This is a genomic window from Rufibacter immobilis (assembly GCF_003721565.1).
Taxonomy (GTDB): domain Bacteria; phylum Bacteroidota; class Bacteroidia; order Cytophagales; family Hymenobacteraceae; genus Nibribacter; species Nibribacter immobilis.
Map to the genome: position 1 here is coordinate 1529558 of NZ_RJJE01000017.1, position 115343 is coordinate 1644900.

92 protein-coding genes, 1 tRNA gene and 1 pseudogene (2 of these 94 running past the window's edge) are annotated in these 115343 nt (G+C 53.2%); 49 read left to right on the forward strand and 45 right to left on the reverse strand.

Annotated elements, in window-relative coordinates:
• Together EFA69_RS19370 and EFA69_RS19375 are read left to right on the forward strand one after the other, a co-directional pair.
• Positions 1-763 carry the 3' portion of a threonine ammonia-lyase gene (locus EFA69_RS19370; protein ID WP_123134697.1) on the forward strand. The gene continues 173 nt to the left of window position 1, outside the view, so the window shows 763 of its 936 coding nt (coding positions 174-936); its start codon lies beyond the left edge, outside the window; the stop codon is at positions 761-763.
• Positions 764-971: 208 nt separating this feature from the next.
• Positions 972-2030, forward strand: coding sequence for an NAD(P)-dependent alcohol dehydrogenase (locus tag EFA69_RS19375; RefSeq protein WP_123134698.1), 1059 nt, complete (start codon positions 972-974; stop codon positions 2028-2030).
• A gap of 101 nt (positions 2031-2131) precedes the next feature.
• Here EFA69_RS19375 and EFA69_RS19380 read toward each other — a convergent pair whose 3' ends face one another.
• The 6 genes from EFA69_RS19380 to EFA69_RS19405 form a co-directional block, all read right to left on the reverse strand.
• Positions 2132-3004 (reverse strand): WD40 repeat domain-containing protein, encoded by an 873-nt coding sequence (locus tag EFA69_RS19380; RefSeq protein WP_183906875.1) that lies wholly within the window; start codon positions 3002-3004, stop codon positions 2132-2134.
• A 192-nt stretch (positions 3005-3196) separates the two neighbouring features.
• Complete coding sequence (locus EFA69_RS19385; RefSeq protein ID WP_123134700.1) at positions 3197-4048, reverse strand: M28 family peptidase; 852 nt, start codon at positions 4046-4048, stop codon at positions 3197-3199.
• A gap of 295 nt (positions 4049-4343) precedes the next feature.
• Positions 4344-5195 (reverse strand): universal stress protein, encoded by an 852-nt coding sequence (locus EFA69_RS19390; protein WP_123134701.1) that lies wholly within the window; start codon positions 5193-5195, stop codon positions 4344-4346.
• 107 nt (positions 5196-5302) lie between these two features.
• A complete protein-coding gene (locus tag EFA69_RS19395; RefSeq protein WP_148041426.1) occupies positions 5303-5695 on the reverse strand; it encodes a hypothetical protein in 393 nt (130 codons plus the stop codon).
• Positions 5696-5817: 122 nt separating this feature from the next.
• Complete coding sequence (locus EFA69_RS19400) at positions 5818-6888, reverse strand: DUF6687 family protein (protein ID WP_123134703.1); 1071 nt, start codon at positions 6886-6888, stop codon at positions 5818-5820.
• Between the two features lie 71 nt (positions 6889-6959).
• The gene (locus EFA69_RS19405; RefSeq protein ID WP_123134704.1) at positions 6960-7265 is read right to left on the reverse strand and encodes an HNH endonuclease; all 306 of its coding nucleotides are present in this window, start codon (positions 7263-7265) and stop codon (positions 6960-6962) included.
• 100 nt (positions 7266-7365) lie between these two features.
• Here EFA69_RS19405 and EFA69_RS19410 point away from each other — a divergent pair, with 100 nt between their 5' ends.
• Positions 7366-8598, forward strand: coding sequence for an MFS transporter (locus tag EFA69_RS19410; protein WP_123134705.1), 1233 nt, complete (start codon positions 7366-7368; stop codon positions 8596-8598).
• Between the two features lie 159 nt (positions 8599-8757).
• On the opposite strand, the gene EFA69_RS19415 is transcribed toward EFA69_RS19410, so the two are convergent.
• Positions 8758-9447, reverse strand: a complete 690-nt coding sequence (locus EFA69_RS19415; protein WP_123134706.1) for an ABC transporter ATP-binding protein — start codon at positions 9445-9447, stop codon at positions 8758-8760.
• A gap of 399 nt (positions 9448-9846) precedes the next feature.
• Here EFA69_RS19415 and sucC point away from each other — a divergent pair, with 399 nt between their 5' ends.
• The 6 genes from sucC to EFA69_RS19445 all read left to right on the forward strand — a co-directional run bounded on the left by sucC (position 9847) and on the right by EFA69_RS19445 (position 18503).
• Positions 9847-11043 carry an ADP-forming succinate--CoA ligase subunit beta gene (gene sucC, locus EFA69_RS19420; RefSeq protein WP_123134707.1) on the forward strand — a complete coding sequence of 399 codons (1197 nt, stop codon included), beginning with the start codon at positions 9847-9849 and terminating at the stop codon, positions 11041-11043.
• Between the two features lie 223 nt (positions 11044-11266).
• A complete protein-coding gene (locus tag EFA69_RS19425; RefSeq protein WP_221175772.1) occupies positions 11267-12586 on the forward strand; it encodes an SWIM zinc finger family protein in 1320 nt (439 codons plus the stop codon).
• 2 nt (positions 12587-12588) lie between these two features.
• Positions 12589-14058 carry a DUF5691 domain-containing protein gene (locus tag EFA69_RS19430; RefSeq protein ID WP_123134709.1) on the forward strand — a complete coding sequence of 490 codons (1470 nt, stop codon included), beginning with the start codon at positions 12589-12591 and terminating at the stop codon, positions 14056-14058.
• A gap of 3 nt (positions 14059-14061) precedes the next feature.
• Positions 14062-15141, forward strand: coding sequence for an ATP-binding protein (locus EFA69_RS19435; RefSeq protein ID WP_123134710.1), 1080 nt, complete (start codon positions 14062-14064; stop codon positions 15139-15141).
• Between the two features lie 6 nt (positions 15142-15147).
• A complete protein-coding gene (locus EFA69_RS19440; protein WP_123134711.1) occupies positions 15148-17358 on the forward strand; it encodes a DUF5682 family protein in 2211 nt (736 codons plus the stop codon).
• Positions 17355-18503 carry a VWA domain-containing protein gene (locus EFA69_RS19445; RefSeq protein WP_221175773.1) on the forward strand — a complete coding sequence of 383 codons (1149 nt, stop codon included), beginning with the start codon at positions 17355-17357 and terminating at the stop codon, positions 18501-18503. Before EFA69_RS19440 ends, EFA69_RS19445 begins: the two co-directional genes overlap by 4 nt.
• A gap of 98 nt (positions 18504-18601) precedes the next feature.
• Here the strand turns inward: EFA69_RS19445 and EFA69_RS19450 are convergent, their stop codons facing one another.
• Positions 18602-19021: an organic hydroperoxide resistance protein gene (locus tag EFA69_RS19450; RefSeq protein WP_123134712.1), complete on the reverse strand. Its 420-nt coding sequence runs from the start codon at positions 19019-19021 to the stop codon at positions 18602-18604.
• A 176-nt stretch (positions 19022-19197) separates the two neighbouring features.
• Here EFA69_RS19450 and EFA69_RS19455 point away from each other — a divergent pair.
• The 7 genes from EFA69_RS19455 (at position 19198) to EFA69_RS19485 (ending at position 24930) form a co-directional block, all read left to right on the forward strand.
• Positions 19198-19272: transfer RNA gene (locus EFA69_RS19455), tRNA-Arg, on the forward strand.
• Positions 19273-19737: 465 nt separating this feature from the next.
• A complete protein-coding gene (locus tag EFA69_RS19460; protein WP_123134713.1) occupies positions 19738-20835 on the forward strand; it encodes a type I restriction endonuclease in 1098 nt (365 codons plus the stop codon).
• Between the two features lie 65 nt (positions 20836-20900).
• Positions 20901-21134, forward strand: a complete 234-nt coding sequence (locus EFA69_RS19465) for a hypothetical protein (protein WP_123134714.1) — start codon at positions 20901-20903, stop codon at positions 21132-21134.
• Between the two features lie 518 nt (positions 21135-21652).
• Positions 21653-21880: a hypothetical protein gene (locus tag EFA69_RS19470; RefSeq protein WP_123134715.1), complete on the forward strand. Its 228-nt coding sequence runs from the start codon at positions 21653-21655 to the stop codon at positions 21878-21880.
• A 123-nt stretch (positions 21881-22003) separates the two neighbouring features.
• The gene (locus tag EFA69_RS19475; RefSeq protein WP_123134716.1) at positions 22004-22255 is read left to right on the forward strand and encodes a hypothetical protein; all 252 of its coding nucleotides are present in this window, start codon (positions 22004-22006) and stop codon (positions 22253-22255) included.
• Between the two features lie 506 nt (positions 22256-22761).
• Complete coding sequence (locus EFA69_RS19480) at positions 22762-23253, forward strand: ankyrin repeat domain-containing protein (RefSeq protein ID WP_123134717.1); 492 nt, start codon at positions 22762-22764, stop codon at positions 23251-23253.
• 219 nt (positions 23254-23472) lie between these two features.
• A complete protein-coding gene (locus EFA69_RS19485; RefSeq protein ID WP_123134718.1) occupies positions 23473-24930 on the forward strand; it encodes an aldehyde dehydrogenase family protein in 1458 nt (485 codons plus the stop codon).
• Between the two features lie 304 nt (positions 24931-25234).
• Here EFA69_RS19485 and EFA69_RS19490 read toward each other — a convergent pair whose 3' ends face one another.
• The 4 genes from EFA69_RS19490 to EFA69_RS19505 form a co-directional block, all read right to left on the reverse strand.
• A complete protein-coding gene (locus tag EFA69_RS19490) occupies positions 25235-26569 on the reverse strand; it encodes an NAD(P)/FAD-dependent oxidoreductase (protein ID WP_123134719.1) in 1335 nt (444 codons plus the stop codon).
• Between the two features lie 198 nt (positions 26570-26767).
• Positions 26768-27046, reverse strand: a complete 279-nt coding sequence (locus EFA69_RS19495) for a hypothetical protein (RefSeq protein ID WP_123134720.1) — start codon at positions 27044-27046, stop codon at positions 26768-26770.
• Positions 27047-27217: 171 nt separating this feature from the next.
• On the reverse strand, positions 27218-27628 hold the full coding sequence (locus EFA69_RS19500; RefSeq protein WP_123134721.1) for a hypothetical protein: 411 nt from the start codon (positions 27626-27628) through the stop codon (positions 27218-27220).
• Between the two features lie 216 nt (positions 27629-27844).
• The gene (locus EFA69_RS19505; RefSeq protein WP_123134722.1) at positions 27845-28039 is read right to left on the reverse strand and encodes a hypothetical protein; all 195 of its coding nucleotides are present in this window, start codon (positions 28037-28039) and stop codon (positions 27845-27847) included.
• A 499-nt stretch (positions 28040-28538) separates the two neighbouring features.
• Between EFA69_RS19505 and EFA69_RS19510 the strand changes: the two genes are divergently transcribed.
• Positions 28539-28988: a hypothetical protein gene (locus EFA69_RS19510; RefSeq protein ID WP_123134723.1), complete on the forward strand. Its 450-nt coding sequence runs from the start codon at positions 28539-28541 to the stop codon at positions 28986-28988.
• A gap of 113 nt (positions 28989-29101) precedes the next feature.
• Positions 29102-29575 (forward strand): hypothetical protein, encoded by a 474-nt coding sequence (locus EFA69_RS19515; RefSeq protein ID WP_123134724.1) that lies wholly within the window; start codon positions 29102-29104, stop codon positions 29573-29575.
• A 10-nt stretch (positions 29576-29585) separates the two neighbouring features.
• Here EFA69_RS19515 and EFA69_RS19520 read toward each other — a convergent pair whose 3' ends face one another.
• Entirely contained in the window at positions 29586-30479 is an 894-nt protein-coding gene (locus EFA69_RS19520) for a sulfotransferase domain-containing protein (RefSeq protein ID WP_123134725.1), read from the reverse strand.
• Between the two features lie 181 nt (positions 30480-30660).
• On the opposite strand from EFA69_RS19520, the gene cysC reads away from it, so the two are divergent.
• The 9 genes from cysC to pbpC all read left to right on the forward strand — a co-directional run bounded on the left by cysC (position 30661) and on the right by pbpC (position 46435).
• Complete coding sequence (cysC, locus tag EFA69_RS19525; protein ID WP_123134926.1) at positions 30661-31281, forward strand: adenylyl-sulfate kinase; 621 nt, start codon at positions 30661-30663, stop codon at positions 31279-31281.
• A 119-nt stretch (positions 31282-31400) separates the two neighbouring features.
• Positions 31401-32186 (forward strand): 3'(2'),5'-bisphosphate nucleotidase CysQ, encoded by a 786-nt coding sequence (gene cysQ / locus EFA69_RS19530; protein ID WP_123134927.1) that lies wholly within the window; start codon positions 31401-31403, stop codon positions 32184-32186.
• Between the two features lie 145 nt (positions 32187-32331).
• Positions 32332-35994 (forward strand): response regulator, encoded by a 3663-nt coding sequence (locus tag EFA69_RS19535; RefSeq protein WP_123134726.1) that lies wholly within the window; start codon positions 32332-32334, stop codon positions 35992-35994.
• 14 nt (positions 35995-36008) lie between these two features.
• Positions 36009-36371, forward strand: coding sequence for a response regulator (locus EFA69_RS19540; RefSeq protein ID WP_123134727.1), 363 nt, complete (start codon positions 36009-36011; stop codon positions 36369-36371).
• Positions 36372-36387: 16 nt separating this feature from the next.
• Positions 36388-36765 (forward strand): response regulator, encoded by a 378-nt coding sequence (locus EFA69_RS19545; RefSeq protein WP_123134728.1) that lies wholly within the window; start codon positions 36388-36390, stop codon positions 36763-36765.
• Between the two features lie 7 nt (positions 36766-36772).
• Positions 36773-37630 carry a CheR family methyltransferase gene (locus EFA69_RS19550; RefSeq protein ID WP_123134729.1) on the forward strand — a complete coding sequence of 286 codons (858 nt, stop codon included), beginning with the start codon at positions 36773-36775 and terminating at the stop codon, positions 37628-37630.
• Positions 37611-38186, forward strand: coding sequence for a chemotaxis protein CheB (locus tag EFA69_RS19555; RefSeq protein ID WP_123134730.1), 576 nt, complete (start codon positions 37611-37613; stop codon positions 38184-38186). The genes EFA69_RS19550 and EFA69_RS19555 overlap by 20 nt, the downstream gene beginning before the upstream one ends.
• A gap of 248 nt (positions 38187-38434) precedes the next feature.
• Positions 38435-43867, forward strand: coding sequence for an alpha-2-macroglobulin family protein (locus EFA69_RS19560; RefSeq protein WP_123134731.1), 5433 nt, complete (start codon positions 38435-38437; stop codon positions 43865-43867).
• A gap of 210 nt (positions 43868-44077) precedes the next feature.
• Positions 44078-46435 carry a penicillin-binding protein 1C gene (gene pbpC, locus EFA69_RS19565; RefSeq protein WP_123134732.1) on the forward strand — a complete coding sequence of 786 codons (2358 nt, stop codon included), beginning with the start codon at positions 44078-44080 and terminating at the stop codon, positions 46433-46435.
• Here pbpC and EFA69_RS19570 read toward each other — a convergent pair.
• Positions 46432-48441, reverse strand: coding sequence for a tetratricopeptide repeat-containing sensor histidine kinase (locus tag EFA69_RS19570; RefSeq protein ID WP_123134733.1), 2010 nt, complete (start codon positions 48439-48441; stop codon positions 46432-46434). The two genes, pbpC and EFA69_RS19570, sit on opposite strands and share 4 nt — an antisense overlap.
• 288 nt (positions 48442-48729) lie before the next feature.
• Here EFA69_RS19570 and EFA69_RS19575 point away from each other — a divergent pair, with 288 nt between their 5' ends.
• Complete coding sequence (locus EFA69_RS19575; protein ID WP_123134734.1) at positions 48730-50196, forward strand: M28 family peptidase; 1467 nt, start codon at positions 48730-48732, stop codon at positions 50194-50196.
• Between the two features lie 125 nt (positions 50197-50321).
• Here the strand turns inward: EFA69_RS19575 and EFA69_RS19580 are convergent, their stop codons facing one another.
• Positions 50322-51014 carry a DUF421 domain-containing protein gene (locus EFA69_RS19580; protein ID WP_123134735.1) on the reverse strand — a complete coding sequence of 231 codons (693 nt, stop codon included), beginning with the start codon at positions 51012-51014 and terminating at the stop codon, positions 50322-50324.
• 9 nt (positions 51015-51023) lie between these two features.
• The gene (locus tag EFA69_RS19585) at positions 51024-51713 is read right to left on the reverse strand and encodes a DUF421 domain-containing protein (protein ID WP_123134736.1); all 690 of its coding nucleotides are present in this window, start codon (positions 51711-51713) and stop codon (positions 51024-51026) included.
• 461 nt (positions 51714-52174) lie between these two features.
• Here EFA69_RS19585 and EFA69_RS19590 point away from each other — a divergent pair, with 461 nt between their 5' ends.
• The 6 genes from EFA69_RS19590 (at position 52175) to fbp (ending at position 58314) form a co-directional block, all read left to right on the forward strand.
• A complete protein-coding gene (locus tag EFA69_RS19590) occupies positions 52175-52762 on the forward strand; it encodes an RNA polymerase sigma factor (protein ID WP_123134737.1) in 588 nt (195 codons plus the stop codon).
• A complete protein-coding gene (locus EFA69_RS19595) occupies positions 52749-53393 on the forward strand; it encodes a carboxypeptidase-like regulatory domain-containing protein (RefSeq protein ID WP_123134738.1) in 645 nt (214 codons plus the stop codon). Before EFA69_RS19590 ends, EFA69_RS19595 begins: the two co-directional genes overlap by 14 nt.
• A gap of 7 nt (positions 53394-53400) precedes the next feature.
• On the forward strand, positions 53401-54048 hold the full coding sequence (locus EFA69_RS19600) for an HD domain-containing protein (RefSeq protein ID WP_123134739.1): 648 nt from the start codon (positions 53401-53403) through the stop codon (positions 54046-54048).
• A gap of 149 nt (positions 54049-54197) precedes the next feature.
• On the forward strand, positions 54198-55190 hold the full coding sequence (locus tag EFA69_RS19605) for a Gfo/Idh/MocA family protein (RefSeq protein ID WP_123134740.1): 993 nt from the start codon (positions 54198-54200) through the stop codon (positions 55188-55190).
• Between the two features lie 315 nt (positions 55191-55505).
• Entirely contained in the window at positions 55506-57152 is a 1647-nt protein-coding gene (locus EFA69_RS19610; RefSeq protein WP_123134741.1) for a UxaA family hydrolase, read from the forward strand.
• Positions 57153-57324: 172 nt separating this feature from the next.
• Positions 57325-58314: a class 1 fructose-bisphosphatase gene (gene fbp / locus EFA69_RS19615; protein WP_123134742.1), complete on the forward strand. Its 990-nt coding sequence runs from the start codon at positions 57325-57327 to the stop codon at positions 58312-58314.
• A gap of 65 nt (positions 58315-58379) precedes the next feature.
• Here the strand turns inward: fbp and EFA69_RS19620 are convergent, their stop codons facing one another.
• From EFA69_RS19620 to EFA69_RS19695, 16 genes are all read right to left on the reverse strand, one after another.
• The gene (locus tag EFA69_RS19620; protein ID WP_245964640.1) at positions 58380-59075 is read right to left on the reverse strand and encodes a LamG domain-containing protein; all 696 of its coding nucleotides are present in this window, start codon (positions 59073-59075) and stop codon (positions 58380-58382) included.
• A gap of 73 nt (positions 59076-59148) precedes the next feature.
• Entirely contained in the window at positions 59149-59916 is a 768-nt protein-coding gene (locus tag EFA69_RS19625; protein ID WP_123134743.1) for a rhamnogalacturonan acetylesterase, read from the reverse strand.
• Between the two features lie 152 nt (positions 59917-60068).
• Positions 60069-60467 carry a VOC family protein gene (locus tag EFA69_RS19630; RefSeq protein WP_123134744.1) on the reverse strand — a complete coding sequence of 133 codons (399 nt, stop codon included), beginning with the start codon at positions 60465-60467 and terminating at the stop codon, positions 60069-60071.
• Positions 60464-62446, reverse strand: a complete 1983-nt coding sequence (locus EFA69_RS19635) for an alpha/beta hydrolase family protein (RefSeq protein WP_221175774.1) — start codon at positions 62444-62446, stop codon at positions 60464-60466. The genes EFA69_RS19630 and EFA69_RS19635 overlap by 4 nt, the downstream gene beginning before the upstream one ends.
• A 131-nt stretch (positions 62447-62577) precedes the next feature.
• Positions 62578-63378, reverse strand: coding sequence for a rhamnogalacturonan acetylesterase (locus EFA69_RS19640; protein ID WP_123134746.1), 801 nt, complete (start codon positions 63376-63378; stop codon positions 62578-62580).
• A 58-nt stretch (positions 63379-63436) separates the two neighbouring features.
• A complete protein-coding gene (locus EFA69_RS19645) occupies positions 63437-65197 on the reverse strand; it encodes a glycoside hydrolase family 28 protein (protein ID WP_394342833.1) in 1761 nt (586 codons plus the stop codon).
• A gap of 251 nt (positions 65198-65448) precedes the next feature.
• Complete coding sequence (locus tag EFA69_RS19650; protein ID WP_123134929.1) at positions 65449-67107, reverse strand: glycoside hydrolase family 43 protein; 1659 nt, start codon at positions 67105-67107, stop codon at positions 65449-65451.
• A gap of 118 nt (positions 67108-67225) precedes the next feature.
• A complete protein-coding gene (locus tag EFA69_RS19655; RefSeq protein ID WP_123134748.1) occupies positions 67226-68926 on the reverse strand; it encodes a FlgD immunoglobulin-like domain containing protein in 1701 nt (566 codons plus the stop codon).
• 236 nt (positions 68927-69162) lie between these two features.
• On the reverse strand, positions 69163-70152 hold the full coding sequence (locus EFA69_RS19660) for a pectinesterase family protein (RefSeq protein ID WP_123134749.1): 990 nt from the start codon (positions 70150-70152) through the stop codon (positions 69163-69165).
• Positions 70153-70160: 8 nt separating this feature from the next.
• A complete protein-coding gene (locus tag EFA69_RS19665) occupies positions 70161-71393 on the reverse strand; it encodes a glycoside hydrolase family 88/105 protein (protein ID WP_123134750.1) in 1233 nt (410 codons plus the stop codon).
• Between the two features lie 105 nt (positions 71394-71498).
• Complete coding sequence (locus tag EFA69_RS19670) at positions 71499-72443, reverse strand: pectinesterase family protein (protein ID WP_123134751.1); 945 nt, start codon at positions 72441-72443, stop codon at positions 71499-71501.
• A gap of 11 nt (positions 72444-72454) precedes the next feature.
• Entirely contained in the window at positions 72455-73858 is a 1404-nt protein-coding gene (locus EFA69_RS19675; RefSeq protein WP_123134930.1) for a pectate lyase family protein, read from the reverse strand.
• Between the two features lie 186 nt (positions 73859-74044).
• Positions 74045-75343, reverse strand: a complete 1299-nt coding sequence (locus EFA69_RS19680; RefSeq protein WP_123134752.1) for a DUF4861 domain-containing protein — start codon at positions 75341-75343, stop codon at positions 74045-74047.
• A gap of 205 nt (positions 75344-75548) precedes the next feature.
• Positions 75549-77198: a DUF4957 domain-containing protein gene (locus EFA69_RS19685; protein ID WP_123134753.1), complete on the reverse strand. Its 1650-nt coding sequence runs from the start codon at positions 77196-77198 to the stop codon at positions 75549-75551.
• 27 nt (positions 77199-77225) lie between these two features.
• Positions 77226-79088 (reverse strand): RagB/SusD family nutrient uptake outer membrane protein, encoded by a 1863-nt coding sequence (locus EFA69_RS19690; RefSeq protein WP_123134754.1) that lies wholly within the window; start codon positions 79086-79088, stop codon positions 77226-77228.
• A gap of 16 nt (positions 79089-79104) precedes the next feature.
• Positions 79105-82380, reverse strand: a complete 3276-nt coding sequence (locus EFA69_RS19695; RefSeq protein WP_245964641.1) for a SusC/RagA family TonB-linked outer membrane protein — start codon at positions 82378-82380, stop codon at positions 79105-79107.
• Positions 82381-82695: 315 nt separating this feature from the next.
• On the opposite strand from EFA69_RS19695, the gene kduI reads away from it, so the two are divergent.
• The 10 genes from kduI to EFA69_RS19745 all read left to right on the forward strand — a co-directional run bounded on the left by kduI (position 82696) and on the right by EFA69_RS19745 (position 95955).
• The gene (gene kduI / locus EFA69_RS19700; RefSeq protein ID WP_123134755.1) at positions 82696-83532 is read left to right on the forward strand and encodes a 5-dehydro-4-deoxy-D-glucuronate isomerase; all 837 of its coding nucleotides are present in this window, start codon (positions 82696-82698) and stop codon (positions 83530-83532) included.
• 5 nt (positions 83533-83537) lie between these two features.
• On the forward strand, positions 83538-84326 hold the full coding sequence (locus EFA69_RS19705; protein WP_123134756.1) for a gluconate 5-dehydrogenase: 789 nt from the start codon (positions 83538-83540) through the stop codon (positions 84324-84326).
• A gap of 67 nt (positions 84327-84393) precedes the next feature.
• Positions 84394-85458, forward strand: coding sequence for a LacI family DNA-binding transcriptional regulator (locus EFA69_RS19710; RefSeq protein ID WP_123134757.1), 1065 nt, complete (start codon positions 84394-84396; stop codon positions 85456-85458).
• Between the two features lie 173 nt (positions 85459-85631).
• Positions 85632-87056 (forward strand): tagaturonate reductase, encoded by a 1425-nt coding sequence (locus EFA69_RS19715; RefSeq protein ID WP_123134758.1) that lies wholly within the window; start codon positions 85632-85634, stop codon positions 87054-87056.
• 164 nt (positions 87057-87220) lie between these two features.
• Positions 87221-88618 carry a glucuronate isomerase gene (gene uxaC / locus EFA69_RS19720; protein ID WP_123134759.1) on the forward strand — a complete coding sequence of 466 codons (1398 nt, stop codon included), beginning with the start codon at positions 87221-87223 and terminating at the stop codon, positions 88616-88618.
• 3 nt (positions 88619-88621) lie between these two features.
• Positions 88622-89644 (forward strand): sugar kinase, encoded by a 1023-nt coding sequence (locus EFA69_RS19725; protein ID WP_123134760.1) that lies wholly within the window; start codon positions 88622-88624, stop codon positions 89642-89644.
• Entirely contained in the window at positions 89634-90293 is a 660-nt protein-coding gene (locus tag EFA69_RS19730) for a bifunctional 4-hydroxy-2-oxoglutarate aldolase/2-dehydro-3-deoxy-phosphogluconate aldolase (RefSeq protein WP_123134761.1), read from the forward strand. Before EFA69_RS19725 ends, EFA69_RS19730 begins: the two co-directional genes overlap by 11 nt.
• Before the next feature lie 29 nt (positions 90294-90322).
• Positions 90323-91720 (forward strand): MFS transporter, encoded by a 1398-nt coding sequence (locus EFA69_RS19735; protein ID WP_221175775.1) that lies wholly within the window; start codon positions 90323-90325, stop codon positions 91718-91720.
• Between the two features lie 244 nt (positions 91721-91964).
• Positions 91965-93131 carry an MFS transporter gene (locus tag EFA69_RS19740; RefSeq protein WP_317125639.1) on the forward strand — a complete coding sequence of 389 codons (1167 nt, stop codon included), beginning with the start codon at positions 91965-91967 and terminating at the stop codon, positions 93129-93131.
• A gap of 247 nt (positions 93132-93378) precedes the next feature.
• Positions 93379-95955 (forward strand): phosphoenolpyruvate carboxylase, encoded by a 2577-nt coding sequence (locus tag EFA69_RS19745; protein WP_123134762.1) that lies wholly within the window; start codon positions 93379-93381, stop codon positions 95953-95955.
• A gap of 321 nt (positions 95956-96276) precedes the next feature.
• Here the strand turns inward: EFA69_RS19745 and EFA69_RS20390 are convergent, their stop codons facing one another.
• Positions 96277-96423, reverse strand: coding sequence for a hypothetical protein (locus tag EFA69_RS20390; protein WP_183906878.1), 147 nt, complete (start codon positions 96421-96423; stop codon positions 96277-96279).
• Positions 96424-96624: 201 nt separating this feature from the next.
• On the opposite strand from EFA69_RS20390, the gene EFA69_RS19750 reads away from it, so the two are divergent.
• Positions 96625-97407: a hypothetical protein gene (locus tag EFA69_RS19750; protein WP_123134763.1), complete on the forward strand. Its 783-nt coding sequence runs from the start codon at positions 96625-96627 to the stop codon at positions 97405-97407.
• Between the two features lie 440 nt (positions 97408-97847).
• Here the strand turns inward: EFA69_RS19750 and EFA69_RS19760 are convergent.
• The 6 genes and pseudogenes from EFA69_RS19760 to EFA69_RS19785 form a co-directional block, all read right to left on the reverse strand.
• Positions 97848-98770: pseudogene (locus EFA69_RS19760) on the reverse strand (IS1595 family transposase).
• Positions 98771-98884: 114 nt separating this feature from the next.
• Entirely contained in the window at positions 98885-99382 is a 498-nt protein-coding gene (locus EFA69_RS19765) for a DUF6169 family protein (RefSeq protein ID WP_123134765.1), read from the reverse strand.
• The gene (locus EFA69_RS19770) at positions 99366-99578 is read right to left on the reverse strand and encodes a hypothetical protein (RefSeq protein ID WP_123134766.1); all 213 of its coding nucleotides are present in this window, start codon (positions 99576-99578) and stop codon (positions 99366-99368) included. The genes EFA69_RS19765 and EFA69_RS19770 overlap by 17 nt, the downstream gene beginning before the upstream one ends.
• A gap of 390 nt (positions 99579-99968) precedes the next feature.
• Entirely contained in the window at positions 99969-100928 is a 960-nt protein-coding gene (hutG, locus tag EFA69_RS19775; protein ID WP_123134767.1) for a formimidoylglutamase, read from the reverse strand.
• Between the two features lie 27 nt (positions 100929-100955).
• Positions 100956-102239, reverse strand: a complete 1284-nt coding sequence (hutI, locus tag EFA69_RS19780) for an imidazolonepropionase (protein WP_123134768.1) — start codon at positions 102237-102239, stop codon at positions 100956-100958.
• Positions 102240-102453: 214 nt separating this feature from the next.
• Positions 102454-104169 carry a urocanate hydratase gene (locus EFA69_RS19785; protein ID WP_123134935.1) on the reverse strand — a complete coding sequence of 572 codons (1716 nt, stop codon included), beginning with the start codon at positions 104167-104169 and terminating at the stop codon, positions 102454-102456.
• 342 nt (positions 104170-104511) lie between these two features.
• On the opposite strand from EFA69_RS19785, the gene EFA69_RS19790 reads away from it, so the two are divergent.
• The 4 genes from EFA69_RS19790 to EFA69_RS19805 all read left to right on the forward strand — a co-directional run bounded on the left by EFA69_RS19790 (position 104512) and on the right by EFA69_RS19805 (position 108505).
• Positions 104512-104727, forward strand: coding sequence for a VF530 family protein (locus tag EFA69_RS19790; protein WP_123134769.1), 216 nt, complete (start codon positions 104512-104514; stop codon positions 104725-104727).
• Positions 104728-104824: 97 nt separating this feature from the next.
• Positions 104825-105934: a 23S rRNA pseudouridine(2604) synthase RluF gene (gene rluF / locus EFA69_RS19795; RefSeq protein WP_123134770.1), complete on the forward strand. Its 1110-nt coding sequence runs from the start codon at positions 104825-104827 to the stop codon at positions 105932-105934.
• Between the two features lie 132 nt (positions 105935-106066).
• A complete protein-coding gene (locus EFA69_RS19800; protein WP_123134771.1) occupies positions 106067-106834 on the forward strand; it encodes an EcsC family protein in 768 nt (255 codons plus the stop codon).
• A 204-nt stretch (positions 106835-107038) separates the two neighbouring features.
• Positions 107039-108505: a M48 family metalloprotease gene (locus EFA69_RS19805; protein WP_123134772.1), complete on the forward strand. Its 1467-nt coding sequence runs from the start codon at positions 107039-107041 to the stop codon at positions 108503-108505.
• Positions 108506-108636: 131 nt separating this feature from the next.
• Here the strand turns inward: EFA69_RS19805 and EFA69_RS19810 are convergent, their stop codons facing one another.
• The 6 genes from EFA69_RS19810 to EFA69_RS19835 all read right to left on the reverse strand — a co-directional run.
• Positions 108637-110019, reverse strand: coding sequence for an ABC transporter permease (locus tag EFA69_RS19810; RefSeq protein ID WP_123134773.1), 1383 nt, complete (start codon positions 110017-110019; stop codon positions 108637-108639).
• Between the two features lie 3 nt (positions 110020-110022).
• Positions 110023-111444 carry an ABC transporter permease gene (locus tag EFA69_RS19815; RefSeq protein WP_183906880.1) on the reverse strand — a complete coding sequence of 474 codons (1422 nt, stop codon included), beginning with the start codon at positions 111442-111444 and terminating at the stop codon, positions 110023-110025.
• Between the two features lies 1 nt (position 111445).
• Entirely contained in the window at positions 111446-112156 is a 711-nt protein-coding gene (locus EFA69_RS19820) for an ABC transporter ATP-binding protein (RefSeq protein WP_123134775.1), read from the reverse strand.
• A 142-nt stretch (positions 112157-112298) separates the two neighbouring features.
• The gene (locus EFA69_RS19825) at positions 112299-112772 is read right to left on the reverse strand and encodes a DUF4625 domain-containing protein (protein ID WP_123134936.1); all 474 of its coding nucleotides are present in this window, start codon (positions 112770-112772) and stop codon (positions 112299-112301) included.
• A 292-nt stretch (positions 112773-113064) separates the two neighbouring features.
• The gene (locus EFA69_RS19830; RefSeq protein ID WP_183906881.1) at positions 113065-114000 is read right to left on the reverse strand and encodes a DUF4625 domain-containing protein; all 936 of its coding nucleotides are present in this window, start codon (positions 113998-114000) and stop codon (positions 113065-113067) included.
• Between the two features lie 210 nt (positions 114001-114210).
• Positions 114211-115343, reverse strand: the 3' portion of a protein-coding gene (locus EFA69_RS19835) for a hypothetical protein (RefSeq protein WP_245964642.1). 142 nt of this gene lie beyond the right edge of the window; the window shows 1133 of its 1275 coding nt (coding positions 143-1275); the start codon falls outside the window, past its right edge — the gene reads right to left on this strand; it ends in the stop codon at positions 114211-114213.

Below are 115343 nucleotides of genomic sequence, written 5' to 3' on the forward strand. Positions count from 1 at the left end.
GCTACAATTGTCTGAGGAGCAGAAAACCCGCGGGGTGGTCACGCACTCTTCGGGAAATTTTGCCCAGGCCCTGGCACTGGCGGCGCAGAGTATTGGCGTACAAGCTTACATTGTGATGCCCGAGAATGCGCCGCAGGTAAAGAAAGACGCCGTACGGGGCTACGGCGGACAGATCATTGAGTGCAGCTCAGAACCAATGGCCCGTGAGGAAGTAGCAGCGCAAGTGGAAAAGGAAAAAGGCGCGTACTTCATCCATCCGTCTAATGACCTGGAAGTGATTCTGGGCCAGGGAACAGCCGCGCTGGAACTGCTGCAAGATCACCCAAACCTGGAACACATCTTCACCCCGGTAGGTGGCGGCGGACTCATTGCCGGCACCGCGCTGGCGGCTCATTCCTTCGGGCAGAACTGCACGGTCATTGGGGGCGAACCGTTTGCCGCCGATGATGCGTACCGGTCGTTGCAGTCGGGGCAGATTGAAGCCAACACCTCCACCAATACTATGGCAGACGGCCTCCGAACCCAATTAGGCGATATCAATTTCCCCATCATCCAGAAACACGTGGCCCAGATCATACGGGTGGAGGAAGCGGAGATTATGGCGGCGCTGCGGCTTATCTGGGAAAGGATGAAACAGGTGGTGGAACCGTCCAGTGCCGTGGCGCTGGCCGCCCTTCTCAGAAACAAAGAAGAATTTGCAGGGCGCAGGATAGGGATCATCCTCTCGGGTGGTAACGTAGATCTTTCCAAACTTCCATTTTAGGCATTTTTTAGGAAAAACGGCCGCTAAACGTAAATCTGCTGCTATTTCCTCTAAAGATCTTGCCCCTCGGTTTCCTGTAGAACACCAGATGTGACTCAGGAATTTACCTTTTGCCTGTTTCCTTCGCCCCAGGGCACTATATCTTCGGCGCGTTCTTCCCGTATCTTTGAGTTGATACTCTTTCAACTGTATACTTAAAGATAAGACTATGTTAGAAACCAAAGGATACGCCGCGTTTGATCCTAATTCTCCGCTGGCGCCTTTCAACTTCCAGCGCCGGGAGGTGGGCCCGCACGATGTGCTCATTGAAATCATGTTCTGCGGGGTGTGCCACTCAGACCTGCACACGGCCAAAGGCGAATGGGGCGGCGCGCTGTACCCAGTGGTGCCGGGCCACGAAATTGTGGGCCGCATTGTACGGGTAGGCGACCACGTGAAGAAATTCCAGGTGGGTGAAATGGCCGGTGTGGGCTGTATGGTAGACTCCTGCCAGACCTGCCCCAGCTGTAACGAAGGCCTGGAGCAATACTGCGAAAAAGGCTTCGTGGGGACCTACAACAGCCCGGAACCCGGTTTAGACACGCCTACGTACGGCGGTTACTCCAACCAGATTGTGGTATCTGAGAACTTCGTGCTGCGCATACGCGAAGACCAGGACCTGGCCCGCGTGGCACCATTGCTGTGCGCCGGTATCACCACTTTCTCGCCGCTCCGCCACTGGAAAGTGGGCCAGGGGCACCGGGTTGCCGTGGTAGGTTTGGGCGGCCTTGGTCACATGGCGGTAAAACTGGCGGCTTCCATGGGGGCCGAGGTAACCGTATTGAGTACCTCTCCTAACAAAGAAGCAGATGCCCAGGCCTTGGGCGCCCATAAATTTGTGGTGACCAAAGATGAGCAGGCCCTGAAGCAGGTGCGCGGTTATTTTGACTTCATCATCAACACGGTTTCTGCCAAAGTAAGCCTGGACATGTACGCCAGCCTGCTGCGCCGCGACGGCACCATGATCCTGCTGGGCGTTCCGCCCGAGGCTCCTGAACTGCACGCCGGTACGCTTATCTTCGGGCGGCGGAGCATTGCCGGTTCCCTCATTGGCGGCATTGCCGAAACCCAGGAGATGCTGGACTACTGCGCCGAGCACAACATTCTCTCAGACGTGGAAGTCATCAACATCAACCAGATTAACACGGCCTATGACCGTATGCTGGCCGGCGATGTGAAGTACCGCTTTGTGATTGACATGGCCAGCCTGGAGAACACCAGTGCCTAAGTATAGTTAATAGTTTTTCTAAACGACAAAGCCGGTCTTTCTAAAAGGCCGGCTTTGTCGTTTTAGGGCAAATTCTGGAAAAACAGCCCCTAAACGCAATTCTACAGCACAGACATGAGCTGCACGGACTTCGCGAATTTTGGGGAGAGGATCACCTTGGAGTCGTCGCGGGAAATGGCAGTTCTGGGAGAGCCGCTGGCCTTGGACACCGACACGCTGGTACCTTTCTCCATGTCAAAGATTCTCAGATTAGAGCTGGCGGCGTTGGAGTGATACAGCAGCTTGTTGCTTTTGTGGAAGAAAGACAGACCCTTGGCGTAGTCGCGGGGGCCGTTTTTCTTCAGGGATTTCACCAGTGCCATGTTGTGGGTGTTATAGATCCGGATGATTTCCTCGGCCTGCCCAAACCCGATGGCCAGAAATTTATCATCGGCGCTAATGGCAAGGTCAGTGGGCGTGGCGTAGTTGGTGTTGAACACGTGGAGGAGTTCGCCATCTTTGGCAGAAATGGCATAGACCCGGTTGGCAAACCAGGCGTAGAAACGGTCCCCGCTGTTGCTGAATATCACTCTGGAATCTTGGGCGGCGTAGCGGGGCTTGGCTACGGGCTCCCAGGTATCAGTACTGAACAGCAGCAGCTCGCTGTTCTGCAACAGCGCCACCAGCCGGTTACCAGACATGGCCAATTCCCGCACCTGCGCCGACAGGCCGTCAATGCTCTTAACCAGGCTCAGGTCTTTGGTTTTCAGTATTTTGATGGACTTATCCTCACCACCGGTAATAATGTAGTTCCCGTCTGCCGAATAGGCGCAGGCTAGCGCCAAGCCTTCATGCACTTTCTTAAAATCTAACGGAAACGTCTTTGATACATCCCAGAGATAAAGCATGCCCTTGCTCCCCACTGATACCAGCCGGTTTCCGTCTGGCGAGAACACGGAGTTTTGGAAAGACAGATCTGCCTCATGCTTAAGCATTGCTATCGTTTTCAGCTTTGTCTGCCCCCAGGTGCAGGTGGCAAACAGACAAAAAGCAAGCATTAAAAAACTCCTTACCCCCTGTACCATCCCTTAAAAATCAATTTATTATTAGTAAAATTAAAATTCATAAATCTTTAAACGCATTTCAATACCTAAATCTAATTAAATCTAGGAACCATATCAGTTTCTTTAGAAATTAAGCAGGGCATGATACACGCCTTTCACTACTTCTTCCATTCTGGCAAAATCAAGCGTGTCTATGGTGTCTGTGCTCTGGTGGTAATGCGGGTTGCGCAGAAAAGACGTGTCATTGATCATCACGGCCTGGTACCCTTGAGCCCAGTAGTTACGGTGGTCTGACAACGATACGCCGGGCAACTCTGCCGGCGCCGCGATAGACTGCACATCTACGTTGGCTTTCTCTTTCATGAGTTGCTGCACCCGCTGCACGGTCTGCTCCTGCCCGGCCCGGCCCACCACCACAATAAAGTTACCGGTGGTAGGGTACAAGTGCTTCATGGCCTCGTACTGGAAACGCTGGGAATTAGGTTCATCTGTGAAATAACCAATCATCTCCAGGCAGATCATGAGTTTCACCTCCACCCCTTCCTTTTTGATAGCTTTGGCATGGATGGCACTGCCCATTTTGTCGGTGGCAAAATAGGGCGGCTCTTCAAAATTAAAGGCGACAAAGTCGATCCGGTGCCGTACCTGGGGTTTCTCTTCGTGGACAGCCCGCGCCAGCTCCAATAGTCCGGCCACGGCGCTGGCATTGTCATCTGCCCCGGGGGTATTATCACAGACGTCATAATGAGCGCCCACAATCACCCGAGGCCCGTCTTCCGGTCCGTAAGAGAGAATAAGGTTGTCGAAACCCTGGTGCAGAGGCTGTTTGCTCACCCGCTCACTCAGTGCCCGAAACTCCGCCTCTATATAATCGGCGGCCTTGTGCAAAGAGGCGGGGTGACCAATGCTTCTGGCAGGTTGGAGAGAAGTAAGATACGCTACGTGGTGGTATAAACGGTTCCGTTGTACAGGCATCAGAGTTGAGGGTTTGACTTAGTGTACTGATTCTGGACAAAGAGGTTAAACCATTTTACGCTAAAGCTCCCCGGCCAGCCGAAGTTTGCGTTTAGGGGCTCTTTTTAGAAAAACAGCCCCTAAACGCAAACCGCGCCACCCTAATTCACCCATTACTCCCTCAGGAAGTTTCCCCGTAGAATGTCCCTTCGCCAGGGGCAGCGCCCAGGAAAGAAGACATGCCGCAGAGGCCGCACCCCTGCGCTGTTTCTTACTTCTTTAAATTTATTTCTTCCTTACCGGCAGTTGGCCAAGACTACTCGGTGTCTGCGTGCAGCACCAGCAGGGGCAGTTTGGTTTGGTAGGTCATTTTTTCGGCTAAACTCATCCCAAACAGGTCTTTGATGAAATTGCGGCGCTTCTTGAGAATGGCCAGCATGTTGCTGTTGGTTTTGCCCAGGTAATCCTTGAGCCCTACTTCTTCGTCTGGGTGCACTACCTCCTGGAACGTCACCGGGAACCCGCTCAGATCAGTGCGCAGGCGGTCCAGGAACTCCTGGGCCTGCCGGGCCTCGTCTGAACCCGCTTTTTTGGTAACGTGCACCACTTCCACTTCGGCCCTGAATACGGTGGCCAGGCTAATGACCTGCCCAAGCGCTTTGGCGTCTTCGGGCTGATAGTCTGAGGCATAGACAATCCGGTGGATGTCTGGGAAGGTAGCCTTGGCCGGTATGGCCAGCACGGGGCACTTCACCTGCGCAATCACGCTCTCGGTGTTGCTGCCAATCAGGATTTCCTCTAGCGTATTACCGCCGCCGGTGGTGCCCAGCACGATAAAATCATAGCCGTCTTCTTTGACCATCCGCTCAATGGCGTCTGCCAGGAAAGCTTCCCGCACCCTTTGGTCAATGGTGAGGCTGCCTCCAGCTTCTCCGGCCACGCTTTGCAGGTGCATAGACAGGGAATGGAGTTTATCGGCGGAAACGCGTCGTTGCTCGTCCAGCACCTGCGAGGCCATAAGCGCAGACTCAGAGGTGTCCATGAGGGGCAGGTGCAGCACGTGCAGCAAAGTAACTGAGGCTCCCGTGCGAAGTGCAATCTGAGCGGCGTATTCGGCTGCTTTGTTAGAGGTCTTGGAGAAGTCAACGGGGCAGAGAATCTTTTTCATAGTTTTGTAGGATTGGTAGGATGTGGCTTTGCACCAGTTATAACGTACAAAACGAGAATTGGCAAAGCGGGGTTATCTATGGGCGAACGAGCACAGGGGCACTGTTCCTAATGGGTTTCAGCTAACCAAGCCTCCGCGTCTTCCAGGGAATCAAAAATATTGAGCGGAATCTTAGAGATTTGAGCCAGCGCAATGGCTTGCTCGCTGCCGGGCTGGTTGAGCTCATGCACCTCCGCCACTTGCGAAACCCCTGCCTCCACGGTCAGCTCCTGAGCTTGAATCTGCATCTCCTGCACTTCCATAGAGTATAACTCTTTCTCTCTGATGTCACACAGAATGGTGAACCCCGGCTTTACCAGCCCCAGCGCTTGATGAAGATGCGTCATGTACAGAGGTACTTCGCTCTGCGTGTTCCACACCCCCCTTATTTTCATGTAGATTCTGTTCTTCTCTACGTCTACCGCAAAGCAGTAGAACGAATTCTGGGCAATAATAATCATAGCAGCGTCAAACATTTCTGCAGATGCGCCACTATCTGGACGGGGGATACCGGAGAGAGGCTGGTTCAGATTTGATTCCTGTAAAGTTAAAGGCAGATTTGTAAATAGCAAAAATCCGATCCTTAAATTTTATTATTTCTCAGATTGAACAATTTCACTTCGCCCCACGCCCAGCGGCGCTTGGGCTGCACTCCTGAAAATGCATTCTGCAAATATGACACCACTATTTGCACAAATGCATCTGGCTCAATGGAGGAGGACTGGACTGTACGCTGGGTGGGGTTGCCATACCGTTGCACCTTAGTCAATGGTTCTGACTGTAGGCGCAGCAAAGGCCCCGTATCGGTTACCCCATCTGCTACCCACTGGAGGCCGGAGGTTTCCAAGTCATTCAAAACATGGGCCAAAGGGCGCAAATCTGGACGGGGGAGCGTAGGACGGCTTTCCAGGTCTACCCAGGTGGTGTACTTACATTCCAGCTCATACCGGTTACCCGCGTAACAGGAGAGCACCAGGTCATACCCAGCCGTTGGCCCGAACAGCGCATAATAGTGCAAGGGCTCCGGCGTACGCACCACAAAAAGCCCCACTTCTGGGTATTGGATTTTTTCAGCCGAACTGCTAACCATCTGCTGACACCCCTGCATCACCTCCTGCACCTCCGGCTTCCATACTTTATGGAATAGTTCTACATTTTCTAATACAGAGCCAAATTCTCGTAAAAAATAGTGAAATTTTGGGATAGAGGCCGTCACTTCGTTCTCTTCCAGTTCGCTGGCTCCAAAGGGAGGGTAGAACTTTTCCTTCTCCTGCGCATTTATCCAGCACACCAGCTGCAGGGCCTTCTGGCTGTGCGCAGTACTCAGGTCCAGCTCCCGGAAATCACCTATCACCGCCATCTGCCGCAGGGTTTCTTCGTGCGCCAGCGCAAGTTCAGGATTCAGCAGCGCCCAAACGCCCACAAAAGCATCTATGTCAAAGTGGTTGGCGGTTACGAAAGAATACTTCTGCAGGTCGGGCCATTGAAGCCGGAGCGCCCGCAGTACCATGCCCGCGCTGGTGTCTTCCCTAAGTTCTGCGGGGGTGGGAGCTTCGCGCCAGTGCGAAAGCACCAGTCCGTTGGGATGGAAGCTGTCTACCACAACAGCTGGCTGGGTTTTGATCTGCGGGAACGGGAGATAGCTAAAAGGCATGTTTTCTGTAAATTTAACTATCTGATTTGCGTTTAGGGGCTCTTTTTGCAAAAATAACCCCTAAACGCAAATCAGCGCTTTCTGCGGCGGTTGGTGATTTTGTCCAGGCGTTTGGTGCGCACCCAGTTCAGGTATTTCTGCAATCCTTCAGAGGCTTTGAGCGCTTCAATGGAATTGTAGAGTACCGCCAGCTCTTTGTTGGTGTACGTGAGGTGGACGGTGCTGTGGCAGGGCTGGCACAGAGGCGTGGTGGGCCCGTGCCGACCTCCCTCCTCGCGGGGCACCAGGTGGTGCAGGGTGGTAAACCCTACCTCCCGTTCGCAGAGGGCGCACACGGGATCAGCGCTTTCTTCTTTTTTCCGGTTCTTTTTTGCCATATACCTTTGGGACAAAACATCAGATGTCCGCCGCCAGACAAACTTCCCCATTTCAGCCCCGTAAAGCCTTGGGATTTGTGCTCATCTACTTTACTAACGTATGTCTCTCCCCTCTTCGTCTGTAACGCCACAGGGTACTGCCCCCGCGCTCAAGGAAAGCTGGTTACTCTTTATTCTGGCGGCAATCCAGTTTACGCACATCATGGACTTTGTGATCATGATGCCGTTGGGGCCGCAGCTCATGCGGGTGTTTTCCATCAGTCCGCGGGAATTCGGGCTTCTGGTATCGGCGTATACGTTTAGTGCGGCGGCATCTGGTTTATTGAGCGCTTTCTTCATTGACCGCTATGACCGTAAAATTGCGCTGCTGGGGCTATATCTGGGTTTTACCGTGAGTACGCTGGCCTGCGCCCTGGCCCCCACCTTCACGTTTCTGCTCCTGGCCAGAATTCTGGCGGGGGCTTTTGGCGGGGTTTTAGGGGCGCTGGTACTGGCTATCATTGGGGATTCGGTGCCCGAGGAACGGCGCGGGGCGGCCACCGGCAAGGTAATGGCGGCTTTCTCGGTGGCTTCCATTGGGGGCATTCCCATTGGGCTTTATCTGGCCAGCCATGCCAGCTGGCACGCCCCCTTCTACCTCTTAACGGCCTTGAGCGTGCTGGTGCTCTTGATTACCTGGCGGATGCTGCCCCCTATGCGCCAGCACCTCCTGCACCAGATGCCGCAATCGCCGGCGAAAGTACTGGGCACCATCTTCCGGCGGAGCAACTGCCTCTGGGCCTTTACCTTAATGGTGACGCTTTCCTTAGCGGGATTTACCGTGGTGCCGTTTCTGAGCCCGTACATGGTGGCGAATGTGGGCTTCGCGGAGGCGGAATTAAGCTACATCTACCTGTTTGGCGGACTGGCCACGGTGGTAACCTCGCAATGGGCGGGACGGCTCTCTGACCGGTACGGGAAAAAGCGTGTCTTTATGCTGGCGGCGCTGGTATCTGTAGCCCCTATTCTGGTGGTGACGCACCTGTCGGCGGTGCCGCACTGGCAGGCGTTTGTGGTAACTACGTTCTTCTTTATTTTCTTCGGGGCTAGGTTTGTGCCGGCTATGTCTTTGATCACTTCCAGTGTGGAGCCCCGGCTGCGCGGCTCTTTCATGAGCGTGAATTCCTCTGTGCAGCAACTGGCATCGGGCTTGGCGGCTTTCCTCTCGGGGCTGGTAATCACTACCCAACCCGGCTCCCAACAATTGCAGCACTTTGGCACGGTGGGCCTCATCGCGACAGCCTTCACCTTGGTTTCTATGTGGGTAGTAACCCGGCTGAAGCAAGTGAGTTGAAGAAGCGCGACATCTAATTCGAGTCAGGGGACTTCATAAGATACAGCATAACCGAATCTGCCCGAAAAGCCCGTCAAAACAAATCCAATTTATTTATTCCAGCATACCCGGATTAGGTCAGTTTTGAGAAAAACGGCCGCTAAACGAAAATCTGTTTATTTATTGAGCCTCCTCGGGCTGTAGCAGGAAGCCGTCTTTCATGGTGAGTTTGCGGTCGGCCATGTCGGCGAGGACGGGGTTGTGGGTCACCAACACGAAGGTTTGCCCCAGGTCCTGGCGGAGTTTGAAGAAGATCTGGTGCAGCTCCTCGGCGTTCTTGGAGTCCAGGTTTCCGGAGGGCTCGTCGGCGAAGATGAGCTTGGGCGAATTGATGAGGGCGCGGGCCACGGCGGTGCGCTGTTGCTCTCCCCCACTCATCTCAGAGGGCTTGTGGTCCAGGCGGTGCCCCAGGTTGAGCATCTCCAGCAGCTCCTTGGCGCGGGTCTCCACTTCCTTCTCGGGCCGGTCGGCCAGGAAACCGGGCAGGCAGACGTTCTCCAGTGCCGTGAACTCGGGCAACAGATTGTGGAATTGGAAGATAAAGCCAATGTTGCGGTTTCTGAAACGGGCCACTTCTTTGTTGCTCATGCCAGATATTTTCTGCCCGTGCAGGTACACCTCACCGGCATCTGGAGAGTCCAAAGTGCCCAACAGGTGCAGGAGCGTGCTCTTGCCGGCCCCAGAGGCGCCTACAATGGAGACAACCTCGGCCTCGCCAATGATGAGGTCAATGCCTTTCAGGACCGGAAGCTTTCCGTATGATTTATGCAGCCCGCGGGCCTCCAACAAAACTGGTTTCTCTATACTCATGGGTACTACAAAAGAAGCGGGAACCGGCGGCATTTGCAAATCAAGTGCGCCCGTGCTGTCAACGGCAACCCCACCAGAAAGTTGTATCGGCTTGTTTTGAGCCTAATTCAGGAAAAAGAGCCGCTAAACGGAACAGACCAGTTCATGCCGTAGCAACTGATTTTTGCCCCTGCTTACTATAAGGAGTCTTTCCGTTGGGTACCTACGGCGTTTAGGGGCTCTTTTTCTGGAAACAGGCCAAAACCGCTTCTTCTATTGTTCAGGCTAAACCGGAGGTTCGCTTAAAAACCGCTTTTAATTAGGCGCGCTGGGCACGGAACGGGCCACATCTTGGCCGCTGCTTTGAAAAGTTAGCCGTATACTGTACTTTCGTGCACCTAAAAACATCAACCTAACCTCATGAATATACACGAGTACCAGGCGAAAGACATTCTGAAACGCTACGGCGTTAGAATTCAGGAAGGCATCGTGGCGGAAACCCCTGAAGAGGCGGTAGCCGCTGCCAAGCGTTTAACCGAGGAAACCGGCACTGGCTGGCACGTAATCAAAGCCCAGATTCATGCGGGCGGCCGTGGTAAAGGCGGCGGGGTGAAATTGGCCAAAAACCTGGAGCAGGTGAAAGAACTGGCTGGTCAAATCATTGGCATGCAGCTGGTGACGCACCAGACCGGCCCCGAAGGCAAAAAAGTAAACAAAGTGCTTGTGGCGCAGGATGTATACTATCCCGGCGACTCTGAGCCGAAAGAATTTTACCTGTCTATCCTGTTGGACAGAGCCAAAGGTCAGAACGTGATCATGGCCTCTACCGAGGGTGGTATGGACATTGAAGAAGTGGCGGAGCACACGCCAGACAAAATCTTCAAAGAGTGGATTGACCCAGCCGTTGGCCTGCAAGGCTTCCAGGCCCGTAAGATCGCGTTCGCGTTCGGGTTAGAGGGCGAGGCATTCAAGGAGATGGTGAAATTCGTGACCAACCTCTATAAGGCGTATCTGGACACTGACGCTTCTATGTTTGAGATCAACCCTGTGCTGAAGACCTCAGACAACAAAATCCTGGCTGTTGACGGGAAAGTGGACCTGGACGACAACGCCCTGTTCCGCCACAAAGACCTGGCCGACCTGCGCGACCTGGCCGAGGAAGATCCTTTGGAAGTGGAAGCCAGCAAAAGCAACCTGAACTACGTGAAGCTGGACGGTAACGTGGGTTGTATGGTGAACGGTGCCGGTCTGGCCATGGCCACCATGGACATCATCAAGCTTTCCGGCGGTGAGCCTGCTAACTTCCTGGACGTAGGAGGTGGAGCCAACGCGCAGACCGTAGAAGCCGGTTTCCGTCTCATTCTGCAAGACCCTAACGTGAAAGCCATCCTGATCAACATCTTCGGGGGTATTGTGCGTTGCGACCGCGTTGCCAACGGGGTGGTAGAGGCTTACAAGAACATAGGCACCATCAACGTTCCAATCATTGTGCGTCTGCAAGGTACCAACGCCGAGGAAGGTGCCCGTATCATTGACGAATCTGGCCTGAAAGTATTCTCTGCCGTGGCTCTGAAAGAAGCTGCCCAGAAAGTGAAAGACGTGCTGGCTACTGCCTAAGTGTTTTTTGCTTATCAATAACTAAGAAGGCCTCTCCTACCACAGGAGAGGCCTTCTTGTTTTAGGCTTTTTTGGAAATCTGATGAAAAGGTAAGATATACTTGTTCCCTTTAATTTCAGATTTCTCTAGCAACATAAGGTAAACCAAAGAAATTTAGTATTTTGATACGTGTTTTTCTACGGCAGCCAAAACCAGAAAGCGCATCATCTTTCCCTGATGTTCATGCCCCTCACCGAAGACCAGATTACCCAGTTAGCCCCAGATGCGGCCTCTGTGAAGGCGGGTCAGCAGTTGGCCACCACCAGCAAATGGGTGAGCAAGGCCATCCATGAGAAAGCCATGTGGGGCAACTGCCAGGGCAGCGGCAAGAATCCCTACCGCACCATGGTGGACTTGCAGAAAATTGCCTTCAAATGCTCCTGCCCCAGCCGCAAATTCCCCTGCAAGCACGGCTTGGGCCTGCTGTACCTCTATGCTCGCGCCTCAAGTGACTTCACTACCGCCGCTGCCCTGGAACCTGATGTAGAGGAATGGGTGAGCAAACGGGCGGCCAAGGCCGATGCCAAAGAACCCAAAGAAGAAACGGCCGCCCCAAAGAAAACAGACGCCAAAGGCCAGGAGAAGCGCGCCGAGGAACGGGAAAAGAAAGTGTCTGCCGGGCTGGAGGAACTGCGGGTGTGGCTCAGAGACCTAGTCCGGAACGGGATTCACCAAATCCCCTCGGTCTCTCCTTCGTTTTACCGCACCATAGCAGCCCGCATGGTAGATGCCCAGGTGCCCGCCATGGCCAATGCTTTGAACCGTTTACACCAACTGCCTTATCACCAAGACGGGTGGCAAAAACCTTTCCTCCGAAGAATCTCTTCGTTGTATCTGTTATCAGAAGCCTACCAATACCTGCCCCACGTCCCGGTACCGCTCCAGACCGATATAAAGACATTGATTGGCTGGAACACGCCCAAAGAGCAGGTGCTGCAACAGGAAGGAATTTTAGATGCCTGGCTGGTGCTGAGTCGGGAACTGGAGGAGGAAGACCGCTTGACCACCGAGCACATTTGGCTGGTGGGCCAGCAGCACCAGCGCTTTGCCCTGCTTCTGAATTTCTACCCCATGGGCCAAGTGCCGCAGTTCGCGTTGGTAGTGGGTACTACCATCACGGCAGAATTGGTCTATTATCCTTCGGCTTATCCGTTGAGGGCTTTGGTGAAAGGACAACAGGGCCTGCAACCTTCTACCCTTCCTTCGGCAGAGCCGGATTTCAACTCTGTCCTGAACCAGGTAGCCCACGCGCTGGCCCTCCAGCCTTTCCTGGAACAGCTTCCGTTTTTAGTATCCGAAGTTAAAGTGGTGCACCAAAAAGAGAAATGGTACCTGGTGGACCAGCACCAGCATCGTCTGCCCCTCCTGAACCCTGAGGTGGAGGGCTGGCGGGTTTTAGCGACCTCGGCCGCAGCGCCGTTTACCGCTTTCATTATTTATACTCCGGATGGGGTTACCCTGCGGGCGTATTGGGTGCAACAACAATTTTACCCCCTCCCCTAACCATGGAAGCCGACCTCATCAAAGCCGCCATGCTGGGCACCAGCCAGTACGTGCCGTCCCAGCTTTCGCCCTTGGCAAAGGAATTACAGCAAACCCTTGGCCCTACCAATGAAGACAAAGAAGATGCGTACCTGAAATTGACGGCGGGATTCTTTCTTGTTTCTGAGGCTGGCCAGCAGTTGCCTGAACTGACGGTGCAGCTCCCTTCGCCCCCCGCTGAAACAAGGCTTTATATCACAACAGAAGCCAATGCGTTGCTCCGGCAATTCCTTCGGCATAAAGAAGACAACCTTCTGGAGTACTTCTTGTTCAGATGCGTGGCCGCGCAAAAGACTGTTTTACCAGAGATTCTGCCAGAGGTGCTTTCTATGGCCGTGGAGAAAAAAGCCCGGCAAGAGGCGCTGCTACAAATTAGTGGGCACCGCGGGCAATGGTTGGCACAGCTAAACCCTGCCTGGCAGACGTTGGTGGCCCCGGAGGAAGAAAACGTGTGGGAAACAGGCACCTGGGAGCAGCGCAAACGCTATTTCAAAAACCTTCGTGCCCGCCAACCCGAGCAGGCGCTCACCTTATTGCATAACCACCTGCAGGAGGAAAACACCAACGCCCGGGCAGAACTTCTGGAACTGCTGTACCCCAATCTTTCCCTAAACGATGAACCGTTTCTCACCTCCCTTTTAACAGATAAGAGCCAGAAAGTAAAGCAAGTTGTCTATCAATTATTACTGCAACTGCCGCAATCACGGTTGAACCAACTGGTGCAGGCGTATGTAAAAGCGGCGGTACAGGTGAAAGAAGAACGGGTGCTGCTGCTGGCCAAGCGGAAGGTGTTCAATATCCATCCAGACGTTCCTGTGCCGGAAGAACTGTTTGCCGCCGGCTTTGAAAAAACCAGCAGTCAGAAAAACGTAGATGACGCTGAATATTGGGTTTCTCAGGCCATGGCCTACGTAGAGCCTGAATTCTGGCAAAACTCCTTCGGCTTGTCTTTAGTGGAAACGGTTCAGCTTTGGGCCAACCATGCCTCCAAACCTCTTTTCCTGCCCAGTTTGGTTCAGAGTGCCGTCAGGTACCAGCACAGAGAACTTGCCCAAACGCTGCTTTCCAAAAAAGAAGTGACGGGCATGGAACTGCTACAGGTACTTCCAGTGGCAGAAAGATTTACCTATGCAGATAGGTTTCTGGAGGAGAACCCGGCCTTGTACCTGCACTTTCTGCTGGACGACACCTACGCCCCCATTCCCACCAAACTCAACCAACGGCTTCTACAGCAATTTGCTTTGAAACCTTACGCCCTCACGCAGCAGCAGTACCAGCGCTGGGCATTGCAGATGGAAGCTACCATGTTGCCGGTGCTGCAGCAATACGCCCAACAAGAATACCAGGAGTACCAGATGCGGTTTTTCAGGAATGTCTGCGCAGACATGGCCCGCGTCCTGCACACCAAAGAACAACTAAACGCCTTGCTTTAACCTATGTCAACCGTCTTACGCCAACACGCCGAACAGCAGTTTTCCCAGGAACTGGAAGAACTCAAAAAACAAGACCCACACAAAATCCCCCAAAACTGGCAGCTTTCGCCGCAGGCGGTGGTTTCTTACCTCATGGGCGACAAACTCAACAATGGGTTCCAGCTCACTCCAAAATACATTGGCAACCGGCGCCTCATGGAGATAGCCGTCGCGACCCTCACCACCGACCGGGCCCTGCTGCTGTACGGCTTACCTGGCACAGCCAAATCCTGGGTTTCTGAGCATCTGGCCGCCGCCATTTCTGGAGATTCCACACTTTTAGTACAAGGCACGGCCGGAACCGGCGAGGAAGCCATACGGTACGGCTGGAACTACGCCCGCCTGCTCTCTACCGGCCCCACCCCAGAAGCCTTGGTGGAAACACCCATGATGCGGGCCATGAAAGCAGGTAAAATTGCCCGGGTAGAGGAACTCACCCGCATTGGCTCAGATGTGCAGGATTCACTCATTACCATTCTCTCAGAAAAGTCATTGCCCGTTCCCGAGTTGAATACAGAAGTGCAGGCGGTCACCGGGTTCAACGTCATCGCCACGGCCAATAATCGGGATAAAGGCGTGAACGAGTTGTCCAGTGCCTTAAAGCGGCGCTTCAATACCGTCATTTTACCCGTGCCAGATTCTATGGAAGAGGAAGTGGAGATTGTGCAGCAACGGGTAAAATCCTTCAGTCAGCACATGGCGCTCCCCATAGAAAAACCCATCACCGAAGAGATTCGCCGCATTGTGACTATTTTCCGGGAGCTCCGGAGCGGGGTATCCATGGACGGCAAAAACAAACTGAAGTCCCCTTCCGGTACGTTGAGCACCGCTGAGGCCATCTCTGTGATGAACAGTGGCCTGTCCCTTTCCCACCACTTCGGCGACGGAAGTTTAACCGCGCATGATTTGGCCTCTGGAGTGTTGGGGGCCGTGGTGAAAGACCCGGTACAGGATAAAATTGTGTGGCAGGAATACTTGGAAACGGTGGTAAAACAGCGTGAGGGTTGGAAAGACCTATACCGTTCCTGCCGCGACATGATGTAAGCAGGTATGGCGGTTCACGTTTTAGGCATTCGGCATCATGGCCCTGGCTCGGCGCGGCACGTGCGGCACGCTTTGGAGGAACTCAGGCCAGATATTATATTGATTGAAGGCCCACCCGAAGGGGAGGAACTGGTGCGCTGGGCCACGCACGCAGAGATGTCGCCCCCGGTAGCTTTGCTGGTGTACCGACCAGAGGCTCCGCAACAGGCGGTGTTTTACCCCTTTGCCGTCTTCTCCCCGGAGTGGCAGGCCATTCAGTACGGCCTGGAGCACAAGCTCCCCATTCGGTTCATTGACATGCCCCTGTCGCACAAATTCGCGTTGCAGGAAGAAGCGGCCAAGGCCGAAGCCGAAGATGCTCCTCTTGTAGAGGAAATCCACCACAACCCACTCCAGTACCTGGCGCAGATTGCCGGGTATGAAGACGCCGAGGTTTGGTGGGAGCAGCAGGTGGAGTTGAGCCAGAGTTCAGTAGAAACGTTTCAGGCCATCGCGGAGGGCATGCAGGCGCTGCGCGAAAATTATCCTGAGCCTAAAAACCAGGTGGAGGAAATCAGGGAGGCCTTTTTGCGCCGGGGCATCAGAACCGCCCAGAAAGAGATGTTCGCGCAGATTGCCGTGGTATGCGGGGCCTGGCATGCACCGGCCTTGCAGAGCATGCCTACCCAGAAAGCAGATGATGACCTGCTGCGCAAACTACCCAAGACCAAAGTAGAATCCACCTGGATTCCCTGGACGTACAGCCGCCTCTCTTTTGCCAGTGGCTACGGCGCAGGCATCAACTCCCCCGGCTGGTACCAGCACCTTTGGCTCCACCCCGAAGATGACGGCACGCAATGGTTGGTACACGTGGCCAGAGTATTCAGGCAGAACCAGCTAGATATTTCGTCGGCGCACGTGATTGAAACGCTACGGCTGGCGCATTCACTGGCGGCGCTTCGGGGGCAACCCAAAGCCAGTTTGGTGGAATTCAATGAGGCAGTGCGCACGGTTATGTGCATTGGTGATGACATTCAGTTGCAGCTTATCTGGCGGGAACTGATTGTAGGGCACCAGATAGGAAGCATCCCGGCTGAGTCGCCGCAGGTGCCGCTGCAGCGAGACATGGAGGCCTGGCAAAAGAAACTTCGCCTCAAACCACAGGAACAGGCGAAGATACAGTCACTGGACCTTCGGGAGGAGACTGGGCTACAGCGGAGTATACTGTTGCATAGATTGCTTGTGCTGGAGATACCGTGGGGAGAGAAACGGCAGGTATCTGGCAAAGGCACCTTCAAAGAAGAGTGGGAACTGCTCTGGAAGCCGGAGCTACATATTCTGTTGCTGGAGAAAGCTGCGTGGGGCAATACCTTAGAAGAAGCGGCCAACGCGTATCTTGCTCACCTGGCTAGTCAGGCCCAGCAACTGCCGCAAATTACGCAGTTACTGGAAGACGCCATTCCCGCCGAATTAACCGCGGGGGTAGAAGCATTAATGAAGCGTTTGGATGAACTGGCCGCCAAGACCTCAGACGTACAGGAACTCATGCAGGCATTTCTGCCGCTGGTGCAGGTAAAACGGTACGGCAACGTCAGGAACACAGAAGCAGATACTATTCAGCTTATCCTAGACTCGCTCATGGCCCGAATTTACGCAGGTCTGCCTCCGGCCTGCACCAATCTCAATGAGGAAACCGGAGAACTCTTGGCTGGTTTGATTCTGCAACTGGACCAGGCGGTTCAGCTTCTGGAGGAAGAGGCGTACCATGCGGAGTGGTATGAGGCGCTGGAGCAGGTGCTGCACGCCCACCAGGCCAACGCGCTCATCTGCGGCACCTGTTGCAAGCTCCTGCACAGCGCAGGAATCTATGATGCCACCGCTACGGCTCTGACTTTTAGCAGCGCGCTTTCGCGAGGCAATGACCCTAGTTATGCCTCTATATGGATTGAAGGTTTCCTGAAAAACAGCGCCACTACCTTATTATTAGATGACCGCATCTGGAGCATCATAGATGACTGGTTAGCTGACCTTTCCCCAGAGACTTTTCAGGAACTCGTACCCATCCTTCGGCGCACGTTTTCTGATTATACCGGGGCCGAGAAACGGAAACTGGCCAGCAAAGCCAAGTCCGGCGGCAGCGTGGCCCTGGTTTCTACAGAGGAAGCTGCGCTGGATGAAGACCGTGCCCGCCGCTTATTGCCTGTCTTTTATAACCTGTTAGGCCTACCGCACGCATGATGGAAAAAAACGAAGCCGAAAAATTGAAGCGTTGGCGCCTGGTGCTGGGCAGCGAAACCAAAGAGGAGCTGACCATGCCGTTGAGTCCGCTGGAAACCGGCATTGACAAAACCCTGGACGCCCTTTACCAGAGCGGTCCCAGAAAAGGCGGACTGGGGGCTTCTTCGCCCAACGTGGCCCGTTGGCTGGGCGATATCAGGGAGTATTTCCCCAACACGGTGGTGAAGGTATTGCAGCAAGATGCCCTCAAGCGGCTGAACCTCACCTCCATGCTGCTGGAGCCCGAGATGCTGGAAACCGTGGTGCCAGACGTGCATCTGGTAGCCAACCTCATGAGCCTGAGCCGGGTTATTCCGGCCAAAACCAAAGACACGGCCAGCCAGGTGGTGAGAAAAGTGGTGGACGAGCTTATAAAAAAATTGGCCGCCCCTACCCAGCAGGCCATTACGGGCAGCCTCAACCGGTCCACTAGAAGCCGCAGGCCCCGGCACAATGAAATAGACTGGCCTGCTACCATCCAGAAGAACCTGAAACACTACCAGCCACAGTACCAGACCATTATCCCGGAGGTGCGCATCGGCTATGGCCGAAAACGAAGAGCCTTGAAAGACGTGGTGCTGTGCATAGACCAAAGCGGCTCCATGGGGTCCTCAGTGGTGTATTCCGGTATTTTTGGGGCGGTGATGGCTTCTATTCCGGCGGTGCAGACCAAGATGGTGGTGTTTGATACCGCCGTAGCTGACCTCACCGAAGAACTGCAAGACCCCGTGGAACTGCTCTTTGGGGTACAGTTGGGCGGCGGCACCGATATTCACGCGGCCCTCACGTACTGCCAGCAAATCATTACCCGCCCCTCAGACACAGTGCTGGTTTTAATCACGGATCTCTACGAAGGTGGCAACGAAGCCGAGATGAAGAAGACCGCCGCACGCCTGGTAGAGGCCGGTGTGCAAGTGGTGACGTTATTGGCGCTCAATGATGACGGCGCCCCGTCTTATGACCACCGCAACGCCGAATTCTACGCCTCTATTGGCATCCCGGTGTTTGCCTGCACCCCGGACTTGTTTCCCGACTTAATGGCGCACGCCTTGAGCAAACAGGACATTGGGCAGTGGGCGGCGGCGCAATCTATTAAGGTAACGTAGATCCTTTGGGCCTTTTCTATGAAAATAATGAAAACGGGAACTATGACATTGCTCCCGTTTTTACTCAGTTTTGACCAAGATAGGTCTAAAATGCAGGCTTAGTCCAGCACGTTTAGTTTTACGTCGATATTGCCGCGGGTTCCTACGGAGTACGGACACACCTCATGCGCTTGGGCCACCAGTTCCTCGGCCTTGGCTTTGTCTACGCCGTCTACCTTCACATCCAACTGTACGGCCAGCCCGAAACGGCCATCCTCAAACTGATCAAGCCCCACCTGGGCGGTAACAGTGGAGTTTTCGTCCAATCGGATTTTCTGCTTACCCGCCACCAGCATAAGGGCACTCTGGAAGCAGGCTGCGTAGCCTGCGGCAAACAACTGCTCTGGGTTAGTGGCACCGCCTTTGCCGCCCAGGCCTTCGGGCAGGCGCACCGGCATGTCCAAGATTCCGTCAGATGATTTGATTTGGCCGCTGCGGCCTCCGGTGGCGGTTACCTCCGCCGTGTACATTCTTTTCATGATGTCTTATTTTGTAGTAATGGCAATCTTCCTGTATAAACTGATTTCCTTCCGAAATGTTAGCAGGGAGCCACACGGGATTCGTATTTAGGGGCGCTTTTTCTAAAAACAGCAAAAAACGCCAAACCCGCTTTCTTTCTTGGAAGGCATTTCCTACATTTGCCCACGCAAAAGCAGGCCACGTAGTACAACGGATAGTATTGGAGTTTCCGAAGCTCTCGATCCTGGTTCGATTCCAGGCGTGGCCACCAAAGAATAGCGCATCATATTATATCGCAGTAAAATCCCTGTCTAATCCGCTTAGACAGGGATTTTACTTTATAGGCTCTACAATAGCCTACGATGAAATGCAGACTATTCCGCCCCCTTTTCCTTTCCCTACACCGCCCCCTTATCAATTTCTAACAATGGCTCCTTTTTTCGGCGTAGGAATAAGCGGAGCAGCTTTAATTGATTATATTCATTTCCTTGAGAAGGGCTTTCCCAATATTTGCCCACAGGACATCTCATCTTTTGTTCTATAAATAAAGCACAGTTCAAGCAAGAATTCATAACTTAATCCCATACTACCTAAATTTTATAAAGAATTGCTTTTCTGTCTATGGGTTACTCACCATGGCTGGTATAATGAATAACTTCATAAGATATATATAGCTGTCTTATGAAATAACTAAGCAGACTTAATCAATCACTAAACCTATACTAAATCAAACACAATGGATTTCCAAGATTCAATCAAAGCACTGGGCGAAAAGGTTGCCCGCATGCAAGAAAGCATTCAAACAGAAGAGGCCACCAAGATGGCTTTTGTCATGCCATTCATCGCGGCATTAGGATATGATGTATTCAACCCGATGGAAGTGGTTCCTGAATATATTGCAGATTTAGGCATCAAGAAGGGCGAAAAAGTTGATTACTGTATCTTTAAAGATGGCACTCCTACAATTATTATTGAATGCAAGCATTGGAAGGAGAAGTTAGATGTACATAACTCTCAGTTGCACCGTTACTTTCACGTGACCACCTCCAAGTTCGGCATACTGACAAACGGCATTATCTACCGGTTCTATACTGACTTAGTAGAGCCCAACAAAATGGACGACAAACCCTTTTGGGAATTCAACATCACAGACTTACACGAGCAGACCATTTTTGAACTAAAGAAATACCACAAAGCCCAGTTTGATATAGAAAACATTCTCAGCTCTGCCACTGAACTCAAGTATGCGAAAGAGATAAAGCGGATCATGTTAGAAGAAATGGGCAATCCTACCGATGCCTTTGTAAAACATTTTACAAAACAGATAGTATCTGGGGCGGTAACGGCAAAGATTTTAGAACAATTCACCGGATTGGTTAAACGCTCGCTTAACCAACTTATCAGTGACATGATCAGTGACAGGCTTAAAAACGCGTTAGCTTCAGAGGAAGGACGGAATTCAGTACAGGCCCGGATAGAGGAAGATGTTACAGTGCAGCCTGTAAACCCAGAATCAGCCTCAAAAGTGGTAACCACTGATCTGGAGAAAGAGGCGTTCTATATCATCCGCTCTATACTCCGCACCAAGATAGACGCAAGCCGTGTGATGCATAGAGACACTCAAAGCTATTTCGGGGTGCTTTTAGATAATAATAATAGAAAACCCATCTGCCGACTTTATCTGGAGGGGAACAAGAAGGTCCTTTCACTTCTGGATGAAGCCAAAAAAGAGACGCGCCATGAGATACAGACTTTGGATGATATCTATACCCATGCGGACCATTTGATAAATACAGCGTTAAGCTTCGACACTAAAGGAGCGCCAGCTTCTTAAAAATACATTTCTATTGGTGGACAAATCTGTCCACCAATACCTCCCCTCACTTTCACTTTCCCACCATGCCAAATTTCATCCAGCTACCGCAGGCCGGCAGCGCCTTGCTTATACTCATCAACGTTTCAGAGGTACGTCACGCCGCCCTGAAGAACAACCGCATCGTCTTATACGTGGACCACTACGGCCAACCCCTGAAACTGAGAAGCAGACCCGCTCCCCTCCACCCAGCGGGGGCCCTGTACTGGTACATCCACGCCATGCTCATGTCCGCATCGCTGGAGCTGTGCCCGAATTAGCCTTTGCCGCTTTCCCCCGGAATACGTATATTTATTTACCATCCAGCCTATGCTGCGTGGTCTTGGATTTGGAGCCTGTCTTTGGTCGGACTGGCTCCTCTCTTTTTAAAAGCTTCCCCTACAGCTTCCCCCTTTTTTGCCCCTTTTGCTAACTTATTGACTACCTTATGAACTGCGACCTCTGGCGTGGCCACTAAAGCCCCTTAAAACGCTGTTTTAAGGGGCTTTTTCTTTTAGCAAAGCTGGTTCAAAGTTCTGCCTATCAGCTTATATTTCCGCATCACCCTCCCTTTCTACCCAGGCACGTTGTGAACTTATACCTGCCAAACATAGTTCTTTATCCCTAACCAAATACTTCAATTACACTCTATCAGTACATCTATACAAGGAAGCCAATTTTATTTCTGCTATTTTCCTTTTAAACAGCGATATAGACTTGAATACTTCTATAAAACATCGTACTTTACATCAACCACAAGCACGTGAAAACCACCTGCCTACACGATTAATACTACTTTATGGAAAATATATACGGTAGTAGCCTTAAAGCTCACCAATACCTCCCCCCCGTACAACCGGTAACGGTCAATAATTTGGCCGTGGCTATCCGGCTGAGCCGCATGGGCTATGGGTCAGATTACATCACAGAATTTGTGACGGGCCCGTGGAGCCCCATTTCTCCGGGGCAGAACGAGATGCCCAAGTTATGTCCAGAGCTTTCTCTGCCGGGCAGAAAGCAAGAGTAAGAAATGCGCCCACACCCGCCATTCACGGTCAGCCTTAAGGCAAAAGATGATCTTGGAATTGCGGGTGTGGGCCAAAAGGGTTAATTTGGTACATCAACCCATCCCTCTACCAGTCACCGCACTATGAACGTCTTAACCCTTCACCTCTCAGATACGGTCAAAATTGAAGTAGACAACTCCTTCACGGGCCAAGAAACCATCAAGTACAACGGCGAGGTGGTCTCAGAAAAGAAATCGCTGCTGGGAGAGAACCACCGCTTTGAGAAGGAGGAGAACGGCGAACTGGTGCAGTACGAGGTTAGGATCAGTATTAAGCACCTCACCCGCGTGGGCATAGACATTTACCGCAACAACAAGGTGGTCTTGTTGAGCTAGTCTTTCTACCAACTAGGGTTACTTGGTACAGGCTCAGCTAAATCACACAAAATGAAGTTTTTCCTGTTTTCATTGTCTGCTTAATTGCCTACCTTTAGCCAAGAGCTTTCATCTAAAACACTACGATCATGGCAAAAGGAAAGACCCCTACCAAAGAGAACACCAAGAAAGTAGCTACCAAAAGCCTGAAAGAGAAAAGGGCCGAGAAGCAACAGAAACGAGATTCCAAGCGGGATTAACCTCCTGCCTTTCCAGTGTGAGCAAGCCTCAGTAAGGAAGGTTTCTGCCCAAAGCGGAACCTCCCTCGCTGAGGCTTTTTCCATTCTTGCCCAACGGCACCACCGGGTTCAGGAACTTTCAGCCTTCGTTTTCATGGGGTCTTTCACGGGCCATTAAACTATTTTCACCTCAACGTCAGGAAGTACCCTAAAAATGGCAAAAATATATAGCCATTTTTGCATATTTAACGTACAGTCCATTAGTGCTCCCCTTAAAACTACCAGCCTATGAACTTTACATCCACTAGAGTTGAAGACATCCTGTTTGACGCCGCCCGCAAGGGAGACGTAGTCACCATTCAGGAAATGATTGCCGCCGGCGCAGACATCAACACCCGAAACGGCCGGGGGTTCACGCCCCTCATCCTAGCGTCTTATGAAGGCCACTATGAAGCCACCAAGGCCCTACTGGATGCCGGTGCCGATGTAAACATCCAGGACTACAGCGGCAACACCGCCCTCATGGGGCTCTGCTTCAAAGGCTACGCCGATATTGCCGAACTCCTCCTAGAGCGCGGTGCTGATCTCAATATCCAGAACGGCAGCGGCGGCACCGCCCTCATGTTCGCCACCATGTTTGGCCGTCACGAGGTGCTCAAGATGGTAGCCGAGCACGGCGCCGATCAAAGCATTAGAGACAGCCGCGGGCTTACGGCCTATGAGATGGCCGAGAAAGTAGGCAATGAAGAAGCCCTCAAAGTGCTCCACCACGGAGGTTAACCGTTCCCCCTCCCCGGGCAGAACTGGTTCCCTCAGGTATACTTGTTGCCCTGGCACTGCGTCATTAACTTAAAATCTGCCACGCCTGCGTTTAGGGGCTGTTTTTCGAAAAACAGCCCCTAAACGCAGGCGTTTTTTCTTCCACATTCTCTTAAAACCCTCCAAACCAAATGCCACAGAAGGTGTAAAACCTATGAGAACTAGGAACATACCTTACTTATGGAAAAATACCAAGACCTTGACAAACAATTCATTTCCGGGGAGTGGCAAGACGGAGGCGAAGAAGATTATCTGGAAAATCTGAACCCCTATGACAACTCTGTCCTGAACAGGTACAAAGGCGCCAGCACCCAAGACGTAGACCGGGCGTTTCAGGTGGCCAAGGAAAAAAGTAAAACCTGGAGCCAGTCTAGCCCAATTGAGCGGCGCGAGATTCTCCTCAAAGCCGCCGCCCTACTGGAGCAGCGCAAAGAGGAAATCACGCAGTGGCTTATAAAGGAGGTGGGCAGCACCCGCCTGAAAGCCGCGGTAGAGATACAGCAAACCCGCGACATGATTCTGGAGGCAAGCTCCTTCCCCACCCGCATGAAGGGCATGATCACCAATTCGTCGGTGCCGGGCAAGGAGAACTACATCTTCCGGAAGGCGCTGGGCGTGGTGGGCATCATCAGCCCCTGGAACTTCCCGCTCTACCTTTCCATGCGCTCCATTGCGCCCGCCATTGCCGTGGGGAACACCGTTGTGGTGAAACCCGCCTCCCAGTCGCCGGTGACCGGGGCTACTTTTGCCGCCAAACTGTTTGAGGAAGCCGGGCTGCCCGCCGGGGTCTTCAACGTGGTGGTAGGCAAGTCCAGCGTCATAGGCGACTACTTCACGGGGCACCCGGTGTCCAGGCTCATATCTTTTACCGGCTCCACGCCCGTAGGCAAAGGCATTGGCAGAATCGGCGGCGAAGGCCTCAAGAAACTGGCCCTGGAGTTGGGCGGGAACAACGCCTTCCTCATCCTGGACGATGCCGATGTAGACCGGGCCGTAGACGCCGCCATTTTCGGGCGGTTCATGCACCAGGCCCAGATCTGCATGTCTACCAACCGCATCCTTATCCACGAGAGCATCAGGGAGGAGTTTACCCAGAAGTTCGTCCGGAAGGCGAAAAGCCTCAAATACGGAGACCCCGCTGAGGAAGGCACCGTGGTGGGTCCGCTTATTGACAACAAGGCCGCCAAACGGGTGGTAGACCTGGTGCAGCGCACGGTGGCGGCTGGCGCAACCCTGGAAATTGGCGGCTCCGCCGAAGGCAACGTGGTGCAGCCAACGGTCCTGACCGGCGTCACCCGCGACATGCCCATCTTTCAGGAGGAAGTCTTCGGGCCGGCCGTGGGCATCATTTCTTTTAAAGACGATGAGGAAGCCATAGAACTGGCCAATGCCACTGAGTTCGGGCTCAGCGGCGCGCTGCACACCAAAGATTTGCAGCGCGGTATTCAGATAGCCAAACGCATAGAAACCGGCATGATCCACATCAACGACCAATCGGTGAACGATGAGCCGCAGACTCCGTTTGGCGGCGAGAAGAACTCCGGCCTTGGCCGCTTCGGCGATGACTTCATCCTGGATGAAATGACAACCGTGCAATGGGTGAGCGTTCAGGTAGAGCCTCGGCAATATCCATTCTAAAGTTACCTCCAGCTGAATTATCTCTTGCGTTTAGGGGCTGTTTTTGGAAAAACGGCCCCTAAACGCATTTTCAGGCATCACCAACTTGATGAAAGAACGGGTACTACCTAGGGAAGATGGCTGGGACTGCATTGTGCTAAAGGGCTATTTTGCTTCTCTGCTGCCCAGGAATTACAAATCTCCCTTCTCCACTGCTTTCAGATGGCAAAACTGAATGAGCCTTAGCTGTTCTCTTGGGCCGAGAACTCTAGGGTTCTGTTGCTCGGGCATTGCAAATACCCAAACATCGGCAGAGCCGCTACAGTTAGAGCACTGTTTTGTGGGTGATGGTCTCCGTGATGGGCACGTTTTCCTGCTTATTGCCCAGAATGAGCCGGTTGCCGGAGTCAAAGGTGAAATAATTCCAGAACCAGTTGGTCATGACTACCAGCCGGTTCCGGAAGCCTACAATGGACACCAGGTGAATGAACATCCAGATAAGCCAGGCAAAGAACCCCTGCGACTTCACTTCTTTCTTGAACAGCTTAAGATCTGCCACGGCTTTGTTGCGGCCAATGGTGGCCATGGAGCCCTGGTCCTTGTACACGAACGGCTGAAGCGGCTGCCCTGAGATGAGGTGCTGCAGGTTTTTGCCCAGCAGTTTTCCCTGCTGCATGGCGGGCTGGGCCAGCATGGGGTGCCCCTGCGGGTTCTCTGGCGTGACCATAGCCGCAATGTCGCCAATGGCGAAGACGTTTTCATAGCCCATCACGCGGTTATGGGCGTCTACCTGCAGGCGGTTGCCCTTGAGGAGGCTCTCGGGACGCAGGCCGGGCACCGGGTTTCCGGTCACGCCAGCCGCCCAAATGAGCGTGCGGGTCACCAGGGTTTCGCCGGTATTGAAGGTAACGGTATAGCCGTCATAGGATTTCACGCGCTTGTTCAGCCAAACCTTCACCCCCATTTCCTCCAGAAACTGCTGTGATTTCTTAGACGCCTCCGCAGACATGCCCTTGAGCAACTCGCCGCCGCTCTGGATCAGGTAAATATCCATGGATTTGAAGTCCAGCTCTGGGTAATCTTTGGGGAAGACGTGCAGCCGGAGCTCGCTGAGGGCACCGGCCAGTTCCACGCCCGTGGGTCCGCCACCTACAATCACGTAGTCCATGAGGCTGTTGAGCTGTTCCTGGTCGTCTAGTTGCAGGGCGTTCTCAAAGTTGCAGAGAATGGTGTTGCGCAGGGTAATAGCGTCTGCCACGCTTTTCATGGCAATGGCGTTGTGCTCCATCTGCTCGTCTCCAAAGTAGTTGGTGGTGGCGCCCGTGGCGATGACCAGGAAATCATAGCGGATGAGCCCGATGTTGGTTTCCACCAACTGTTGCACCGTGTCTACGTGCTGCACTTCGGCCAGCCGGAAAAAGAAATTCTTCTGTTCCTCAAAAATCTTCCGGAACGGGTGAATGATGGCGTCTGCCTCCACCCCAGAGGTGGCCACCTGGTACAGGAGCGGCTGAAACGTGTGGTAATTCTGCTTGTCAATCAATATCACCTGCACGTCTGCGTGCCTCAGCGACTTCACCAGTTCCAGCCCGGCAAAACCGCCGCCAATAATTACCACCTTGGGTTTACCAATGTCTTGTATTCTTGCATAGTTGGCCATACGCACCTGCTCAATTGACTCACCGGCTACGGTGAGGGTTCCCAGAGACAGCCCTCCCGCATCTTCGGCAGAACTTCTTTTTCTGTTCCTTATAATTGGTTGGTAAATCTACCCTTGCCGGAAAAGCATCTACGGGCGGAAATCAGGCGGCTTGCGCAAAAGACTTCCGGCTACCGGCAACGGCAGAAGCTACAGAATTTACCCGTTTCTGCGCTTGGCCTCGGTCTGCATTACCCGCAATTGGTCCTGGGCGGCTTTGAGGCGGCTTTTGGCGGCTTTCTCTTTTTCCTCGGCGTATTCCACATCCTGCTCGGCTTTGGTTACTTCGGCCTTGAGGGCCTCTACCCGGCGTTGCTGGTCTGCGATGACAGGGTCGCTGGAGAGGCTGGAGCTGGTGAAAACCGAGCATCCCACCATGAACGGGAAAGCGAAGGCAAGGAGAGCAGTAGACAGTTTAGGGAGCGACAAATGGTTCATGGGAAGAAGTTTATGGTTTCATTCTTGTACGGGCAGCCCGAAAAAGGTTGTACAGCCCCTGTTCTAGACGTGCGCCGGAGGCGGTCAAAAGCGCAGCGCCTTGCGTTTAGGGGCCGTTTTTGGAAAAACGGCCCCTAAACGCAAGGCGCGCACGTGTCTTAAGAACGGGTATTACAAAGCCGGCAGCGCGTCTGCCCTGAGTTTTAGTTTTCTCACTTTGGCCGGGTCCATTTCCTCTGGTCTGGAAAGCAGACCCACCACCAGACCGGTTAAGCCAATGGTGAGGAAGGTGTTGCGGGCTTTGGTGTTATGGGCAAACCCGAAGAGCCAGGGCGCCGCCAGGGAGAACGCGCTGGTCACAAAATCAATGGCCAGGTGCGCCTTGTAGGGCATTACCTGCACCGCGCCCCACTCTGCCTTGGTCACCAGCGCCGACACCAGGGTGCCTCCGCTAATGGCACGGCAAAGCGTGGTGGCGGTTTCTTCTTCGGTGAAGCCAACAGTTTCTGGGGCCGAGGCCACTGCCGGAATATAGGCTACGTCTGCGATGCCGTGCAACGGCCGGGGAATTGGTTGCCACATGGGTTTTCTTCTTTAGGGGTGAAACATTACCAGCTGTTATGACACAGCCTTTTACCTCCCATCTGTACGAGGCCTTCTGCCGTTTGTTCCTGCCTCGCCGTTGCACGCCCAATTAAACCGGAGAGCTAGTTTAAGCCTTTTTCCGGAAAAACGGGCGCTAAACGCAAAAGCCCCCATGAAATAGTTACGCACTTGGTTGGGCGCGGCCGCGGAGAACTAGATGCCTCTTACCTCCAGCCGGATGAGCTGGGTAATCCGTTCGCTGAGTTTATCACTGATCGCTTTGAGCTCGGCCTGCGAGTATTGATAGAAATCCAGCTGGTTAATAAATTCTATTGCGTCTGCACAGTCCACTAAGTCGGCTTTCTCAATGGTAGCGATCACTCTCTCCACGGGTATTTTCTCCTGCATCGGCTTTGCGTTTTAGTTAATGGCGCAACAGAAAACATTACAAATAATTCCTGGTTTAAAATAATTGAGTACTAATGCGCCATTTTCCGTATTAACCACCTCACTACCACTCCTTTCGGACGAAATGTATAAGAACCCGTAGGTAAAAAAAGGCATTGGGAAACAGCGATGGCCATTTGCGTTTAGGGCCGCTTTTTCAAAAAAGAGCCCCTAAACAAAAGGCTCTTGAGCGGGAGGTTCCTGATGGAGCAGTATGTTCTTTTCACCGCCAGAACCGGCCAGAAATTATTCAGACGCAACGCCTATGCTGCAACGCGCTGCCTGGGAACTCGTTAAATAAAATTATTTAAAAAGTTAAGATGTGTTAATTCATGTGCAGACGAGAGATGAGACGGGCAGAGCAGCAGAATTATCAAATACTTCCTAAATTGTCGGCCACAGACGGCGACAATGTCACTTTGGTTTCATCCTTAACACCAAGCTGCGGCACGGTTCTCCCATGCACATAGATTTACAACTCCAACCCCTGCACCAGGACGATTACCTGAAAATTGAGATAGATCCCCACGTAAGTTTCATTTATCTGGAATGGCTCAAAACACCTCAGAATGACACCTTTAGAGAGTTGTTTAGGATGGCTGTCTCCCTTGCCGTTGACCTGAACTCTGAGTACTGGCTCAGTGACGCCCGCACCATCCCCTATCTGGACTTCGCGAACCAAAACTGGGTTATACGGGAAGTTACTCCCCTGCTGGCCGCCTCCAAACTTAGAAAGTACGCCCGCCTGTCTTCTAAAGAAAGCATAGACCTGCTGGACATTCACCGTATTTATGAGACGCTGAGCAGCCAAACCAATTTTACCGCCATCACCAAATTTGAGTCTTTCACAAGCAAAGAGGCGGCGCAGGAATGGCTTTTCTCAGACTACGGAGAGGTACATTGTTCTTGAGCGGCCTCTGGGGCTGCAACTGCTTTGCCTGCTACAACGGGTATTAACCCAAAAGGCAGGTTGTCCGTTTCAGAGCTCTGGCAAGGCGAAACAAGCGCCCTTGTTACTCTTGCATGGCAGAAGACAAACACATAGACACCCAAGTTAGGGCCCAACTGGTAGAGCTTTTAAGAGGCGGTTTTGCGCCCAACGTGATCCTGCTCCGCGAATTCCACTATGACAAAGCCGGTATTATGTTGCCCGGCCTCCATTTCTCGGGGTGGGTGCTGCTGGGCCACATGCAGGCGCGGCAACACACCCTCCTTCAGTTCATGAAAGACCCGGAGAAGAACCTGGAAATCTGGCCAGACGCGCATTGGCCCCAGAACCACACGCCCCAGAGTGCCGTGGAATGGAACACCGCCATTGACGCCTTTGAGCGGGAACTGGAGGAAATGGTGCAACTGGTGCAGGACCCCTCCATTGATTTATTCAAAGTGTACCCCAACGGCAAAACCCTCTCCTGGGCCGCCATGACCGCGCTGCACCACAACGGCTACCACACCGGCCAGCTCAAAACCGTAGGCCGACAGGTAGGCGTTTGGTAAAGCATGCTGCTTAAGCGTACAGCGGTTGCTGCGAGGCAATGATCTCCTGCTTCAGCTCCTCAAAATCTACGTCGGCTAAGGTGGGGGCGTACGTCATGGGGCCGCCCGCCGAAGTTGGGTAGTTCAGGTAACGGAGCAAAGGTCCGGCTATGACCTGGGCGCGCTCCACCTGTTCTGGGGTGAGTTGCTCCATCCAGTAACCGGCCTGCCCTTTCTTGAGGTGCTTGGGGTTCTTCTGCTTGAGGGTGGCAAAGCTCATGGCCACCTCCAGCTCCTCCTGTTGCCGCTCGTCCAGTTCCAGGCCCAGGTAGGCCAGCAAATGGTTCAGCTCCTGCCGGAAATCCAGCAGAAAGGCTTCGTAGAGCGTGATGTGGAGGTTGTATTCCTGCCGCAGGCGCAGATGGTCAAACACGTGCCACACCCATTCCTGCAGGAGCGCGTCAAAATGCTGTGCCAGGTATTGCTGCGGATCCCTTATTTCCTGCGGATAGTATTTGAGCATGTAGTCTGAGCAATAGTACTTGGCCGCCGAAATGGCCCGGTCTCTGGGGTCCCGGATGATGTACACCTTCTTGTCAAAGAGGTTCAGCAGCTCACCGCTCCTTTTGCAGATAGGCGAATGCGTCCAGACATGGTTCGTCTGGCGCACATAGTCTTCTATGTCTTCCACCGGCATCCTGAAAATACTACTGATCCGGTAGCTGTACTGCAAATCAGTAATGTCTAACACGTCTATGCTGGCCTGGCTGGGGTAGTTGAGGTCCCAGTCTTTGGCCAGTTGGTAGATGGCGTGCCGCTGAATAAAGCTTTGGTGGGGTTGGCCGGTTCTCTGTAGAATTGCCTGGATGATCTGGTAGAGCCAGAAGTTTCCGCACTTAGGTGCGCCGCCTTGCAGAATGTGCATGAGGTTTGGGTTTGCGGTTGAGTTTGTCTCCCCTCACGTATTTACCGGCCCAAAGGTTATAGCCCTGCCCTACCACCGCTTCCCTTCGCTTCTTTTCCACACCAGGCAGCCACCCTTTGATTTTTGCGTAGAAGGAAAATTTCTGTTTCAGAACCAAGCTGCCACTGCTTCACCCCATGCTATGAAATACCTCTTCCCTTTTCAATCTAAAATCTGCACCCGCCAACGCAAAGAGATGATGCAACAGGAACCCAGGCTGGTCTGGCTCACGGGACTTTCGGGCTCCGGGAAAACCACGTTGGCGCTGCGGCTGGAGCATTACCTGTTTCACCGCGGTTTCAAGGTGTTCTTGCTGGACGGCGACAACGTGCGGCACGGTCTCAATCAGGACCTGGGTTTTACAGCGGCAGACCGCAAAGAGAACCTTAGGCGCGTGGCCGAAGTAGCGAAGCTCATGCTGGAGGCAGGCATGGTGGTGCTGTGCGCGTTCATCTCGCCCTACGAGGAAGAGCGGGAACTGGTGAAGCAGATTGTGGGCCCGGACCGGTTCACGCAGATTTATGTAAATGCCTCCCTGGAAGTCTGCGAGCAGCGCGATGTGAAAGGTTTGTACCAAAAAGCCCGCCAGGGTATCATCCCTAATTTCACGGGCATCAGCGCACCCTATGAAGCCCCGCTGGCCCCAGACGTGGAAGTATGCACGGGTGAAGAATCGGTGGAAGAATCGCTCCTGAAAATAATTGACGTGGTGGAACCCCTGGTCTCACTGCCAGAAAAAGCCAGTGCCCTGCTGAACAACTGATCTGCCCCAGTACTGTGAAACTCCTCTTACCTTTGTTCATTCAGCCCTTTGCATTTAGCGGCCGTTTTTCCAAAAAGAGCCCCTAAACGCAAAGCACATTGTCACCGCAGTACCCCGCCATGAAAAACACCACTACCCAGGAACTGCTTTCCCTTGCCCGCACCGCCGCTCTGGAGGCCGGTGCCGCCATTCTGGAAGTGTACCACAGCCCTAACTTTGGGGTACAGCTGAAAGAGGACGACTCCCCGCTCACCCGCGCCGACCAAGCCGCCCACGCCATTATCTCCCGGCATTTGGCCGCCACCGGCTTGCCCGTTCTGTCTGAAGAAGGAACCCACCTCAACTACGAAGCGCGCTCCGTCTGGACCTGGTACTGGCTGGTGGACCCGCTGGACGGCACCAAGGAATTTATCAAGAGAAACGGAGAGTTCACGGTGAACATCGCGCTCATGCACCAAAACCAACCGGTGGCGGGCGTGGTGTTTGCGCCATGTCTGGAGACGCTTTATTGGGGAGCAGGAGAGACTGGGGTTTTTAAAGAAGAGAGAGGCGAAAGCACGCCATTAATCCCGCTGCCGCAGAAACAGAACCTGCAAGAATTAGGCAAGCGCCCGCACCTGAAAATCATCGCCTCGCGCACCCACCTGAGCCCAGAGACCAAAACGTTCATTGAGCAGTTCAGCCAGGCGCAATTGGTTTCCATGGGCAGTTCCCTCAAGTTCATGCTGCTGGCCGAGGGGAAGGCGGACCTCTACCCCAGGTTCGCGCCTACCATGGAATGGGACACCGCCGCGGCCCACGCCCTGCTAAACGCCCTTGGCTACGGCATCTACCAAACTGATCTATCTGCGGAGTTGCACTACAATAAACCTTCCTTGCTGAACCCCTCATTTCTGGCGTTTTAAGCTCAGCACATCGCTGTTCCCAACTCTGCCTTCAAATAAGCCATCAATGCAGGCTACTACTGCATCTAATCTTTTTTTGAGATAAAATTTAAAAGATTACCACATCTTTGCAGGATTAGAGAAATGCGTCCATTTGGGCGTATTCATGATGACTTTCCTTGCGATCAAGATGAAAAATAAAACCATTCGGTACCTGTTATTTGGCTTCGGGGTTTCTCTGCTGCTGCTGCTCATCAGTTCCACCGCCTCTTACATGAGCATTAACCGGCTGGTGAACAGCTCTGAGCAGGTAAACAACTCTAACCTTATCTCACTGGAACTGGAGAACATCATCTCCAGCATGAAAGACGCCGAAACCGGCTACCGGGGCATTCTGCTCATGAAGGATTCCCTCTACTTGGGGCCATACGCAGGTGCCTATGAGCGGGCGCAGGCAAGCTTTAACCGCGCCAAGGAACTCTCCGCCAACAACCCGGTGCAACAGAAGAACCTGGAAGCCTTTCTGCCCATCATGAACCAGCGGTTTAAGGTCATTGACGATGGTCTCATGAACCTTTCCGATCCGGCTTTCGCCCTGAAGAACATCCCAACCGGCAAAAGCCTGATGAACCAGTCCCGCGCCATGGTGGACAAAATGCAGGCCGAGGAACAGCGGTTTCTGCTGGATGAAAGCGAACGTCTGGAAAAGTATACCAGCGTTACCCCTATCCTGGTAGTGGGCGCCGCGCTCCTCTCCTTTGTGATCACCTTTTTCGCATTTGGCCGCATCACCTCAGACCTGCGCAAACGGGAGGAACTCCAGCAACAGATAGAAGAGGCCTCTGAGGAAATGAAGCAGCGGGTGGCCATCATCTCAGACATCGCCCAGAAAATTTCGCGCGGCGAATACAGCACCAGAATTGACATCACCAAGAATGACCGCCTAGGCGGCTTAGCCGATGCCCTGAACCAGATGGCCGCTGAGCTGGAACAGAGTTTCAACCAACTGGAGAAGCAGGCCTGGCTCCAGCAAGGCGTAGTAGAGCTCAACGACCACCTGAAAGGCGAGAAAAACCCCTCTGAACTGGCCGAAGACGCCCTGAGCCACACGCTCCATTACCTCAATGCCACCCTTGGGAAATTTTACCTCATGGACGAGGCCAACACCTTCATGACTACCGCTGCCGCCTACGCCACTGAACTGGAAACCCAAAGCAGAATTCTCCCGGGCGAAGGCCTGGTGGGCCAGGTAGCCCAGGACAAAGAGCCGCTGGTGCTGCGCAACGTCCCTTCTGAGTTGTTCAGGGTAAATTCTGGGCTGTTACAGGGTACACCGGCTACTGTTATCATTTACCCGCTGGTATTCAATGACCAGCTGCTGGGCGTGCTGGAGATGGGTACTATTCAACCCTTACCTGAAATGGCCCTGGAGTTTCTCCAGATTGCGTCTACCAACACCGCCGTAGCCCTGCACACGGCCAACAACCGCTTGCGCGTGCATGAACTCTTACAGGAGACCCAGACCCAGTCTGAGGAACTCATGGTACAGCAAGACGAACTGCAACGCACCAATGCAGACCTGGAAGAGCAGCAGCAGAAACTACAGGCCTCTGAAGAGGAACTGCGGGTGCAGCAGGAAGAGTTACTGCAATCTAACCAGGAACTGGAAGAGAAGGCCCAGCTACTGGAAGAACAAAACCAATACATTGCACAGAAGAGCCGTGAGCTTATTCAGTTAAACAAAGAAGTAGAGCAGAAAAACCGGGAACTGGAGCTGTCTGGCAAGTACAAATCTGAATTTCTGGCCAACATGAGCCATGAACTGCGTACACCGCTCAATTCCATCCTCCTCTTGGCCAAGCTCCTGGCCGACAGCAAAGACCTGGATCTGGGAGATGACCGCTATGAGTACGCCCGCGTGATCCATAACTCTGGGCAAGGTTTGCTGGAGCTTATCAATGAAATTCTGGACCTGTCTAAAATTGAAGCGGGCCAAATGGAAATCACGATTGATCAGGTTCCTTTCACGGCAATAGCCAATGACCTGCAGGCCATGTTTACCCCGTTGGCGAAAAACAAAGGCCTTGACCTGGTTTTCGACTTTGCTCCTTCCCTGCCCGCTCACCTCTCCACCGATAAGCAACGGCTGGAGCAAGTCCTGAAGAACCTGTTGTCTAACGCCATCAAGTTCACCGACAAGGGGCAGGTGACGCTGCAGGTGGCTCCGGTAAACCCGTCTGAAGTAACATTCAAAAATGATGCTCTCAACCAAACCTCGGTTGTTGCCTTCAAGGTGAAAGACACCGGCATTGGCATACCCAAAGAAAAACAGGCGCTGGTGTTTGAAGCCTTCAAACAAGTAGACGGCTCCAGCCGGCGCAGTTACGGCGGTACCGGTTTGGGCTTGTCTATCAGCCGGGAAATCTCCAAACTCTTGGGCGGCGAAATCCAGCTGGAAAGCGAACCGGGGCAGGGCAGTGAGTTTACCATTTACATACCGCTATCCCTCTCCCCTGTTGCGCCACAGGATTACCCAGAGGAAAACGCTAATAAGGTCACTCCAGCCCCAGAACCGGTAGCAACCACTGTCCCAGAAAAAGCATCACCAGCGGTAGCGGCTCCTAGTGCTGTGCCAGATGACCGCGCCAGCATCACCTCTGAAGACAAAGTCATTCTTATCATTGAAGATGATGAACTCTTTATCAAAGCTCTGGTACCGTTCATTACCCGCAAAGGCTACAAAACCCTCATTGCCACCCGCGGCGATGAGGGTGTGGAACTAGCCCGCCAGTACCAACCGCAGGGTATCCTGCTAGACATCCACCTGCCCGTCATGGATGGCTGGAACGTGATGGAACACCTGAAGCAGGATGCGGCTACCCGTCATATACCGGTGCACACCATGTCCTCAGAGGAAGCCCGCCGAAAGAGCCTTCAGTTAGGGGCCGTGGAGTTCATCAACAAACCGCTCGCGGAGAAAGAACTGGGCATTATGCTGGAGCGTCTGGAAAGCGCCGGCAACAAAAACTCCCGCTTGCTGCTCATAGTGGAGAATGATGAGAAGCACGCCCAGGCGCTTTCCACCTACTTCCGGGAGAACGGCATAGACACCGTAGTCACCCATACCGGCTCTGAAGGGTTGGAAAAGCTTAAATCAAACGAGGTAGACGGAGTGATTCTGGACATCTCCATCAATGAACAGGTGGCTTACAATGTGCTGGAGCAAATCAAGAAAGATACTTCTTTTGAGAAGCTGCCCGTTATAGTGTATACCGGCAACACCATCACCAAGGAAGATGAGAACAGGATAAACAAATACGCCACTACCAGCATTGTGCGCAAAGGGAACACGTACGAGAAACTGCTCAATGAGGTGAGCATCTTCCTGCACATTGTGAACCAGACCCAGCAACCGTCTTCTGAGGCACCCAAGAAAAATAAACTAATAGAACGTGAGCTGACCGGTAAGACTATTCTGCTCGCCGATGATGACAATCGAAATCTTTATTCACTCACCAAAGTATTGCAACAGCACCAGGTAAACGTGATCACGGCCGTCAACGGGAAACAGGTCATGGACCTACTGGAGTCAGACCCGCATCTAGATGCAGTCCTCATTGACATCATGATGCCCGAAATGGACGGTTATGAGACCACGGCGGCTATCCGGAAGAAACCTAAGTACAAGAACACGCCTATCATTGCGGTTACGGCCAAGACCATGCCTAATGACCGGCACCAGTGCATTGCCGCCGGAGCGTCTGATTACATTGCCAAACCAGTAGACATAGACCAGTTGCTCTCGCTTCTGCGGGTGTGGCTCTACTAATTTTCCAGCTTACCATGACTACCCAAAAGAAATCAATCTTGATAGTGGATGACCAAAGCACCAACATCTTTGCGCTCTCCGCCGTGTTGATTCCCAGAGGCTACAGCTGTACCGCAGCCCTCACCGGGGAACAATGCCTCCAGATTTTAGATGAGCGTCCGCACTTAGACGCCATTCTCATGGACTATAACATGCCCCAGATGAATGGGGTGGAAACCATCAAATACATCCGCCAGATTCCACAGTACAAGAAAACCAAGGTCATTGTCATTACCGCAGACGACAGCCCCGGCCTCAAGCTGAAGAGTATCTCAGCCGGCGCCGACGGCTTCCTCACCAAACCCATTGACGTAGACCTGCTGGAAACCCTGTTTTAAGCTTAATTTCAGAAAAATGGCCCCTAAACCCACGCTCCTCCTCGCGGATGATGACCCACGTAACATTTTCGCCTTAAAGGCTGTTCTACAACTCAAAGGCTACACCATCTTAACCGCCCAGAACGGAAAGGAATGTCTGGATGTGCTGGCGAAGCAGCCCGAAGTGGATGTAGTACTCATGGACATGATGATGCCCGTCATGGATGGATATGAGGCTACCCAGGCGTTGCGCCAACAGCCCCAGTTCCGTGATTTGCCTATTATTGCGGTTACCGCCCAGGCCATGCCCGGCGACAAAGAAAGATGCCTGGCCGCTGGGGCCACAGAGTACATAGCCAAACCCATTGACACAGACCAGCTGGAGGCTCTTATTCACCAGCACCTAACAAAATAGCAATTAGATGCAGGAACCTGAGCTGAGGATTGTAGACGAGGAACTGGAGAAGCTGCTCAAGGAAATGGCCAGGCTGTACCGCTATGACTTCACGGCCTACTCCAGAGAATCGCTTAAGCGCAGGATCAACCGGGTGCTGTTGTTAAAAAAGATCCCCAGCATAGCGGAGCTGCATTACCAGGTCACCACAGACCCAGATTTCTTTGCGTATCTGGTAGAACAGATCACGGTGAACGTGACCGAGATGTTCCGGAACCCGGCCTTCTTCCACACCCTGCGGCAAGAGGTATTCCCAATATTGGCTCAGGAGCCGTTCATCAGAATCTGGCACGCGGGCTGCTCCACCGGGGAGGAAGTCTATTCCCTGGCCATCCTGCTCCAGGAGGCTAATCTGCTAAACCGCACGCTTCTTTACGGCACAGACCTGAACCCGCACGTACTGCAACAGGCCAAAAGCGGCCTCTTTCACGTCGCCAACCTGAAAACTTACTCAGAGAACTACCTGCAAAGTGGTGGTACTTCCAGTTTGTCAGACTATTACACGGTGCGTTATAACCAGGCTTTGTTCTCCGATGAACTGCGCCAGCGCATGGTGTTCTCGGTGCACAATCTGGTGTCTGACCAGTCTTTCAATGAGTTCAACCTCATTCTGTGCCGCAACGTGCTTATCTATTTCAACCGCGACCTGCAAGACCGCGTATTCAACCTGTTCACGGAGAGCCTTCCTGCCGGTGGCATACTGGCATTGGGGGCCAAGGAAACGTTAGTGCATTCCACCAGTAAAGACGCCTACACGTACCTGAACCGGGAACAGAAAATCTGGATGAAAAGCGGAAGCGCCTCCTATGCAGGAAAGAAAATTTGAGTTTATTGTAATTGGAGGTTCAGCGGGTAGCATTGGAGTGGCCATTCAGATGATTCCGGCGCTGTCTGGGCGGTTTCAGGTGCCCATCCTGTTTGTGTTGCACCGCAACGCGTCCTCCTCCAGCGGCTTTCTCTCAGATATTCTGCAGCCCCGCACCCCGCTGCGCATCAAAGAAGCCGAAGAGAAAGAAAAGATCTGCCCCGGCACGGTCTACGTGGCGCCCGCCGATTACCATCTGCTGGTGGAAACAGACTTCACCTTCAGCCTGGATGCCTCAGAGAAAGTCCATTACAGCCGCCCCAGCATTGATGTCACCTTTGAGAGCCTTGCGGCCCACTACGGAGAGAAACTACTGGGCATTCTGCTAACCGGCGCCAACGCCGACGGTGCCCGAGGCATGGCGGAAATTGCCCGCGCCGGAGGCCTCACCATTGCCCAGAACCCCGCCACCGCCGAAGTACCCACCATGCCCCAGGCCGCCATTAACACCGGCATGGTACACCACGTGTTCTCCACCTCAGAAATCATCTCTTTTTTGAACGATCTGGTAGATTAACCATCCTCTCTCGTGCCTTTAGAGTACCCATTTCCAGTAGGTATCTCCCATCATCTGTTTAGAGCCTCTTTTCCGAAAAACGGCTCCTAAACGTAAACCTGTCATTCCCTTTTCTTAGCTCCATCGGCACAAGCTAGCTCCTTAGCTTCACCTCCCTTTCTTTATAAAATTATTTTAATAACTCCCTCTTTCCCAAACCAAAGTATTTGTATGTTTAGCCCAATAAGGCACTCCCACTTTCTCTCTTTATGACACCTCATAAAAACGCCTCTCTCTGGTCTAGTTTCCTCCCTTTTCTGACCTTTCTTCTGTTGCTGCAACTAGTGGGCTGCCGGGGCAAAAGCGATGAGCTGCGGCTGGAGAAAAAGAACTTTGAGGCCGAGGTGGCACAGGAACAGAACCTCGTCTTCACCTTTGACAAAGAGCTGGTCTCAGATTCGCTGCTGAACCAGTGGGACACCATCCCCTACCTCACGTTCAGCCCCAAAGTAGAGGGCAAGTTTAAATGGACAGCCCCCAATGAGCTGGTGTTCTCCCCTGCCAAATCCTTCGCGCCCAGCACCGCCTATACCGCCGAACTCTCTTCGCTCCTGTTGCAGCATTCGGCCACTAAATACAAGATCCCGAGTGGGCAGGAAATGAAGTTCCATACGCCGTACCTGCAACTCACCTCCACCAAAGCCTACTGGACCCAGAACGATAACAATCCCACGCAGCTGGAGGCCAATCTGCTCTTCGATTTCAACTACCCCGTGCCGTTCCCGCACCTGCGCGACAAGCTCAAGGTCTATTCCGGAAATCAGGAGCTGCCGGTGGAACTGGTGAGCGGCAACCGCGAGAACTTGTCCATCAAAGTAAAAGGGCTGGACCAGAACAGCACCGCCGGTATCCCGGTGCGGGTGTCCATAGACAAAGGACTCTCTACGCCCGGCAGCACCTACCAAACCCCGGAGCCTATTCAAACCATTGCCACCGTACCCAGCCGTGACCAGATGCAGATCATGGAGGTGGTGGCCGTGCAGGAAGAAGGGCAGGATAAAATCTATGTACTCACCACCCAGCCCATCGTGAACCCCGACCTGAACGCGCTGGTTGCCGTGAGTCCGCGGCGTGACTTCACGGTGGAGCGGCTGGAGAACGGCATGGTGCTCAGCGGAAACTTTTCGGCGCAGACGCTCACCCTCATGGTGTCAGGGGAGTTAAGCGGCGTGGTGGGCAAACCGCTGGGCAAAGACTACACGCATCCGGTTTCGTTTGAATCGGCGCAGCCCACGGTGGCGTTTGTGAACAAGAAAAGTATTTACCTGAACAGCCAGGGCGCCCGCAACATCGCCCTTAATCTGGCCAAGGTGCCGCGCGTGAAGGTGAGCATCAGCAAGGTGTTTGAGAACAATATTCTGCGCTACCTGCAGGAAGGCCAGACCTATGACGGCCATTATGATGAGGAAACCGAGGAGTATTACGAAACCTCCTACTATGACGTGAACGAGACCAACGGTAAAACCATTTTTGAGCGGGAATATGAAACCAACAGCCTGCGCAAACAGGGCAAGCACCACCTCCTTAACCTGGACTTAGCCGATCTGGACTTTGACAGCCACTTCAAAGGCTTGTACGTGATCACCATTGCCAGCATCGAGCAAAACTGGCTCAAAGATTCCAAAATCGTGTCAATGTCGGATATTGGGCTTATTGCCAAGCAGGGCAAAAACGAGGTGCTGGTCTTCGCCAACTCCATCCGGACGGCCCAAACCCTGCCGGAGGTGGAGGTGCGCTTCATTAGTACGAACAATCAGGTGGTGCACACCGCCACTACTGACAAAGACGGTGTAGCCCGTTTCCCGGATATAGACAAAACCGCCGCCGGGTTCAAGATTGCCCTCATCACTGCCCGCCAGGGCAATGACTTCAATTATTTGCCGTACACCCAAACCGAGGTGAACACCTCCCGCTTTGACGTGGGCGGAAAGCGCCTGGCCGATCTGAACTATGATGCCTTCGTCTACGGTGACCGCGACCTCTACCGCCCCGGTGATACTGTTCATGTGAACACGGTGGTACGCACCCCCAACTGGAAAACCGTGAGCGGCCTGCCCCTGAAAGTGAAACTGCTCCTGCCCAACGGCAAAGAGTACCGTAGCCAGAAGGGCACCCTAAACAAAGAAGGGGCCTATGAAGCCTCTTTCGTGCTCAGCACTTCGGTGGTAACTGGTACTTATACCCTGGAAGTCTACTCCGGGAACGATGTGCTCCTCAACTCACGGAAGATTGGCGTGGAGGAATTCATGCCCGACCGACTCAAGGTAACCACCCTCCTGAATAAAACCGACTTCAACGCGGGTGAAAACGTGCAGGTGAACCTGACGGCACAGAACCTCTTCGGGCCACCAGCCGCCGGGCGCAATTATGAAGTGCAACTCAGCCTGAAGAAGAAAACCTTTGAAGCCCCTCGTTACCCAGACTATACCTTTGAATTAAACAACGCCGGAGAAACCAACCTACAGAACAGCGTGCGCCAGGGCGAGACCAATGCGCAGGGCAAAGGCCAGGAAACGTTCTCCCTGAGCGGTTTTCAGGATGTAGGGCTGCTGGAAGGATCGCTCTTCACTACCGTGTTTGATGAGACCGGCCGCCCCGTGAACCGCCTGAACAAGTTCAACGTGAGCACCCAGTACGCCTTCTTCGGGCTCAAAAAATTCGACACCTACGTGAGCACGCGTCAGCAGATGCAGGTGCCTATCATTGCCCTCAACGCCCAGGGGCAGCCCATTTCCACCAAAGTTCAGGTGCAGTTGGTGCGCTATACCTATGAGACGGTGATGGAACGCTACAGCGAGAACTACAACTACAAATCGCAAAGGCGGGAAAGTATTCTCCTGAACACGGTGTTACAGGTAGACAAAGGCCGTACGGCGGTGAGCTTCCTACCCTCCACTTCCGGCGAGTACGAGCTACGCATCATGAGGCCCGGAGCCTACAACTACGTGGCCCAGGAATTTTACGCCTACGGTTGGGGCGATACCGAAAGCACCTCGTTTGAGGTAAACACCGAAGGCGAAGTAGACATTGCGCTGGACAAAGAAACCTACGAGGTAGGCGACGATGCCAAAATTCTCTTCAAGTCACCGTTTGCGGGCAAGATTTTGGTCACCGTGGAGCAGAACAAAGTCCTTAGTTACCACTACCTCAAAACCGATAAGAAAGCAGCCTCGCTTAAGCTGCCCATCAAAGACGAGCATTTGCCTACGGTGTACATCTCGGCGGTGGCCTTGCGCGAAGTGAAAGACAATCAGATGCCGCTCACCATTGCGCGGGGCTTCAAACCTTTAACCGTTACCAAGAAGCAGACCAAGCTGGACGTAGCCATCACCGCGCCGGAACTTTCCCGCTCTAACCGCACCCAACAGGTGACCATCAAAACGGCGCCTAACGCAGAAGTGACGCTGGCCGTGGTAGACGAAGGAATTTTGCAGCTGAAAGACTATCAGACGCCAGACCCGCACGCCTTCTTCTACCAGAAGCGGGCGCTGGAGGTGCAGGCTTTTGATCTTTACCCGTTTCTCTTCCCCGAGCTCAGCGGCTCCCGTTCCAGCGTGGGCGGCGATGGCTATGATCTGGAGAAACGCATCAATCCGCTCACTTCCAAACGGGTGAAACTGGTGTCTCTGTGGAGCGGACGGCTTAAAACCAACGGCAGCGGCCAGGCTACGGTGAAAGTCAAGATTCCCGAGTTCTCCGGGGCGGTTCGCGTCATGGCGGTGGCCTACAAAGAGAACGCCTTCGGCTCCGCCGAGAAACTGATGCGCGTGGCTGATCCCATGGTGATCAGTACGGCGCTGCCCCGGTTCATGAGCCCCAAAGACACGCTCTTGGTGCCCGTGACCATCAGCAATACCACGGCCAAAAACGCCGCTTTCAGCAGTTCCATTTCGGTGACGGGTCCGTTGAGAGTGGTAGGGGCGGCCACGGCATCGTCTACTTCCGCGGCTAACGCCGAAAAGCAGGTGGTGTACAAAGTAGTGGCCGCACCAGCTATTGGGCAGGCCACCGTGAAAGTGCTGGTGAAGGCGCTGGGTGAACAGTTCAGCAATACCACGGAGCTGTCTGTAAGACCGGCGGCGCCTCTGGCCCAGATTACCGGCTCTGGTACGCTCAAGAACGGGGCCAGCGTGCAGATCAAGCCCGCCCATGACTTTATCCCGTCCTCGGTGTCTTCCAAACTGGTGGTCAGTTCTTCGCCGCTGGCGCAGTTCACAGATGACATCACGTTTTTACTCCGGTATCCGCATGGCTGTCTGGAGCAGACTACGTCCACGGCGTTCCCGCTCCTGTATTATGCAGATCTGGCCAAAGCCTTGAACCAGGGGCAGAAAGGCCGAAGCTACAACCCCGCCTATCTGGTGCAGGAGGCCATCACCAAAATTGAAGGCATGCAGCAGTATGACGGCGGCTTCACCTACTGGCCCGGCGGCTCCGATACTGATTGGTGGAGCAGCGCCTACGCGGTCCATTTCCTGCTGGAGGCTCGCAAAGCCGGTTATCCGGTGAACCAGCAGGTGCTCAGCCGTGCCCAGTCTTACCTGCAGCGCATGGTCAAAACCAAAGGCACCGAGGAGTACCGCTACTATGATGCCGCCCGCAAGCTGCAACAGAAAGTGATTGCCGCCCATGAAACCGCTTACTCGCTCTACGTGCTCAGCCTGGCGGGCAAGCCCGATTGGTCTACCATGAACTTCTACAAAGCCAAGCCCGAACTTCTTTCCCTGGATGCCCGCTATGTCTTGGCCAGCACCTACGCCCTCAACGGCGGCCACCAGAGTTTCCGGCAGCTGCTGCCCCGCTCATTTGCCGGCGAAACCTCGGTGCGGGCGCTGAACGGCTCTTTCTACTCGCCCCTCCGGGACATGGCGCTTTCCCTGAACAGCCTGCTGGAAGCCAACCCAGACCATCCGCAGGTGCCGGTGCTGGCGCGTCATCTTTCACAGGAACTGCGGTCTAGCCGCTGGTACAACACTCAGGAACGGGCCTTCGCATTGCTGGCCCTGGGGAAACAGGCCAAGAGAAGCGGCGGCAACATGACTGCAAAGGCGATCCAGAATGGCAAAACCGTGGGCACCTACCAAGGCAAGGACCTGCTGCTGCCCAACAAGCTGAATGCCGGTCCAATTACGCTACAGGGTAAAGGCCAGGGCACCTTGTACTACTTCTGGGAAACTGAAGGCATCAGCCGCAGCGGCAGCTATCAGCAGCAGGACAACTTCCTGCAGGTGCGCAAAACCTTCTTCACCCGTGACGGGAAGGAAATCACCGACGCGACAGTAGGGCAGAATGATCTGGTGGTGGTGCGAATCGCATTGCAGTCGTTGGACGGGAGAACCATCCCGAACGTGGCCGTCACAGACCTGCTGCCCGCCGGGTTCGAGATTGAGAATCCCCGCCTCATGGTGTCGCGCGAGTTTGGATGGCTCCAGAAAATGGAACCCGCCACACCGGAGCACCTCGACATCCGGGACGACCGCATCAACCTCTACACCACCGCCCGCCCCAACACACAGTATTTCTTCTACCAGGTGCGCGCGGTCTCTAAAGGAGATTTCCAGATGGGACCCGTGGGCGCAGACGCCATGTACAACGCCGAATACCACTCTTACCATGGAGCCGGCGTGATGAAGGTGCGCTAGTTTAGCCCTGATTTTAAAAAAAGAGCCGCTAAACGCAAAACATGAATAACTGACGAAAAAAGCTTGGTCTGAACTTCGGTTAAAAGCTTCTTGACAAGATAAACTGGGCTGAAATGACATTTTGCGTTTAGGGGCTCTTTTTCGAAAAAGAGCCCCTAAACGCAAAGCCAAAAGTTCTGTCACTATACGATTAACAGCTTCTCCTTCTCTATGCCGCTTACCCAGCTCAAACGTACCTTAGACTCCTGGCCATTGCCGCAGAAAGGCAGGCCGTGGCTGCGCTATGCGGGTGGAAGTTTACTGGCAGTTGCGGCGCTTTTTATTCTGTTGAACCTCCTGTTTCCGCTGCGCATCAAAATTTCTTACTCCCCGGTGATCACGGCCGCAGACGGCACTATTCTGCACTCGTTCCTGAGCCAGGATGACAAATGGCGGATGCAGTTGGAGGAAGGTGAGATAAGCCCCACCCTCAAAAAGGCGGTGCTGCTCAAAGAAGACCGGTACTTTTATTTCCACCCAGGAGTGAATCCGGTGGCCATTGGTCGGGCGCTGGTGAAGAATCTGACGCAGGGCAAAACTACCTCGGGGGCTTCTACCATCACCATGCAGGTGGCGCGGCTGCTGTACCCCAAGGAGCGCACGTACTGGCATAAACTGACGGAAGTGTTCAGGGCGTTGCAACTGGAGTGGCGCTACAGCAAAGATGAGATTCTGCACCTGTACCTGAACCTGGTGCCCTACGGCGGCAACATTGAGGGCGTGAAAGCGGCTTCGGTGCTGTACTTCCACCAATCGCCCAAAGAACTGAGTCTGGCGCAGGCGGTGGCCTTGACGGTGATCCCCAACAAACCCTCCTCCCTCCGCATTGGGGTGCAGAATGAGAAAATTGTAGCCTTCCGGAACAAATGGTTGCAGTACTACGCCCGGCAAAAGACTTTTCCTCAGGAGGCGTTGGATGATGCCCTGCTGGAGCCGCTCAATGCCGAACGGCTGGAAGCCCCCAAGGTAGCCCCGCATTTCTCGTACCGCCTGTATCGGCAGTACCCGGGTAAAACCACCATCAGGACCACGCTCAACCTGGCGGTGCAGGAAAAAGTGGAGCAGCTGGCCTATAACTACTTGCAACAGCTCAAGTACCGGAACATCCACAACGCGGCCGTGCTGGTTATCAACAACCAAACCAACGCCATGGAAGCCTACCTCGGCTCCGCCGATTTCTCTGACGCCATGCACGGCGGACAGGTAGACGGCATACGGGCGGTGCGGTCGCCGGGCAGCACCCTGAAGCCTTTTCTGTACGCCACCGCCTTTGAGCGCGGCCTCATCACGCCCAAGACCATGATCTCAGACGTGCCCATTGACTACGCCGGTTATCGGCCCGAGAATTATTTTGGCACCTACAGCGGCAACATCACCATTGAACGGGCACTGGCTACTTCGCTCAACATTCCGGCGGTAAAACTGCTGGACCGGGTGGGTGTGAACGCGTTTGTGCAGAAATTGAAACAGGCCGAGTTCTCGCAGATAAAGAAAGAGGGAGACCAACTGGGGCTTTCGCTGATTCTGGGCGGCTGCGGCGTGAAACTGGAGGAACTCACCGCCCTTTACGCCACCTTCGCCCGGCAGGGGACTTATGCACCGGTGCGCTGGCTCCAGGAAGACACGGTAATGGCCAGAAAAGCGCTTCTCTCACCGGGGGCAGCCTTTATGGTGAACCAGATTTTAACCCAGCTGCAGCGCCCAGATCTGCCGCACAACGCCCTAAACAGCGCCCACTTACCCAAAATAGCCTGGAAAACCGGCACCTCTTACGGCCGAAAAGACGCCTGGAGCATTGGCTACAACCAAAAATACACAGTGGGGGTTTGGGTAGGGAATTTCTCGGGCGAAGGGGTTCCGGAACTGAACGGTACCGACACGGCCACTCCGCTCCTGTTCTCCATCTTCAACACCATTGACTATAACAGCCCGAACCAGTGGTACACGGCCCCCAAAAGCATTGGCACCCGTAGCGTCTGCCTGGAGAGTGGTTTACCCGTGAATACGTTTTGTGAAGATGTGGTGGTAGACACCTATTTACCGGGCATCTCTTCAGGCACCAGATGCAGCCATCTCAAACAAGTACCGGTTTCTTTAGACGGGAAATATGCGTACTGCACCAGTTGCCTGCCGGAGGAGGAAGACTATCAGCAGAAATGGTACCCCAACCACTCCCCCGAAATACTCACCTATTTTGTGACGCAGCACCTGCCATACGTAAGCCTGCCGCCCCACAACCCTGCCTGCCACCGTATTTTCCAGGAGTTCGCGCCTGTTATCTCGTCGCCCACGGCCGGAATGGAGTATTTGCTGGAGAAAGCCGACCAGCAGAAGCTCATGCTGCAATGCAATGCCTACAATGAAGTAAAGAAGGTGTATTGGTACGTCAACGACAAACTGGTGAAAGCGGCCGCCCGAGATGAACCCGTTTTCTTCCAGCCTGACCGGGCGGGCAAGCTGAAAATCTCCTGCCTGGATGACCAGGGCCGGAACACCAACAGCTATGTAACGGTTCGGTTTATAGACTAGGCCTCCACGGGGTGCAAAGCCTCCTCCGGTACTACCTCAGAAGATGCCATCTGCACCGTGCAGGGCAGGTAAATGGTAAAGACGCTGCCCTGGTTCACCACGCTTTCCACTTTGATCTCGCCACCCAGGCTCTCCATCAGCTCTTTACACAGCATGAGGCCAAGGCCAGTGCCTTGCTCGCGGGCAGTGCCGGGCGTAGTAAAGCGCTTGTCTGAGAAAAGTTTGGCCAGGTTGCGTTCAGAAATGCCTTTGCCGGTATCTGTGACCACAAAGGAAATCCCGTTTTCCTCCAGCTGCGCTTCCAGCGTCACTACCCCACCCGCAAAACTGAATTTGATGGCGTTGGCCACCAGGTTCCGCAGCACAAAAGCCAAACGCTCCTTATCCGTGAGAACGGTCAGGTCTTTGTTCACGATGTTAAAGAGCCGTACTTCTTTGGCTTTGGCTTGTGCCTCCATCACAGAGAAGTTCTCACGCACCATTTCATGCAGGTTCACGGGGTGTAGTTCCAGGCTGGAGCCCTGCATCTGGGCCTTTGACCAGCCCAACAGGTTGTTCATCATGTTCACCACCACTTCCATGTTCCGGCCCAGGGATTCAAAGATGCGTTTCACTTCGCCTTCGGTGAGGGTACGGTTCTGTACCAGCTGCAGAATGCCCTGAATGGTATTGAACGGTGACCGCAGATCATGCGAAACAATAGAGAAAATCTTGCTTTTGAAGCTGTTGTGCCGGTCTAACTGCGCATTATTGCTTTCCAGAATGGCCGCCTGCGTAGAGATTTCCTCTTTCTGCGCCGTTATTTCCTCGTTCTTCAGCAACAACATGGAAGTAGCTTCCTGTAGCTGTTGTGAGATTTTCTTAAAGTTTTGTTTACTAATGTACAGACCTATGGCCAGCAGCAACAGCAAGAGCAGGATAGCGCCTTCAAACCACATGGTCTTTTGCTGCTGCGCTATGTCCAGCGCCTGGATGCGTTGCTGGGCTTTGAGCTTGATGTTCTCCAATTCCTGCTGGCTATTCTCGTATTTGGAAGCAATTTCGGCGGCTTTTTGATTTTGCTGTTCCATGTTCAGCTTGAGGTCTTCCTGCCCGAAAACAGCCTGGTACTTGTACGCATTCTCAAAGTCTTTCACTGAGGCGTAGAGATCGGCCAGGCGTTGGGCCGCAGCCATAATTTTCTTGCTGGACACCGTACCCACCGCCACCTCGTAGCTTTGCTGCGCATAGCGCAAGGCCTTCTGCGGCTGGTTCAGGTTTTGGTAAATGTTGGCAATACCGCCCAGCGTCACAGTCTTGTTCATGTTGTTGCCTAGCTCCTCGTCTATCTGGAGCGCTTCCTGTAGGTAAGGCAAGCCTTGGGCCGGTTTTCCCATGAAATTATAGGCGTTGCCTATGTTGGCCAACCCAACGCCGTAGCTTTTCCGGTTGCCCGTCTTCCTATGGATTTCCGCGGCCTTTTGGTAATAGTTTAATGCCGTTGCGTAGTCTTTCCTGGTCTCATAGATGTTGCCCAGGTTGTTGTAGACTCTGCCTAAGCCGTTCTGGTTGTTTGTTTTAAGGGCAAGAGCTTGCGCAGTACCATAATGCTGTAGGGCCCGCTTCTCGTCTTTAGTCCTGAAACTCAGAATGCCCAAATTGTTGTAGGTAGTCACCAGCAAGGCGGTGTCTTTGAGTTGCTGGCCAATTTTGAGGGAGGTGTAGAAGAACGGGAAGGCTTTGTCATACTCGCCCAGCACCAGGTGCCCGTGCCCAATCAGCCCAATGGCTTCGGCTTCCCCTTTAGGATACTTAGCTTTTTTGGCCAGCGCTTGGGAAGAACGGCCCTGCTCCATCGCCTTCAAAACATCATAGAGCATGTACTCGCGACTGAGGGCGCACCCAATGTTCACCCTGGCGGTGTCACTTGAGGCGCTGGCGAGTTGCCGCTCTAACTCCTCCACCCGGTTCTGTTGCGCAAACAGGTGCCCCGGAAGCAGGAGCAATAGTATCAGAAGAAACCTCATACAGAAATGAAAAAACAGCGTTAGGCCTTTTTCAGCTGTGGCTGTTGAATATAGATTAAGGACAATGCCTTTACCGTATAGATTCAATTTTTAAGAAATATTTTTCCTGAAAGCCTTTTTGCCCCAAAGAAATTAACATTATTTCCGTTTAGCGGCCGTTTTTCCAAAAAAGGCTCCTAAACGGAAATAATGCCCCAGAGCTTCATGGACACATGCTAGATCAGATGTATGGCCTTCTCCGCTTCAATCAGTATCTTATCGGCTCAAAGCGTTTCACAAAAATAGTCCATGAAAAAATATTTTACGCTAGGCGTGTTGGCGGCCGCGCTTTCTCTGCCGGCGAAGGCACAGGAAAACAAGGCCTGGCCTGAGATTTTCCAGAAGATTAACACCGAGGTACAAACCAATTCCAAGGCGTACAGCTCTCTCAAAACCGCCTCCGAAACCATTGGCCACCGCATGACGGGCTCCGAGAACGGGAAGAAAGCAGAAGAGTTTGCCTACAACCTGTTCAAATCTTATGGCTTCTCTGATGTACAATACCAGCCCTTTGAAGTGGAAAGCTGGAGCCGCGGCACCTTAACCCTACAGGTGGGTCCAGACGCCCGCCAGCTTACAAACATCAAGTCTGTTTCGCTCGCGCATTCGCCGGTAAAGGCCAGCCTCACGGGCCAACTGGTAGACATGGGCAACGGACTGGAGGCAGATTACGCGGCCAAACCTAATGCTGTGAAAGGCAAGGTCGCGCTGGTGTATCTGGGGGTATTGCCAGGCTCGCCGCAAGGCACCCGCAGCCTGCACCGCTCTGAGAAAACGGCCCTGGCCCTTAAGTACGGCGCCAAAGGCATCATCATCATCAACACGGTGGCGGGCGGAACGTTATTGACCGGCACGGCCTCCGTGACCGGAAAATTGATTCCCATTCCGGCGGTGTGCGTGGGCCGCGAAGACGGTTTCAGGCTGAAAGAGCAACTCAAAACGGCTCCGCTCACGGCTAAGATTGACATGACCAATTTCTCCGGCAAGATCAAGGCCCGCAACGTAATTGCCACGCTCAAAGGTGCTGAGCTGCCCAAGGAGAAAATCGTGATTGGCGGCCACCTGGACAGCTGGGACCTGGCCACCGGCGCCATTGACAACGGCATTGGTTCTTTCTCCGTGCTAGACATGGCCCGCACGTTCCAGACCCTGAAACTGCGCCCCAAACGCACCATTGAGTTTGTCATGTTCATGGGTGAGGAAGAGGGTTTGCTGGGTTCTGAGGCGTACCTGGAGCAGGCCATCAAAAATAAATCTCTGGACCAGGTGGCGTTCATGCTCAACTATGACATGACCAATGACCCCAAAGGCTATACCGCCAGCCAGGAAGCCTGCAAAGGGTTGTTCCAGTCCATAGGCGCTATTGCGGCGCAGATAGACACCACGTTCAAGAACAGCTTCAGTGCCCGGGCGGGGCTGCACTCAGACCACCAGCCGTTCATGTTGCACGGCATCCCAACCGGGGGCTCGTCGGGGGGGAAACTGCCTGCGGGCGCCGGTGACTGCTACCACGCCGACTGTGACTCCTTCACTCTGGTAGACGAACAAGGCATGAAAAACACGGTACGGTTCAGCAGCATGCTTCTGTACGGCCTCGCCGATGCCGCCACCCTGCCCTCCAAACGCCTCTCAGACGCTGAAACCAAAGCCTTCCTGCTCCAGAACAACCTCAAAGAGCCGCTCAAGATAGCCGGTGAGTGGCGCTGGAAAGATTAGTATTTTTTACTCGCTCCCCACTAAAACCCTGTTGCGTTTAGGGGCTGTTTTTGGAAAAACAGTCCCTAAACGCAACAGGGTTTTGTTTTGCTTTGCCTAGCGGAGGGCTTTTTTCGCTACTGCGGCTAACAGACTACGGCGGGCTTCCATTCCCGGCTTCCGCACTGGTTGCAGTCAGCGGTGGGCGAAGTGCTGCTCTCCACCAAATTGCCGCAGTGGCAGCAGGCAAAGACTCCTTCGGCTTTGGGCTGCTCTTCCACCAGGTCTGGGTCAAGGTCCGGCACCAGCGACAGCCCCACCTTCTCGTCTGGGAACTGGATGATGGTGAAGGCTCCGTTGGCTTCCATGTACGTGCGCTGCACCTTGCCCAGGTTGTAGATGTCTTCATGCCGAAACTGCGCGAACAGCCGGTCGCGGGTAATACGGGCGTGTTCCATCACCGGCAGCTGCAGCAAGCCATCTTTCACCAAGATGTCAAGGTCATCCATAACGGTATGTTCAAAACTAGCGTCCTGGGTGCTTCGCCAGGCAATAAGGCGTTCTATGCCCACCACCACCACCGCAATAATGGCTATGGGCAGCAAACCTCTGGAAGGGTCCATGAGTGCCACCCCGTTGGCCGCCGCCAAAGACACCAGAGCGGCCATCTCGGTTCTGCTGAGCATAGAGGCCATGCGCTTGCCCATGACCCGCATGGAGAGCATGAGCACAAAATAGATGAAGGCAATCCGGATGACTACTTCCAGCAGGAAACTCCAGGGCACTTCGCCCAGCACAATGCGCAGCCAATCGGTGATCTGTATATCTTCTGGTTTCATGGTAATTGGTTAGTTGGTGGCGGGAATCCACTCGTAGCAGGAGCAGTTGGGGCAGGGTTTACCTTGCTGCTGCGTGGCCTGGGCAATGTAGCCGCAGCGGGTGCAGGCCTGGTGCTCCTTGTCGCGGGACAGGGACTGCATCAGGGATTTGTCTTTGGCCGGATAGATGGGCAGGCCGGGCTTGGGGTGCTTGGCTTTCACAATACTGAACAGGCCGTAGGCTTCCATGTACAGGCGTTTCACCTCACCCAAGTGTTTGATGTTGTGGGTCCTCAGGGCCGCAAACACCTGGTCTTTGGAAAGCCGGGCGTTTTCCATCTCCTCAATCCGCAGCACGCCTTCCTTCACCACCATGGAAATGTCTCCCTGGGTCAGCAGCTCCACCTTCCGGTTGCGGAAGGCCCACAGGTTGAGTCCCCGCTGGAAGATGAGGGCGCAGAACAATACCAACACTCCCACCAGAATACCCCTGTCGGGCAATTGCATGGGAGCCGAGGCAATACCGCCCAGCGTGACCATCACGGCCAGTTCTGAAATGGTGAGCTGCCCGTTCATGCGCTTGCCCATGAGGCGCAGCACAAGGAGCAACGCAAGATAGATGACGAGTGTGCGGATGAGCACTTCGGCCATAAACTCCCAGGGGGTGTTGCCAATGAGCAGGCGCTGCCAGTCTGGGAAATAGATCTCTTCTTTTTTCATACCCTTCTGCAATACGAGCGGGCAACGGACCATAGTTACCCTGATTCTAAGAGAATTAATACGGTAGTTTTACAGAAGGTATAAGGGAGAAGACCTTTTTTCTCTCCCGTTCAAAGCTGGTTCACTTATTTTCTGCCCCGGGATTTTATGCCTCGGCCTCGCTGCTGGCACCCTCTTCCCCAAAACCAAACCCAAGACCAACCACGCGCAAGCCACTGGTATGAATGCGTTTAGGGGCTATTTTTCGAAAAACGGCCCCTAAACGCATTCAGGTGCAATGGGGAATTTCATCGCACCGGGCGCAGGCCGAAGTGTAAATGCACCCAATAATTTCAAGGCAGCTTTATGGATTCTGGCCCGGGGCGGCATCTTGTCTACAAAGAATAGAGGGGCTCAGACTTAAACGTTTCACAAATTGGCTATAATCTGTTTCTTTATGGCCGCTTACCAGACTCCGCCGCATGTTTCTAAAGCTGTTCTCGCGTTCAAAGCCGCTTCAAGACCTGGACCTGATCCAGCAGTACCGCGCTACCGGAGATTTGGCGCTGGTGGGGGAATTGTTTGAACGCTACACCGAGATGGTGTACCTGGTCTGCCTCAAGTACCTCAAAAACGAAGACGAGAGCAAAGATGCCACCATGCAGATCTTTGAGCTCCTTATCACGGCCCTGCACAAGCATGAGATCACCAATTTTAAGAGTTGGCTGCACGTGCTGGCCAAGAACCACTGCCTCATGTACCTGAGGGCCCAGAAGAAACGCACCGCCGAATCTATTGACGACATGCCTTTGGCGGCCGTGGAGCACGCGGCCCTGCTGGAACAGACAGACGCCTCTGAGCAGGAACTGGAATTGCAGCACCTAAATCAGGCTCTGAATTCCCTGAGCCCCGAACAGCGCGCCTGCGTGGAGCTCTTCTACCTCCAGAAGAAAAGCTACAAAGAGATAGCTGAAATCACCGGTTACGAGATGGGGCAAGTGAAAAGCCACCTCCAGAACGGGAAAAGAAACCTGAAAATCTTTATGAACAAGAACTATGAGCAGGAATAATCACGCCGTGGATTGGTACCCTGAGGAGCACCCGTCATTGGACGTGCTGCGGCAGTACCAGGCCGGTGAACTGCCCGCTCCCCTACACCGGCAGGTGGCAGAGCACCTGGCCACCTGTGAGCTGTGCTCAGACCTGTCTGAAGGACTGGCCCTGTCAAAGCCCGCCAACCTGCGCTCTGCCGTACGCGAGACCCGCGGCCGCCTGAAACAGTTGCTGGCCCAGAAAAAGCGGAAGCGCAGAAGTTTCCAATGGCCTATCTGGCAAACGGCGGCCGTTCTGCTGGTGCTGCTTTTCGCCATTGCCGAGGTGGTGTATCATCATTACTTCGCCAATTCAGATAAGCCACGAACTGAGCAAAAAAAGGAGACACCTTCGGGCACCGCCATTTCTGGCGCCTGGATGTTGAGGGGTAACGTGATGAGCGAGTCTGATGCTGTTCTTTCCGGAGCAAACGTTCAGGTAAGAGGACAAGGCGCTGCGGTAAACACCAATTCCAACGGTTTTTTTGAGATAGAAGTAAAAACAGAGAGCGCTGTCATAGTGGTGACCAAAGCTGGTTTCGTGCCGAAGGAAATGACAGTCCAGAAAACCCATGATTGGCAGGAGATCAAGCTCAGCCGCACAGACTAGATGTTCTATGGAAACAAACTCAATAAACCAGTACCTACGTACCCGCTGGCAGGCCACCGCTTCGGTTTATTCTGATGACCAGCCCCTCCTGGAGCAGCTTTGGGCCGAACTGGAGCAAGCTTACTCCGCCACCTCCAGGCACTACCACACCTTGGCGCACCTGGAGGCCATGCTGCAACTGGCGGAGCAGCACGCCGCTGACATCAGCGCTGGTGCTGCCCTCTCCCTGGCCATCTTCTACCATGACGCGGTTTACAAAGCCACCCGTTCAGACAATGAGGAAAAAAGCGCTTTGCTTGCCCAGGACCGTCTCCAGCAACTGAGCGTACCGGCCTATGAGCGGGCGCTGGTCACGGAGATGATTCTGGCCACCAAGCGCCACCAGTTCCACCAGAACCCAGACGTGAATCTGCTACTGGATTTTGACCTCACCATCTTGGGTGCTTCCTGGGACAGGTACCTTCTCTACAGTGGGCAGATCAGAAAGGAATACAGTTTCTATCCAGATTTTCTGTATCACAGCGGCCGCAAAAAAGTGCTTCGGCATTTTCTGGAGCAGGAAAGCATCTTCAAAACCAATCATTTCAAGCAGCAGCTGGAACAATCCGCCAGATCTAATTTGGCCCAGGAACTCCAACTGCTCACGGGATCTTAGCCAGATTTGCGTTTAGGGGCTATTTTTGGAAAAACGGCCTCTAAACGCAAATTTGATTCCCGCCCCATAAAAATCGTTTCTGGCATTGTCTTCTTCCGCAGAACTGCCCTACTTTAGAGAGCGGCTAAATACCTCCGCACGTACCGGCCATGTTTGAGAAATTGAGAGGAAAAACCATCCGCTGGGGCATTATTGGCTGCGGCGATGTCACCGAAGTCAAGAGTGGCCCCGCTTTCCAGAAAATTGCGGGATCAGAACTGGTGGCCGTCATGCGGCGCAACGGCGCGAAAGCCCAGGACTACGCCCAGCGGCACGGCGTTCCCAAGTGGTATGATCAGGCGCAAGACCTTATTCAGGACCCCGAGGTAGACGCGGTCTACATTGCCACCCCGCCAGATTCCCACGCCGCCTATACCTTGGCGGTGGCCGCCGCCGGAAAACCGGTGTACGTGGAGAAACCCATGGCCCTCAATTTCGCCCAGTGCCAGCAGATGGTGGAGGCATGTGAGAAAGCGCAGGTACCGCTCTTTGTGGCCTATTACCGCCGCCGGCTGCCCTCATTCCTGAAGGTGAAGGAACTGGTGGACAGCGGCGCCATTGGCGACATCCGGTTGGTGAATATCCGGCTGTACCATCCGCCGCAGCAGAACCTGGACCCCAACTATTTGCCCTGGCGCGTGCAACCCCATATAGCGGGCGGCGGACTCTTCCACGACTTGGCCTCGCACCAACTGGATTACCTTGATTACCTGTTGGGCCCTATTTCCTCGGCCTCTGGGCAAACCGCTAACCAAGCAGGCCTCTACCCCCCCGAAGACGTGGTCACGGCGCAGTTCCGGTTTGGGAACGGTGTTTTGGGGACCGGGGTCTGGTGTTTTACGGTCAACGCGGCCCAGTTCACAGATAGCACGGAGATCATCGGGAGCCAGGGCCGCATCACGTTTCCGTCCTTCGCGCAGGAGCCCGTACGGTTGCACACCGCGGCGGGTACCCAGGAATTTATGCTCCCGCCCCCTGCCCACGTGCAACAACCGTTCATCCAGACCATCATAGAAGAACTCAGCGGCGCCGGCACTTGCCCCAGCACCGGCCAAACCGCCGCCCGCACCGCCTGGGTCATGGACCAGATTACCGGCAGGTAGTTTCTGAACCGCTTATCTCTTCCTATTCTCACTTGGCCTTGCCTGGTGGAACCTTCTTCCGTTTAGGGGCTGTTTTTGGAAAAACGGCCCCTAAACGGAAAACCTCAGGAAGCGGGAATGGAGTAGTACTGTGCTCGGCATTCCAGGGTGCTTCCTACTCGTTGTTTTATGAAAATGAAACCGTGGCTTGCGGTATTGGGGACTTCATTTTGTTTTTCATAGTGAGACAAAGAACTGGTTTGAATTTTCCTATTTCTGACAATTATTGATATATTGCGCAATCGATTGCACATTCTACCCTTGGTATAGATAGAGATGCTAAAAAGATTATTGAAAATCCATCCGAATGACAATGTGCTGGTGGCACTTACGGATCTGAAAAAAGGCGAGACCGTAACCCATGACGGTACCTCCATTGTTCTGGTAGACGATGTACAGGCCAAGCACAAATTTGCGCAGAAGCCTATTGCCGCCGGGGAAGAGATTCTCATGTACGGTTCGCTGGTGGGCATCGCCGTCTCTGACATTCCGGTGGGCGGCGTTCTGACCACGGCCAACGTGAAGCACCAGGTACACGGGTTCACCGGCAAAACCAAAACCATAGGCTGGCAGGCGCCAGATGTGTCTAAGTGGCAGCACCGCACGTTCATGGGCTACCATCGCCCCGATGGGCAGGTGGGCACTGCCAACTTCTGGCTCGTGATTCCCATGGTGTTCTGCGAGAACCGCAACGTAGACATTATCAAACAGGCGTTTCTGGATGAGCTGGGCTTCGGCCAACGCGATGTGTACAAATCATATGTGCAGCAGATGGTAGACCTGTACCAATCCGGAAACACGGAAGCTATTCAGACGCTCACCTTGCAGAAGGCGGCGGCGCCGGCGCAAAAGCGCGTGTTTGAGAACATAGACGGCATCAAATTTCTCACCCACCAGGGCGGCTGCGGCGGTACCCGTCAGGATTCTGACCTGCTGTGCGCCCTCCTCGCCGACTACATCCACCACCCTAACGTGGCCGGGGCTACCGTGCTCAGCCTGGGCTGCCAGAACGCGCAGGTGAGCATCCTGGAAAACAAACTTAGAGCCCTTAACCCCAACTTCTCCAAACCACTCATCATTCTGGAGCAGCAGAAGGAAGGCACTGAGGAGGAAATGATGTCTAAGGCCATCCGGCAGACCTTCCTGGCTTTGATTGAAGCCGATAAACTTAAGCGCCAGCCCGCGCCTTTGAGCAAACTTTCCATTGGGCTGGAGTGCGGCGGCTCAGATGGTTTCTCCGGTATTTCCGCCAACCCTTCCATTGGGCATACCTCAGATATTCTGGTGGCTTTGGGCGGCAAAACCGTTCTCTCTGAGTTCCCCGAGCTGTGCGGCGTGGAGCAGGAACTGATGAACCGCTGTGAGACCGAAGAGGCCGCCGAGCGGTTCGCGTCCTTGATGCGGGCGTATGCGGCCTCCGCTGAGGCGGTGGGCTCTGGTTTTGACATGAACCCCAGCCCGGGCAACATCCGCGACGGTCTTATCACAGATGCCATCAAGTCGGCCGGGGCGGCCAAGAAAGGCGGTACCTCTCCTATTGTAGATGTGCTGGATTATCCCGGCTACGTCACCAAACCCGGCCTCAACCTGCTCTGCACTCCCGGTAACGACGTGGAATGCACCACGGCGCTGGTAGGCGCGGGCACCAATATTGTGTTGTTCACCACCGGCTTGGGAACCCCTACCGGCAACCCTATTACGCCGGTCATCAAGATCTCGTCTAACACCAAACTGGCCCAGCGCATGCCAGACATCATTGACATTGATACCGGGCCGGTCATCTCCGGGGAGAAAACCATTGAGGAAATGGGCGAAGACGTGCTGGATTTCATCATTGAGGTTGCCAGCGGCCGTATAGAAACCAAAGAGAAAATCCTGCAGCAAGATGATTTCATTCCTTGGAAACGGGGTGTTTCTTTATAAATTTAGAGCTTTAAAGAGGGGCCGCCGGTAAAGCAAACAGAACTGGCTCTCTCAACTCGCTATGAAAGCCCTGCCTTTTGGCTTTTGGCGCTCTTTTAGGCCCAGAAGCAAACCGGCAGGGCTTTCATTGTTATTGTAAACACACCGGCATGTAGCCACATTTATTACCCTCATGAACGATGCACTTGCCCTGCCTGTAGGCACCACGTTAGACAGATTCATCCACAGAAAGCAGGAAGACTTCCCCTACGCCACCGGCGAGCTGTCTCAGCTCCTCCGCGACATTGCCCTAGCCGCCAAGATTGTGAGCCGGGAGATAAGCCGCTATGACCAGAACACCACCGGGGCCGTGGGGCTCCAGAATGTGCAGGGAGAGCAGCAGCAGAAAATGGACATGATCGCCAACATCCGGTTCATTAGGGCGCTGCGCAACGGCGGCGAGGTCTGCGCCATTGTTTCTGAGGAAGAGGAAGACATCATCCATACCGGCAACGCGCACGCCAAGTACATTGTAGCCATGGACCCGCTGGACGGCTCCTCCAACCTGGATGTGAACATCCCCGTGGGCACCATATTCTCGGTGTACCGCCGGGTTTCCACTCAGCAGGAACAGGGCACCCTGGCCGACTGCCTGCAACAGGGCACGCAACAGGTGGCCGCCGGCTATATTCTGTACGGCGCCTCCACCATGCTGGTGTACACCACCGGCCGAGGCGTGAACGGCTTCACCTATGAGCCTTCTTTGGGCGAGTTCTTCCTCTCGCACCCAGACATCAAGATTCCCGCCACGGGCCATGATTATTCCTGCAACGAGGCTAACGTGAGCTTTTTCCCGCTGGGCATCCAGAATTACCTGGCCTTCTGCAAAGCCGAGAAATATTCTTCGCGCTACATAGGTTCGCTGGTGGCCGATTTTCACCGGAACCTGCTCAAGGGCGGCATCTATTTCTACCCCGGCACCGACAAAAACCCCGAGGGGAAACTGCGGCTGCTGTATGAGTGCAACCCCCTGGCCTTCCTGGCCGAACAAGCGGGCGGCAAAGCCACCGACGGGGTAGCGCGCATCCTGGAGAAAATGCCTGCCCAACTGCACGAACGCTGCCCGCTGGTCATCGGCTCTGCCGAAATGGTAGACAAAGTGCAGAAATACATGACTTTGTAACAAGCTAATTGTCTTTGCGTTTAGGGGCTGTTTTTCCAAAAACGGCCCCTAAACGCAAACAACGGCTAGAGGTAATCTGAGTACTTCTTGGGCTGCAAGGCCCGATGCCAGAATCTTACCCGCCTTATTTCGCCGTTGAACCAGGAACGTTTGTCCATTCTGGTGCCCAAGGAGGTTTTGGCCGTGCCAGCGATAGGCTGATAGTCAATTTCACCGGACACTTCCAGTTTTCCGTTCACGTAGCCCTTCAGTTGCCCATTTTGGTAGCTGAGCGTCATGGTGGCCCACTCGCCCACCGGGTGCGTTTTAGTGGAGTCCAGGAGCGTGAGGGAAGCGGTTTCGGTGCGCAGGAAGAAATCGGCGTACCACTGTTTCCGGTTGTTGAGGCGCAGCTCCAGCAGAATCCGGCGGTTGGGGTTGGCAGGGTCCTCAATATGCAGGAACCGCTGTTCTGCGTTGGCCGGCCACGCGTCTTTGGGTTTGAACACCACTTCTATGGAAAACTCCGCGGCCCCGGCAATGGGGTTGGCAGCTACCAGCAGCCCATCTTTTACCCCATCAAACGCCACCGCCGTCTGTCCATCCTGCGTCTGCACCACCTGGGGCGCACCTAGCACCTGGGGCGCACCTAGCACCTGAGCCGCAGCGCCGCCAATATCAGAAACCGAATGCATCTCCCATTGCTGCGGCTTTACGGCCGTACAGGAAACGGTGCCCAGACCCAAAGAGAGGAAAACCAAATGCCAAAAGATACTTTTCATAGGAGCAGGTGATGTAAAGTGGTTTCGGTTTAGGGGCTCTTTTTCCGAAAACGGGGGCAAAACAGAGATTTGGCTACTTCACCGGCCGCTTCACAATGCGGTCTGCCAGACCTAGTTTCAAGGCTTTGACCTCGGCTAAGACAAGCTGGGCCATTTCACGGGCGCCCAGCTCGTTGAAGTGGGTATCGTCTGCCTTACCTTGCGGATAGTTGGGGTGCTCGCCGGGTTGCAGGTGCACGAACAGTTTTTTGGAAGTCTCTGGGCCGTACTGCTGCAACAGCGCCTGGCTTTTACGGTCTAGGTCAATGAGGGGCACCTGGTGCTGCTGCTGCGCCACAGAACGCACAATGCCAGAATATACCGCATGGGTTTCTTCCACTTTACCGGCGGCATCAAACTTACGGCGGGCGGCGGGCGTGATGAGCACCGGCTGGGCTTTTTTCTTTCTGGCCTCCGAGACAAACCGTTCCAGATTGGCCCTATAATCTGCCTCAGTGGTATAGCTTTTCTTGGTGCTCACCTCGTCATTGTGCCCGAACTGGATGAACACGTAATCTCCGGCTTTGAGCGCGGCGGACACCGGTTGCCAGCGGTTCTCCTCCAGAAAGGTTCGTGTGCTTCGGCCGTTCATGGCGCGGTTATCTACCGTGACCGTGGAGTCAAAGAAATACACAAACGGCATGCCCCACCCCGTCTCTGGGTAAGCTCTGGTTTCTTTCACAGATAAGGTAGAATCCCCCACCAGGTACACTGTGATGGGCTGCTTTCGCTCCTTCGGCAGGAAAGACCACAGCGCCAGACAGCATAGACATAGGGCAAGAACCGCGAATCTAGATTTCATATCTCCTTAATAGAATATTAACGTGTGACAGGCTCCGGTTTCGGCCAGACTTGTTTCCTGAAGCAGGTTTGGCCTCTCACCAAAGGCAGATGCTGGACCAAATGCTGATTAGAGGCGCTTTTTCCGAAAAAAGCCCTAAACCGGAAGCAAGATTACCATTCAAACCTGGCCAGCATGGGGGTGCCTCTCTTGCAGAGTTGCAGCGCCAGGCCCCAAGGGTCGCGCAGCATGACCAGGTGCGATCCGTCTTCCAGGTGCTGGTCAGACACCAGGGTGGCCCCGGCGGCGCAGAGCCTTGCCCGGTCCTCGGTGGGGTTCTCAGACACAAAAGCCAGGTGCACCAGCAAGGGGTCCATGGTGCGGTAAGGCGGCACCTGGTCTGCGGGGTTCAGGTAGATTTCCACCATGATTCTACCCGAGTCATCGGCGAGGAAAGTGGTGTACGGGGCGTCTTTCATCTGCCGCACCAGACGCAGGCCCAGGTGGGTGATATACCAATCAGCCATGGCCAGCGGGTCTTCCACGTTGAGGGCGAAGTGTTCTAATTTCATAGCGTAAGGTTCTTGATTCTGGCGTTGCTTCGGTTCACCAGATCTGGTAAATCATAAAATTGCAGCAGGCCCGGCACCACGTTGGAGTACATGTTCTGCTGAATGGGTTTTACGAGATAAGTCTCAAAAGAGGAAATGGACTCTGCCACCTGCGCCTGCGTGATTCTCTCGTCCAGAAAGGCCGCATGGGTGAGCACGGGTCCGTAGAGGCCGTTGGCCCACACATGCACGGGCAGGTTCTTCCAGTGGGGCTGCGCGTGCAGGAAATCCAAGAGCGTAACGAGGTCCTGCACCCGCTGCCCCAGCAAAGGGCGTTTCAGGTGCAGGCTCAGCACGGCGTTCCGGTACTCGTGGGTCCAGTATTTGGGGTCGTTGAGTTTGGGATCATCCTGGGTTTCCCCTACGCCCCTCAGATCGGGCAACACTAACACGTTTCCGGCGGCCATTTCCCCTTGAATCAGGCTGTCGTTCTTGGCGGCCGCGGCTTTCCCTTTCTCCTCCAGCCTGATCACCAGTTTGTGCGGCTTCCCGGTTAGAGGCCTGTAAATCAGCACCGGGAGGGGCAGTTCGCCCTGGCGCAGCAGAATCCGTTTCTCCAGCCGATAGTTTTTGCCCTGGCTTTCGCCGCTCAGCTCAGAGGAAACCGGCGAAGTGTTCGGCCTCCAGCCGATGACCTCCCGCACTTTGGCTTGCAGGGCCGCCGTGTTCTGTTCCGCCAGAAAAGCCTGCCGTTGCGGGGCCAGTGCCTTGAACTGCCGGTAAGTTACGTCTGGAATGGTGGTTTCCGGGGCAAAGGCGGTGTTGGCCTGCCCAGTGGTGGTGGCCAGCAGGTCTTTCTCGGGCAAGGTCCCTATTTCGCCTTCCTGCACGGGTTTCTCGTCCTGGTACAGCCATTTCCGGAACCAGGCCACGGCTACCTCACGCTTAGGCCGGGAAATGCCGTGCCCGTCGGGCCAGGTGAAGAGTTTCAGTTGCTGGGGCTGGCCCAGCGTGGCGTATACTTTCTGAAGTTCCTGATATCCTTCCTGCACGCCCCGGTAATCCACGAAATCATGCTCACCGGCCAGCAGCAGCAGAGGCTTGGGGCCCGACATCAGGAGAAAATCTGCGAACTCCAGCTGCTCCTCGCCGGGAATGAACTGGCAGCCGTCCGGAATGCCGCCCAACTCCAAGGAGCGCTCGCGCAGGGTGAAATAACTGCAGGGCGCGGCCACCTTGATGCGGATGTCATAAGCCATGAGGTAAGCGGTCTGGGTGCCGCCTCCGGAATTCCCAATGGCCCCGATGCGGTTTCGGTCTACCTCGGGCCTTGTCTCCAGATAATCTATCCCGCGCAGGTTGTCCCAGAGCATGTAAGCCGCCACGCTGCTGCCCACCAAGTTGGCGCCGGCGTTGAGTAAGGTGTGTTCCGTGGTGGAGCCTCTGGTCAGGGATTTGCCGGTTTTATCGGTTAGCTGCACGCGCTCGCCCTGCGAAAAGGGATCAATGGACAGCACCACAAACCCGTTGAGCGCGAACAGGCGGGCCGTTTTCTGGTAAGACTCCGTGGCTTTGGAAGTCATCTCGTGGCCGTTCAGGAGCACCACCGCCGGAAACGGGCCTTTGCCCTGCGGTACATACAGGTTGGCCGTGGCGTGGTGGTTGGGCCGGCTCTGGTAAATAACGTTCTCTATGCGGTACCCTTTCTGGTTTAGCTGCCGGGTGGTTTTGGCGTTTAGCGGCCCTTTTTCCGGAAACTGCCCCAAAACAGAAAGGTACTGCCGTTTCGCCTGAGCCTGGTATTCTTTGAGGGCCTGGGGCGAGGCCAGGGCTTTTTGCAGCCGCTCCCGGCGCTGGTCATACGCGGCGTGCAGGTCGCGCAGCAGGTAGGCGTTGAACGTGGTCTGGGCTTTCCAGGTGAGTGCCTGCGGCGAGGACTGGGCAAACGCCGCCGGGGCCAAACCCACCGCCATCAACCATGCGCAGAAAGTCTTTTTCAATCTCATTGGGTGTACTCGCATCAAGATTCGCTTTTGCTGCCTTTTTCCGGTTCCGTACTTCGGCAACGGCCGGAAACTAAAATTTGCGTTTAAGGGCTGTTTTTCCAAAAAGAGCCCCTAAACGCAAACCTCTACATTTTCTGGGGCAAGGCTTTCATGCCTTCAAACACCAAGCGGGCTACTTCTTTCGCGCCTTCGGGCTGGAAATGGGTATTGTCTTTCTGCCCTTGGGGATAGTTCTTGTACTGGCCCGCCGGAAGGTTCATGAAATACGTATTGGTCACAAACTCCTGGCCTTTGGCCGAAAAAGACTCAATCGACAGTTGCTCCAGGTCTATCAACAGCACGTTCAGTTCTTTGGCCACGTCTTTCACCGCCTGCGGATAGTTGCCATGCACGTTGCCCAATCTACCGTCTTTCCAGGGGTAGTTGCGGGTCACGGGCGTGAGCAGCACCGGAACAGCGCCTTTCTGGCGGGTTTGGGTCACGTACAGCCGCAGAAACTCTTTGTAGCCCTGGATGTTGACGTAGCGTTCCGGCTTGTCTACGGCGGCATCATTGTGCCCGAACTGGATCATGACCACATCATCCTTCTTTAGATCCTGGTACACCGCCGCCCACCGGCCTTCCTCAAAAAAAGTGCGGGTGCTGCGGCCGCCCCGGGCTTTGTCCAGGAGCACCACGCTGTCTCCCTTGATGAGATGCTTGACTTTAGACAGGCTGTCTTTGGTTAGAAACGGCCTGAACACCTGCCCCCAGCCCATGATTGGGTAGCGTTTGTTCAGGTAGTCTTCGCCGTCATAGTCAGAATAGTCGGCCACGGTAGAGTCGCCAATGAGGTAAACCCGCACCACTTTCTTCTTGAACGGCACGAAGGCCAGCGCCACAAGCGCCGCCAGGAGCAGGAAGGAATAAAGGAATTGCTTCTTCATCTTGCATATATCTTCTCAAGCAGTATCAGATCGGCCGCAGGGCCACTCTATTCCTATTCTACTGAACGCTGACGGCGGTTTTGCCCAGGTCTTTGCCTTTGGAAATTTGCGTCTGCGTATTCTTGAAGTCTTTGTTCGCCAGTTTCACATTCTGCGTGAGCGGGCCCAGCACTTTCACCACCGGCTCCTGGGTGTCTTTGTAGGTTAGCCCCTGCACGTTCACGTTTTTGCTGTTGTAGATGGTGAGGGCGGGGCCTTTCTCGGCTAAGACTTTCACGTTCTTGAGCGTGATACCCGAGGCGTCTACCGCCGAGATTCCTTTCCTGGCTTTAAGGTAGGCGTTCTCAATGGTCACGTTCTGGAGATTCATCTCAGGCAGGCCTTGCAGGGCCACGGCCTCATCGGCACCCGAAACGGTGATGTTGCGCATCCAGATGTTTCTGAACGACGGCGTTTCCTCCGTCACGGGCACCAGTTTCTCCACGCGGGCCTCATCGCTGGCTTTCTGGTCTTCCTCCAGCACAGGAGAATTTCCGCCGTAGAACAGGTTAAAGCTGATGGCCTGCGTGGGGATGTTGATCATGTCAATGTTGGAGATCCAGATGTTTTCCACCACGCCGCCGCGGCCCCGGGTGCTCTTGAACCGCAGGCCAATGTCGGTGCCCATGAAGGTGCAGTCAGATACGTGCACGTTGCGCACGCCGCTGCTCATCTCGCTGCCCACCACAAAACCGCCGTGGCCGTGGTACACCACGTTGTTCTTCACAATCACGTTCTCAGTAGGTACACCCCGCTCACGGCCGTCTTTGTCTTTCCCAGACTTGAAGCAGATGGCATCGTCGCCCACGTCAAAGGTGTTGTTATAGACCAGCGCGTTCTTGCAGGACTCCAGATCCAGGCCGTCGCCATTCTGGCTGTACCAGGGGTTGCGCACGTTGAGGTTGCGCAGGATGATGTCCTGGCACATGAGCGGGTGCAGGTTCCAGGCGGGCGAGTTCTGGAATGTAGGTCCGTCCAGCAGTACTCGTTTGCAGTTTATGAGGCTCAACAGCACGGGGCGCAGGTAGTCTTTCACGGCCTCAAACTCGGCGCGGGTTTTCAGGTCGGGCACGTTGAAGTTGCTGCCCTGGGTATCGCCTTTCAGGGCATTTTCAGTGGGGTACCACATATCGCCTTTGGCGTTGAGCACGCCGGTTTTGGTCAGTTCTTTCCACTGGGCGGCGGTCATCTTGCTTTTTTTCACGGGGCGCCAGGCATCACCGTTGCCGTCAAACGTACCTGAGCCCGTGATGGCGATGTTCTCCAGGTTTCTGCCCGAGATAGGCGACTGGCAGCGGAACGTGTTCAGGCCCTCAAAGCTGGTTTCCACCACCGGATAGTCGTTGAAATCACGGCTGAAGATGACCATGGCCCCGGCCTCGGCGTGCAGGTTGATGTTGCTTTTGAGCACGATGGGGCCCGTGAGCCAGAGTCCGCGGGGGATGACCACCGTTCCGCCGCCCTTGGCGGAAACGTCATTGATGGCCTGCTCAAAGGCTTGGGTATTTTTGGTGATGCCGTCTGCCACGGCCCCGTACTGGGTAATGCTCACGCGATAATTGGGGAAGCTGGTTTCCTGCACCCGGGGCATGTTGAACTCCACACCTTTGTACACTTCATCTATAGAAGTGATGCCCTGGCCGTTCCCGGAGGTTGCAGTGGCCGTCGGAGCCGGAGCCGCCGCCGTCATCACATGGGCTGGCTGACGCTGGCAGGAAATCTGAAACACGCCCGCCACGGCTACCGCCACAGCTAGTCTGGATGTAAGCAAATTCTTCATATTCATACGCTCTTTTATTCCCTCTTTGGGTTACTGCGTTTAGGGGCTCTTTTTGGTAAAACAGCTCCTAAACGTCTGAATTGTTTTGTTACTTATCTCACTCACCTCCGGCGAGTATTGGCTACTTTCGGTCCCTGCCCGAGTTTCTGGTAAGCAAATCAAGGGGCCGGGAGCCGATCTTAGTTCACAAAGTGTTGCTTCAGTTTAGGGCCTCTTTTTCGAAAAACAGCCCCTAAACGGAAACGGCCGGCTTAAGGGCTTATCCTGAACCAGTCATAATCGGCGTAGCCGGAGTCATTGGTTTTGTCCTGGCGCGTGGCGAAGAGCCCCACCTTGGCGCCTATCCAGCGGCCAGGCACGGCGGTAAAGGGAGCCCCTGCGTCTTTGAAGTTCTGCCCATCCTGGCTGTAGCTGAACTGGCATTGGGCGCCGGCGCTTACTTTTACCCTGAAATAGACTTCGTTCCCGGTGAGTTTGCCCAGTTCCTGCTCTTTCTCCGGGGTGCCTTTGTCGGCTTTCTGGGCGGTGTTGTAGGTGAGGTACAGCCCGTCTTTTCTGCTCACCAGCGACAGGTGCGCGTAGTCTGCGCCCATAATGACCAGCCCGGTGCGTTCGTTCTGGAGCTTGGGATTGGGCGTGAATTTAAGCTTAGTAGTCACGGTAAAAGCCTGGGCCGGGAATTTCTGGAGCAGCAGATTGGGCACGTCCCAGAGGTTCTGCGCGCCTTCGGGAACCTGGTCTGTGAAAAGGCGCAGGTGGCCTTTGTTGGAGGCGAAGGCCCAGGTGCTTCTGGGGTTGGCGTGCCACTGCCACTGCAGGCCCAACCCGTGCCCGTTGAATTCATCAGACTCAGCGGGCGTGGCAACGGGATAGGCTTTGCCCACGTTAGGCTTCTTGTACGTGAGTACCGGTTGGCCTTTGCCGTCGTTGTCTGGGTCTTCACCAATCACGGGCCAGTCATTGATCCATTTCATGGGTTGCAGGTGCACCACGCGGCCGTAGGCTTCCTTGTCCTGGAAGTGCAGGAACCAGTCTTCGCCGGTTTTGGTGTCTACCCACGCGCCCTGGTGCGGACCGTTGATGGGCGTTTTTCCCTGGTCCATGACAATCTTCTCCTCATAGGGGCCATAGATGTTCTTAGACCGAAGCACCAGTTGCCAGCCCGTGGCCACCCCGCCCGCTGGCGCGAAGATGTAGTAATAGCCGTTGCGCTTGTAGAACTTGGGGCCTTCCACGGTGGGGTGCGCATCATGGCCGTCAAAGACCATCACGCCCTCGTCCAGAACCTTGGTGCCCTCTGGGTTCATGCGGTTAACGGTGAGAATGCTCTTGATGCCCGCGCGGCTACCGGCCCACCCGTGCACCAGGTACGCCTGGCCGTCCTCATCCCAGAACGGGCAGGAATCAATGAGGCCTTTGCCGGGCATCACCAGCACCGGCTCCTCCCACTTCCCGGCGGGGTTCCTGGTCTTCACCATGTAAATCCCGAAGTCTGGGTCGCCCCAATAAATATAGAAATCGCCTTTGTGGTGCCGGATGGCCGGGGCCCACACCCCGTTGCCGTGCTGCGGTTTGGCAAAATGATCATAGGGCGGCAAGCGGTCCAGGGCGTAGCCAATGAGTTTCCAGTTCACAAGGTCTTTGGAGTGCAGGATCTGCAAACCCGGGATGGCGTTGAAACTGGACGAGGTCATGTAGTAATCATCGCCCACGCGGCAGACATCAGGGTCTGAGTAATCAGCGTCCAGGACGGGGTTGCGGTAGGTGCCGTCGCCTTTGTCAGAAACCCACACGCGGGAAGGGGCGGGCGCTTCGGCCACCGTCTGGGCAACTTGCGGCACAGCGGCCTTTTCTGTCTGGCAGGCCAGCAGGAAAAGGAATCCGGCCACGGTGTACTGTCTCATTTGCATCATTCAGGTTCTTTCATGCTGCTTCTCCAGAGTTGCGGCACGTGGCCGTTGCCTGAGAAGCCTTCCTTATATCTTGGTTCTGGTTTGGGCCTTTTTCTGGAAAAAGAGCCGCTAAACGCTATTCATGGACCAGCGCAATCCGTTTGACTACCCGTTCTTTGCCCATCTGGAGGGAGTACAGGTACAGTCCGGCGCCTAGTTTTCTGCCGCTGGCATCGGTGCCGTTCCATTCCACTTTGTGCGCCCCCGCCCCCATAGCCGCGTGCCGCACCGTGGTAATCTCCCTTCCCGCCAAGTCCAGAATTTTAAGCGACACCACAGCTTTCTGAGCCGAAGTAAACGTGAACGTGACGTTGCGGGAGAAGGGATTGGGGTAAGCGCCGCTGGCAAAAACATCTACCTCTTCTTTAGCGGATGTGACCAAAGCCGTGGGCGACTGGCCGTTCAGGTATTCTTCCAGATTGGTGTAGCCGTTGTTATTGGCGTCTGCGTTTCTGTCTGCGGGGTTGTTGGGGTTGAGGCCGTACTGGGTTTCCCAGGCATCGGGCATGCCGTCATGGTCAGTGTCTGCGGGGGCGGGCAGGCTTTCCAGCACGGGCCAGCCGCCTACCGTCGCCTGCGTGTCAATAATGCCTTTCTTCTCCCCGAACGCGCCGCCGTACGTGGCCGTGCCGGTGCGCACTTCCCGGATGATTCTGGTATCTACCGGATCGCGTTTGAGGCTGGCCCCGGCCTGCGCCAGCACGGCCTCATAGGCTTCCACGGCGGTATGGTCGGTCTGCATGTGGTAGGCGATGGGCGCGGTGAGTTTTACCTGAGCTCTCTTCTCTATGGGGAGGTTACTGGCGTAGTCTACTCCGCCGGCCCAATTGTCCTGGGTGACGGCGGCGTTGCCCTCCACGTGGTTTCCGTTGATGTAGAAAGTGCCATAGCCTGCCCCATACGCGGGATCTGCCTCAAAAGACACCTGCACAATGCGTTTGTTTTTGCTGCCGGGCGTGGCCGGACCGGGTTTGTAGTAGTTGTTCACAAGATTGTATTGCCCGTTTTCGCCGCCGTAGGCGCTGTTGTCTGCCCAGTTGTAGAGCACGTTGTTCCGGAAATCTACATGCTCTTTGGGATAGGTACCGCCATTAATGCCGGAGCGACCACCGCCGTTGAACCGCGGGTTGCGGCTGCTGTGGTGCGCCAGCAGGTTGTGGTGGAACGAGGCCTGGTCTCCGCCCCAGATGCCGCCGTAGCCGTGGTTCCCTTTGTCATGCACTGATTTGTACAGGCTCTCGCTCAAAATACACCACTGCATGGTGAAGTTCCTGTTGAGGTAAAAGCTGGCCGTCTCATCTACCGACCAACTCATGGAGCAGTGGTCTATAATGATGTTCTGGTGATTACGGCCCCAGATGGCATCATTCTCCACCTTGGCCTCATCGCCTAGCCTGAACCGCAGGTACCGGATAATCACGTTGTCGGCGTCAAGGGTTACGGTTTGGTTACTCAGGCAGATGCCGTCGCCGGGGGCGGTCTGGCCGGCAATGGTGAGGTCGCCGTTTTTGATGGAAAGCGGAGACAGCAGTTTGATGGTACCGCTCACCCTGAACACAATGGTTCTGGCCCCGGAGGCCAACACCGCGCTTCTAAAGCTTCCGGGCCCGGAGTCATTCAGGTTGGTGACTTCTATGACAGTACCGCCCCGACCGCCGGTGGTGAAACGTCCAAACCCTTCGGCCCCGGGAAAAGCCAGCTGCTGCGCAGACGCAATGGGTGAACTCAGCGCCAACAGCATCAGCAGCGACATAAGATGCGGTAGATGTTTTTTCATACTATTCAGTTGGTCTTACCTGGTCTTTCCTTGTTCATCTGTTCTAGCTACTCTTCCAGATTTCTAATCCCTAACAGCTGAATCAAACTGTTCTTTCATTGTAGCTTCAGTTTTTGCTACTCTTCACGCTTTCATCATCCCCCTACCCCCTTCAAAGGAGGACGTGGAATGTGTTGCCTTTTCTTTTGCGTTTAGGGGCTGTTTTTGGAAAAAGAGCCGCTAAACGCAAATGCTGGTTATTTCGCCGCCTGAGGGGTCTGCTTTTCGGCTTTGGGGTCCCAGTCCTGGAAGATGTTCTTCAGGGTGTATTGCTGGGCTTCCTGGGTGGTAAGCTGTTTAGACCACGGCACCCGGTTCTTAGAAGCGGCTCCCGGACCGGTAGAATTGTACTCGGCGTAGAAGGTGGTTTTCTCGGCCTCGGGCTTGCTCCAGTTGTGCCAGCCCTCGGGCCTGATGTGTTTGCCCAGATAAGTGTTAATGAAAACCGTTTTGGCGAAAGGTCTCCAGGGGCGGCCCAGATAGAAAGAATTCTGGGGAGCATCGCCGGTGAGGCGGCAGTTGAGGAACACGAAGCCATAGGGAGCGCCTTCCAACGTGGAGGCCGCCGTGATGTAGTTGCCGCCTTTCTTGCAGAAGATCTCGCAGTTCTCAAACACCGCCGTAGACCACCCGAAGATGAAGTCGGTGGTGCCTTCTATGTAGCAGTTCTGGTAGTACTGGCGGCTCTTCTCGCCGTGTGGGTACAGGGTATCCTGAAAGCCCAGGAACCGACAGTTTCTGAAGATGACCTTGTCACCGTCTACCCGCACGGCCACCGCCTGCCCCACCGGGCCCGCGCTGTTCTCAAAGGTGAGGTTCTCCGCCGTGAAATCATCGCCATAGACAAAGAAACTGGTAGAGCCGGTGGTGCCCATCTCCTCGCCAAACCTGTTCTTCTTAGCGGCATAATCATCATAGGTGAGAATGGTTTTCTTCACGTCCTGGCCCACCAGGCGCACGTTGGTTTTGGTGGGCGGCAGTGTGATTTTCTCTTTGTAGACCCCGTTCTTGATGTAGATGCTGGTCTGGTTCTTCCGGAAATCCGGTACGGCGTTGATGGCTTCCTGCACGGTTCTGAACTGGCCGCTGCCGTCTTTGGCTACCACAAAATCATAGGTCTGCGCGCGCGCCTGCCCCAACAAAAGGCTGAACCACACCAGCAGAAGAAGCGATTTTCTCAATGTCATACCCTCGCTTATTTTGCCGCCTGCGCGGTGCCCATTTCCTCAAATTCCAGCGAAGCCATGATGAACGGCGACACCGCCTTGGGGTCATTGTCACGGCGCTCCTCGTTGATGTAGTACTCATAGCTTCCCGACCGGTACGGCGTGCCGCCCAAACCCGCCACGGCGCACACCTGCGTGATACTGATGGTGCCATCCGGGTTCTGTTTGATCAGGTGGTTAAGCAGGCCAGTATAGCCTTTGCGGGCGTTGTCCAGATATTTTTTTTCTATGTAGCCTTTCTTGGCAGCCTTCACCAGAAAGTACGTGAACATGCTGGAGGCCGAACCTTCCAGGTAATTCCCTTCGCGGCCGCCCTGGTCCACCACTTGCCACCACAGTCCGGTTTTGGGGTCCTGGTACTGGGCAATGGCCCCGGCCATTTTCTGCGTGATCTTCAGGATGTCGTCTCTTCTGGGGTGGTTCTGCGGGAAGAAATCCAGCACATCCACCAAAGCCATGGCGTACCAACCCATGGCGCGGCCCCATACGTTCGGCGAAAGCCCAGTCTGTTTATCGGCCCAGGGTTGTTCGCGTTTTTCGTCCCAGCCATGGTAGAACAGGTTCTTTTCTTTTACATAGGTGTGCTTATCCACCAGCGTGATTTGCAGGGCCACATCGTCATAGTTGGCGGGCTCATGGTAGGTAGCGGCATATTGCGTAAGGAACGGCGAGGCCATGTACAGACCGTCTAGCCACATCTGGTGCGGATAGATTTTCTTGTGCCAGAAACCGCCCTCAGAAGTTCTGGGGTGGGTGCGCATCTGGTCACGCAGTTCGTCTAAAGCGATTTTATATTTCTGCTGACCGGTTTCCTGGTGCAGGAAAATCAGGAACTTGCCGGGGTTCACGCGGTCAATGTTGTAGTCGCTTTTCTTGTAGGTCTTGATCTTGCCGTCCTGGGTAATCATGGTATCGGCGAAGGCCTGGATGTAGGTGAGGTACTTCTGGTCACGGGTGCGTTTCCAGACCCGCTCCAGCGCACTGGCGAAGAGGCCTTGGGTATAGTCCCATTTGGGTTCTTTCCGGAAGTCGATCATCCAGCCCTGCGGACTGCGTTTCATCTCAGAGTCGGCCATCCAGACGGAATAGGGTTTGCCAGCCGGCGAGAGGGCAGCCGTGCTTCCGGCGGGGGTTTGGCCAGAGCGGCAAGCCGAAAACAGCAAGGCCAGCAGGGTGAGAATCAGTGAGGTACGCTTCTTCATAACTTCTTGGGGTAATCGTTTCAAAGTGCACGGCTCCCTCTGGCAGATGAACCATGTTTTCGTTTAGGGGCCGTTTTTCCGAAAAGAGCCGCTAAACGCGCTTCTTCATTTCTTAGGGTTCCAGTGGTCCTGGCCCGCCAGCACCACCTCGGGTTTAGCCAGTTTCTTCGCTTCTTTTTTCTTCAGTTGCTTTGACCAGGCCACCCGCTTCTCGGGCGCAGCCCCGGGGCCGGTAGAGTTGTACTCGGCGTAGAAGGTGGTTTTCTCGGCTTCGGGTTTGCTCCAGTTGTGCCAGCCCTCGGGCCTGATGTGCGCGCCCAAGGTTGAGTTGAGGAAAACCGTCTGCGCGAAAGGCCGCCAGGGCCTGCCCAGGTATACTTTGGGGGCCTCCGGGATTCCGGTCACGGTGCAGTTCAGGAACACAAACCCGTAAGGCTGGCCCTGCGGCGTAGAGGCCGCCGTGATGTACGAGTTCTTTTTGCAGTGAATGGTGCAGTTCTCAAAGAAGGCAGTGGCCGGCCCGAAGATAAAGTCGGTGGTGCCTTCAATGTAGCAGTTCTGGTAGTATTGGCGGCTGTTGTCTACCCCGGCGTACAGGGTGTCCTGGTTGCCCACAATGCGGCAGTTGGTAAACACGCAGCGGTCGGCCTCAACGTGCAGCGCCACGGCCTGCCCCACCGGGCCCGCGCTGTTCTCAAAGGTGAGGTTCTGGGCCCTGAACTCATTGCCCTGCACCAGCACCGTGTAAGACGTGAATGTGTTGATGTTGCCTTTGCCCGAATAATCATCCCAGACAATGATGGTTTTATCGCGGTCTTCGCCAATGAAGGAGACCTTGGTTTTCCAAGACGAAATCACCAGTTTCTCTTTGTAGACCCCGTTCCTGATCTGGATTTCCATGCGCTCACTGGGGAAAGCCGGAATAGCGTCTACCGCCGCCTGGATGGAGGTGTAGTCGCCGCTCCCATCCTGGGCCACCACCAGCTTCTGCTGCTGCGCCTGCGCCAGAAATCCGGCAAGAGACAATACGAGTACTGCTATCCACTTCATGTGCGTCCCTCCTACTTTACCAGGCTGTTCAGATACACTTCTATGTTGGAATACTGCTGGTGCAGCGTGAACGTGGATGCGTCTGCCGCATTGGCCGGGTCAAGTTTATGCGCTTTCTCCCAGGCGTCTGGCATGCCGTCCTGATCCTTATCTGGGGGAGCCTCCGAAGATTTCAGTTGCGGGAAGCCCCCTACATCCTGTGGCGAGTCTATGATGCCGTTCTGCTTTTTGCCGCTTCTGGAGTTTCCGGTCCGCACTTCCTGCACCACCCGCGCATCAACGGCGTCTCGCTTCAAACTGGCGCCCGCATGGGCCAGCACCGCCTCATAGGCCGCTTTGGGTTCCTGCACCTGTATGGTGGCAGCCTGGAAAGGCTGGTTTGCTTTTACCGCCTGCACAGAATCCTGATGGTCTGGCTGCACCCCGCCTGCCCAATTGTCTTTGCTTACCGCGGCAAATCCTTCCACGTAATTTCCCTGCACGTAAAATTTCCCGTAAGGCGCCGATGGGTTCACAATTCTGTTCCGCTTAGATTCTAAGGTAGCCGGACCGGATTTGAAATAATTGTTGACCACGTTGTAACGGCCCTTCTCACCACCGTACATGCTGTTGTGCCCCCAGTTGTAGATTACGTTATTGGTGAAATCCACCAGCTCGTCTGGCTTGTTGGGCACCGATTTTGAACCGCTGAACCGGGGGTTACGGCTGTTGTTGCTCGCAATAAGGTTATGGTGGAAAGAGGCCCCCTGGCCGCCCCAGATACCGCCGTAGCCGTGGTCTCCCTTTTCATGCACGGAGTGGTTCAGAGCTTCAGCAATAATGCTCCACTGCAAGGTGAAGTTCTGGTTATAATAGAAAGAGGCGCACTCATCGGTGGCCCAACTCATGGAGCAGTGGTCTATGATGAGGTTCTTGTTTCCCCGGTTGGCCCCCAAGGCGTCGGCTTGTTGTTTCTGCGCATCGCCCAGCCGGAAGCGGAGGTACCGCAGAATCACGTTATCGGCTTTCACACTTACCTGGTAATTCTTGAGGCAAATGCCGTCACCGGGCGCCGACTGTCCGGCAATGGTGAGGTCTCCGTTGTTGATGTCCAGCGGCGATTGCAGCTCAATGTTCCCAGATACGGCGAAGATAATGATGCGCGGCCCTTTCTTCCGGATGGCCTCGCGCAGACTTCCCGGCCCGCTGTCGTTCAGGTTGGTGACCACCACTACCTGTCCGCCGCGGCCACCGGTGGTGTACTTCCCAAAGCCTTCGGCCCCGGGAAACGCCAGCGCCTGCGGGTTGCCGGTAGAAGCTTGCCCGGTGGAGCCGGCGGTGGATGGGGTCACGTTCTGGGCGCACCCGGTGAGACTGATCATCTGGAAAGCGATTCCCAACAGGGGAAGCTTGGGGAAACGGTGCAAAATGTTCATCATCTGTACTCTGGTAAATTGAGGGAGGCCCTTCTGCTGCTTATCTTCCCTTGCCTCCGGTTGTGTTTCTGCTGCCCTTTAACTTAGTGGCGGGGCAGGTATGACTCCTGTTTAGGGGCTCTTTTTCGAAAAACGGCCTCTAAACGGAAACATATCCTAAAGCTTAATCGCGCTTGGCGCCGGGTTCTATTTGGAGAGCTTCACCTGTACCGGATTAGCCAGCTCCTCCGCTACTCTATTCAGGTATTGGTGGAATTCGGCCTCGGTTTTGATGCCGTTGGGCTCCAGTTCCCAGGCCGCCAGAAAGTAATATTCGGCCTGGCCGTTGGCTGGTTTGAGCTGCACCACATGGTTCAACGGGTCTTCGGTGATTTCCAGGAGGTCCTGGGATTTGAACAGCACGGCAATACCCACATTGTCTGGCGGGTTGTTCAGTGTCTGCGGGCCGTACGTGGCAATGTAGCCGTACCGTTTGCCTGCTTCCCCTTTAGAAGTCACCAGTTTGGCGGCTTTGTCTTTGATGAGGCCCGTGCTGATGTTCTGCGGCTGTCCGTTCTCCAGGCGCATCTGGTGGCGGGTAAGTCTGGTGCCCGCATGGATGCTGAGCTGCGAGTGCACGTTCAGTTTGAGGCCCGCCATCTGCCACCCGTAATAGTCTGTGAGGATAGACGAATACACATCTCCGTTCTGGGTGATTTTGCTGTAAGTGCTGTCGGTTTTCTCCACGCGCACGGCCTTTCCGTTGTCAAACATAGCCAGGGAACCTACCCCCAGAGCTTTACCCACCTTGAGGATGTCCATGCCCCAGGGCTGTTGGTTGTGGTAAGAATCATAACCATCCAGCCCCACCTGTTGCAGCACCATGGCATTGGTTTTCTTCCCGAACACGTCTACCCCATTGCGCCAGTCCAGGTAAAAGCGGTAGCCCACTTTGTCCGATTCCCAACCCGGCCCCTCGTAGCGCAGGTAATAGGAATGGTCGGTGAGCTCAGAGGGCACGCGCAGGGAATCAATGTTCTGGAAGGTGCCGCCAATGTATTTCCGGTTTTCCCAGCGGCCACCCACCTTTTTGGAAAGCTCGGCTTGGGTGCGTTTGGGGTAGGTGCGCTTGTTGGTCCCGTTCTCGTTGAACCTGACGGTAAGATTGCGGGTCTCGCCGGCCTTCAGGTTGTCCAGCACCAACGCGATGCCTGTGTTGAAGGTGTCTTTGGCATTGTACTGGCTGGGCACCTCAGCGGTACCGTCATACACGGCAAAAGCTTGTCCATTGAACCTGCGGTGACTCTTTTGCAGATCGGCCTCATTGATCAGCACGAACACGCTTTCGCGTTCACGGTTGAGGGGATTGGTTACTTGTACAGTAAAGGATTGGGGGAATTCAGGGGATGAACCTGCCTGCGGACTTTGGCTGGTGGCACAGCCCAGGCTCTGCAGCAGCAGGAATGCGAACACTCCGTTCATCCATTTCTTTACGTGACTCGTCATAGTCTATTCTGGTGCTAAGTGAAATCTGCCGGGGCAGAAGTAAATTCAGATGCTGTTTAGGGGCTTTTTTTGGAAAAACAGGCGCTAAACGGCTTTCAAATTCATGTTCTCAGGTTCTTTCTCTGTAAGCGTAGAGGTATGATCAGATGTTATTCTAACCATACCTCCACCCTCTTACTTCCTATACAAAACTCAATTTAGTGATCTACAGCGCCCATCTTGGGTCACCTATAGCAGTTCCTCCAATTCCGGCGGTTCTCAGCTCTGAACCGGTAGGCAGGGTAAAGTCTGTGGTAGCAGCCGTCCAGCCAAGGTCAATGGTTTTGTTGTTGGATTGGGTCACCACAGATGAGAATATCAATGGTGCCAATGGTGAACCACTTTCTATTTTGAAATAGTTATTACTTTTAAATTCAAGGTTTGAGCCCACCCCAGCCCTGATAGCATTTGGACCAACGGTTTGTCCGGGTTTAGGAGCATTAGCGACGATGCTGTTTTGCATGGTAAAATTCACCACAATAGAAGCAGTTGCGTCAAAAATGATGTTGTCTCTTCCGCCAGAGCCAAAGTTGTTCAATGTCACCCTATCCACGAAAAAAGTGGGCCGGTTGGATGGGGTAAAAGCAGTGGCATAGCTAATGAACCCTCTCCCCGCTTCATTAAAAGTAGAATTCGTTACATCTAATCTGTTTAACTCCAACTTGTCCAGCATAAAGGTCTGGTAGTTAGAGATCACATTTTTAGATACTATACATTGATCAATTTTAATAAAATCAATTTTCTGAGTACCGGCCTCCACTACCCTGTTCCCTCTCATGAAAGTGCTCTTCAAGTCATGCACAATGCAGTTCTCTACCGTAATAGAAGATAATGTACCAGGTGTAGCATCAATATTAATGAAGTAGTCTCCGGTTGCTTCACCTAACTTATTTTTCCCATCAAATTCTATTCCATTGATGCGTATTCCAGCCCCTGCTCCTTTTAGCGTGATTTCCTTGAAATGCACTTTCGTGTCACGAGGGTTTCCTGAAACTGAGCGAAGGGTGATATACTTTCCTGCTATCAAAATATTGGAAGTAGAAGCATCATACACTCCAGGTTCCAATCCAATCACATCACCAGGGGCTGCACTGGCAGCGGCAGCTACCAGATCACTTCCCGCAGCTAAGGTATATGTGAAAATACTAGGCTCTGTGGTGGTGAAGGAAGTGACACCTTTGCTTACACTGCCAGCAAATATTTCAGCGGTGTAGGCAGTAGAAGCCGTTAAACTGGTGAGCTTAATTTCTCTAGCGGCTACTTGCTCTGGTGTTAGCATCACCTCCGTTGGCGTGCCACCTGCGGGTGTAACTACTATTTTTGTCAATCCCGGAGATTCCCTCCACCTGAGAATTGCCGTCTTGTCCTTGATTTCTGTGTTAACTACAGGGGAAAATATCTGCTCCCCCCTGATTCTGAACCTAGAACTCACCAACCACTTTGATTCTGGGGAATTACCTTTGGCATTGGTTTTTACCCTGGCAAAGAAATATTCTTTTATTGGCAGCTGGGCATCTGTGAACGTGATAGCAGCCGTATCTGTCTGTCCCGTTAAGATAACTGGTGTCTGAAACAGAGTATCTTTTGCTACTTCCACAGTATAGGTGGTAGTGGCTGCCTCTGTGTTCAAAGAAGCTTTCCAGTATAATTCTACACTTGTTTCACCACTGGAAGCCCCTATCTCTCCGGCAGGCATGAACATGCGAGAGAGTTCCATCTGCTCCTCCTCATCTGATTCGCAAGAAATTACTCCTAACAAGCCTATGACAAAAGCAGGGAACAACCACTTGCTAATTTTATTATTAAGACTCTTCATATCTTCTGTATCTGGTTAGAGGATGTGTTAATATCCGTAGTCTTGGGATAATCTGTAGTTTTGGCTTATCACTCCTGAGAAAATAGGGAATACTTCAGAATGGTTTGGCTTGAAGTGGCTTGCAAAACCAGAGTTAGGTCCAGTGATCTGAGCCGCAGTTACAGCCTTTCTCCAATTGAGTGATCTATACCCTGCGGGGGCTGTAGCTGGTTCTTTGGTGTACATTACTTGTGCAATGGACCCACCGTATTGATCTGTTGAAGCTGTTCCTCCAAATAAATCAAAATTGGCGGCTTCCTGCTGTGCGGTGACACTGGATCCAAGCAGCGCATTGGTCTTGTAGTAGATAACAGCTGGAACATTTGCATAACGACCAGTTCCATTCATCATGGCTGTCATTTTCTCGCGGGTTTCAAGAATCTTTGCTTCTAGAAGGTTCCACCTGATCAAATCATACTTTCTAATGCCCTCACCACCAAACTCTAGGTATCTTTCATTGACAATCGCTCTGAAAAAACCAGTCTTGTCTGTAGGGGTAACGCCCATTCTTGCCTCCGTTTCATAAGCATCAAAATAGGCTCTTTTGCGCACCTCTTCAAAGGCGGCTATTGCCTGAGCGGTAGGTCCACTTAGCTCGTTCTCGGCTTCCGCGAACATCAACAGTACATCTGCATATCGTATCAAAGGCCAATTGATTCCCAAAGTCTGATTAGCCCCTGAGATAGCGGTCCAGTATTTCCTAAATTTACCCTCTCTCATTTGCAGAGGAGTAGTAAGCACTTTATTATCTGTGCCATCTACCTGAAGATAGGCTAAGGTTACATCTCTCCTGGAGTCTCCTATGGAATCAAAGGCATAGAAGTAAGTAGGTACTGCCGTGGTTAGGCCATTGGCGCGTCCATATTTACTGGCCCCGTCAATTCTTGGTCCGTTGCCAAAACCTAGTTTGGTATCTGTTCTGGAGTTGCCGCCAAATGCGCCTACCTGCCAAATGTGTTCCTTGGTTACATCTGACACCCCGTTTCCATGGAGACTACGGAAAACATTTTCGTACTTAGGATTAAGCCCATTCTCTTTTCTCTGGATAATATCCGCCGTCTCATTTCTGGCAATGGTGTAATACCCCTGATAATCCGGCAAACGCTCCATTCTTCTGCTTTCTCTTCTGAGAGCATATCCTCCTCTAGCTAAAGCAATTCTAGCCCTTAGTGCTTTTACGGCTGCCTTAGTTACCCTTGTGGTAGGGTCACCGGACTCACTTTGCCATGGTACAAGTTCAGAGGCTATTCTTAAATCCTCTAACAGTTTATCATAGATTTCATCTTGATTGGTCTTAGGCAGATACAGATCCTTTACATCTGCTGAAGGTTCAAAATGGGCAGGAACATCTCCCCAGTTCCTGATCAGCTCATGGTAAAACTGGGCTCTAAGGGTTAAAGCTTCACCATGTAACTTTCTCATTAATGCCTGTTCGGCGGCCGTGCCACTGGTGTATAGATCAGAAGCCGGAATGTACTTTATGCAAATGTTTGCACGCTCTATGCCTCTGTACAATTGTAAGAAAGGGCCTTCCAAGTCTGGGTATTTAGGGCTTACTTCAAAATGGGCAATACCCGTGCGCTGCTCAGCATTCCAGTCACCTGTCACAATAAAATCATCTGCTGCATTAGGGAATAAAGTAGAGATGCGGCTGCCATATCCGTTATCTCCACTTAATTGGTTGTATACTCCGGCAATAGCCCCTTCAGCATAAGTAGTACTGCTAAAAACAGTGGTTTGCGCCAAGGTAGAGGGGTTCTCAATCTCTAAATAATCTTCGCAGGATGATACGGTTACCGAACCACCCAAAAACAAGGCTAATGCGTAGGCTTTATAAATATTTCTTTTCATTGTAGTAAAAGCTTGATTAGAAGGTGATGTTTACTCCGCCTAAGATGTACTTGGAGCGAGGATATGCAGCATAGTCTACACCAGGGGTTAAAGGAGTTGACCTTCTGGTATTCGCTTCCGGATCATATCCATCATAACCGGTGATGGTAATCAGATTATTTGTAGTGGCATAGACTCTAAACTTAGAGACTACCTTCAGCCTCCGCACAAGATGTTCTGGTAGAGAATACCCCAAGGTGATGTTACTAATGCGCAGGAAAGAGCCATCTTCAATGGCAAAAGAATGCAGGAAGTAATTTCCCAGCGAAGGAACCCAATATTTGGCGTTGGTATTTAGGGCTCTTAATTCATTAGGTGTGTTAACCAGTTCACCGTTTGCATCTGCCCATCTGAACCTATCTTTCATGAACGCGAGCAGGTTGTTGTCCCGTTGCGTGTATTGGGTAGTAAACTCCATTTTATTGGCGTTGTACACCTTATTCCCTACAGAGAAGTTCATAAAGACGCTCAAGTCAAATCCCTTATAGGCAAACTGTTGATTAAATCCTCCAATGAACTTTGGCTGAGCATTTCCTAAGATGGTTTTGTCGTTTGCGGTGATCATCGGATTTCCGTCATCCGTTAAATCCTTCAGTTTAAGATCTCCGGGCCTTGGGGCTCTGTTGCCTAAAGCAACTCTGCTGGAGTTTGCCACTCCTTCTTTTAAGACATAATTTCCATCTGTATCAAAAACAAAAGTATTGGTAGCTGCATCTATCAAGAAGTCATCTACGGCATAGAAACCATCAGACTCGTACCCATAGAAATTACCAATAGGCTGCCCCACTTGGACATTAAAATCCTCAAGATCATTTACCCACCCAGATTGGTAGAGCTCGCTTTGTTTAGGATTCCCAGATGGATCCAAACCTAAACTAACTACTTTGTTTTTATTGAAGGCAATGTTGAAACTAGCGTTCCACATGAAGTCACCTTTATCTATTACAACGCCATTCAGCTGCAGTTCTACACCTTTGTTTTCTGTCTTACCCACATTCTGCATTTGAAATTCATACCCGCTGGTTTGTGGTATTCTGGCTCTGAACAACAGATCTTCAGTGGAGTTTTGATAAAAGTCAACCGAGGCACTTAATCTGTTCTTGAAGAAAGAAGCGTCTACTCCAAAATTGCGAGAAATGGTTGTTTCCCATTTCAAGAAAGCATTGGCCAATTCGTCAGATGCAAAACCAGGGGTTACCGCTTCTCCGAATGCATAACCGTTTGTGGCTGTTGCAGTAAAAATGGTTTTGAAAAGATCTTGCCCTATCCTGTTGTTTCCAACTGCCCCATAACTGAAGCGCACTTTCAAGTCACTCAGCCAATCTTGTGCACTTTGCATAAAGGGTTCTTCTATGGCCCGCCACATCAATGAAGCAGAAGGAAATGTCCCATGCTGCAAGCCCTTTGCGAACAAAGAAGAACCATCCCGTCTGATATTGAAATTTGCGAAATACTTCCCTCTGTAGTTATATCCTACTCTCCCAAAAAAGGAAAGTAATCTGTTGCCTGACTCTGCCGTACTGGGAGCATCTTGTTGAAGACCATCTGGTGCTTTAGCCTGCCCAATACTTGCAAACGCCTGTTTGGGAGTTATATCAACGGGCAACCATTTAACTCTCATATTCCTAGAGTTACCTGTGGTTTGCACTACTTCATGACCAGCTAACAAATCAAAATTGTGGTCTTCCCCTAATTTATACTTATAGGTGAGCGTGTTGGAGTTAGTCAAGGTATATCCCTCTGACTCAAATAGATCTACAACCGGCTGTGCATTGTTATCACGTGCCAACCCGGTCACTGTGCCATTAAAGGTATTGGTTGTTCTAGACACTGCGTTTATTCCTAATACACTTCTAAAAGTCAGATTTTTAAGAAGCTCAAGACTAAACCAACCGTTCACAATGATGTCATTCCTATAATCATTTTTTATTTCATTATTTGCCAACAGCACAGGACTCGTCAAATTGGTCGCAGTAAAATAAGCGGGGTCAAATTCATCAACCTCACTCTCAAACCCAGGGGCAATAAATGGTCTAAACCTTACTGCGTTTCTTAGTCTGTTTGAAGATTGTGATTGCGTGCTTGAGGTACCTACTCCATCTATGCGTTGACGGCTATAGCGGGTTGTGAGCCCTACTCTGAACTTATCATTAACTTTGTGATCAAATTTGAAGGAAGCAAGGGTACGGGTAAAACCGGAATTCAACATAATTCCTTCCTCATCGGCATGATTAAGGGTAAAATTGAACGTTGTCTCTTTAGATCCTCCGGTCACACCAAGTACATGGGTCTGGCTAAACGCATCTCTCCCAAAAACCTTTTCCTGCCAATCTGCCTCTGACATACTTCTATAAATATCCAGATCCTCCCATCTACCGTATCTATCCCGAAAAGAGGCGCGGGTTTCATCATTTGCATTGCTGTATAGATTGTATGACTCATATTGATACTGCACAAAGTCATAAGGATTCAATACATCCAATTTATTTACAATGCTCCTCGTTCCGGCATAGCCGTTATAGGTTACCTGAGTTTTCTGTTCTACACCACCTTTTGTTGTAATAATCACCACTCCATTAGCCCCTCTCGCTCCATAAATAGAAGTAGAAGCTGCATCTTTCAATACATCAATAGATTGTATTTCTTGTGGAGAGATGATAGAAAGTGCATTCTCCATTTGAATACCATCAACTATATAAAGCGGGGAATTATCTTGGCTAATTGAGCCCCCACCCCGCACCCTAATCTGTATATCAGCTCCTGGACGGCCCTCGGTTGTAGTTACCTGCACTCCAGCCAATCTACCGGCCAATGCTTCAGCTGCTGTACTTACAGGAATATCCTGTAGATCTTTTGAGGTAACTGAAGCCACAGACCCAGTAAGTTCTTTTCTGGGAACAGTTCCATATCCAATCACTACCACCTCATCTATTGCCTTTGCATCAGACGCCAACGCCGCATTCATTGTGGTTCTCCCGTTCAGCGGCACCTCCTTAGACAGGAAGCCAATGTATGAGAACACCAGCGTTCCGGCCCCATTAGGCACATTGAGGGTGAAATTACCGTCCACGTCTGTCGCGCTGGCGGTAGTAGTTCCTTTCAGGAGAACGGTTACACCCGGCAGGCTTTCTCCCTTTTCATCAGTTACTCTCCCCTTCACGGTCACAGACTGAGCAGCGGCACCTATCGCCGCAATGAAAACAATGGGAAGAACGAGCAGGCACCGTATCTTCTTTAGTAAAGCTTGTCGCATAGGTAACATTTAAGAGTTTGTTAATTGGTGAGGAAACGATAGTAGGCTTAGCAGTGTGCACTAGAAATGCGCAACCGATTGCATATTTAACATTATTTGAAATCAATCACAAAAAAATACCTCATTTTTTTAACACATTTGTAATACAAGTTTCTTTAAAGCCCATCCTTTGATAAATCAGCATTATAAAGACTACCATTAAACAGAAGTTCATTCATGCATGATGAAGATTTTTCTACCCAACTACGACCCAACCTGTTGATAAATTTGTAATTTGCGCAAACGATTACACCTATTACCCGCAACACCACCACTATGAACCATACCACCAGACACGCCATTCACCCTACAGACGCAAAAAGCTATGACACCCAGAAACTGCGCGAAGCTTTCTTAATTGAGAGCCTGTTCAAGGCAGATGCCGTTGAAGTAGTGTATACTTTATATGACCGCTTGATTGTGGGAGGCGTTCACCCAGTTACACGCCCAGTGGCGTTAGATACCTTCCCCACCCTGCGCTCTGAATTTTTCCTGGAGCGCCGTGAACTAGGCATTATCAATGTTTCTTCAGAGAGCACCGTCACGGTAGACGGCAAGGAATTCACCTTGAAAACCAAAGAAGCTTTATACATTGGCAAAGGAGTAAGAGAAGTGATCTTCCACCCGGCTCCAAACGGGGCGGACACCAGATTCTATTTCAACTCTGCTCCCGCCCACCACGCGTATCCTACCAAAAAAGTAACCTTAGAAGAAGCCGAAACGGTAGAAACAGGAGCCTTGGAGAACTCCAACCACAGAACAATCAGAAAAGTATTGATCAACTCGGTGGTAGATACCTGCCAGTTGCAGATGGGCGTGACCGAACTGAAGACCGGCAGTGTCTGGAATACCATGCCCGCTCACACCCATGACCGAAGAATGGAGGCCTATTTCTATTTTGAGCTCCCGGAAGACCAAATGGTCTGCCACTTTATGGGTGAACCGCAGGAAACCCGCCACTTGTGGGTAAAAAATCAGCAAGCGGTGATTTCCCCCCCTTGGTCTATCCACTCCGGGGCCGGAACCTCCAATTATACCTTCATTTGGGGAATGGCCGGCGAAAACCTGGATTACAATGACATGGACAAATTCCCCATCACTGACCTTAAGTAAGCTTCATGAAAGAACTGTTTGATTTAACGGGTAATGTTGCGTTAGTAACTGGGGCCACCCATGGTTTGGGCATGGCCATGGCTACGGCCCTGGCAAAAGCGGGCGCTACCCTGGTGGTGAACGGCAATACCCCGGCAAAAATGGAGCGTGCCCTGGAGCTGTACCGGCAAAATGGCATTGAGGCCAAAGGCTATCTATTTGACGTCACTGATGAAGCTGCCGCCCAGGAAAATATTGAGCGCATTGAACAGGAAGTAGGCCCAATTGCCATTCTGGTGAACAATGCGGGCATGATCAAACGCATTCCGGCCCTGGAAATGGAAGTAGCCGATTTCAGGAAAGTGCTGGACGTAGATCTTACCGGTCCGTTCATCATGTCAAAGCAAGTGGGCAAACACATGGTGCAAAGGCAAGCCGGCAAAATCATCAATATCTGTTCTATGATGAGCGAATTGGGCCGCGACACGGTTTCTGCCTATGCGGCGGCCAAAGGAGGTCTGAAAATGCTCACCCGTAACCTGGCAACCGAGTGGGCCAGGTATAACATCCAGGTCAACGGCATAGGGCCGGGTTATTTTGCCACCGACCAGACGGCTCCCATACGCGTAGATGGCCACCCCTTCAATGAGTTCATCATTCACCGCACCCCCGCCGGGCGTTGGGGTGACCCGGAGGATTTGGCAGGGGCCACCATTTTTCTGGCCAGCCGCGCCAGTGACTTTGTCAATGGGCAAATTCTTTACGTAGATGGTGGCATCCTGGCCACCATTGGCAAGCCCAGCAACGAGCGGTAAGAACACAGCGACGGAATAATTGTTTTAGGAGTGACCACCCTCCACACACGGTGACCATTCACATACTATGGGAAGTAAACCAAAGGTGACCATTCACCACATTGCTGAGAAACTCAACATAACGGCCTCCACCGTTTCCCGGGCCCTGAACGACAACCCCAGAATAAGCGAGGCTACCAAAAAAGCGGTGATCAAAGCTGCCAAGCAGTTGAACTATCAGCCTAACAACATTGCGGCGGCCTTGCGGAACGGCAAGAGCCACCTCATTGGCATTATCATCCCTACCGCCGACCGGTCGTTCTTCGCCTCCGTGGTGCGCGGCATAGAGGAAATTGCGAATAGAGTGAACTACAAGGTGATCATTTCGCAGTCTTATGACAACTATGAGAAGGAAGTACAGACGGTGGACGCGCTGCTGAGTGCTCGGGTAGACGGTATCATTGTCTCCATTGGGAAGAACACCGAGAACTTTGATCACTTCAAACGGGCCCAGGAGAAAGGGATTCCGCTGGTATTGTTTGACCGCACCACAGATGAACTGGAAGTCAGTCAGGTGATGATTGATGATTATCTGGGGGCCTACAAAGTAGTGGAGCACCTGATCCAGCAAGGGTGCCGGCGCATCGCCCATTTCACCAGCCCCAAAAAAGTAAGCATTTTCAAGGAGCGGCTGAGAGGCTACATGGATGCCCTGCGGGATTATGAGGTGCCGTTTTACGAGGAGTTGGTGGTAAAAAGCAATCTCCAGCTGGAAGACGGCCGCAGCAGCATGGAACAACTGCTGGAGCTGCCCCAATGGCCAGACGCCGTTTTCTCCGCGAGTGATTACGGAGCCATGGGCGCGTTGCAGGTGCTGAAGGAAAGAGGCATCAAAGCTCCCCAGGAAGTGGCCTTGGCCGGTTTCGGGAATGAGCCGTTCACTTCCTTCTCAGACCCCGCCCTCACCACGGTAGACCAGTTCAGCTTAACCATGGGCCGCATCACCGCCGAGCTTTTCTTTGAGAGTTTCAAGACAGAACCAGACAAAAAACTGGTTCCGCAAAAGACGGTGCTCAAACCGGAGCTGATCATTAGAGGATCCTCGCTGAAGACTGAGGCACTGAAGAAAGACCGGGAAGACTCCTCTGTTTAGCGTGCCCTGAGAAGCAAGAAACCCGCTTACGAATGGAATGCGTTTAGCGGCTCTTTTTTCAAAAACAGCGCTAAACTGGAAGTGACAGCTATAGAAGAGACGGGCAGCCATTGGGTTACCCACATAACAGAATTGTGCGAGAAGGACTCTTCTCTAATTTTAACAAGAAGCGTATGCAGCCATTGAACAGAACTACCGCGCAGATTACTCAAACCCGGCCCACCAAAGTGGTGCAGTTTGGCGAAGGGAATTTCCTGCGCGGCTTTGTGGATTGGATCATTGACATCCTGAACGAAAAGACTGACTTTAACGGGGCGGTCACCGTTATTCAGCCCCAGAACAAAGACAAATACAAACTCCTGAACCAGCAAGACGGCCTGTTCCATGTGCTGCTGGAAGGGATTCAGGAGGGCCGCAACATGCAGGAGACCAGGCTCATCAGCTGCGTAAGCCACGCGTTAAGCCCCTATACCAGTTATCACGAGTATCTGGCCCTGGGCGAAAACCCTGATCTGGAGTTCATTTTCTCCAACACTACTGAAGCCGGCATCGCCTTTGAACCCTCAGATGTCACGCCAGACACCACCCCGGTTTCTTTCCCCGGCAAACTAACCGCCCTGCTTTACCGCCGCTTCACCCATTTCAAGGGCGCAAAAGACAAAGCCCTCACCATTATTCCCTGTGAACTGATTGAGAAAAACGGCGAAAAACTCCGCGACATCGTGCTCCAGTACGCGTCGCTCTGGAACCTGCCCGCCCCCTTTGCCGACTGGATAGAGCAGGACACCATTTTCTGCAATACCCTGGTAGACCGCATTGTACCGGGCTTCCCGCATGACACCTATGCCCATATTCAGCAGGAGCTGGGGTTTGAAGACAAGCTGCTGGTAAAAGCCGAACCCTTCCACTTACTGGTGATTGAGGCCCCGGCGTCGGTGGCCAAAGCGTTTCCAGCGGCACAGACAGGGTTGCAGGTGAAATTTGTGGAAGATCTTACCCCTTACCGGACCAGTAAAGTACGGATTCTGAACGGAGCGCACACCACCTTGGTGCCCGTGGCTTACCTACAGGGGCTGCGCACCGTGCGGGAGGCGGTGGAAGATGAGAAGACTGGCCAGTTCATCAGGGAAGCCATTCTGGAGGAAATCATCCCCACCCTTGACCTACCTGGCCAGGAGTTAACCCAGTTTGCCCAAGATGTGATAGACCGTTTCCGGAACCCCTTCATCCGCCACGAGCTGCTGTCCATTGCGCTTAACTCGGTCTCTAAATACAAGGTGCGGGTGTTGCCTTCGGTGCTGGAGTACCACGCCAGGAATGGCCGGCTGCCCCAACGTCTGCTCCACGCGCTGGCGGCTCTTATTTTATTCTACAGAGGCGAGTACAACGGCGAGCAGATTCCGCTGAACGATACCCCTGAAGTCCTGGCTTTCTTCCAGACCGCCTGGCAAAAAAGCTCCGTGGCAGAAACGGTGCAAGCCGTTCTGGCTAACCAGGAGTTCTGGGAGCAGGACCTTACGCAGGTGCCTAATTTGGAAGCCACTGTAGCACAGCAACTGACCCTCCTGCTGGAGCAGGAACAGGTACGGGCCTCTTAGGTGGTCCATAAATCAATACAATCTGATCAAAAACAGAGCAATGCATGGTGCATGGCGCTTGTTTTTGACCTATTTTCACAAAATCGGCCGCTAAACGCAAAAGTGGGTTTGTCCTGCTTCTTGGGCTTTTCGGTGTATTTCCATTAAACATTACCCTTACGTCCATGTCCTTTTTAGACGATAATTTCTTACTCCAGACCAAGACGGCCCAAACGTTATACCATGAGCATGCCAAGCACATGCCCATCATTGACTACCACTGCCACCTGAACCCGGAGGACATTGCCAACGACAGAAAATTCAACAACCTCACCCAGATCTGGCTAGAGGGCGACCATTATAAGTGGCGCGCCATGCGCACCAACGGCATTCCGGAACGCTTCTGCACCGGCGACGCCGATGACTATGAGAAGTTTGAGAAGTGGGCCCAGACCGTGCCCTACACCATGCGCAACCCACTGTACCACTGGACCCACATGGAGCTCAAGAGTCCCTTCGGGATTGAGAAAGTCCTGAAACCGGAGAGTGCCCGTGAGATCTATGAAGCCGCCACCGCCCAACTGCAAACTCCGGAGTTCAGCGTACGTGGCATCCTGAAGAAAATGAACGTGGTCACCATCTGCACCACCGACGACCCCACCGACAGCCTGGAGCATCACCAAAGAATCGCCGCAGATGATTTCGGGATCAAGGTGTTGCCTACTTTCCGGCCAGACAAAGCCATGGCCATTGAAGACGCCGGGTTCCTGGCTTATCTGCAAAAACTGGAAGCCGCCTCCGGGGTGTCCATCAGCAAGTACCAGCACTTACTGGATGCCTTACAACAGCGCCATGACTTCTTCCATGCCCAGGGCGGCCGCCTCTCTGACCACGGCCTGGAAACCATGTACGCCGAAGAATACACTGATCAGGAAATTGCCCAGATCTTTGAGAAAGCCTTGCAGCAACAGGCCCTCACCCAACAGGAGGTGCTTAAGTTTAAATCTGCCATGCTGGTGGAACTGGCGCTCATGGACCACGCCAAAGGCTGGACCCAGCAGTTCCACCTGGGTGCGTTACGCAACAACAGCACCCGCATGATGCGTGAGTTGGGCCCAGATACCGGTTTTGACTCCATCGGGGATTTTGATGTGGCGCGCCCTCTCTCCAGATTCATGGACAAACTGGACAACTCAGACCAATTGGCCAAAACCATTCTGTACAATCTGAACCCCAGCCAGAACGAGCTGTACGCCACCATGATCGGTAATTTCAATGACGGCAGCACCCCGGGCAAAATCCAGTACGGATCGGCTTGGTGGTTCCTGGACCAAAAGGACGGCATGGAGCGCCAGATGAACGCCTTGTCTAACATGGGCCTCCTGAGCCGCTTCGTGGGCATGCTCACCGACTCCAGAAGCTTCCTCTCCTATCCGCGGCACGAATACTTCAGAAGAATTCTGTGCAACATGCTGGGCAACGACGTGGAGAACGGCGAGCTACCGGCCTCTGAGCTGGCCTGGATTGGGCAAATGGTGGAAAACATCTGCTACCACAACGCCAAGAACTTCTTCAACTTCTAAGCCATGGGAAAAGTACTTTCGTTTGGAGAACTCCTGTTGAGAATCTGCCCAGATGGGGAGGGCGAATGGTTAGGCCAAAACAAATTGCCGTTCTACGTGGGCGGCGCCGAACTGAACGTAGCCACCGCCTTAGCTCTCTGGGGAGTGCCCTCGGCATATCTCACAGCGTTACCGGAAAACTTTCTCTCTGAGCAGCTATTGGAGTACCTGCAGGAACTCCAGATAGATATAAGCCCGGTGGTGATACAAGGCGAGCGGATTGGTCTTTATTATCTCCCCAAAGGAAAAGACCTCAAAAACGCCGGCGTTATCTATGACCGCAAAGGCTCGGCCTACGCAGATCTCACCCCTGGCAGCATTGACTGGGATGCTGTTTTTGAAGGCGTAAGCTGGTTCCATTTCAGCGCCATCTGCCCCGCCCTGAATCAAAGCGTTGCCGATGTCTGCGCCGAAGCCCTGCAAGCGGCCGCTGACCGTAACATCTTTGTCTCCTTAGATCTGAATTACCGCGCCAAACTTTGGAAATACGGTAAAGAACCACTTGACATAATGCCAACGTTGGCATTATCTTGTGATCTGATCATGGGCAACGTGTGGGCTGCGAATAAAATGCTGGGGATGCCGTTACAGGAAGACCTGGTGCAGGACATAGACAAAGACAATCTGCTGCAACATGCCACCCTCACCTCTGAGGCTATCTTAAAGGAGTTCCCCAGATGCAAGATGGTGGCCAATACTTTCCGTTTTGACCACGGGCCGCAGGGAATCCGCTATTTCACCACTCTTTACGCCCAGGGTGAACTGCATGTCTCGCAGGAATATGTGGTGGATACCATCCTAGATAAAGTAGGCAGCGGAGACTGTTTCATGGCCGGACTTATCTACGGCTTGTATCACCAGCGGGCACCTCAGGAAACCCTTGAATTCGCGACTGCGGCTGCCTTCAAAAAATTGTTCATTGAAAGTGACGCTACTACCAGCACGGTAGCTGAAATAGAGGAAACCATAAAAGCCTATGCCAACTAAAGAAACCGCCTTGCAGGCCATCCTGGACCAAGGTCTGTTGCCCCTGTTCTTCCACCAAGACCCTGAACTGAGCCTGGAGGTGATCAAGGTGCTATACAACGCAGGCATCAGAACACTGGAGTACACCAACCGCGGTGCCGCCGCATTGGAGAACTTCACTTTTCTGAAAGCTGAGCTGAAGTCATACGAAGACCTGCAACTGGGTATTGGTACCATCAAAACAGTGCAGCAGGCCAATGACTTCCTCAAAGCCGGAGCCGATTACATTGTGGCGCCCATTGTGGACCCGCAAGTGGGCCATGTGGTGCATGAGGCGGGCTTGCTCTGGATTCCGGGCTGCTTTACCCCCACAGAGATTCATGTGGCGCAAACGGCAAAGGCGGCCTTGATCAAGATCTTCCCGGCCAACATTGTAGGTCCGGCGTTTGTGTCTTCCATCAAAGAGCTCTTCCCGGGCCAGCTGTTCATACCTACCGGAGGCGTGGAAATGGAGGCCGAAAACATCAGGACCTGGTTTAAGGCCGGCGTGTGTGCCGTGGGCATGGGCAGCAAGCTCATCAGCAAAGAAGTATTGGCCCAGCGCCAGCTAGATCACCTGTTTGCCCAGACCCAGGAAGCGATTAGGCTGGTGCAAACTTCCCGAACCTAGAACCTATCCACTACCAAACGAACAAACATATGTCCTCAACAAAACAAACAACACCCGCGGAGACAATCCAGGGAAAGATTGGCGGCTACCGGTGGACCATCTGCGGCCTTCTCTTTTTCGCGACCACGGTGAATTACCTGGACAGACAGGTACTGAGCCTTTTGCAGCCCATGTTGGCCGAGAAGTTTGGCTGGTCAAATACAGATTACGCGAATATTGCCGCCGTTTTCCAGTTTACCTACGCTATTTCCATGTTGTTTGCCGGCCGTATCATAGACCGGTTGGGGACTAAATGGGGCTACGCCTGGGCTTTGATCATCTGGTCTTTGGCCGCCATCTTACACGCCTACGCAGAACCATTGGGCAGGGCGGTGAGCCCGGTCTTCACGGCAGTGGGGTTTGCGGCCATTCCCGTCTCAGTGCTGGGGTTTATGGTGGCGCGGGCATTTCTGGGCTTTGGGGAATCCGGTAACTTTCCGGCGGCCATCAAGGCAACGGCAGAATATTTTCCTAAAAAAGAACGCTCCCTGGCCACAGGTATCTTCAATTCTGGCTCCAATGTGGGGGCTATTCTGGCTCCTATCACCGTGCCTTGGATTGCCTCTCACCTAGGCTGGGAATACACTTTCTTTATTATTGGGGCCATTGGTTTCCTGTGGCTCGTCTTCTGGTTTTACTACTATGAAACCCCAGACAGGCAGAAAAGACTCACCTCCTCAGAAAGGGCGTACATCAGCAGTGACAGCGAGCCAGTCTTGGAACCCGATTCTCCCGCATCGGCGGAGAAGGTTTCCTGGTTTAAGCTGCTGGGCTTCAAACAAACCTGGGCCTTCGCTTTCGGGAAGCTGATGACCGACGGGGTTTGGTGGTTCTTCCTGTTCTGGTTACCGGCTTACCTGAAAGTTCAGTACGGCCTCACGGGCACAGAAGTGATGCTCCCACTGGCGGCGCTGTACAGCATGACCATGATTGGCAGTATTGGCGGCGGCTGGTTCCCGGTGTACTTCATTAACAAGGGCTACAACCCGTATGAAGGCAGAATGAGAGCCATGCTCGTGATTGCGCTCTTCCCGCTGCTGGTATTGGCGGCCCAGCCGTTGGGGCACATCAGTTACTGGTTCCCGGTGCTGTTCATCGGGATTGGTGCCTCTGCCCACCAGGCGTGGTCGGCTAACATTTTCACCACGGTATCAGACATGTTCCCCAAAAAATCGGTGGCTTCTGTGACCGGAATCGGGGGAATGGCCGGGGGTATAGGCGGGGTGCTGGTGACCAAAGCGGGCGGCTACCTGTTTGACCACTATGAGAAACTGGGCCAGATTGAAACCGGCTACACCATCATGTTCGCGTTCTGTGCGGTGGCCTACCTGGCTGCCTGGGCCGTGATGAAAACGCTGGTGCCTAAAATGAAGCCGGTCGCTTTGTAAATAATAATAGAGAAAAGCACAGCAAAACGGCAGGGTTTCTCAAATCCTGCCGTTTTGTTTTGGCTCTTTACAGATTGCCCTTCCTGCAAGTGAAGCGGCGCGTTTTGGGTCTTATTTCGGAAAAAGAGCCCCTAAACGCCTTTTGAGTAAAATGGCTTCATTCTGAACTTCCTTTCCCTTAACCCCACCTGCCTTAGGCACGTTGGGAATTTGCGTAGCCTCTGGCGCTCCACCCTTCTTTACCATGATGCAGACTAAGCTGAAGCAACGCATTGCGCTGGGAGTTTTATTTTTCCAGAGCGGCCTCTGCTTTTCTTCCTGGGCCTCCAGAATACCGGATATCAAAAACAGTTTCCTGTTCAGTGACAGTGAATTCGGTACGCTCTTACTCATCAGGCCACTGGGTTCTCTGTTGGGTTTGCCGCTGGCCGGATGGGTAGTAGACCGGTACGGCAGCAAATATTCCGCAGCCATAGGAATTCTGGGTTTCAGTGTGAGTCTGGTGCTGCTGGGGATTGCCCCGGCGGTGGCGTGGCTGGCGGTGAGCCTGCTGCTGTTTGGGCTTTCTTCCAACCTGACCAGTATTTCCATCAACGCGCAGGCGCTGGCGGTGCAGAAAAGCTACGGACGCACCATCATGTCCTCGTTCCATGGCTTGTGGAGTCTGGCAGGGTTCTGTGGTGCCAGTGTGGGAGCCGCCGCCATCTCCCTGGGGCTGGAGCGCGTTACCCATTTTCTGCTCATTATGGGCACGGTGTTCCTATTTGTTTTCCTGAGCCTGCCCCACCTCAACCCAGACCAGGAGACAAAAAGCAAGCGGCTCTCTTTTGCCAAACCTGACCCTCAACTGCTTCGTCTGGGTCTTATTGCCTTCTGCGGCATGCTATGCGAGGGCTGCATGTTAGACTGGTCTGGGGTGTACTTTAAACAGGTGCTGCACGCGGAGCAGGGCTGGGTTACCGCAGGGTTTATGGCGTACATGGGTTCTATGGCGGCGGGCCGGTTTGTCTCAGACCGGTTTGCCAACCGGTACGGAAGCACCAGAATGATACAGGTGAATGGTCTTCTCATCTGTAGCGGTTTGCTGTTGGCGGTCATAGTGCCCAGTTTCCCTATGGCTATTCTCGGTTTTATTTTAGTGGGAGCCGGTACGTCATCGGTGATTCCGCTTACGTATACCCAAGTGGGTAAAAACCAAACCTTATCCACTGGTTTGGCGCTGGCCTTGGTATCTACCATCGGTTACTTTGGCTTTCTGCTGGGGCCTCCGCTCATTGGTTTCATAGCCGACTGGCTTAGTTTGCGCGTATCCTTCACGGTAGTGGCTCTGGTAGGCATCTCCATTACGTTACTGGTCTTGCTCAGGGCCCAGCAGAACCCGGTGAAGCCCGCTCTGCCCACCCAGAGATAGAGAACGCTTGCGTTTAGGGGCTCTTTTTCCAAAAAGAGCCCCTAAACGCAAATGCGTCGCTTGGCGTAACGGAAGGAAATCAAAATCTAAAATGACAATAAAACCGAAGATATGTTTGCGTTCTCATAAGCAAAGCTTTTCTTTAAAGAATAATTTTTAACACAACCCTTTACAGCCTTACATACTGTAAAATTGCTATCAGGTAATTTTTACCTAGCAGCGACATGCACAACGTACACCTTTACCTATGGATGGTTCTTCAAATACTGCCTTACAGACGTATGATAAACACGTAGGGCTCAAGTTTCAGCTATACAACAGCCTGTTCACCGCGCTCCCGTTCCATAGAGTGGAAAAGACGGGGGTATTGCTTTCCATTTTTCTGCTGCACTGCGAGGAAGGCTTCGCGAAGGAACTGAGTCCCGCAGAAATCATCACCACGTTCTTCAGCCAATACACGCCCTACCGCACTGAGCAGGAGCAGACCGACCTGCTCTTCCGGTTTGTGCAGTACGCCGAGCGCCAGGTGGTGCTGTTTGATGCCCTGGAAGATGCCTCTTTCCGGGAAACCCATGACATGGCCGGGGCCGGAACCCTCAAACACCTGCAGGCCGAAGTAGAGCAAACCCAGACCCAGGAGCAACTGCGTGAGAAGCTGAAGGATTTTTCGGTGCGGTTGGTGCTCACGGCCCACCCCACCCAGTTCTACCCCAGCGAAGTGCTGGGCATCATCAATGACTTGTCCAAAGCCTTGGTGAGTGACAACACCGCGCAGGTGAACAGTTACCTACGCCAACTGGGCAAAACGCCTTTCTTCAAAAGCGAGAAGCCGTCACCGTATGATGAGGCCGTGAGTTTGATCTGGTACCTGGAGAACGTGTTTTACCAGGCGGCTGGGCAAATCATGACCTCGCTCAAGAACCAGTTCCCGGAGGCCGTGCCGGAGCAGCACCCCTTAATTAGACTAGGCTTCTGGCCCGGCGGCGACCGCGATGGCAATCCCTTCGTGACCGCTGACATCACCCTCCGGGTGGCCGAAGCCCTGCGCGGGGCCATTATCAAATCCTACTACCAGGATGTGCGCAAGCTCAAGCGCCGCCTCACCTTTAAAGGGGTGTTAAACGAGCTGGTGGCGCTGGAGGCCAAACTGTACAACAACCTGTTCTTGCCGGGCTATAAAGCCGATATCTCCAAAGAAGACCTGCTGGCACCGCTGCATAAAATCAAGGAGACCCTCATCAGAGACCACAACAGCCTCTTCCTGCCCCTGGCCGAAAACCTGATCCGGAAGGTGGAGTTGTTCGGGTTGTATTTCGCGTCATTAGATGTGCGGCAGGATAGCTCGGCCCACACCGAGGTACTGGAAGCCATTGCCGCCACGGCCCAGGTGTTGCCCCAGAATTACGCCCAGCTTACGGCAGAGGAGAAAATCAATGCCTTGCTCACTGCCCCCGCCACGGTAGACCCGGCTTCGCTGGAAAGCGAGCTGCACCAGGACACGCTCCAGTCCATGCAGGCCATGAAAACCATCCAGGCCATTAACGGCGAGGAAGGCAGCCATCGCTACATCATCAGCCACAGCACCAGCGCCCTTGACGTGATGGAAGTCTACGGCCTGTTCCTGCTCAGCGGCTGGCAACCCGAGGCCCTTACCGTAGACATTGTGCCGCTCTTTGAAACCATAGATGATCTCCAGAACGCCCCGGAGGTGATGGAAGCCTTGTACCGTTCGCCGGTGTACCGGCAGCACCTGCACCGGCGCAGGAACATCCAAACCATTATGCTGGGCTTCTCAGACGGCACCAAAGACGGCGGCTACCTCATGTCTAACTGGAGCATCTACAAAGCGAAGGAAGAGCTGACCCGGCTGGCCCAGCAGTATGATTTGCAGGTGGTGTTCTTTGACGGGCGCGGCGGTCCACCCGCGCGCGGCGGCGGCAGAACGCACCAGTTCTACGCCTCCATGGGGCCTAAAATCGCGAGCAAGGAGATTCAGCTTACCATCCAGGGCCAGACCATCAGCTCCAACTTTGGGACTACGGATGCGGCGCAGTACAACATGGAGCAGCTCATGCACGCCGGCATCCGGAACGCGCTGTTCACGGCCCGCGAGACCACGCTGTCTGAGGCCGAGGAACAGCTCATGCAACGCCTCGCCGAGGTGAGTTACCAGGCCTACAACACCCTCAAGAACCACCCCGATTTTCTGGAGTACCTCAACTACGCCAGCCCATTGCGGTACTACGCCGAGGCCAACATTGGCAGCCGCCCAGCCAAACGCAAACCCGGCAAACTGAACCTGAACGACCTCAGAGCCGTGCCCTATGTAGGCTCCTGGAGCCAGTTGAAGCAGAACCTGCCCGGCTATTACGGGGTGGGCGCCGCCATGGAAAAACTGGAGGCCGAAGGCCAGTGGGAAGCCATTGAGAAGCTCTACCAGCGCTCCCTGTTCTTCCGGACCCTGCTGGGCAACAGCGAGATGGCCATGACCAAGTGCTTCTTCCCGCTCACGGCGTTTCTTGCCAAACACCCGCACTACGGCCCGCTCTGGAACATGATCCACCAGGAGTTTGAGCGGAGCAAACGCTACGTGCTGCGCCTCACGGGCAACGCGCACCTCATGGCCGACAAACCAGTGAACCTGCTTTCCATCCAGATGCGGCAACGCATTGAACTGCCCCTGCTCACCATCCAGCAATTCGCGCTCACTAACATCAGGGAAATGGAAGAACAGGAAAAAGAGGTCACGAACAAACCCGTGCTGGAAAAACTGGTGATGCGCTGCTCCTTCGGGATTATCAACGCGGAACGGAATTCGGCTTAACCAGACCTCTCGCGTTCACACATCGGCGGCGGCTCCTTTCATTGGGTGCCGCCGCCGTTATTTTTGGAACAAGGGCATCAACTCAAGACAAATACGTTGATTGGAGTGCGCATTTCGTCCCCCTTGGAAGGGGGTAGGGGGATGACCAATACGTTAGAAGACGTCAAAAGCTTCTATTTGGTGCTCTCTACCTGTTCCGAGATATTAAGATATATTTCCTCTGCACGAGTAATCATCCCCCTACCTCCTTCAAAGGGGGACTATATACCACTCGGGACAAGCGGTCATAAAATAGCAAAAGGAGCTTTAGGGCTCCTTTTTTTACTTCTTCTCTTCTTCGCCGGCCTGGGGCTTGTCCTTCTTATCGTCCCGTACCGCCACTTTCAGCAAGTCCTCAAGGGTGCCGCTTACGTGCAGCTTCTCCTCGTACTTGTTGGGTCGTTTCTTGGCTACTTTCTTTTTTACCATGAACAAATATACTAAATCAGTTATAAACTTATAAGTTATAATGGGTTGACTTATGCTGAATCATCTACATCAAGGCAAGAGGATGTCGGATAATTTGCTTTAACGACACTTCGCTGAAGATTCATTATTGTTATTACCCGATAAACAAAATAAAATCCGACAACATTTTGTTTTTGTTCGAGGATACGTTACTTTTACATCGTGCAAGTCGAAAAAAACATCGAGGATTACAAATCAGGGATACCTGCTTCAGGGAGCACCAATGGTGTTAACCTATTGGAATGCCTTAAAGATGAGCTTAGTGTAATTGAAGATAAAAAGAATCAATTATTCATTAGCTACCAATCGGAAGTACAAAGTCTTGAAACTCGAGAAAAAGAGATTTCAAATATAATTAAGGGATTAGAGGAGCTTATCCTTAAAGCAGAGCAGTTACTGCGCACAGAAGTTAATGATGCTTCTGTATCTGTTGTCGGATACAAGGTGGATAAAGCTAAAGAGGACAATAGTCAGGTTGATCAAAATGACAAATCAGATCAACCTACACAGTTGACTAGCCCTGATAAAGTAGAATTAACTGTACCTGTAAAGAAAGGAGACTTAAGAGGTTTAGTGTTAGAGGTTATCAGATCTTATGATAACTTCTTGTCCTCTAATGAGGTTAGTCGAATTATTAATGCAGAATATCCTGAAGCAGGTTACTCAATCAAACAGGTGCAGGATGCTTTGAAAGACGCTAAAAGAGCTTCAATTGAAAAAGGGAAAATAACTGGACAGTTTATTTACCCTAAACAAGGGAAAAAGCTGTTTCTGTTTGGGTTATTAGATTTTTACACTGATAAACATAACCCGACAACCCTAAAAAAAGAGTATTTTGATAAGTTAAACGAAAAAGCTAAAATAAAAGGCTACTCTCTTAAACCGCTTGACACTCCTTCTAAATCAGAACACCAGGAGCGTCTTTTTAATGGACAAGAGGTATAAAAAAAAGGGTAGCTTCTGCTACCCCAAAGTGATTAGTTGATTTAAGGGAACTTTGATTAAGAAGACCGTCGGAGCGGTTAGGCTTCCAAAACCTAGCCGTGGCTCTCTTAATTAAGAGGTCTAGCGTCCAAAACTAGACCACTTCTTATTTCAACTGATAGGTTAGTTGCGAGCTAACCTAATAATACTTACGAAGTTGGCTAGTGCACTAGGATAAAATCCTTTACTTGGTGCAGACCACATTAGAGTTGCGAATATTAACAATAGTCTCATTAGCTATACTGTTAAATATCTGCCACGCCAATTTTGTAAGTACAGGTTTTGGATGTGATACCATTTAATTAGGCTACCTGTAAACAGGTAGCCTTTCCTGTTTACTTACAAATATATAGAATCTGTTTATGAAATACAAGAACCTCATTGTTTAAAGGTGTAGGTTTCTATGCAATAAGATTATCATAAGTAATTCTAGTATTGCCTACTTTAGAAACCGCATCTTCAAATCTGGTGCAGTATGTTATCGTTCTGTAGTTGTATCTGTAGCCGAACTCATGGCAGTATCTGTGTAAGTGTTTGGGGCTTACGCTATGATAGATACCGTAGATACCTCTCTTTAGCTGGCTCCAAAAACCCTCTATGCTGTCGTGTGGAACTCGCCGCGTACATACTCGTCCTGTGCGTGGTTAATTACCTTGTGTGCTTTGAGCTCTTTGTATAGGTCTTTATAACCGCCGAAGCCGTCTGTCACCAGCATTGCGTCTGAACTTACTTTCTCGCGAAGAATAGGTTTAAGGGTAGAACCGTCTGCCTTTGCTACTATGAAAGTATGCACCTTGCCGTTTCTCTGTAGGAGCCCGGAAACAGGTGTTTTATGTACATAGCCCGTTCCCTTCTCGCGTAGTTCCTTACGTACTTTCTTGTGCTTATTGGCAGCCTTGCCGCCTACATAAGTCTCATCTGCCTCAACAGTCCCTTCCAGCATCTGCGGGGCTTTCTCTTTCAGCATCTCACGGATACGGTGTAGCACGAACCATGCGCTTTTCTGCGTGATGTTCAAATCCCTAGACAACTGCAAAGAACTGATACATTTCTTATGAGCGGTAACCAGATACATTGCGGCAAACCAAGTTCTAAGCTTAATCTTCGTGTTCTCGAAGATAGTCCCCGTTGTTACGGTGAACTTCTTGTGACACAGTTTCTCAGAGCATTTATAACCTCTGTTCGTCACATAGGCTTTCACGCATCCGCAATGAGGACAGGCAGGGGTATCACCCCAACGCTGCTGCGCCAGGTACTGCTTGCACCTTTCCTCATCCTTGAAGAAGTCTAGTACTTGGATTAGTGAATTGAACTGGCTTTTCATTTAAGTTTCTGACTTATAACTTTGTAAAGACACAACTTATCCCAGTAAATACCTAATTTAGTTGTTAAAAGTTACGGTGTAGACATAAAAAAAAGAGAGCGGTTAGGCTCTCTTTTATCTTTTAATAAACATTCCGTCTCTTACTTGCTCGTAAGCACTTATGATATTATCCTTGTAAATATGGGTACTATGGAATATTAATGAAGAATGAACTTCCATATCTTCTGTACTATTGAATCCATTGATTTTAGTAAGTGGTAGTACAGATTTACTTTCAGAGTACCAAGTATCAAAGATTCTTTTCCTCCCGCCGTGCATGTTATCAGAACTATCACACACAGTTATTAGCACCCTATCCAAATCTTCTTTGAAGAACGATTCCAGCAAAAGTGAAATAGTTGCCTTTGTTCGGCCGTTGTCATCCTTTGGCCTTCTTTTGTTCTCTCCTAAGTCCGCTACGTCAAAATTGAAAGTGAAAAACAGGTCTTTTATAAGAGGGTACTCTGTAAAGAATTCTTGGTAAGCCTCAAAATAGGCATAATACCTAACTCCTTTGTCTGTTATAAAAGAATACCCTATACCTTGTTTATCTAGATTATAATGGAGTGACAAATTTATACCCCTTCGCCTCTAGTTGCTCAAAAGAACCGCCTTTTTTTATGTGCTCATGTATCTCCCTCTTTCGCTCTATCATCTTAGCGAAGGCAGCAGAGATAGGCTTTGCTGTTTCTTTCTTAACCGATTTCATCTTTCTTTCTTCTAGTTGTTCTTTTCTTCTTTCTGTTGCAAGATATACTACTGTATACATTGTAGCAACAAAATTAGTTTAAATCTTATTAAGATTTCCCATCTAACCCCCTTTATTATTACTGGTAGCAACGACCATACCAAGAATATGATTAACAATTCAATTACCAGCATAGGAACGACATTTAGGTTCTCTTTCTTGTATGCTAGATTTAGCAGCGATTAAAGTAACTTTAATCGCTGCTCTGTCCCAAGTAGTATATAGTTGCCCTTCCAAGGGGGACGGAATGCTTGACAATTCCCCATCTCTTGCTGTTTTAGCCCGAAATCAGGAAAAAGCGCCCCTAAACGGGAACCGGCAAGACAATGAGCAGTTTCCTGAGGCACACGTGTAGCCTTTGCGTTTTGGGGCTCTTTTTCTAAAAACAGGCGCTAAACGCCAAAACTTCGCTTAATGCCATTCCTGCACCAGATGGAAGATGAGGGCGGCGGCTAGTTTGGCCGTCCGGTTGTCTATGTCTAAAGCGGGATTAAGTTCCACCACGTCAAGGGAAAGGACTTTGCCGCTTTGGATGATTTGCCGGAGCAAGGGCAATGCCGCGTGCGGGGTAATACCCAGGGCGGTGGGCGCACTTACGCCGGGAGCATACGCGGCCGCAAACACATCCAGATCAATGCTGAGGTACACCTTCTCTACCCCATCTAGGAACTCACGAAGCTTCTGCTGCACGGTTTCCGCCCCGGTTTGCAACTCCTCGGCGGTGCAGTACTGAACGCCTAAATCAGCCGCCGTCTTAAAGAGTTTGCGGGTGTTGCCGTACTCCTGAATGCCCAGGCAGAGGTAACGGAACTCCTGCCCTCCGGCTTGCAGGGCATCGGCGATTTGGAGGAAAGGGCTGCCGGAACTGGGGTGCTGACCGTAGGTTCTCAGGTCAAAATGGGCATCAAGGTTGATGATCCCCAGCTTCTCGCCGGGCTTCAATTGCGGCTGTATGCCCAGAAAATGCCCGAATGCGGTTTCATGGCCGCCACCCAGCACCAAAGGTTTGTAGCCCTTCCGGAGCAGCATCTGCACTTTTCGGCCCAATTGGGCTTGGGCTTCTTCCAACCGCTGGTTCGCGCAGATCACATCACCGCCGCCGAAGAGTTGCACCTCGTCCGGCAGATGATCGGCGAGAGCCGACATGGCCTGCCGGATGGCCGAGGGCGCCGCCGCCGCTCCTACCCGCCCTTGGTTGCGCCGCACGCCTTCGTCGCAGCTGAACCCCAGGAAAATAATGCTGCCCTCGCTTTCCGCCACCTCCCTGGAAAGATCAAGCAACTGAACTATCTGGTGCCACCGCAACCCCAATACGCCATCCTGAGGATCAATTCTTCCGTTCCAGGTTGTTTTATCAGATGGTTTGTACATAGGCAATCAAGTTAATGCGGGGCTAAGTTAAGGCTCCTGGCGAGAAAGCAAAGGTTGTTGCAGGTTATAACGCCGGCCACGCTTCCAGATGATGGCAGGTTTGAGTTTTCCCTGGCGGTACAGAACCTCCTGGTAGTGGCTGGTAGGGAAAGCCACCATATCGGCGAGAAAGCCGGGGGCTATGATTCCCCGGTCTGTGAGGCCCAGGGCCAGGGCGGCGCGATGGGTAATACCGGCCAGGGTTTCAGTTAAGGTTAATTTCTGAGCGGCACCCAGCAGGGCGGCCTGTAAGAGCAAATCGCCCATGGGCGCAGAACCCGGGTTCCAGTCGGTGGCAACGGCGACGCAGAGGCCGTGGTCCAGCAGTTGCCGCGCCGGGGCGAAGTGCATGCCCAATCCCAGCGAAGCGCCGGGCAACACAGTAGCCACTACTCCCGCTTCTTTCAGGTGCAGCATGGCCGTGGCATCGCTGGCTTCCAGATGGTCGGCGCTCACGGCCCCCACCTGGGCGGCTACCTGGCTGCCCCCGGTACTGAACTGATCGGCGTGCACAGTTACGTCAAAGCCTAAGGCTTTAGCGGTTTGTAAGAACTTAATGGCTTCTGATTCTGTGAAGGCGGTGTCTTCCACAAAAATATCTACCCGCTGCGCCAGCCCACGGGCTTTTACCTGCGGCAGTAATTCCTGCGCAATATGCGTGAGGTAGTTACCGGACTGCGAAAATTCCGGTGGGCGCATGTGGGCGGCCAGGCAGGTGGGCACCAGATCCAGGGGTTGCTCCTGGTGTACTTGGTTAATTACCTCCAGCATTTTGAGCTCATCGGCTACGGTGAGGCCGTAACCACTTTTCACCTCGCAGGTGGTCACGCCCTCAGACAAATGCTGCTGGCAACGCTCATGCAGCGTTTGGGCCAATTCCTCTGGAGAGGCGGCTCTCGTTTTCCGGACGGTGTCCAGAATGCCGCCGCCGTTGCGGGCAATTTCCAGATAGGTTTTACCGGCAACGCGCTGGGCAAAATCGTTCGCCCGGGAGCCCGCGAAGCACAGGTGCGTATGGGCATCTATGAACCCAGGCAGCAGCACCAGGGGCTCCGTCAGTTCCTGCACCGCGTAACCAAGGGCCTGAGCTTTCTGGGCCAGTGGCGCGTAAGTGCCCACTTCTACGATTTTCTCACCTAACAGCACAATTCCCGTCTGCTCCAGTACTTCCAGTTGATGGTCTTGCAAAGGCCCCGCCGCCGGGAGCCCGGCCATGGTCACGATCTGGTGAAAAGGCCCCAGGAGCAGGTAGTTTTCCGGTGATGCTTGCATGAAGTTAAAATTAAAACGGATGAATTCTCGCTTCTGGAGGTTCAGTTTTGAGCAGTTTTAGGAAAAAGAGCCGCTAAACGGCTTGGGAGCTGGAACCACCCTTTCCCCTTTCCTATCACCCATGATCTTATAAATACAGAACCACGCACCGCGTTCCTGAACGGAAGACGCAGTGCGTGGACTTAGATAACGCCCCACAAGGCGCAGCATAACGTTAGATAGTAAGACCGTGCTTTACGGCGTTTTGCTGGGCGGTTTCATAACCGGCATCGGCGTGGCGGAAGATGCCCAGGGCCGGGTCATTGTGCAGCACGCGGCGCAGGCAGCGGTCGGCACGTTCAGAGCCATCGGCCACAATCACCATGCCGGCGTGCTGGGAGAAGCCCATGCCTACGCCCCCGCCGTGGTGGAAGGAAATCCAGGTGGCCCCGCCGCTGGCGTTGGCCATGAGGTTGAGCAGCGGCCAGTCAGACACGGCGTCTGACCCGTCTTTCATGCCTTCGGTTTCGCGGTACGGAGATGCCACGGAGCCGCAGTCCAGATGGTCGCGGCCAATCACGAGGGGGGCTTTCACCTTGCCTTCGCGCACCAGCTGGTTAAAGAGCAACCCGGCTTTCTCGCGCTCGCCCATGCCCAGCCAGCAGATGCGGCTAGGCAAGCCCTGAAACGATACTTTGAGGCTCGCCTCGTTGAGCCAGCCAATCATGTGCGTATTCTCGGGGAAAAGCTGTTTGAGGGCTTCATCGGTTACTTTGATGTCCTCGGGGTCACCGGACAAAGCCACCCACCGGAACGGTCCTTTGCCTTCACAGAACAAAGGCCTGATGTACTCCGGCACAAAACCGGGAATCTGGAAAGCGTTGGCCTCGCCGCCCTGTTGGGCGTATTCCCGCAGGTTATTGCCGTAATCAAAGGTACAGCTGCCGCGGCGCTGCATTTCCAGCATATAGCCCACGTGGCGGGCCATGCTCTGAAGCGAACGGGCTTTGTATTCCTGCGGATCACTTTGCCGAAGCGCCAGCGCTTCTTCCAGCGTGAGGCCGTGGGGCACGTACCCATTGATGGGATCATGGGCCGAGGTTTGGTCTGTGAGGATGTCTGGGATAATCTCGTCTTCCAGCAGTTTCTCCAGCACATCGCCTATGTTGCCCACCAGGCCAATAGACACGGCCTCGCCTTTGTGGCGGGCGGCCAGCACCAGGCGCATGGCATGGTGGTAGTCATAGGAAATATGGTCCAGGTAGCCGGTTTCAACCCGTTTCTTGATGCGTTCAGGGTCAATGTCTACGCCCAAGAAAGTAGCGCCCGCCATGGTGGCTGCCAACGGCTGAGCGCCGCCCATGCCGCCCAAGCCCCCGCTCACCACCAGTTTATGGCGCAGGTCACCGTTATAGTGCCTTCGGCCGCAGGCGGCGAAGGTTTCATAGGTGCCCTGCAAAATGCCCTGGGTGCCAATGTAGATCCAGGAACCGGCGGTCATCTGTCCGTACATCATGAGGCCGCGTTCGCGGAGTTGGTTGAAGTGTTCCCAGGTAGACCAGCGGGGCACCAGGTTGCTGTTGGCGATGAGTACGCGCGGAGCCTCGGCGTGGCTCCTGATCTTGCCCACCGGCTTCCCAGACTGGATGAGCAGGCTCTCGTCTTCCTCCAGGGTCAGCAGCAGCTCCACAATCTTGCGGGCATCCTGGGGGGTGCGGGCCGCCTGGCCAATGCCGCCGTACACCACCAATTCCTCGGGCTTTTCGGCCACGTCATTAGACAGGTTGTTCAGGAACATTCTGAGCGCCGCCTCAGCGGGCCAGTTTTTGGCGTGGAGCCGCGGGCCGCGGGGCGGAATGTACACCGGGTGCGCCGCATACGTCTGGACAAAATCTTCTATGGCCGAAGCAGCGTCTGGTTGAGCAAGGGCAGAGAGGGAACTGTTTTGCATGGTTAAGAAACTGAAGGTTGGGTGAGACGGCATTATGGCGAGGCAATACGAGGGGTACGGCCCTGCCTGAGAGGTTTTGAAGGTACTAATTTTTCTTATTAAACCCACACGCAAAGCTAACGAGCGCTTGGTACGGAAGAAGAATTTGAATCTAATTCGGCCGGTCACATGAAACCCACAGCGTCTAGCCAGCGGGCAACACCGTTTTTGGCGTGTTTTCGGAAAAACGGCCCCTAAACGCAAAACAGGTGCGGCAGGCGCAGAAATGCAGGTCCATTTGCTTGCCTTGGGCGCGGCCATTCTCGTAAACTCCCAGAGAAAGACTACCTTTGCAGGGAAATTATGGAAGAACAGAAAAACAATCCGTTGCACGGGAAAACCCTGGAGATGATTTTGGTGCAGCTGGTAGACCATTACGGTTGGGAAGAATTGGGTGAGCGCATCAGAATCAACAGCTTCAACCACAACCCCACCATTAAGTCCAGCCTCACGTTTTTGCGTAAAACTCCCTGGGCGCGCACCAAAGTGGAAGAACTGTACCTGAGAACCTTCAGGTAACCTATTCGCGCTCCCGTAACTGAAATATTTTCATAAGGCACCTAGAGCAGCTGAGTCACGTTCAGTCGCTCTATTCAAACCCATTCACTGAGGTACCATGTCAACAGATACCAGCATCCGGCTCAATAAATTCATCAGCGACTCGGGCTTCTGCTCGCGCCGCGAGGCCGACCAATACATAGAAGACGGCCGGGTGAGCATCAATAACCGCACGGCAAAAAAAGGCGCCACCGTAAAACCCGGCGACAAAGTAGCCGTGGACGGCGAACCCATCCGGGCGAAGAAACCCTCTGACCGCGCGGTGTACATCGCCTTTAACAAACCCACCGGCATTACCACCACCACAGACCCCAACGACAAGAAGAACATCATTGACTTCATTGGGTTTCCCAAGCGCATTTTCCCCATTGGGCGGCTAGACAACGCCTCTGAGGGACTCATTCTGCTCACCAACGACGGCGACATTGTGAACAAGATCCTGCGCGCCGACAACAACCACGAGAAGGAGTACGTGGTGATGGTGGACAAGCCCGTGACCGATGACTTTGTGAAGCAGATGTCCAATGGCGTGCGGCTGGCCGAAGGGCTTACCAAAAAAGCCGTGGTGCACCAGCAGGGTCACAAAGCCTTCAGGATTGTGCTTACCCAAGGCCTCAACCGCCAGATCAGACGCATGTGCGAGACCTTGGGCTACAAAGTGGAGAAGCTGAAGCGCGTGCGCATCATGAACATCAAGCTCGCTGATTTACCCACCGGCCACTGGCGTTACCTCACCCTGGAGGAGCTCAAGACCATGAACCAGCTGCTGGCAGACTCCTCCAAGTTTGAGGACGCTTCCACCTGGGGCAAGGAGCCGCGCAAAAAAGCCGTGGAGGCCGCGCCCGAGGAAGAGGAGGACATCATGGAAGAGTTTGGCGTGAAAGTGCACCGCGTGGCGCTGCCCCGGCCTACCAGAGAAAATACCTATGAAAACCCCAAAGCCAAATCCACCCGCAAGCCCAAAGGTTCGGCGGGCGCTGGCGGGGCATCCCGGGACACCGTTGGTGGCTCAGGTCCTAAAAGAAGCTCGGCCAAACCGGCAGGTGGCGGTGCTCCGGGCAAGTCGGGACGCCAATCATCGGGGGCGGGTTCTTCGCGTTCGGCCCGCCCCGCCGCTGACCAGAAGCCCAAAAGAACGGCCGGCACCAGAGGCAGAGGCCGCCGGTAACCTACCCTATGAAAGCACAAAAAGCGTTTAGGGGCTGTTTTTCAAAAAACGGCCCCTAAACGCTTTTTGTTTGCCTCTTCCCCGCCCTTTGCCGTTCTTGTACCCAATCCCACACTATCTTTTTCAAGCCCTATGGCCACCTCCGCGTACGAAGAAACCATGCTCCTGGAACTCCGGGAGTGGCAGCAGCAAATGCTGAAAGATCCCTCCCTGGTGAACCACTTCACGCGCGGCCTGCAGCAGAAAATCAACCGCTACATACCAGAGAAGGTACACCAGGCCGTTACCGCCACCATCAAGCAGATGATCAGGGCGGTTTTGTTCGGGGCGAAGCACACCACCGCCAAACCCAATCCGGGCTTATCGCTGGAAGCCCGCGAGGCGGCCGTGCGGGAGCGCATTGCGTTTTACCGAAGTACGGCCGCCGCCGAGGGAGGCATTACCGGGGCCGGGGGAATTCTTTTGGGCCTCGCCGATTTCCCGCTCCTGCTGGGCATTAAACTCAAGATGCTGTTTGACCTGGCGGCCCTGTACGGCCACTCCGTGGATGATTACCGCGAGCGGGTGTACCTGCTCCATATTTTCCAGTTGGCGTTCAGCAGCCAGCAGCAGCGCCGCGAGGTGTACCTGCAGATGGTGGACTGGGAAACCCAGAAACTGCACCTGCCCCAGGACATTCACCAGTTTGACTGGCGCACCTTCCAGCAGGAGTACCGTGACTACATTGACCTGGCCAAACTGGCACAGCTTATCCCAATCATTGGCGCACCGGTGGGCGCCGTGGTAAACTACCGCCTGCTGCAGAAACTGGGCACCACTGCCATGAACGCCTACCGCATGCGCTGGCGCGAGCAGCTCTTCCTGAACCAAATGCCTCCGTCCCCAGATTTGCTTCCCTAAATTCATCGGCCACGGGCCGATATCCAGTTTAGAGTGAATTCTGGAAAAAGAGCCGCTAAACGCGTTTCTACAGCTTGGCCGCTTCCCAGATAAGTCCTAAAACTAGCAGCCGTAACCCAGGGCTCTTCCGGCACGTTGCAAGGGAATCTCCAGCGGCGTTCGGTGCCCTGAGAGAGCAGCACGTTTGGCCTAACTTCTACCACTATGAGAAAGCACTTCGTTTATAGCTTGGCTACCTCTGTATTCCTGCTATTCAACTCCTGCGCCACCAACCCCGTGACCGGCAAACGCGACATCAGTCTGGTGTCTGAAGAACAGGAAATAGCCATGGGCCTGGAGGCCGACCCGCAGATTGTGGCGCAGTACGGCCTGGTGCAGAACCCCACCCTTCAGAAGTTCATCCAGGAGAAAGGGCAGCAGATGGCAGCCGTCTCGCACAGGCCAAACCTGAAATACGAGTTCAAGATTGTGGACTCGCCTATTCTCAATGCCTTCGCCGTGCCCGGCGGATATGTGTATTTTACACGGGGCATTATGGCGCACTTCAACAGTGAAGCGCAGTTTGCCGGGGTGCTGGGGCACGAGATTGGCCACATCACCGCCCGCCACTCGGCGCAGCAGCAAAGTAAATCCATCCTGACGCAGGGCGTGCTGCTGGGCGGCATGATCGCATTCCCGGAACTGGCTGAGCTGGGCGATGTGGCCTCACAGGGCGCCAGCCTCCTGTTCCTCAAATTCGGCCGCGACGATGAGCGCCAGTCTGATGAGTTGGGCGTGGAGTATTCTACCAAGATAGGCTATGACGCCAGCCACATGGCTGATTTCTTCCAGACGCTGCAACGGCAAAGCGCCCAGAGCGGCCAAGGTGAGATTCCGGAGTGGCAGTCTACCCACCCTAACCCCGCCAACCGCTATTCCACGGTACACCAGCTCGCCGACCAGTGGAAACAGAAAACCAACGCCACCAACCTGAAAGAGGGCCGGGACAGCTACCTACGCATGATTGACGGCCTCATTTACGGCGAAGATCCTAAACAGGGCTTCGTGGAGAACAACACCTTCTACCATCCTGAGCTTAAATTCCAGTTCCCGGTGCCCACCGGCTGGAACATCCAGAACACGCCGCAACAGGTGCAGATGGCTCCCAAAGACGGGAAAGCCCTGTTGTTCCTGCGGCTGGCCCAGGGTACGTCACTGGAGACCGCCGCCCAGCAGATGCTCCAGGCAAACCAACTGCAGGCGATAGAATCAAAACAGGTAACGGTAAACGGGCTGCCGGCATTGGCGGTCATTGCGCAGCAATCTACGCAACAGCAACAGCAGGCTCAACAGCAACAAGCGGCCCCTATCCAGGCCTTGAGTTATTTCATCCAGTACGGCGGCAATATTTATAACATTACCGGAGTTTCGGCGGCGACAGACTTCAACAATTATTTCCAGTCATTCAGCGCCGTGGCCCAGAACTTCCGGCAGCTCACCGACCAGGAGAAGATCAACCGGAAGCCAGAAGTGGTACGCATCAAGACGGTGAAAGCTGCCGGTACGCTTACGCAGGTACTCAGAACTTTCAGCGTACCAGACAAACGGCTGGAGGAAATGGCTATCCTCAACGGCATGCAATTAACCGACCGCGTGGAAGCGAAAACGTTGATCAAGGTCATTGAGAAGTAAGCGCATTAAACAAAAAAGAAGCGGCTGCTATAAAAGGCAGCCGCTTCTTTTTTGTCGGTTCCCTGTAACAGGAATTCACCATTGCGTTTAGGGGCTCTTTTTCAAAAAAGAGCCCCTAAACGCAAGGTGGGTTATTTGACAGAAGCCACTTTCCACCGGTATAAAAGTAATCCCGCTCCAAACACCACTAACACACTTATGAAAAGCTTCACCACACCAGCGGTAGCCGAGGCCACGTCTGGGGAGCTGGCGAAATGATGTTTAGGCTCCTGTTCGAAATCTGCGTGGTGGAAGGTGATTTGCCGGAAGAGGAACGGGTAGTAGAACGCCCGGAGCGCATCGTGGTAACGGGTGGCGCTTTGCAGGAACTGCACGTAAGACGGCAAGTCTGTCCCTGCCAGCGCGTTGAAAATTCCCTGCACATTCACCGGCACCGACAGCACATTCAGCCGTTGCACCAGTTCATGCCGGTTTAGCAGACTCTGTTTGTACTGGGAGGCCAAGTCTGCCACTGCCACATCGCCTAAGTGATGGAAGGCATAGTACCAGCGCCAAACAAACCGCTCTTTGATTTGGGCAGTATCCTGCCACTGCGGGTACAGGGCGAAGAACTTTTCCATGGTCTCCTCCTTGGGTTTGTCCCAGCCGCCGTGCACCACTTCGCGCTGTTTTATGGTTAATGCCAGCGCCTGCGGTACGGGCTGCTTGATGGAGACATACACGTTCAACAATGCCGGCACCACAATGGTGAGCAGCAGCCATACGCCCAGCAGAGTTACCGCATTGAAAGCCGAATTTTTCTGCAATCCCGCCACCAGAAACGCCACCGCAAACCAGAACAGGCAGTACAAGACCACCACGCCCAGCCAGAGCGCCACCCGCCCATCGGGCACCACGTTGCCCCAGAGCATAGCGATAATGGAAAGCAGCAAGCCCAAACTCAGTACCACCAGCATTCTGAACGTTAGCTTCGCGCCTACAATGAGGGGCAGACTAATGGGTTGAGACAGCAACAAGGGCAAGGTTCCCTGTTCCTTCTCTACAGACAGAATGTTGAAGCAGAGCCCAATGATGAGCAGCGGAAACAGGTACACCAGCACAAAAGACAAATCAAAGTTGCCCGCCAGTACCTTCTGTGGATTGATGTTCTCCGTGTCATACAACTGGGACTGCAAATTAAGCAACCTGAGCTTGATGTAGTACGGGTTCACGTCGCGTTGCCCCAGCGCCAAAGCGGCCCATGAATCTGGATGGTGCACAGCGAAGGTGGAATGGTAATACCCAATATCGCCGGCATCTGCGCCCGCGGGGTATTTGGCTTTCATCTCTTCCACATTGTGCTCCGTCAGTTTCTGCAATCCGGCAAGGTTTTGCCGTTGGCGCTCTACCTCAGTGGTGCCGTAGTAAATGCCATACAAGCCTGCCAGCAAGGTGAGCGTGACTAAGATGAGCAAGCCCTTATCGGCCCTGAAATTGAGCCATTCGTATTTGATCAGTATCCAGAATTTTTTCATCCCTTATACAATTTGAGTTTTGTCTATGAGCCGGAAGCCCACCGTGCACACCAGCACCAGCCACAGGAATAAAGCCGCCAAAGAGAAGACGTGGTGACTTAGGGCCCATTGCACGGGCGGTGTCTCGTAGGAAAATGGCTTGAACTCCTTCCAGGTGTCGGAGCTGAGACGGGTGGTTTTGTCTTTGTAGGTGAGGCGGGTGGCCTGTAGGTGGTTCAACCCCTGCGCTAACTTATAGCGGTACTCCTCGGCCTCTTCCTGGAAATGGAGGTAGTGCGAAAAATCAGAGCCCGCCATGCCCATTGACAAATGCCGCACCGCCAAGTACGGGTTCAGAAACGCTGCCAGCTCAGAGATAAGGTTCTGTTGCTGGAAGGTGTTAGTTAATTTGTCAAAATGTTCTCGGTACACGCGGGTGCTCTGTTCTTCGCCGGCCGCCATGATGATTCCGTCCACATTCACCGGTAATTGGCTCAGCGAATCTACTCCGTACTTCCGGAGCAGCTCTTTTTTGAGCCCTCCGGCGCGTGCATCCTGTGCGTTATGCCCGTCAATGCCTTTGGCTACTTCCTCGTGCACATCGGCGTCCATCTGGGCTTTGGTGGGCGTGGTGTACAAGGTGTTGCCCAGGTTGGCCGCGGCTTTGGGAATGATCACGCAGAACAGAATCCAGATACCCAGCAAGGTCACCAAAGCGGTGCTGGACCGCCGGTGCAACGCCGAGATGATAACCGACAGCACAATGAAAATGAAAAAGTACACCAGATAAAAAGACAGGAACAGCAACAGCCGCCAAACGGTATCTGGATGCAGATCAAACCCGTTCTGCCCGAACAGCAGCCCAGCCGCCAGTAATAGCGCGGGGGTAACCACTAGGGCCACGGTTTTGCTGTAGCCTTTGATCTTAGCCCAGGCAATCCGGCGCAAAGACACGCCCTGGCTCAGCAGAATCTTAAGGGTACCCGTTTCTTTCTCCTGGGTAAACGCCCCGAAACAAAGGAAAACAATGAGCAGCGGCAGGAGCATCTGCAATACAAAGGCCACTGTCATCTCCCCAAACCGAATGAGTGAGGAAGATTGCTGCGCCTGGCTGAAGTTGGCGCTGTTCTGCCGGTGCGCCTCCATAAACACCGAGGCCCCGGTAAATGAATCTAACCCAAAGTCCAGAAAACTAAGGCTGGATTTGGGCCTAAACGCGAAGGAACCGTAATGGGCCATGCGGTGCGGGTGGCGGTCTTGGGAATTATGGAACTGGTGGTTTACTTCCTCTTGCGCTACCATCCGTTCCTGCTGCAACGTATGCGCGCTATACAACCCCACCACGGTGGCGGCCAGCAAAAGCAGCAACACGAGTACGCTCAGCACGACAAAACGCTTATCGCGGAGCGTACTCAGGAATTCTTTTTGGGCTATGCTTCTCACCATGTTAGTTGTGCATATAGTTGAGGTACAGTTTCTCCAGTTCATTGGCATCTAGCGCGGCAGTACCCAGCACGTCCACCAGTTCCCCTTCGCGCATAATGCCCACTCGGGTGCCTACTTCTTTGGCCCGGAAGATGTCATGCGTGGCCATGAAAATGGCCGTGCCCTGGCTACTCAGTTTCAGCAGCAGATCAGAGAACTCGTTGCTGGCTTTGGGGTCTAGACCGGAGGTAGGTTCATCCAGCAGCAGCACTTTGGCGTGTTTGGCCACCGCAATGGCAATGCCCACTTTCTGGCGCATCCCTTTAGAATAGGTCCCCACTTTGCGCGATGCTGCCTCGGCAGGCAAGCCGGCCTCTATCAAGTAAAACAACAGCTGCTCCTTGTCATATTCAAACCCCGCCAGGCTGCTGAACAAAGCCAAGTTTTCCAGCCCCGTGAGGTTGGGGTACAGCATCACATTTTCGGGAATGTAGGCCAGGTATTCTTTCACCTTGAGCAGATGATCAGCCACTTCCAAACCATTAATGTAGGCGGCCCCGGAGGTAGGCGTGATAAAGCCCAGGAACAAATTGATGGTGGTAGATTTACCGGCCCCGTTCTGCCCCAGAAGGCAAAAAATCTCACCCGGTTTAATCTGTAGGTTGAGACCTTTGAGGGCCAGTTTATCTTGGTATTCTTTCTTGAGTTGTCTTGCTTCTAAGGCAAATTCCATAGACGTATTTAATTGAGTGAGCGGAGAATATAAAAAATGAAACAGCAGCTGGTTTAAGTGTAATTTGACCAGGCCATTTGTGTTCAGTTAGTATTCTACTGGACATTATTTTATAGTGAAGGAGCGAAACCTTGTCAATGGGTTATTGTACTTTAATGCTCAACCCCTTTAAGGTCTGCCAGCCTTCCTGGTCTGTTAAGCGGATCAGAAAATGGTAATCGCCGGGGTCCACGTCTGCCGGAATCTGTATCTGGTAATTTCCTTCGTATTCGCGTTGGCCCTCCGGAATAGGAAAGTCTTTGATGAGCAGGAACGGTTTTACCGGCGCTTTTACCGGCTCCATGGCGCATTCCGTTACCTCGGTGCTGTGGGTGTGGTGGTCGAAGTTGTGGTGAATGTCCACGCTCAGGGAGCCGAGCCGGAGGTTATCCCGCAGCCGCACACGGAAGGTGAAGGTTTCCCCTCGCTTAACGGTACTGCATTGGACCGGAAAGGCACCGGCAAAACTGGTGTCAATCACCGGGTATTCGGTGTCCAGTACTTCTTCCTCGTCACCTTGGCAACTAGACAGCAAGAAGAGAGTCGTGGCCAACATGCTGATGATGATCTTTTTCATGGTTGAAATTTTAGTCTTGTCTTTAGATGATGCTTGACCTTCTTTTCCGGCGCGCAAGAGCTTCGGGCTGAATAGCCAAGTGTACTTTCACGGAAGTGCCGCCTCCCTCTCTCGGACTTGTTCCGGTGCCGGTGTGGGTTTGGCAGCAACGTTATTCCAGGCATGGCAGGAGGATGGTTTCTGTTTAGGGGCTCTTTTTGGAAAAACAGCCCCTAAACAGAAATACCTTACCTCCGTGAACCTCTTGAGAAAATCATTGGGAAAACTCCGGCACTACTTAAGATTGATCTGGTTACTTCATCTCTATGGGAAGCTCTATGTAGTGGAAGAAACTGAAGTCATAGGTGGTGTTTTTATAAACCACGCCGTAATAGTAAGTACCAGACTCCCAGGGTTTGGCACCGTTGACAGGGCTTGGCTGCGGGGCATTGTTGTCATTTGCCGCTCCAATAGTGAGGTTTGGGAAGTCACGAACGGGGGTAAACGTCGCCGGATCAAAAATAGAATTGGTGAAAAAATCGGCCGCCGCCCAGCCCTTGTGTTCGTAGACGTCATAGACAATTGCCTTACTGAAATCTATCTGCTCCACAGACTCTGGCCGATGGTTCAACTTCTTGTTGATCAATAAGAGGTACATCTTCCCGTCGCCTTTGACCCCAGAAATGGCAACTTGGGAATTGAACACGTCTCCCTTCTGGAGTTTCTGCCCTGCATTGACAAATTTCCCATCCCAGTAGAAAGGCTCCCCTTTGGCAAAGAGGTTGAAGATGCTTAGCTGCGGGTTTACGGGCAGGTTTTTCTCCTCATAGAGAATAATGCTTCGTTTCTCCTCTAACTTGGCGCCATTCTGATTATTGACCATGATCAGGAAATCGTAATTCCCCTCGGCCGCGTCGGCCGGTATGTCGAAATGCTTGTGTACTTTGGCGTTCTTGGCTCCTTTGTACTGGTCCCAGGTGATCTCGTGCTGCCATACCTTAGAGTACGTTTCACCGCTTCTCTGTTGTATCCTAACCTGCACGTTCTCAATCTTATCACCAGCCAAAATATCTGCGTTCAGGTGAAAATCCCTGCCAATTACGCCTACCCCGTTGTTACCAAGCCCTACCTCAATGTTGTCAATGGTAGGTTTGGGTAAAACGGGGGCAGGTTCATCGTCCTCGTCGCAGGAAGTAAAGAGGCCAACTGCCAAAAGCAGAAATAGGTATTGTTTTACTAGTGCTTTCACGTTCATTGTTTTTTTGAAAGTTGAAGTGTTTGTAGATGCATAGCCAGCGAAAGCCACTCTTTGGTTTCTAGCTGAATAACCGCTTCTGAATATCACGGAGAGCCTCTCCGCAACAGCTTTGGCCCTTGGCCGAGGCTGTTGCGGAGTTGTGCTGTGTATTTCTCTTCTATGTGTCAGAAGAGTTTAGAAAAGTTCTTCACCGCTACCTCCTTAGTGCGATTCACTTGTTTCAAAACCGAGGATAACCAGCTTGGTAGGCTGAGCGGAGACTTTGATTTTGGAGACACTGGTAAGGTCTGCCAACGACACCTGATGGACCTCCCCTAACGCCGGCAGGGCGATGTAGGCAAACTTCTCGGTTGCTTCCAATACTGGCTTAAGTGTTTCTGCGGCAGCAGTAGGCGAAATGATTTTGCCTTCCTTTTTGAGGTTTCCGGTTGCCAGATCATACACTTTGAGGGTGCCGTCTAAGAGCAGCAGCAACAGGTTACGGCCTGCCTTGTCTACCTTACACTGCATGATGCTCGTACTCTCAAAAATTGGGATCATTTCGTTAGTAGCCAGGTCTATATAGTAAGCACCCTTCAAATTGGAATACCCTACAAACTTCTTAGCCCCCTCTGCATACAACATGGTTCCGAGGCGAACCTCACCGAAACCAGCGGGATTAGGAATGAGTCGTTGCTGTCCGGATTGCGTCACTACCAAAGCTCCGCCTTCGGCGCCAAACACCGCATTGGTACCATCCGTGGCATTTCCGTGAATCCGGCTGGTTGGCAACGTGGAAGCGATCACCTCATTACCTGAAGCATTGATAATCTTTACTCCGTGAGGCCCCGCCAAAGTAGAGGATTTATCAACTACGGTAACCCCGTAGGTGCCATTGTTGAATTTCACCATAGCCCCATGGTGTGGGTCTAAACCAGCATTGACTACCCGCATTTTCGCGCCAGGTACATGAAAATCAGATTCACGGGCTACGGTGAGGGTACCGTCTCCGTCATTGAAAATGATGGATTCATCACCCTTGGATTTGAAATGCGAAGGTTTTAATCCTTCACCAGTTATGGCAGCAAAAGTAGGGGTTCCTTTTTCATCCACGTGGTCCCCGTGGTACTCCAGGCCACTGTCAAAGAACTCCACCCTGTTTTGGCTCCCGAACAACAAGGCCGCAAAACGCCCTGAGGCCGTGGGATACAAAGATGCATTGGGGTATTTTGCCTGGAATGCAAGGGTAGTGCCATCGGCTGGCTTTATCTGGGTAATGGTAGTAGAGGTACCATCTGAGGTGAGCAGCCGGACGTACTCAAATTCCTTTACTGCCTGAACTGGTTGGGGCTCTG

Coding starts and splice junctions, on each gene's coding strand:
- rluF (WP_123134770.1), top strand. CDS start 104,825: ATGTCAACAGATACCAGCATCCGGCTCAATAAATTCATCAGCGACTCG.
- EFA69_RS19650 (WP_123134929.1), bottom strand. CDS start 67,107: ATGCAAATGAGACAGTACACCGTGGCCGGATTCCTTTTCCTGCTGGCC.
- EFA69_RS19715 (WP_123134758.1), top strand. CDS start 85,632: ATGCAGCCATTGAACAGAACTACCGCGCAGATTACTCAAACCCGGCCC.
- EFA69_RS19465 (WP_123134714.1), top strand. CDS start 20,901: ATGCCAAATTTCATCCAGCTACCGCAGGCCGGCAGCGCCTTGCTTATA.
- EFA69_RS19375 (WP_123134698.1), top strand. CDS start 972: ATGTTAGAAACCAAAGGATACGCCGCGTTTGATCCTAATTCTCCGCTG.
- EFA69_RS19495 (WP_123134720.1), bottom strand. CDS start 27,046: ATGAACCATTTGTCGCTCCCTAAACTGTCTACTGCTCTCCTTGCCTTC.
- kduI (WP_123134755.1), top strand. CDS start 82,696: ATGAACCATACCACCAGACACGCCATTCACCCTACAGACGCAAAAAGC.
- EFA69_RS19665 (WP_123134750.1), bottom strand. CDS start 71,393: ATGAAGAAGCGTACCTCACTGATTCTCACCCTGCTGGCCTTGCTGTTT.
- EFA69_RS19640 (WP_123134746.1), bottom strand. CDS start 63,378: ATGAAGAAGCAATTCCTTTATTCCTTCCTGCTCCTGGCGGCGCTTGTG.
- EFA69_RS19770 (WP_123134766.1), bottom strand. CDS start 99,578: ATGTATACAGTAGTATATCTTGCAACAGAAAGAAGAAAAGAACAACTA.
- EFA69_RS19590 (WP_123134737.1), top strand. CDS start 52,175: ATGTTTCTAAAGCTGTTCTCGCGTTCAAAGCCGCTTCAAGACCTGGAC.
- EFA69_RS19460 (WP_123134713.1), top strand. CDS start 19,738: ATGGATTTCCAAGATTCAATCAAAGCACTGGGCGAAAAGGTTGCCCGC.
- EFA69_RS19620 (WP_245964640.1), bottom strand. CDS start 59,075: ATGAAAAGTATCTTTTGGCATTTGGTTTTCCTCTCTTTGGGTCTGGGC.
- EFA69_RS19705 (WP_123134756.1), top strand. CDS start 83,538: ATGAAAGAACTGTTTGATTTAACGGGTAATGTTGCGTTAGTAACTGGG.
- hutI (WP_123134768.1), bottom strand. CDS start 102,239: ATGCAAGCATCACCGGAAAACTACCTGCTCCTGGGGCCTTTTCACCAG.
- EFA69_RS19695 (WP_245964641.1), bottom strand. CDS start 82,380: ATGCGACAAGCTTTACTAAAGAAGATACGGTGCCTGCTCGTTCTTCCC.
- EFA69_RS19820 (WP_123134775.1), bottom strand. CDS start 112,156: ATGGAATTTGCCTTAGAAGCAAGACAACTCAAGAAAGAATACCAAGAT.
- EFA69_RS19515 (WP_123134724.1), top strand. CDS start 29,102: ATGGCAGAAGACAAACACATAGACACCCAAGTTAGGGCCCAACTGGTA.
- EFA69_RS19395 (WP_148041426.1), bottom strand. CDS start 5,695: ATGATTATTATTGCCCAGAATTCGTTCTACTGCTTTGCGGTAGACGTA.
- EFA69_RS19400 (WP_123134703.1), bottom strand. CDS start 6,888: ATGCCTTTTAGCTATCTCCCGTTCCCGCAGATCAAAACCCAGCCAGCT.
- EFA69_RS19810 (WP_123134773.1), bottom strand. CDS start 110,019: ATGAAAAAATTCTGGATACTGATCAAATACGAATGGCTCAATTTCAGG.
- EFA69_RS19610 (WP_123134741.1), top strand. CDS start 55,506: ATGCTAAAAAGATTATTGAAAATCCATCCGAATGACAATGTGCTGGTG.
- EFA69_RS19490 (WP_123134719.1), bottom strand. CDS start 26,569: ATGGCCAACTATGCAAGAATACAAGACATTGGTAAACCCAAGGTGGTA.
- EFA69_RS19540 (WP_123134727.1), top strand. CDS start 36,009: ATGACTACCCAAAAGAAATCAATCTTGATAGTGGATGACCAAAGCACC.
- EFA69_RS19630 (WP_123134744.1), bottom strand. CDS start 60,467: ATGAAATTAGAACACTTCGCCCTCAACGTGGAAGACCCGCTGGCCATG.
- EFA69_RS19815 (WP_183906880.1), bottom strand. CDS start 111,444: ATGGTGAGAAGCATAGCCCAAAAAGAATTCCTGAGTACGCTCCGCGAT.
- EFA69_RS19825 (WP_123134936.1), bottom strand. CDS start 112,772: ATGAAAAAGATCATCATCAGCATGTTGGCCACGACTCTCTTCTTGCTG.
- EFA69_RS19660 (WP_123134749.1), bottom strand. CDS start 70,152: ATGACATTGAGAAAATCGCTTCTTCTGCTGGTGTGGTTCAGCCTTTTG.
- EFA69_RS19535 (WP_123134726.1), top strand. CDS start 32,332: ATGATGACTTTCCTTGCGATCAAGATGAAAAATAAAACCATTCGGTAC.
- EFA69_RS19510 (WP_123134723.1), top strand. CDS start 28,539: ATGCACATAGATTTACAACTCCAACCCCTGCACCAGGACGATTACCTG.
- EFA69_RS19415 (WP_123134706.1), bottom strand. CDS start 9,447: ATGAGTATAGAGAAACCAGTTTTGTTGGAGGCCCGCGGGCTGCATAAA.
- EFA69_RS19730 (WP_123134761.1), top strand. CDS start 89,634: ATGCCAACTAAAGAAACCGCCTTGCAGGCCATCCTGGACCAAGGTCTG.
- EFA69_RS19685 (WP_123134753.1), bottom strand. CDS start 77,198: ATGAAGAGTCTTAATAATAAAATTAGCAAGTGGTTGTTCCCTGCTTTT.
- EFA69_RS19480 (WP_123134717.1), top strand. CDS start 22,762: ATGAACTTTACATCCACTAGAGTTGAAGACATCCTGTTTGACGCCGCC.
- EFA69_RS19600 (WP_123134739.1), top strand. CDS start 53,401: ATGGAAACAAACTCAATAAACCAGTACCTACGTACCCGCTGGCAGGCC.
- EFA69_RS19505 (WP_123134722.1), bottom strand. CDS start 28,039: ATGCAGGAGAAAATACCCGTGGAGAGAGTGATCGCTACCATTGAGAAA.
- EFA69_RS19475 (WP_123134716.1), top strand. CDS start 22,004: ATGAACGTCTTAACCCTTCACCTCTCAGATACGGTCAAAATTGAAGTA.
- EFA69_RS19675 (WP_123134930.1), bottom strand. CDS start 73,858: ATGAACATTTTGCACCGTTTCCCCAAGCTTCCCCTGTTGGGAATCGCT.
- EFA69_RS19440 (WP_123134711.1), top strand. CDS start 15,148: ATGGCGGTTCACGTTTTAGGCATTCGGCATCATGGCCCTGGCTCGGCG.
- EFA69_RS19550 (WP_123134729.1), top strand. CDS start 36,773: ATGCAGGAACCTGAGCTGAGGATTGTAGACGAGGAACTGGAGAAGCTG.
- EFA69_RS20390 (WP_183906878.1), bottom strand. CDS start 96,423: ATGGTAAAAAAGAAAGTAGCCAAGAAACGACCCAACAAGTACGAGGAG.
- EFA69_RS19445 (WP_221175773.1), top strand. CDS start 17,355: ATGATGGAAAAAAACGAAGCCGAAAAATTGAAGCGTTGGCGCCTGGTG.
- EFA69_RS19390 (WP_123134701.1), bottom strand. CDS start 5,195: ATGAAAAAGATTCTCTGCCCCGTTGACTTCTCCAAGACCTCTAACAAA.
- EFA69_RS19625 (WP_123134743.1), bottom strand. CDS start 59,916: ATGAAATCTAGATTCGCGGTTCTTGCCCTATGTCTATGCTGTCTGGCG.
- EFA69_RS19430 (WP_123134709.1), top strand. CDS start 12,589: ATGGAAGCCGACCTCATCAAAGCCGCCATGCTGGGCACCAGCCAGTAC.
- EFA69_RS19485 (WP_123134718.1), top strand. CDS start 23,473: ATGGAAAAATACCAAGACCTTGACAAACAATTCATTTCCGGGGAGTGG.
- hutG (WP_123134767.1), bottom strand. CDS start 100,928: ATGTACAAACCATCTGATAAAACAACCTGGAACGGAAGAATTGATCCT.
- EFA69_RS19555 (WP_123134730.1), top strand. CDS start 37,611: ATGCAGGAAAGAAAATTTGAGTTTATTGTAATTGGAGGTTCAGCGGGT.
- EFA69_RS19585 (WP_123134736.1), bottom strand. CDS start 51,713: ATGAAAAAAGAAGAGATCTATTTCCCAGACTGGCAGCGCCTGCTCATT.
- EFA69_RS19435 (WP_123134710.1), top strand. CDS start 14,062: ATGTCAACCGTCTTACGCCAACACGCCGAACAGCAGTTTTCCCAGGAA.
- EFA69_RS19605 (WP_123134740.1), top strand. CDS start 54,198: ATGTTTGAGAAATTGAGAGGAAAAACCATCCGCTGGGGCATTATTGGC.
- EFA69_RS19790 (WP_123134769.1), top strand. CDS start 104,512: ATGGAAGAACAGAAAAACAATCCGTTGCACGGGAAAACCCTGGAGATG.
- EFA69_RS19800 (WP_123134771.1), top strand. CDS start 106,067: ATGGCCACCTCCGCGTACGAAGAAACCATGCTCCTGGAACTCCGGGAG.
- EFA69_RS19560 (WP_123134731.1), top strand. CDS start 38,435: ATGACACCTCATAAAAACGCCTCTCTCTGGTCTAGTTTCCTCCCTTTT.
- cysC (WP_123134926.1), top strand. CDS start 30,661: ATGAAATACCTCTTCCCTTTTCAATCTAAAATCTGCACCCGCCAACGC.
- EFA69_RS19655 (WP_123134748.1), bottom strand. CDS start 68,926: ATGAAAAAACATCTACCGCATCTTATGTCGCTGCTGATGCTGTTGGCG.
- EFA69_RS19680 (WP_123134752.1), bottom strand. CDS start 75,343: ATGACGAGTCACGTAAAGAAATGGATGAACGGAGTGTTCGCATTCCTG.
- EFA69_RS19470 (WP_123134715.1), top strand. CDS start 21,653: ATGGAAAATATATACGGTAGTAGCCTTAAAGCTCACCAATACCTCCCC.
- EFA69_RS19595 (WP_123134738.1), top strand. CDS start 52,749: ATGAGCAGGAATAATCACGCCGTGGATTGGTACCCTGAGGAGCACCCG.
- EFA69_RS19725 (WP_123134760.1), top strand. CDS start 88,622: ATGGGAAAAGTACTTTCGTTTGGAGAACTCCTGTTGAGAATCTGCCCA.
- EFA69_RS19710 (WP_123134757.1), top strand. CDS start 84,394: ATGGGAAGTAAACCAAAGGTGACCATTCACCACATTGCTGAGAAACTC.
- sucC (WP_123134707.1), top strand. CDS start 9,847: ATGAATATACACGAGTACCAGGCGAAAGACATTCTGAAACGCTACGGC.
- EFA69_RS19580 (WP_123134735.1), bottom strand. CDS start 51,014: ATGAAACCAGAAGATATACAGATCACCGATTGGCTGCGCATTGTGCTG.
- EFA69_RS19735 (WP_221175775.1), top strand. CDS start 90,323: ATGTCCTCAACAAAACAAACAACACCCGCGGAGACAATCCAGGGAAAG.
- EFA69_RS19805 (WP_123134772.1), top strand. CDS start 107,039: ATGAGAAAGCACTTCGTTTATAGCTTGGCTACCTCTGTATTCCTGCTA.
- EFA69_RS19545 (WP_123134728.1), top strand. CDS start 36,388: ATGGCCCCTAAACCCACGCTCCTCCTCGCGGATGATGACCCACGTAAC.
- EFA69_RS19745 (WP_123134762.1), top strand. CDS start 93,379: ATGGATGGTTCTTCAAATACTGCCTTACAGACGTATGATAAACACGTA.
- EFA69_RS19785 (WP_123134935.1), bottom strand. CDS start 104,169: ATGCAAAACAGTTCCCTCTCTGCCCTTGCTCAACCAGACGCTGCTTCG.
- EFA69_RS19385 (WP_123134700.1), bottom strand. CDS start 4,048: ATGCCTGTACAACGGAACCGTTTATACCACCACGTAGCGTATCTTACT.
- EFA69_RS19500 (WP_123134721.1), bottom strand. CDS start 27,628: ATGTGGCAACCAATTCCCCGGCCGTTGCACGGCATCGCAGACGTAGCC.
- EFA69_RS19410 (WP_123134705.1), top strand. CDS start 7,366: ATGTCTCTCCCCTCTTCGTCTGTAACGCCACAGGGTACTGCCCCCGCG.
- EFA69_RS19380 (WP_183906875.1), bottom strand. CDS start 3,004: ATGCTTAAGCATGAGGCAGATCTGTCTTTCCAAAACTCCGTGTTCTCG.
- EFA69_RS19450 (WP_123134712.1), bottom strand. CDS start 19,021: ATGAAAAGAATGTACACGGCGGAGGTAACCGCCACCGGAGGCCGCAGC.
- EFA69_RS19425 (WP_221175772.1), top strand. CDS start 11,267: ATGCCCCTCACCGAAGACCAGATTACCCAGTTAGCCCCAGATGCGGCC.
- fbp (WP_123134742.1), top strand. CDS start 57,325: ATGAACGATGCACTTGCCCTGCCTGTAGGCACCACGTTAGACAGATTC.
- EFA69_RS19570 (WP_123134733.1), bottom strand. CDS start 48,441: ATGAGGTTTCTTCTGATACTATTGCTCCTGCTTCCGGGGCACCTGTTT.
- EFA69_RS19575 (WP_123134734.1), top strand. CDS start 48,730: ATGAAAAAATATTTTACGCTAGGCGTGTTGGCGGCCGCGCTTTCTCTG.
- EFA69_RS19670 (WP_123134751.1), bottom strand. CDS start 72,443: ATGAAGTGGATAGCAGTACTCGTATTGTCTCTTGCCGGATTTCTGGCG.
- EFA69_RS19690 (WP_123134754.1), bottom strand. CDS start 79,088: ATGAAAAGAAATATTTATAAAGCCTACGCATTAGCCTTGTTTTTGGGT.
- uxaC (WP_123134759.1), top strand. CDS start 87,221: ATGTCCTTTTTAGACGATAATTTCTTACTCCAGACCAAGACGGCCCAA.
- EFA69_RS19645 (WP_394342833.1), bottom strand. CDS start 65,197: ATGAAGAATTTGCTTACATCCAGACTAGCTGTGGCGGTAGCCGTGGCG.
- EFA69_RS19520 (WP_123134725.1), bottom strand. CDS start 30,479: ATGCACATTCTGCAAGGCGGCGCACCTAAGTGCGGAAACTTCTGGCTC.
- cysQ (WP_123134927.1), top strand. CDS start 31,401: ATGAAAAACACCACTACCCAGGAACTGCTTTCCCTTGCCCGCACCGCC.
- EFA69_RS19405 (WP_123134704.1), bottom strand. CDS start 7,265: ATGGCAAAAAAGAACCGGAAAAAAGAAGAAAGCGCTGATCCCGTGTGC.
- pbpC (WP_123134732.1), top strand. CDS start 44,078: ATGCCGCTTACCCAGCTCAAACGTACCTTAGACTCCTGGCCATTGCCG.
- EFA69_RS19740 (WP_317125639.1), top strand. CDS start 91,965: ATGATGCAGACTAAGCTGAAGCAACGCATTGCGCTGGGAGTTTTATTT.